The sequence below is a fragment of the Butyricimonas sp. Marseille-P2440 genome, from assembly GCF_900091675.1.
Classification (GTDB): domain Bacteria; phylum Bacteroidota; class Bacteroidia; order Bacteroidales; family Marinifilaceae; genus Butyricimonas; species Butyricimonas synergistica.
Genome location: NZ_LT594610.1, coordinates 1,920,165 through 2,035,507 on the forward strand (window position 1 = coordinate 1,920,165; position 115,343 = coordinate 2,035,507).

The following is a 115,343-nucleotide window of genomic DNA, read 5'->3' on the forward strand; positions in this document are numbered from 1 at the left end:
GCTTTTGGTCAATCTCCCAACCGCCGTGATGCTCGATCAATTCGGTCAACTCACCCTGCCGGGTCATCAACTTATCCATCTCATCGTCGCTCATCGGTTCGGCAAACCTCATATTCACCTCCTCGTATTCTTTCAACAGATCCATCACCTGCTGAACGCCCTCCTGCACGACTTCTTTAACCGTCTTCGAATCATCAAGCTGAGGCTCCTGAGGTAAATAACCGATAGAATGCTCCTTCAACCAGATCACCTTCCCCTCGTAATTCGGGTCTAACCCGGCGATAATCTTCAACAAAGTAGATTTACCCGACCCGTTCAAACCAATTACACCAATCTTCGCTCCGTAAAAAAAGGATAAATAAATATCCTTAATAATCTTTCTTTGTGGCGGTATCGTCTTACTCACGCCCATCATGGAAAAAATAATTTTTTTCTCGTCTGCCATACCAATAATTTACACTATATTATGTTTCACATCTATCACACAACTAATTATTTTTAAAATGAATACAAAGATACATTATATCTTCAAATTTAAAAATACGCTTGAATCGTTATACGAAACCAAAATAAAAATCGTTACAATATCACCCCGATTTTTTAAAATTTTCTTGCAAAACAGTAACAGCTCAAAACTCAAACGACTGTCTATTAAAAATATACAAAAAAATTCCAAATCAACCCCGAATTCAAAAACATTCCGCATCACAATTTATAATACATATAATTAACAATAATTTAGATAAAATCAACACGACATTCAAAAAATAGACTATACAGCCATATTGCAGCTAACGAAAAAGGAGGTGTGTCAGAACACACCTCCCTATCACACTTATTCACACAGATTAATCAAACAGATAATTCAATTTCAACACCAATAAACGATAATGCTCACGAATCTTATCGTTCCCGGCATTCGACCTTGCTTTGGCCATTTGGTACACCTTGCGCAAATACTTCATCACCACCGGACGCTTTGCCGTTTTATCTATTCTAGGCGACATCACGATCTCTGCTAAAATCTGTTCCCCTTCATATTCAAGACTTTGTTCACGTCCATGTTTATGGCAACTGCAAGTAGACTCGTTCGCCAACGCTTGCAACATATTTCCCTTCCCGTTGGCGAACTCCCCTTTCTCCACGAAATTTGCCAATCCCTCCACGAAAGAATTCTGGTAAGCCATATCTATCATTTTCAAGTTACCCGTCTTCTTCACGAACATCTCGTCAAAAATCATCGCCATATACTCGTCCAGCGTGAACACGTTCTTCCCTTCCACCTCGCTGATCAGCAAGCGTCCCACGGTTTCCCGCTCCAGCAAACTGGCGAACATCTGTGTCGCGGCACGGTAATGCAATGCCGTGGGACCGACTATCGCAGTCACCTTCTCGTTCACCAGCCAATCCTCCACGCCATTCAAATTGCTCAACACGAACTTCAGCGCGGCTTTCTGCTTCTCCCGCGGCACGAACTCGTACAACTTCACCGGATCGCCCAGGTATTTCGGGTTCAGATACATCCCCCCCACGCTCACCATCGCGTGACTCATGAACCGCATGAACTGCTCCACGATCTCCTTGTACATCGACTCCACCGCCGCGTACCCCTCGTCGTCCACCGCCAGCCAATCCGTGAAATTCGCCATCACGTACTTCAGATTCTCCATCCCGTACGTGTTCGCCTTCACCACGTCATCTCCCAGATCCTCCGCCTGCGAACGCGGGTCAAAACGGAAACGGAACACCTGTTTCCCGTAAAAACACATCTTATCCCCGACCTTCTCTCTCACCCATCCCCGCAAAGTTTCCTTCTCGTCATCCGGGCTCTTCACGTCCGGCAACACCTGGTACCCGTACTTGATGGCAAACATATCATACACCCCCACCAGCGGCGGCGTCAATTTCACCCCCTTTTCCACGTCGCCCGGTTGCGCCACGTAATTAAACCGGGCGTAATCCATGATCGACGGCGTAGTCCCGTACACCCGCGTAAACTCCGGATCCCGCAATTTCTCCACTGGATAAGCGGCAGACGCCCCGAAATTATGCATCAACCCCAGCGTGTGCCCGATCTCGTGAGCCGCCACGTAACGCATCGCCTCACCCATCTTCTCCTCCGTCATCACCGGGCGGCGCACCTCGGCGTCCACCGCCCCTGTCTGAATCAACATCCACTTGTTCAACAGGCTGGTCACCCCCGACCACGAAATCACATCCGCACACAAGATCTCCCCCGACCGCGGGTCTATCCACGACGGTCCCATCGAATTCTCCTTGGCCGAAGTCACGAAACGGTAACAATTGTAATGAATATCATCCGGGTCGAAATTCGGGTCATCCGTCGGGTAATCCTTCACGACAATCGCATTCTTGAACCCGATCGCCTCGAAAGCGATATTCCAGTCGGCAATCCCCAGCTTCACGTACTTCCTCCACTTCTCCGGGATTGCCGGATCCACGTACCACACGATCGGCTTCACCGGCTCCACCAATTCTCCCGCCAAATACCTCTGCATATCCTTCGGTTGCAAATTCCAGCGATGAATAATACTATAATACTGCAACTGGTCGTAACGCTCGTCAAACACCTTTCGCATTTCCCAGAAATACCCCACCCGCTCGTCAGCATAACGGGGCATCATCGGCTTCTCGGGCAAAATAATGATATTCCGCGCCTCTATCGTCGTCAACGGTCCCTCGGCATCCGTCGTGTAAGTCATCATGCTCTTCACGATAACATTATCCTCGAAAGCCTTGCACTCCTCGATTCTCGAACGGTCACTCTGGAAATTTCCACCGAACGGGACGATCATCCGTGCCTCGGCAGGCAAATTCGGAAATGGCGAAAACTCCGCTATCGACGACAAGAACAACGGAGTAGCATCAATCACGCAACTCGTGGAATCCTCCGGCTGCACCTCTATCTTGAACGCCTTCCAGATCGGCGGGTTACTATGCCGCTTGTACGCCTCGTACATCTCCGACCCCTCCTTGCACTCGTAATCCAGATGCGGAAAATGCATGTACACCTTATTCTCGTCACACGAAAACGTAATCAACACCGGGTCCCGATTTATCGTCCCTGGGTCTATCTGCCACGTCCGGCTCGTGGAGGACACTCTCGAACTGATCAAAAAATCCCGGCTCATCAACGCCTTCGGGATCTCCAGGTAAACCTTGTCCTTCTTCTTGATCACGTTAAACATCCCCCGCTTCACCTCCGCATCCTTGACAAACTTCTCGTAAGCACTCTCCGCCTTCACCCTCGTCGTGTCCGACGCCTCCACCGCCTGCTGCTTCTTTTTCTTTCTCTTCCCGAACAACTCCGTGGCAGAAACATCCGTGCACAACACGCCAGTACATAATAACAATACAATACCTAATCCTTTCATAAATACCTATCTTATATTTACTTATACCCAATATTACGATAATCTATTCCCAAATACTCCTTCAATGACTGATCCAACACATCATGAGCTTTTTTAAATTTCTCATGCTGAACTGCCCTCGCCACGGTTTCTGCATCCGTAGAAAACAAAAAATTTATAAACTGCGACAAATATGATTCTTTAGATGAAGCAAACTGGTAACCAACTTTATGCATTCCCCATTTGCCATCTACTTGAGTATACAATTCATAAATACTACCCCTCGGGTAACCTAATTCCCAAAAATTATCCTCACTCCACTCTTCATTGGTACGATAACTGAAATTTGCACGAAATTCGTCATCCGTCGAATAAAGATAAAACTCTTCAGGCACTACCCAACCCGACTTCTTCGTCAAATACTCGCTTAAAAAATTAGCATTCCAAATTGTTGACAATTCCACCTTTTTCTCTTCGGACAAACTCATTTTATTCTCGCTCACGGAAAAAGCCACATAATAATCCGATATATATATATCCCTTGGCTCTCCTTCCGGTTTCGAGGCATCCAGAGAACCAGTATACACGATAGAATCAGCCAATAATATTTCAAGAGGGAAATATTTCTTACGGAATTCATCCGTGTAACCATTCAAAAACATCTCTTCAAAAAATTGAATTCTCCTTAACAACCCCTCTTGAGTTTGAACTGGTTTCGTAATCCTCAAAGCGTATTTTGTGTCAAAATTATACAAGTAATCCGAACTATCCGGATCCGTGATCAACAACTTTCCGCAATCGAAATAATACCGTGAAACATATTTCCACACGGGATCGCTCGAGGTTGTATCATAGACGCGTTTATAATGTTGATCTCCAACATTAATATCATCCTCTTTAAAACAACCGGTCAACAATACGCCCCAAAACGCTACAAACAATAAAGCATATTTTCTTCTCATAACAAATTCCACGTTAATCATTTTACAATAGATTCCACTCGCTCATTCCGTTCTATCGTTGCGTTTTGACGCACAACATCCAACGGAAGAGGTAAAACATAATTGGGGCTCTCTGCTTCCAAAACATAAGTAACAGAACTATTCCTATCATTATAATCTTGATAAACATGTTCGATAGATAATCCCCAACGCCGGATATCAAACCAACGTATATCCTCGAAACAGAACTCCTTACGTTTTTCATTTCTAAAAATTTCCCATGCCTCATCATCATTATTTGCCGTCAACTTCGGATCTTCCTCATACATAATCCGCTCCCGGTAGACCTTGCTCAAATCTGCCATTGCCAAATCCCGTTTTCCTGTGCTCAAGTAAGCCTCTGCACGGTTAAAATAAACTTCTTCCAAACGATAATTCATCCCATAACATTTTGAATAACCGAACCCTTCGAAATCATACTTATATATTTTCTTTCCATCGTAATTCCAACAAGTATAAGATTTTCCCCTAACGTCATTCGAATTCTCTTTGACTAATGCCATCAACTCCTGGGAAACAGTATATCTGCCATACCCCCAATCCACGCTGAATGTCGGTAAAACATCGCGATTCCACCAAGTAAACAACAAACTTCCGGCATCCCGTGCCACCATCGGGTGTTCTCCCGTCCAACTATCTTGATTCATAGACATCCACGTCAGAGGTACCACTATACTTTGGGTTTCCCGCAAAAGATCGCCGCAAACCGTGATCACATCGTTATAACGTCTTTGTTCCAAATAAATTCTCGATAAAAACAAACGCACAACATCTAAATTAGGACGGAATGCCGTGTTTTTCCTCTCTCCTTTTCCCAAATTCTCCAACGCACTCTTCAAATCAATTTCCATTAACTCGTAATTCCGTGCCAATGTTTCCCGGGCATAAGTCTTATCTTTAATACCGGTTTCCATATTTACCGGCACACCCATGGCTGTTGCGGCTTGTTCCTCGCTTCTCCAAGGCTCCCCGTACATGTTCACCAGATACCAATATGACATCGCCCGTATTGCCTGCACTTCTCCAAGAATACGATATTTCACCCCTTCTCGATCATCTTCAAAAGCCATAACGTCATGTTCGATAACATTACACATCAATATTTTATGGTACAGAAATTCCCAAGCAGGGTCTATTTTTTCCGCCCCATCCGGGGTATACTGCGGTTCTTTCGCCCAAGTGAACCAATTCGAATACTCCCACCTGTAATCCCCTTTCTCTCCCTCGACCAAACTACCGATATCATCACTCATCCACAAAATATTATAACAAGACGATCCTGCGGAAGCATGTATCAACTCGCCATATATCAATTCGCTATACTCATCTAATTTAGACGGTATCACCTTATCTTTGTCCTTGTAATCCAAAAAATCATCACAAGCGACCAACAACGTTGTCAACAAGGGCAATATATACTTATTCATTTTCATACTCTACCCGTTTAAAAAGTTACATTTAACATCAAAGAATAATTCTGTTGCGGAGGCAACGCACCGGAACCTAAAGTCACCTGCTCAGGATCTCGTCCTTTCAAGGCTTTTGATTTAATCACAAAAGGATTCGTTACTCCAAGGCTAAAAGAAGCTCCTGCGATATGCAATTTTTTAGCAATCTCTCTTGATAAAGAATAATTCAAAGAGATATTCGTACACCGCACGAAATTCCCGGAAACCACCCGCAAATCACTATCATTATACATTTGCCAATAATTAGCGGCAACCTCATTATTATTTCTTATTATACTAGCAAGCTCCGGATTCATACTGGCTATAGTAACCGACTGATCCGACAACACGGGAATATTCGTATTGTCCCCGGGTGCCTGCCAACGTCCCACAAACTCGGAAGACATGTTTTGAGCGGGATAAGGTAACCTGAAAAAATCCGAATCGTACAAATCATTCAAACGAATCTTGTTTCCGAAAGACAAGGCAAACCTCGTATTCAACGACAAATTCTTGTAACTAAACGACATAGACAAACCTCCAGAAAGATCTGGCTCACGCTTGCCACTATACTTTAACACGGATCTCAACGCTTGTTCGCGAGTCGTGATCACATTCCCATCCTCATCATAATCGCTCAAACCTTTAAACCTCGGGAAACCGTTTTCATCCAAACCATCAAACTGATAAGAATAAAAAGAATTCAACGCATAACCATTCTTGACCACCGTTCCATTCAAATAATCCGAATAAGTTACAGTACGATCTGCCGCATTAGACACTTCATTATACACTTTCGAAGTGTTAAACGTCAAACGCCATTCAAAATTTTTTGTCTTAATAGGAGTTGTTACCAAAGAAAGATCCCATCCCTTATTCGTTAAATCACCACCATTTATCGTCACAATCTTCCCTCCATTCGTTGATTCCACCTCTACACTCATCAATTGATCTTTACTCTTCTTGTAATAAAAATCAAAACTTCCGGAAAGCTTACCCTTGAAAAAATCAAAATCAACACCAAGATTAAAACTATTCGTCTTCTCCCATTCCAAATCCGGATTCGGTAACTGCAACAACGAGGCAGAATACTCTTCCGAATTACTATACAACTTCCCTAAAGAAATAATCATATTGGGATTATGCGCATCCGTCACGTTAGCTTGAATCCCGTAAGAAGCCCGAATATCCATGTTCGACAACACGTTAAGCGCAGCGTCCATCCAAGGCTCTTCCGTCAAATTCCAACGTCCCGAGAATGACCATATCGGCAAGAAACGGGCACTCTCGCCCAATTTATTGGAACCATCCCCTCTAAGATTAGCCGAAATCACATATTTAGCTCTAAAACTATAAGAAACCAACCCGTAATAAGATATTGTATTCGATGTATTGTCAGAAATAACAGGTTTCATCGTTTGCATCGCCAAAGATGCTGCTGGCCAATCGGTCAAATTCTCCAAGGCTACAAAATTCTTGCCTCGTTCCGGTAAATACCCCCACTCTTCTTTATCATACCCCTTATATTTGGAACTTGACATTTCCAACCCTGCGGAAAAAGATACGCTATGCACCTCTCTAAACAATTTATTCGCATTAAACGAAAATCGCAGGGAATAAGAATCATTGGAACTCTCGCCCGACTTCAAAATCCCACCATAGGGCAATTTCGAATACTTGTGATAATTCGCATTCAATTCACTATCCCAATGATTCCTGTCATACCCGTAAGGTAACAAACGATATTGTGACACGTAATGAGTACGCTCGTCATAATAAGTTTCCGAACGATAAGCACTCGTGTTATAAGACAAAAGCGCACTGGCACGTAACCAAGGAGTAATCTTATAATTCAAATCCAAACGAGAATTTATGCTTCGCATTGTTTGGGAAACTCCCGAGTTATCCAACTCGTTAAAAACATTGTAATTCAAATTCACATTATCATTCATCAGTACTAATACATCACTAACACTGTAAAAATGATATGAACCATCTTCATTATAAGCGGGAATCGCACGTGAAGTATTATAAGCGTAATCATACAAATCCACTGTCGGGCGATCCGTCGAGTACACGCTGGAACTCAAATTAATACCGATATCCAACTTCTCGGACAATTTTAAATCAAGATTCGACATGAAACTAAAACGCTCTCCTTGCTCCTGCAACGGGGAGCCCTGTTGATTGGAATAACCGGCAGAGAAATAATACGTTGCCCTTTCCGTTCCTCCGGAAACCGATAAAGAATGAGAATGGCTAAAAGAATTACGGAACAACAAATCATACCAGTCCGTATTCATCTCTTTCATTTTTTTCACCTCTGAATAAAATTGATCCATACTAATATTGCCACTCCACAAACGACGCAAAGCACCCTCGTATCCCACATCATCCGGGGCAAAACCTGAAAATTCCAACCCTCTCGCATGAATCTCCTCCGACACTTCAATACGCTCCTTTGAATTCATTCGATCCAACCCCTTGTAGCTCGGGCGCTCCATAAAACTCATCGACGTGCTGTAACGCACGGACGGTGTTCCCACCCTTCCCCGCTTGGTGGTGATCACGATCACCCCGTTTGCCGCTTTAGAACCGTAAAGGGCAGTAGCGGAAGCATCTTTCAAAACATCAATACGGTCGATATCTTCCGGGTTCAAACCGGAAATAGCGTTACCGATCAAGTTCACCCGGTCCATACTATTCAACTCCGTCGCGTCCAATTTCACCGGATCGGTCAAAACCACACCATCCAACACCCACACCGGTTCCCGGTTGCCGATTACCGTCGAAGAACCCCGAATACGAATTTTAGGGGCAGCCCCCACCGTCGAAGTCATCTGCATCACGGACATTCCCGGCACCTTTCCTTGCAACATCTGGTCCAAAGAATTACCCACCGGCTCGATAATATCCTCTGCCTTCAACGTTGAAATAGAAGATGTCAATTCCCGCTTGTTAATAACCTGATAACCGGTAATCACCACCTCGTCCATCTCGTTCACCACCTCTTTCATCACCACCGTCACCGGTTTATCCGAATCAACCAAAACAGATTTCGTTTCCATCCCGACAAACGAGAAAAGCAACACGCTATTCTCAGGAACTTTAATTTGAAAATTACCATTTGCATCAGTAGCGGTACCTGTTGTTGTCCCCTTGATAATCACAGAAACCCCCGGTACTGGTTCTCCTTTTTCATCTTTCACCACTCCTTTCGCCACGATAGATTTATCTTTCTGCACCACCTTGATCGTGATCAAATTGTTGTCCACTTTATATACCAAATCGGTTTCCTTGAAAGCCTCATCAAGCACTTGCGCAACCGTGGCTTTTTTCAAGTTCATCGTGACTTTTTTCTTGCAAGCATCAATCACTGCCGTGGAGTATACCAAACGATAATCATGTTTCTTGATAATCTCCAGAATTTCCTTCATGGTTGCATCCTTCACGTTAATGTCGATAGCCTTACCCGCTTGTTGCGCATAAACAGAAAAGCTAAAACACAAAATCAAAAGACATAACAATCCTTGGAGGGGAATTTTTTTGACATGACTTCCCCAGGAATCAATCATTTTTTTCATACATTTGCAAATTAGAATTTAACATTAATGCCTACCTAGGCATTAGTACCGAGCGAGTGTTGGTAGCACTCGCTTTTCCTATTTATATACACTTACCGTTTTTCCGTTAATTTTAAATTTGACATTACTAACATCCGAAATAACTTCCAAAATTTTATTTACCTCGGCATATTTATCAATTCGCACGAAATACTTCTCCGCCTTGGCTTCCGGGTTCTCGTAGAACACGGAGAAACCGTACCAGTCTGCCAATTTATCAAGTATGGTTTCCAACGCTTCGTCTTTGAAAAAGAAGATATTATCTTTCCAACTCACGAACTCCTCGACATCCACGTTTTCCACGCATATCGGAGCCGTAGTTTTAGCCACGAAAGCCTGTTGATTCGGAAGAAGTATTGCTTCTGCCTTGTCCCGGCTCACACGCACTTTACCCTCGACCAAGGTAGTGATGACGGAATGATCCGGATTCGATTTCACGTTAAACTCCGTCCCCAACACATGCACATCCCCATTCACCGTGTGCACGATAAACGGATGTTCCTCATCCCGCTCCACGTCCAGGTAAATTTCCCCGCTTTCAAGATAAATATCCCTAGTCGTCCCGGCAAAAGCTACCGGAAATCTTAACCGGGTTTCCTCGTTAAACCACACCTTTGTCCCGTCGGCAAGAGAAACATGATACTCGCCACCCTTGGGAACTTCTACTGTATTGTACTTGATGACTTTCACGGTATCAGCAATTTTATTTTTCTCGTACTCCAATTCATTTCCCCGGTTCACGGCGTGAAGCGTGATCTGTTCGTCCTTAACCTCTCGTCCCAGATTCACCACTTTTCCGTCATCCAAGATCAGGCGAGGTTGCTTCCGTACCGGGGCAGACAAAATACTTTCTTGCTGGACCTGTGCAGTAACTATTGTCTTTGGTTGGGATTCTTGATTCAACCAAAAATAAACGGCTACAGCTAACGGCAATGCCAAGATGGCTGCATAACGAGCCACGATCATCACACGACGGGGATGCTTGCGTGTGTTCACAATCTGCTCGTGCAATTCCCGGCTTGTCACCCTTGCCTTCATCTCCCGGTAATCCTCGTCGCTGATATTCAATCTTGCCCGTATCTCTTCCAACTGCCGGGCATCCTCTTCCGACAGGCAATCGAAAATATCTTTTGTTATTAATTTCCTCAGTTCTTTCATCATCTATTTCGTCTTTCTAACCATGATACACGCCAGAAAGAAAAATGTATGAAAAGAAATATCACTTTTAATATTAATTAACAAAATCACCAAATACCTCTAGTAAAAACTTATTTCACCACGTGTGAGGCTTATCCAGAATATCGATGCCGGCATACCCGTATACCCCGTCCCGGGAGATCATCGGAACCACCATCAAAGACTGAACACCTTGGGGGTAAGGCGTGCCCTCTCGACGAAAGCCTCCGCCGGCAATTCGTCCAAACTTGCCAAAATAATGGGAGAAGCCTTCGTTGCCAACTGTTCCGTCCACCAGGGAATCTCCTTCATCGGGAAATTCTCCATGTAATCCTTTTTCTTGAAAGATTTATAACTCCCCGCCTCGTAGCAACAAGTTTGAGTTCCTTTCTCCCAGTCATACTCTATAATATAGGTGCACCCTTCCGGGTAATATTGCATAATATCCCCCAGTATCTTATTCACGACACCACTCATGTCGTCCGAACGCAATAAAGACAATAAAGAACGGGATATGCTATTTTGTTGAACGAATAAATTATTTACCCTTTGTATAGCGGAGGTACTGGTATCCATACTCTCCGGAATATCCAGGCACTCCATGAAACCGCACGTTCTCAAGAATCCTTCCTCGTCCACTTCCTTCGAACACAATTTCATGCGTATCCAGATAATCTCTCCATGAACCTCTACCGGATACACCTGATCGTAAACGTTCTGCGTCTTCCCGAAAACAAATTCATTCACCGTGCGCAGGCGGTAATCCTTCCGGATGAAGGAATGAAAATCCTTGAAACTGACAATACCATCCTCTCCCAGATCAAGTAAATCACGAATAAATTCGGAACACACGTAATATTGATTTTTAAAATCAGCTTCCCACCAGCCCATGCGAGCCTTTCTCATCAACTCCGGAAGACGGGCATCACTTAACCGATCCTTGCTATCCACTTTATATTTTTTTTAATTTCTAAAAACAAACACCTAACGTCACAAAAATAGAAAAATATCAAGTAGTTGCACCTTTGGAGACAAAAATAATATTAAATTTCATTTTTCAACGCTTGCCGAATCTTCGTGTAGGCTTCTTTCTTGTAATGCCGTACCGTGTTGTATTCCATTTCAATTTGCTCGGCTATTTCCTTCGTGGAATACCCTTGCAAGGCAAGTTCAAGAATCACTCGTTCCCGCCGAGGCAAACGGTCTATCAGCTCGTGCATATAATCGTGCGTATCGACAACAACGAACTCTGTCATCAACTCCGGCGGAGTTTCCGTGTACACTGGACGAGCGTTGCGAAGGAAATTAAGACATAGGTTTTTCACCGTGGAATAAAGATAAGAGCGTTGTTCCGATTCGTTCCGTTCAGCCAAAATACGCTCGTAACCGTTCACGAAAGCCTGATGAACGATATCCTCCGCCTCCTCGGGACAGAATCGTGCCGCATAAACACGTAACTCGTGTTTCAACTTGCAATACAAATGCGCTATTATTTTCTCTTTATCCTCTATCATATTCTACCGATCCCCCGTGAAACACAAGACTTCTCCCCTCCAACGCCAGGATAGAAATAAACCTTCGTTTCGTGATTTCAAAAATAACAATAATACCACACAAATACCAAAATTAGTGTTTTTTTTATTCCACGCTTAGTATCATGCACATACGAGAATGTGAGATCAATATCCACTCGTGATTTATTTTCTTTAATCCACTATTATTAAACGAACCATTAATGATATTTTTCAAATTATACCTACTTTTGTTTTTCAACGAAGTAATTACATTTAAAATGAAAATTGCCAAGCAATTCCTTCACCCGACTCTAACGATCATCCTTTCCTGTATCATGTTCTGTTCCTGCCGGAATCATGATTCGAGATTGGAATACGCCCTGCAAGCCAGTGAAAACAACCGAGATGAACTCGAAAAAGTACTGACACATTATTCCCGTGACCCGAAAGACAGTTTGAAACGGCAGGCAGCCCTATTCCTGATAAAAAATATGCCGGAACACTTCTCTTACAACGGGCAATACCTTCAAAACTTTAAGCAAGCCGTGGACACGAGCGTACAAGACTACTTGTTGAAAAAAGTAATCCTCATGCAACCCGCGCGTTACACCCGTTCCCGGCAACAATTACAAATCGAAGCGGACATCAAACACGTGAAAGCCGATTATCTCATTCATAACATCGAAAAAGCGTTTCAACAATGGACTACCCGTCCGTGGTTGGAAGGATTATCCTTCAACGATTTCCTGGAATACCTCCTGCCTTATCGCATCGGCAACGAAACGCTGGACTATTGGCGGGATTCACTCGCCCCGGAACAGGAAAAACGTATCCAAGAAGCGATACAGTATTTCGACGACCGAAAATACTCCGTTTATAACATCAGCCAGCAAATCAGCGACCATGCCCAAGCTTATCAAACAAACGTGAGTTCCGTGGTCGACATCCCGTTCAACACATCCGAATGCGTATTTATCAGTCGCTTGCAATTACTGGTATACCGCATGGCAGGAATTCCCGCCGCGACTGACCACGTCCCTTGCTGGGCGGACATGAATGGATTCCACGAGTGGACGGTCGTCATCGACCCCAAGAAACAAGACATCCTCCACGGGCAACTGGAAGCCAAAAACGCCCCGAAAGTATTCCGCCGTACTTATGCCGTGAACAAAATCCCCATCCCCCGGGACAACGAATACGTCCCGCCTTTCTTCCGGGATCCTTTTAACCGGGATGTAACGAGCAAATACCAAGCGACGTCGAACATCACCGTGAAAACAGACATTCCCCGCGGCAGTTTCCCGGTCTATCACGCGTACCTCGCCATTTTCAATGACAGCCGGCTACGCATCGTGGATTGGAGCGAAATACGACACGGGGAAGCCACATTTCGCAATCTTGGGCGGGGTATTATCTATTTCCCCGTTTATTTCGAAGAGGACAATCAAAAAAACTTCTCTTATCCCTTTATCCTCCATGCCAATGGAACGACCACGTCCCTGAGACCGGATAAAACACACCTGCAAACCGTGAAACTTACCCGAAAATACCCGTTACATAGTAATAAAGTATATCACGGGAACGCGCTTGTCGGGGCAAATTTCAGATGTACCAACGATCCCACGTTCAAGACTTCCCGACTCGTGCACCACGTAGACAAGAATCCCAATATGTACCCGGTAATCGTTCTCGTCGACACGACATTTGAATGCCGCTACTGGCTATTCGACCACACGAAAATGGCAGAACTCTCTGAATGGGTATTTAAAGACAACCGGGGAAACATCATCCGGGGAAAAGGCATCGATCCCATCGGCGAAAGCGCACGTACCGAGAATATCTTTGACGGGAACGCCCTCAGCTACGGGCGACTCTCCCGACAATTCATCGTTGATTTCGGGCACCCCGCCAGCATCTCGGAAATGCATTACCTGCCCCGCAACGATGCCAACGGCATCTACCCAGGCAACGAATACGAACTCTTCTATTTCGATCGTGACGGCTGGCAATCGCTCGGTTGCAAAATTGCCACGGGATACGAGATCCAATTTGACTCCGTTCCCGCCCATGCCGTCTATTGGCTTCAAGACCACACCACCGGAAAAGAAGAAAGAATATTTACTATACAGGACGGCAAACAACGATTCTGGTAACAGCCCCTAACAATCCGGAATCCCCCCGGGAGAAATCCAAGATTTAGCCTCTTGACCGGGTTGACTAACACTTTTGTCGGGCTATTGGCTGACTATTGGGCGACTATTAGGCGTCTTAACCTACTACTCACCTACTCTTAGCCCACACTTAGCCCACGTTTTAACGGAAAATATGCTTTTTTTATGTACACGGAAAATAAATCCCACGAGAGAACGGGACGACCGATCCTCGACAAGATTTATTCGGCGATTAAGGTCATCCCCGGCATATTCCCTAGTCAAGTCCATGGTAAGCGCAAATTCACGGAAGAAACGGGGAATCCATTAATTCCTTCTCTTTCAGAATCTATCGAACAAAAGAACGATTCCCCCGTAAATTTTATAACCATTTCTCCTTTGAATATCGGGAAAAATGGCTAATTTTAGGCTAGTCATTAAATTGAAAGGTTATGTTGGACACGATAAAAAAGTTCCTGAAGGAACATGATATTGATCAAAAGGCGGGATTTATCATCGCCGTTAGTGGCGGAGCAGACTCCATCACCCTGCTTCACGCGTTCAAGTATTTGAATTTAAACATCTTTGCCTTGCATTGCAATTTCAATCTCCGGGGCAAAGAATCCAACATGGATGAACAATTCGTGAAACGTTTCTGCGAAACTTACGGCATCCCCATGAGCGTGAAACGTTTCGACACGCAGGAGTATGCCAAGAAAAACGGCATCAGTATCGAAATGGCGGCACGAGAATTACGCTATGCGTGGTTCGAGGAAATGCGCCAAAAGAAAAAAATGGACTATATTGTCGTGGGACACCATGCCGACGACCTAGCGGAAACACTCTTTATTAATATATGCCGCGGAACCGGAATAAGAGGACTGACGGGAATCCGCCCGGTCAAAGATAAAATATTGCGCCCGCTTCTGTCCCGTTCACGGGATGAAATCATCGCGTATATCGAGCAAAACCAACTCGGTTACCGTACCGATTCGACCAACAATTCACTCGATTACGTGCGGAATAAGATCCGCCATCTCATCATACCCGTTTGTAAAGAGATTAATCCCTCTTTCCTCCACACCATGCGGGAAAACTGCGACACAATGAAGGAAGTGGAACAAATCTACCAGTACGGCATCTCCTGCTTGAAAGCAGACATCGTCAGCGAGGAAAACGGCGAGATACTCATTGACATCAAAAAAACGATGGCATCCCCCGCACCTTATACCTTCCTGTTTGAATTTTTAAAACCTTACGGGTTCAACTCCACGCAGATTGAAGACATTCTGAACAGTAACGAAGCCATACCCGGCAAACAATTCGAAGCGGGAGAATACCTGCTCACGAAAGGTCGGGTGTACTGGCGACTTTTCAATATTCTCGAGAAGGAAGAAGAACGCCAACTTCTAGCCGACAGCGGGGAATATCACTTGGACGATTTCACGTTCACCCTCGATGAACAAGAGATAGACGACTCGTTCACGGTTCCGCAGGACGCGGAACTCGGGTGCTTCGATCTGGATAAAATCACCTATCCTCTCGTCCTGCGCCACTGGTCTACGGGGGACTGGTTCTGTCCTCTCGGCATGAAACGGAGTAAAAAGAAACTGAGTGACTTTTTCACCGACTTGAAATTCAGTGCCAAACAAAAGAAAGAGTGCCTCATTCTTCAATCGGGCAAAGACATTATCTGGGTCGTGGGACATCGCATCGACGACCGCTATAAGGTTTCTCCCACGACGAAAAGGATATTAACAGTGAAAAGGAAAACAAAATAAAAAAGAGGCATAAGCCTCTTTTTAACACACTAACAATAAATTTACTACACTTATAAAAGCAAAAAACATTTCCTTTCATTACGGGGACAAAGATAATTATTTAAAACGTTTGCGCAAACTTTTTTCACAAAAAAAACGTTCGCGTATAACTAATCTAAAAGTTCTTTGTTTTTCATTTTTTTATCCATACTTTTGTGTGAGTTTACGACATTAAACGAGAGAGTTAACACCTTTATTAACCAAATAATAAAAGAAAAAATGGCAAAGATTAAAGTGGGTATCAACGGATTCGGACGTATCGGTCGTCTGGTTTTCCGCGCTGCAATGACGAGAAACGATATCGAGATCGTGGGAATTAACGACCTGATCGACGTCGATTACATGGTTTATATGTTGAAATATGACACCATGCACGGTCGTTTCAACGGAACTGTTGAAGCTAAAGATGGCAAACTCGTTGTGAACGGACACGCTATTCGTGTTACGGCAGAAAGAAACCCGGAAGATTTGAAATGGAATGAAGTAGGCGCTGAATACGTGGTTGAGTCTACCGGACTTTTCTTGACAAAAGAAAAAGCAGAAGCACACTTGAAAGCCGGCGCTAAACGTGTGGTTATGTCTGCACCGTCAAAAGACGACACCCCCATGTTCGTGATGGGTGTAAACCATAAAACTTATGCCGGACAAGCTATCGTGTCTAACGCTTCTTGCACCACGAACTGCTTGGCTCCGTTAGCTAAAGTAATGCATGACAAATTCGGTATCGTTGAAGGTTTGATGACTACCGTTCACGCTACAACCGCTACTCAAAAAACGGTTGACGGTCCTTCCATGAAAGACTGGAGAGGCGGACGTGCAGCAGCAGGAAACATCATCCCGTCTTCTACCGGAGCAGCCAAGGCTGTTGGTAAAGTTATCCCGGAATTAAACGGTAAATTAACCGGTATGTCTTTCCGCGTTCCGACGTTGGACGTATCCGTGGTTGATTTGACCTGCCGTCTGGAAAAAGCTGCTACTTACGATGAAATCAAGGCAGCTATGAAAGAAGCTTCAGAAAATGAATTGAAGGGGATTTTGGGTTACACCGAAGAAGAAGTTGTATCATCAGATTTCTTGGGAGATGCACGTACTTCTATTTTCGACGCGAAAGCAGGTATCGCTTTGAACTCTAATTTCGTGAAACTCGTATCCTGGTATGACAACGAGTGGGGATACTCGAACAAAGTTCTCGAGTTAATCGCTCACATGGCTACTGTAAAATAAAAAAAGGGGCAATCGCCCCTTTTTTAGTTCATAAAGTCTATAAAGTTCATAAGGTTTATAAAGTTTCAAACCTTGCTACTTTATGAACGTTATAAACTTCACAGACTTTATAAACTTCATAAATTATATGACAGATAATCAGCAAAAACGACCATACCGACTAGGTTTGGCATTAAGTGGAGGGGGAGCCAGAGGATTCGCTCATTTGGGAGTATACAAGGCTATGCAGGAGTTAGGAATCAAACCGGACATCATATCAGGAACCAGCGCGGGAGCGATAGCCGGGGTTATGTTTGCAGCAGGGCGCACGGCAGAAGAGAGCGTGACTTTCTTTAAAGGAAGAAAACTTCTCGACTTCGCCCGTCCCCTCGTTTCCACAACCGGAATCATGCACATGAGCGGAATGGGAAAACGATTATCCGAATTTATCCAGGTCAAAACATTTGAAGAACTACAAATACCATTGGTTGTCACAGCCACCAATATGAACTTGGGCATTCCCACGCATTTTAATAGCGGCGAGGTCATACCCCGCGTATTGGCGTCCTGTGCCATCCCTATTGTATTTACACCGGTGGTTATTGACGATCACCAGTATTCCGACGGGGGCGTATTCATGAACTTTCCTGTGCGTCCGATACGTGACCTCTGCGACGTGGTCATCGGGGTTCATATTGACCCGCTGGAACCCAGCAATCATATCAAGAGCATCGTGCATCTTGCCGAACGCTCCTTCCACATGGGCATTCTTTCCAACATGAGCATAGACACCCGGCTTTGCGATGTCGTCATCGTACCGAAACACATCAGCCGTTACAGTATGTTCGACCTCAACAATGTCGAAAAGATCATGGAAGAAGGATACAATCAAGCCAAAATAGTATTCTCCCGCCCGAGAATCATCAAGAAATTGAAAATGGAAAATTAAAAGTTGAAAATGGATATTCGGGACTCCTTGAAAAATATTGGTATCGCCTCACTGAACGAGATGCAGGAAGCTTCTCTCGAAGCCCATCGAAAAACGAATAATATTGTACTTCTATCGCCGACAGGATCGGGCAAGACGCTAGCTTTTCTCCTGCCCTTGCTGGAAACTCTGGATGCGAAGAATCCTGGCATACAGGCGTTAATCCTCACCCCGGCACGAGAGCTGGCGATGCAGATTGAAAACGTTTTTCGTTCCTTAAAAAGCGGTTTACGGGTGGTTTGTTGTTACGGAGGTCATGACATCAACGTGGAAACCAGAAGCCTTGCACACGCTCCAGCACTACTTATCGGGACACCAGGACGCATACTCGATCATATCGAACATGAAACAGTAGATATTAGCACTACGGCTACAGTTATCTTGGATGAATTCGATAAATCGTTGGAATTCGGTTTTCTAGGCGAGATGGAACGCATATTTTCCTACCTCCCGAATTTACACAAGCGGGTTCTGACCTCTGCCACGAATGTGGTTGAAATACCCGCTTTTACAGGGGTCAACTCTCCTTGTATTCTGGATTTTCAACATACAAAATCTCCTGATATCGCGATAAAATCGGTCTACACGGGAGGCGAAAACAAACTCGAAACTCTGTATAAATTACTTTGTGAACTGGACAAAGCTCCCGTGCTCATATTTTGTAACTTCCGGGAACGAGCCGAAGAAGTCAGCAATTATCTTTGGGATCGGGGTGTCGACAACGAGTTCTTTCACGGCGGCATGGAACAGAACGAACGGGAACGGGCTCTATGCAAATTCCGCAACGGAAGTACCAATATTTTTATATCCACCGACTTGGCTTCCCGTGGACTGGACATCCCGGAAATAAAATATATCATCCACTACCATCTGCCGCCAAAAGAAGATGCCTTTATCCATCGCAACGGGAGAACCGCCCGGATGAACGCTTCCGGCACCGCATTCCTTTTGTTTGACGACGAAGAAAACCTGCCGGAATACCTGACAGAAGCCCCGGAAACTTTCACGCTGACAGGCAAAAGAACCTCTCCCGCCGTTCCCCGCTGGACAACCTTGTATATCGGGAAAGGCAAAAAGGACAAAGTGAATAAAATGGACATCGTGGGTTTCCTCTGCCAAAAAGGGCAACTCAAGAAAGACGACATCGGTAAAATCGAAGTTAAAGATTACCATGCTTTTGTTGCTGTCCGACGAGGAAACATCCGTCAGTTACTCTCCCGTATTAACGGGGAGAAGATCAAAAATACGCGGGCTAAAATTGATATAGCGCGATAAAAATGCCCCGTTGACTTCATGTAACGGACAAAGCCATATCCGATTCTTGTGCCGAATCGTGATATGGCTTTGTTCGTTTTATAGTTATAACCGGAAAACTCGTTTTATTTTTGAAGTATCTGTTCAAAAATAGCCTGAATAGCCGGATCGGAAGGGCGAGGGGCGTTAGCATCGTACACTCGGCCTTCTTTGTCTAAAAGGATGAAACGAGGAATACCTTTGATGATGAAATATTCCGAAATCTCGGAACCGGTCGGGCATTTCTCGATGAGTTGCACGCCTTTCAACTGTTCTTCTTTTACGGTTTTAGCCCATTTCTTTTGATCGTTGTCGCTTGAAATGCTCACGAACTCGATTCCCTTGCCGGCGTATTTTTTTTCCAGTTCTTTCAAGTACGGGATTTGGGCACGACAGGGACCGCACCACGTTGCCCAGCAATCGATATACACGTATTTCCCTTTGAAAGAGGAGAGGGCAATTTCTTTGCTGTCGATATCCAAGAAGGTAAATTCGGGTATGGTTTTACCTTTCAGTACCCGGCTCCACTCCTCGTAGTCTTTCTTGATTTTTTCCTGAAGTTTCGTGGAGGATACGCGACGGTTAAAAATATCCATTAACGGTTCGATCTGTTCCGCTCCCCGCCATTGCATATAATTGGTCAAAACGGATTCCATCAATAAATCCGTGATTCGTGGGTTTTGGAAATGCTTGTCAATGTAGTTCATCTGGCTTTGGGCAACATGGAACAGATCATCTTTCTCGGCTTCGTGCCATGCCACGAAATAAAGGGCGTTGGTCATAAAATTCCGGTAATCCTCGGTGAGCAGGAGGGCTGTTTGTTCCAGCATCTTCTCTTTCAAGAAGGGCACCAGTTCCTTGCTCCATTGGCGGTAAGTAAAGATACGGCAAAGTCCTTGGTATTGCAACCGTTCCCGTTCGATGGTTTTAAACTCCAGCGAGAGGGTGGTTGCTTCCAGTATATCACAAGTACGGGCGATGCTGTCTTGTATGGTTTGCAACACCTCTTTTTCTCCCATGTCTTGCGAGAAAGGAATGTTAGAACGCTGGTGTGCATCGAGGAAATTATTTTCTTCGGCTCCTTTACCCGTGAATTTGTAACGGGAACTTCCCCCGGGGCGTTGGTATTGGATGGTCAGGTCATTTCCAGGTTGCAGAAAGACCACCTTATTCACGCTTCCCATGCGGAAAAACGCATAGCCGGGCGTCAACTCTTTGATGGTAAACACGGCACCTCGCACGCTATCGTAGGGAACGGTCAAGGTATGTCCGTCTATTTCCAATTGAGCCTCTTGGGAGTTATTGACATAACTCTTGAAGGTCAAGACGGTCTGTCGGGGTTGACACCCCGACAGGATTCCCGTCATCACTACAAAAAAAATAATTCGTATCGTTAAATTTCTCATGACTTATTCATTTTTGTAATCGTCTATGTCCGTGTAATAATCTGCACGGTTATCGTTTAGAAGATATTTGGCAAAATAGTACCAGATTTTGTATCGCCAGAAAAGATCTTTCTTCCCCTTGTACAAGTGTGCCTGACCGGGTAACACATACATCTCGAAGTTTTTGCCGGCATCGATGAGCGCACTGACAAGACGAAGGGATTGTCCTGGGTGCACGTTATTGTCCTCGTCCCCGGTGATGACTAAAAGATGTCCCTTGAGTCGCGGTGCCAACTCCCCGGTGGTGGGTATTTTACACGAGAAGATCGTGTCTTTACCTTTGACCGTTTGGGTCACCCCGTGATGCGTTTCTCCCCATGCCTGGTTGTAGATGTTGTTATCATGGTTTCCCGAGGAAGCCACAGCTGCCTTGTAAAAATCAGGATACGTGCAAATGGCTGCTGCCGACATGAATCCGCCTCCCGAGTGACCGAATATGCCTACACGATTGATATCGATAAACGGATATCGGTCGGCCAATTGTTCAATACCGCTCTTGTCGTCGGCTAACGGGTAATCCCTGAGATTGCCGTACCCGTACGTGCGGTAAGCCTTGCTACGCAAGGGGGTTCCCCCCCGGTGTCCGAAGTTCACAACGATAAAACCGACTTGTGCCAAGGCAGCGTTATGATTGCCGGTAGCGGTGAAGTTCAAGTCCAGCGCATCCATCTGGGGACCGGGGTAGACGTAAGAAATGATGGGGTATTGTCTGGTGGAATCGAAATCGAACGGTTTCCACATCACGCCGTACAAGTCGGTTACCCCGTCGGCGGCTTTTACCGTGAAACGTTCGGGCATTTTCCAACCCGACGCAAACAGAGCGGACAAGTCTGCTTCTGCCAACTGGCAGATTAATTTCCCATTTTTATCACGCAGCACGGAACGAGGAGCCAAATCCACCCGGGAGAAGTTGTCCGTGAAGTAATTCCCGGAAGGGCTGAACGTCACGTCGTGATTGGCATCCTCGGGCGTGAGCAGTTTTATATCGTTCTTCCCGTCGAGGTGCACTTTATACAGGCAGGCGTAATAGGGATGCATCTCTTTTTCCCGCCCGTGACCGATGACGTACGCTTCCCGCCGGTTCGTGTCTATGCGTACAATTTTTTCCGCCATCCAATCTCCCACCGTGAGGGCTCTTTTCAATTTCCCGTCAGCGGAGTAAAGATAATAATGTCCCCATCCGCTGCGTTCCGACCACCAGATAAATTCGTTGTCATCATTGATAAAGGAAATGGATAGGTTTCGGTCATTGAAATTCGGTTTGCATACCTCATTCAACACGACAGTCACTTCGCCCGTTTTCGTGTCTACCCGACAAATATCCAATTCATCCCGCGTGCGTCTCATGCGTTGCACGTAGAGGTAGGCGCCGTCTTTGGTGGCGTACAGGAAATTGAGGTACTGGTCTTGCCACTTCTCGATGGCAACCTTCGTGATTTTCCCGGATTCCGCATCAATTAAAGAGAGTTCATAGTGGGGCACTTTTTTGTCACCCGGCATGGTGTATTTTTGGTTCCCGGTCATGAACGTGACCATGCGGGGACGCCCCGCGGCAGAGGCACTTACCAATAGTAATGTTTCAAGTCCGCGGATGTCTTCCCGGATGACAAACATCCGGTGAGTGCCTTTTATCCATCTGGCTCGGGTGGTGAATATCCTTTTCCCATCCCCCGAGGCGTCATCCGAGTACGAGAACTCTTGCACCCCGTCCGTGGTGATTTGGCGGGCGAGAGAATCAGGTGCGCTCTCCTCGCGCAGCCAGAGGTTATGCTCTTTGGCGTAAGCGACATACGCCCTGTCTGAAGAATAGGAGTAGAGAATGGAAAGCGGATTATGCGGTTTCTGCTGTTGGGTTCCCGGCTTTTGGCGGGGCACCTCCGTGCATTTGCCGGTCTTCATGTCATAACTCAATTGCACCTGATTCGCCCAAAAGGTAAATACGTTTTTGTCTTTACCAAAAGACGGGGTGATACTCAAGTCCCGGGCGTTGCACGGCTTGTGGGTCAACTCGCTGATCTGTGCCGCCATCTTCTCGCGGTCGAACAAGTGCACGGGTTTTCCCTTCCGCGGATCCACGTGGTAAAATTCCCCCCCCCGGCTGGTTTTGTAGGAAAACCAAAAACAGTCGCTATCGGGTATATAGTTGGCTTTTACCGCCCGGGAGTAAAGCAGACTCCCCGCGTTCGCCACGGAATATTTATCCGCCAATTTATAGTTGGCTTTTTGTTGCCCGTCAACCGCAACAGGCAATAAAAAGAACAAACTCATCCATATACTATACCATCTCAACATATCTTTGTTATTTAATATTAAACCTTAAGAATCCACGTCCAGGAATACTTTGCCTTGCTTTTTTAGAAACTACCGGTCCTTCGGCTGTTTCCAAGTCATGCAACACATTCTCACATTCCTCTTTAATTTTATCATTATGAGGCAATTCCAATGCTCTTTTTATCCATTCTGTCATTTTTAAACGAACCTCTTTATTCCCACGTACCATACGTTCTCCCAGAGCTGCCCAATTACTTAATTCCCGGGCATCCGCTTTTTTCAAACATTGTTCTCCCCAAGCATACGCTTCTTCATATTTGCGAGCCCGAAGTAAAGTTATAAATTCGATCTCTTGCTGCATTTTCTTATAATTCGGCAATTTACGATCTTTCAACAAATCAAAATACGTTTGTTTTTTCTCTTCATTGATAACTTCCTTTTTCCCATCGGTATCGTATAACGCCAATGTTTTACTTATACTGGCATACAAATTACGCATCGTCTGGTTCACTACATATTCCCCGTGAATCTTGCATAACTTTTTATACTCTTTCCCGACAGCAATAACCAAAGGTGTATTAATATCCTGCGCGCAACCATCAAATGCCGCCCACAAATATTTATCATTCAATATACCTGTTCCTTGCTCCTCGTAAAGTTGATTCAACACGCTTTCTACAGCATCAGCTTGATAACACGAAAGTAATTCCTTTACATACTCCTTCACGAAAGTTTCATCCCGTTCCCCTTTCACAAAACGAGCCTCTTTACCATTATTTCCGATGGCAACTGCTTTTTCCGCCAAAGCAATGAAAGGCTTAGTTTCCTTATAACCAGACCCTCTTAAAGCAACGAAACCATCATTTGAAATAAACAAATAAGTAGGCAAAGCAACTACCTTAAACTTTTCTTTGAAAGCTTTCCCCTCCTCACCTTTTCTTGTATTACATTTCAAATTAATGAAATGGCGATTGAAAAAATCTCCTACCTCTTTCAACGGGAATATCTTTTTTACCATAGCAGCACATGGTCCACACCAATCCGAATAACAATCCACGAAGATCATTTTTCCCTCTTTCTTTGCCTGTTGCAAAGCCTCTTCCCAAGTACCTTCAAAAAAACGAATACCTTCATTTTCCTGAGCATACGCACCGCACGTGCAATAGGTAAATAATAACAATATATAGATGATCTTATACATATTCCTTCGATTTATATCGAGCTTGTAATTTCTATTTCAAATACCCTCTGATAGGGATCGTGACGCGAGAACCGCCTTTCTGGTACGCGGGAGTTGCAGAAGTCGTCAAATCCTTCAGCACGCTTTGGGCCTCTTCTTGCAGGCTCGCGTCCACGCCGGCCGCGATGGCACGTTTCATCCATTCCGCCATTTGGGTCCGCACGACTTGATTCTGGCGCACCATGCGCTCACCCAAAGTTGCCCAGTTACCTAACACGCGGGCATCGGCGTTTGCCAAGAACTTCTCTCCCAAGGCGTATGCCGCCTCGTACTTACCGCTCCGGAGCAGGTAGATGAACTCAATCTCCTGTTGCAGCGCCTCGCGATTCGGCACTTTCCGTTCTTCCATCACCTGGAAATACGCCTGCTTTTTCTCCTCGCTGAACACCTCCTTGCGGCCTTTCCGGTCGTACAAATCGATGACTTTGGAAATGCTCGCGTACAGGTTGCGTACTTTTTGATCCACGGCAAATGCCCCGTGTATCTTGCACAATTTCTTGTAATCTTTCAGGAAAACCAAGGAAAGCGGGGAGTCGATATTTTCCGCGCAACAGTCGAAAGCCGTCCAGTAATCCTTATCGCGCAGGATTTTGTGTCCCAGCTCCTTGTACAGTTGTCCTAACGTGGCTTCCGCCTGATCCGCCAGATGAAGGGTAAGCATCTCCTCGAAGTACTCTTTCAAGAAAGCCTCGTTTCTCTCGCCTTTGGCAAAACGTTCCTCGTGCCCGTTATGTCCTATTTTCAAGGCTTCTTTTCCCAAGGCGATGAAAGCATCCGCCTGCATCCCCCCCATACTGCGATGGGCGACGTAGCCTTCCGGTGTGACAAAAAGGAAAGTGGGATAGGCAACCACGTTATAGCGTTTTGCCAATTCTTTTCCCTCTTTTTCCATGTCTATTTTCATGCAGATGAAGTTCTTATTATAGAAATCACCTACCTCTTTTAGCGGGAACACGTTTTTCATCATGTAGGCGCAAGGACCGCACCAAACCGTGTAGCCGTCCACGAAAACCAGTTTATTCTCCTGCCTGGCTTTTTGCACCCCCTCTTCCCATGTCCCGTGGAAGAATTGGATACCCTCGTTTTCTTGAGCCACTGCGGGAAGCGACAGGCTGAAAAACAAGATGAAGTGAAGGAATAATTTGTACATGACGTTTAATTTTTAGCGTTTAATAACTCGTGAAATTTCTCAGCCGTGGCTTTGTCTGACGGACGGGACATATTGGCATCTATAATCTTCCCTTCCCGATCCAACAATACAAAACGGGGTACGGACATCGAGGCAGGCATAAAATTCTTCAACCACGCCCAATTCTCGCCCAAGTGCAACTGGATGCCGCCCAAGCCCATCTTCTCGATCGTCTGCTTCCACAACTCGATATCTTTATTCTTATCCACGGAAAGGCTCACGAACAAAATATCCTTTCCCTCGAAACGCTTTTCCAGATCCAACAGGCTGGGCATTTCTCCCTTGCAAGGACCGCACCAGGTCGCCCACATGTCTATATACACGAACTTGCCTTTCAAGTCCGCCAAGGTCACCGTTTCCCCTTTGTTGTCCTGGAAACTGAAATCCGGACAGGGCTGTCCCGGGGCGATCTTCTCCGCTTGCTTGCAAGCCTTGGCAAACAAAGCCAACCTTTCGGGATCTTGCACGTACTGGCGATACAAGTTATTATATCTTTCGATACCGTCCGCCCCGAAATGGAAAAGAGTGATATCCACCAGATAGGACAACACGGCGGGATCTTTCATGTTTTCAAAAATAGATTCCAATCTCCGGTCTGCCAGTTCCGTTCCCTCCAACAACCGCTTCGTATCATTTTTCATCCGCACCAACAACCGGATATACTGGTCCAAAAATTCGCGATAGGCAGGAATCACCATAAACGTGGAATCATCAATCACCCGTTCACGCACCGTTTGCAAATACAGTGCCGTATCCCTCGTGAACACGCGCAACAATTGCAATAATGAATTTGTCTGCAAACGTTTGTGCTCCAATTGCTTGAAATCCTTTGAAAAGGAGGTTCCCTCCAATTTTTGCCGATTAACCATCAAAATAGAATCGGATGTATTGACGTATGCCTGTATTCCTCCAGTAGCGACCTGAACCCCTCCCCGACTGTAAAAATTTATCTGGTTCAAGAACTCCGTTTCTTTCGCTAACGACCCGCTATACCTGATTTCCTTCTCCCCCGGTTTCATGCTATAAGAGAGTTTCAAATCCTTGCCGGGTTCCAAATAAACCAATTTCGACTCAAATTTCCGCGCATTCACGGTAGCGTAAACCGGAGATTGGATATCCAACTCGATACTTCCCTGACCGGTCACGGAATCTATCGCCACCGGCCGATCCGCCACACCGATTTTCACGCGAGGCGCCGTACCGTTATAATCCCGAATGTCAAAAGACAACGTGGCAGTTTGCTTTCCCTTGCACCCGTAGAGTGCAAGAGAGAAGCAAAAAATCCATAATATGTATTTCAATGGTTTCATTTTCATTATCCTATTTCTTTACCGCGTTTTTAGCAGCATTTTCAACCGTATTCCATTTCACTTTCATGATCACGCCCATCTCTTTGTAGTATTGACGGCTTCTCAAATCCGAGTGCGTGCGTCCCAACTCCTCGAACTTTTTGGTCATGAACGCCGCACGGTCCTGCAAATAGAAGCAAAGCTGGTCCACCCTTCCGGTCACGTTCAATTTCAAACAGGCCGTCAAGAACTCTTTCACGAAATTGTGTTGCAAACGGGCACGATACAAGTCTACAGGTTTTGACGCGCTGTAATTCAAGAATACCCCGTTATCAATCAACGCGAACAAGTCATCCAGCGTGTACGCCCGATCGCCCGCTTTTTCCTGAGCCTCCATCAGACGCATCAGACGGGTGTATTCCAACATATTCTTGGCTACAGGCATGATCAACAGGTTCATCCCCATGGCAACATTCGCCCCATGCACGCTCTCCACGTCCGGCGTATCCAACCAAGCCGGCATGCCCGAGAAAATATACTTGTTCACAAACTGCTCCATCTCTTTCTTTTGGCTCTTGGGCAGATAGTGCACACGCTCGTCGTTAAACCCGGCAAGCACCGGTTCGTACCAACTGTTTTCAAGATAATCCAACGCCACTTTCACGTATTCCCCGTAGCACGCTCTAAATACACCGACCAATTCCGTGTAACGCATCCAATCATCTTTCTTGTCCAATTGATCGGCAATCTCTTCAATACGGGAAGAAAGGCGTTTCAAGTTTTCAAGCCCTAACAGGGCCGTCTGCAATTTATTTTGTCCCAAGTCGTTCGGGTTCACCCGATAACCGAAACTCTTTGCCGGAGCGTAATACAATGCCGGATTATTCTTTGCCTTTGCCGCGATAGCCTTCAAAGCCGAGTGCTCGGCGGTAGCGTCCATCCCGGGAAACTGGCGGTATCCCCACTCGATAGCCCAACGGTCGTAATCCGAAGCCTTGGAGAAGAGTTCCCGCAAGGTCATCCCGTCACCGGGTTGCGCGGCGAAATTGAAAATACATCCATCCGTCACGGATGCTGAAATCCCATGCTCGCGCACCCAGGCAGCATCCCGCAACTGTTGTGTCGTGTAAGCCATGCTTCCGGCAAAATTGGGAAGCAATCCCAATACCTGTCCCAGCGTGTTGGACGTGCGATAACGGAAATATTCGGTAAACACCACGGGCAACGAATCGGTAAATACTTTCGGTTCGTATCCGCCCAATTGCATGGTGTAGTTATCCATATTGTCATTCCAATTCTGGCAAGATAAACCGACACACGCACTCAAGATCTCTCCGGTTCTCGCGTCGCTGACGATCGTCTGTTGCGGGGCACCCAATACATACGAGTAAACAATCTGGTGGTAAGCGATTCTCACCTCCGGCTCCCCGTCCTGTACCTGCAACACGTTCTTGAATCCGGCTGCCTCAAAGCAACGATTCCACTCCTCGACTCCCCGGAGCACTTGGCTACGCAAAGCCGGACTGAACGTCTTGTCGAAATAGACCCGAATCGGAAGCACCGGTTCCACCAGCTCTCCCCGTTTGTATTTCTCCATATCCTCGGGGGTCACTTGCAAATTCCAACGTTTCACGATCGTTTCTTTCTTCACGCCATTCGGATTTTTGTCGTAATCATTATAAGAGATCACGTCATACACGATCCGGGGATCCGCATGACGCTCGGCAATCGTGCGGTCCGGCAACTGCTGCAAGCTCCATTCCACCCATGCCGCATTATGCGTATCCCTTCCGGGCATCCCGAATATCCCGGGCGTAAAGGTAGACTGGGCACGCAATGACATAAACTTCACCCCGTCATTGATCACCAACACCGTATCCAGGAAAGAACGGTCCGCGGCAGGTGTATTTATGACCGACTGGTTCGGGAATGAAAACAATTTCCCGGAAGCGTTCACGTCCGACGTGATGTCGATGATATATCCTTGTTTGTCTTTCCCGTAAGCAACGATAGGGTAAGAGAACAACACCGGCTTCAACGAAGCGGCAGCCACGGCTCCCGCCATGTCCCCGCTGGCACGGTCGGAACAAATCTGCTGTTTCACTTCCAGCTGGTCCCCTTTCGGACCCACGTTGAACACCAGCACGCTGGTGATGGAAGAAACCACGCCCGCGTTCTGCCCTTTCGTCAAGGCACCACTCACCAACAAATCTTTACCGATAGAAGCCGCCGGTATTTCCACGTAACATTTTTGGGCATCCCGGTACACGGGAAAAGTTCCCTCCAGCTTCTTTATATCTTTCTTGAAAAACGCCTCGTAGCTCTTCGGGGCCTTTTTCATCGCTCCCGGCTTTTTCTCTTGTGCCACAGAGAAAAACGGCATGCAAACCGCCAGAAGTACGATTATATAACTACATCTCTTCATGATTTTCATTTCTTAACTTTCACGATATTACTTACTCACTTTAGCGTAATTCTCACCACTTAAAACCTCTTCGATTTTACGGGCCACACCCAACAAGTGAGTTTTGGTCAACGGGTCGGTCACAGCAGCTGCCTTTCTCTTGGCACGAGCGGCAATTTTCTCCAACTGAGAAGCATACATCACTCCCATTTCCGGCACCACGTCCATCGGGCCGTCCTCCACGATCACCGAAGCCACGAATAAATACGCGTTTTGCACCATCCGCTCGTGAGCCGACAATTTCGTCTTGTTGTCCATGCAACTCCAAACCCCGTCGTACAAATCATCCATGAAATTCTGGATCGTGTAAGCTTTCTTGCCGTTATACTCCTCGTCTTTCAGCATATTTGTCATCTCGGTCATCACCTTCGGCATCAACTTGCTGGTCACCCGTCCGATATAGGCATCCATATTGCTGCTTACAAGTTGGGAAGTACGACAGTTGTACAACCAAGGCAACTCCTGGAAGAAATACTTCTTCAGGAACATCATCGCCTGATGCTGTTTCTCCTTCTCCACGGGAACAAACTTGGGCATCCCCTCCGAACGCAATGCCGCGTTCGTGTAGCGTCCCCCCACGTATTTCATCGCGTGCATCACGTAACGCATATACTGGCTCAACACGGCATTGTACAAACTCTTCATCAACGTGTAGTTCTCGTCGTCCACGCCGGCAGTCCAGGCCTCCAGGTTCTCCATGATCACCTTCAGGTTTTTCATTCCCAACTCGTTGGCAGCAAGCGCATCAGCACTCAAATCCTCCGATTGGAAACGCGGATCCCATTTGTCGGTTTCCGTACCGAAGAACACTCTCGGGTTGGCTTTCCGTTGCGCGGTCACCCACTCTCTCAAATATTTCGTCTCTTCCTCGATGCTTTTCGTATCACCGAAGTAACGGTACCCCCAGTCGATAGCGAAGTTGTCGTACTCCCCGATACGCGGGATCATGTAATCCAAATCCAGGTTATCTTCCGGTTGGGCGGCATAATTGAAACGAGCGTAATCCATGATGGACGGGCAATGTCCGTGTTTCTTCACGAACTCGCGGTCGCGGATTTCAGACAACGAGCATGTCCAGCTACTGGCAAAGTTGTGGCGCAATCCCAAGGTGTGTCCCACCTCGTGGGCTACGATGTATTTAATCAACTCCCCGGTCAATTTCTGGTCATACGGGAATTTACGGGCAATCGGGTTAATCACGGCTGTCTGGGCGAAATACCAGGATTGCACCAGACTCAACACGTTGTGGAACAATCCCACGTGTGAACAAATGATCTCGCCGGAACGGGGGTCTGCCACGTGAGGCCCGTAAGCATTCGGCATCGGCGAAGCCTTATAGGAAATCACGGAATAACGGGCATCCTCGATCGAGAATTCCGGGTCTTCTTCTGGGGTAGGCACCAATTTGGCCTGAATGGCATGCTTGAATCCCACCTGCTCGAAAGAGGGTTGCCAACTCTCGACAGCGGCTATCACGTAAGGTTGCAAGTATTCCGGGGTATTCCGGTCCACGTAGAACACGATCGGTTTCGCCGGTTCCACCAACTCGCCTCTCTTGAATTTTTCCATATCTTCCGGTTTCGGCTCCAAGCGCCAACGGCTCACGACATTCACTTTCTCCGGTTGCGTGGAATTATCCTTGTACTCGGTTCTGCCATACGCGAAGTATCCCACCCGGTCATCATAATAACGGGGACGCATCGGTTTTTCCGGCAACAAGTACCAGGAAGCGGCAACCTCCCAAGTCGTGGGATTCAATTTGGCCTTGGGATTGTTCTTGGGTGCTTTCCCTTGCGCGTAACTCCGCACGGAACGGAAGATCACGTTGTTCTTGAATGAACTGATGGTCGTGGGATAAGACTTATCAGCCTGGTAAGCTCCTAAATTCAACATCTCAGTCACCCCTTTCAACGAGAAATAGGCGTGATCCGATTTATACATATCCGTGATGTCCACCAGCACGGAGTGATCCGTCTTTGCCTTCACGTCGAAACCCGCCACCAGCGGCATCATGCTGGACGCCTCCACGGCTCCCCGCATATCCGACTTTTCGTCCGGCATGCCTGTCGTGAAAATCGGCTCTTCCAAGAATAATTTATTTTTCGGCCCCTTGTCGAAACGAATAACCTTATTAAATAGGGCATCCCCCCCGAATCCGAACATATCGTTGCTTCCTCTTGCCACTTGGGCGGAACCTTTCACCAAAGAAACGAACACCAATATATCTCTTCCCAGCAGTTCATCCGGCACCTCCATGAAATAACGGTCATCTTGCTCGTAAATATTAAACATCCCCATGTGCTTCACGGCAGAAGGCTTGATAAAGCTCTCCACCGCGGGAATCCCTTTGGGAGCTATCTTCGAACTATCAACGACAACAGCAGGTTGTTGGCCTTTCTTCTTGTCATTCTTTTTCTTCCGGTCGGCAGCTTCTGCATACTGTCCCACCACAAGGAAACAAAGCAATAATGTTAAAAATTTCATGCTAAAATTAACTCTTTTCATACACTGATTTATAATAAACATCTGTAATATCTTGGCGTGAAGAGGGAATGCCCAGTGGGTATCCGCTACCCACAGGCATCGCCTGCTTCACTATAATTTACTGATTACTTGAAGATAAAACCGTATTCTTGCAATTTTGCCTTTATGGCTTTATATTTTGCGATGACCACGGGGAAATCCACGTAACGGTCTTTACTTGGATTTACTTCTTCAGGAGTATAATTCGGCCACATACCACCTCTCTCGTCATATCCCCAAATTTTTATATTCGTTGCATAACGCTCCATAAACTCCTCTTCGGTAAAGGCCAAAACCGCTTGACAATATAACTGCAAATCCTGCTCTTTGGTAGGCACATACCACATTTCCGGGTGATAAGGATCGTGTGGTAGTGAGAGTTGTGAACTGCTAACCTTAGAAGCCGGACTAAAGGGACCGATCATGCCCAAAGATCCCAAATGCCGAACTTCTACATTTGATCCGCAAGCTTGAGAAACCATATATTTGTATCTACTATCTTGCGAATAGATTCTCTCACTAGACGGATTCACAGCGTATGACAGAGCGTAAAAATTCTCATCCAACCATTCCGCCTCATCCAATGCCAACTTGCTAGTAATGGCAGAAGATAAAAATGCCCCTTTCATCAGACTTTTGGCAGCATCATCCATTTCATGGAAATGATGTACTTGTGCCAACACCGTTGTGTTCAATCCTTTGTAAACGGTAGTATCTCCGGATGGAGTAATCAATGAATCCACCAGTAAGATACTGGGCAAATAAGTGCCCTCCGGAATTTCCGGAATGATCTCATCGCGCACGAATTCCAAAACTTCTCTCACGTTCTTTCTTTCCGAGGAAACCAAAGAATAGCATGCGGTATTCCGAGCCGGGGTTTGGCTACCCGGGGAATAGAACACCTGCAACACTTCGTGGTAGGTGTACTCCCCGATTCCTGGGGAATAACGCGTTTCCGAACCTATCGTGTCGTTGTAATAAATCGGGAATCCCGTATCCTTGTATATTTTGTAACGTAAATTATCAATGGGATCTTCGGAATCTTCCAAAACGAACCAATTTTTTTCCAATCCGGAAGGAGATAAATTTCCTTCGTCATCCCCACAATTCCATAAAAGCAAAGCCAACAGGCATAAAAGAAAACTGTATTTCATTGTACCTTAGTTATTTAATGGTTGTAATGTTCTTTCCGGGCGTACTTCATTGCTTAAGTTACCCTTGTTAAAATCGATGGCATCATCCGGAATCGGCAACACGTAAGCAGCCTTGTCTTGAGAATAAGGCTTCAACACGTACTCCCCTTCCGTGGTAATGGTTTTATTCGAGTAGAGAACACTCTTGTGATAAATTTCTTTCTCGAAAGGACGAACCCCGTTCACGGCATAACGGCGGAGGTCAAACCAGCGATGCCCCTCGAAACACAATTCCAACCGACGTTCATCCCGGATAGCGTCAATCAATTCGTTACCGCTCTTATCCATGGGTTTAAAGTCGGCGGCTTCAAAACGGAAAGCTCGTAACTCGTCAATCGTCGTGCGCGCTTCCTCGTCTCGGTGCAGGCAAGCCAAAGCCTCCGCCTTGTTCAGGTACACTTCCGGCAAACGGATGGCAAATTTGTCCGATACTTCGTTTGCCCAGTCCGCTGATTTCACGCAGCGGTAAGTACCTTTTGCCTGTGTTCGCTCAGTAAAAAAGGTTTTCAAACGGATGTCGTGTTCATCGTATGAATCAAGTAAATCCACCGAACTGGTATACCCGGAACAATATACCCCATACCCCATTCCCGATACACTTCCCTTAAGAGCATCAGTATGCAAGAAGTGCATCAGATAAAGACCATGCGTGAAGAGGGTTTCCGTCGATTTCAATTCTACCACTTTATCCCCCTCTTGAAGACCTCGCATATCTTCCAATTCATAACCGAGTGCCAAAACACTATCGGCAGCCGCAACGGCAGCCTCGTAATTTTCCATATATAAATGTATCCGACTCAACAGGGTAAAGGCAGCCGCTTGGTTCGTGCGGTATTTCGTGACTTGGCTGACACCCCGCAGGCACTCGGCGGCACGGGTCAGATCCTCCACCATTTGCCCGTACACTTTCTCTGCAGTCGCCCGGGAGAAATAGATATCCTCTATATCTTCCGAAGTTTTCAAAGGAATACAAGGATCCGTGGCGGCAGTTGCTTTGCAATAGGGTTGCCCGTAAATGTTTGCCATCCAGAAATAGAACTGAGCACGCAAGAAGCGGGCTTCTCCTTCCACCCGCAAGGCAGTTGCCTCCTCGTCCTTGTCAATGTCGATTTGGGTCAACTGGTAGATGATGGAGTTCATCGCAGCTATACGCGACCACATTTTAGTCCAGTTTTTATCCACAAACTCGTTGTTTTCTACATTGCGGAAAGGATCCGGTTGCCAACGGTAAATATTATAAGCATTCAAGCGAATATAATTGGAAGTTTCTGCGGGAATCCCATTCACGAATTCCTCCACGTCATCGTCCATCAGGTGAATGTAAGGGAAGTACCAGGGATCGGTATTGCTTAGATTCGTCCAAAAACCACTTGACTGGTCATCTTTAAAATACGAACTTGTAAGACCTCCTCTAAAATATCCCTCTCCAATCAACAATTCATCCAAGTTGGTCACATTCTCCACGTAAGCCTGGTTTTGGGAGTATTCCTTCAAAAAATCCCCGCAAGCTGCCGAGGTAAACAGCAACCCGCAAAGTAGAGCTATTTGATATATATGCTTCAGTTTCATAGATTATTTTTTAGAATGTCACGTTTACAGTAAAAGAATAATTGGGACGCACGGACATATTCACCGTGGGGGTGATACCGGACTGGGTAACGTCCTGTCCTTTCAACTTTTTGCTGGCAATGGTAAAGAGATTGGTTCCCGTGATGCTCAAGTAAGCCGCTTGGATGCCGATCTGCTTGCAGAATTTGTCATGCACGTTGTAACGGAAAGAAAAGGATTGCAATTTCAAATAATCGCCTTTTACCACCCGCAAACTGGAATTGTCATACATCTGGTAGACATCAGACGGGGCAAAAGTCGGCATCAAGCCGCTGGATGTATACTCGTGCGATGCCCACCACGGGGTAACGGTCTTGGTCCTCAGGGCAGGAATATTGGTTTTCGTTTCATCCCCGGGAGTTCTCCAGCGACGAACAAATTCGCGACGCATGTTCTTTTCCCCGTACGGCGGGAAATCACTCGTGTTCCCGAACAACTTCAACAAACGGATCTTGTTCCCGAAACTATACGTGAAGTTGAAAGAAAGACCGAACTGGCGATAGCCCAAATAACTGGAGATACCACCCTGCAACGTCGGCACGCGGGTACCGGACTCTTCCATGACGATTTCAAAAACATCCTCATCCTCCATTTGAGAGTATTTAGCGTATAATTCATCCGCGAGTTCCTCCTCCAAGTTGCCATAAATGGGACTTCCGTCCTTGGAACTTAACCCCTTGAAGCGGTAAGAGAAAAAGGTATTCAACGGTCTGTCAAGCAATTGCGCCGTACCGTTCAAGTAATCGGTATATTTAATCTCGTCGCGCAAAACATTGTTGCGGTTGTCAATGGCTTTTGAAATCAGGTTGTTCACCACCTGCCCGATCTGCGGGTCGATTCTCCACACGAAACCGCGCCTGCCGCTGGCATCCACCTTCTGGTTAATCGGCACGATATTCAAGGTCACCTCTACTCCTTGGTTGGTCAACTCTCCCTGGTTCACGGTATAGGATGTACGACCGTTGATGTCGGAGATCGATTTGGTCAGGAAGGCGTCTTTCGTGCGTTTGTAATAGTAGGACACCGAACCGCCGAGTTTGTTTTTCCACAACATGAAGTTGATTTCCGCGTTGTAGGAATGGGTCGTTTCCCATTTCAAGTTGGGATTGGGATAATAGGCTATTGAAGAAGAAAATTCATTGTACCAGCTATCCAACCCGCCTTGATTAATGATCATTTTAGAAGTCTGGTTGTCCAACATGTTTCCCTGGATACCGTAGGACAATTTCAACGCCAAGTCATTCACGAAGGCAGTGTTCGCAAACAGGTCTTTCTTCACGTCCCAACGACCGGAAACCGACCAGATGGGCAACAACTTCTCGTTGGAACGACTGCCGAATTGGTTGCTGGCATCCATACGGGTGTTGAAGTTCAAGGTATAGCGGTCGTTATAGGTGTAAGTCACGGCAAAATAAGCGGATGCCAAATTGGTCTTGGTATCGCCGATAACCGGTTTATTCAAGGCAAGCCATGTTGCATAACCGGTGTACTTGTTTAATAAGTCCTTGTAGGCAATCGTTCCGAAAGATTTCCCTCGATTGGGATAATAACCGCGGGTGATGTTCCGATAGGAGTGATATTCGGAAGAGGAAACCTCACCTCCCAAGGCAACGTTCACCAAATGCAAGTCATTGAACATCTGATTGTAATTCAATTGCAAACGCAACACGTAATTGTTCCGACGCGTGTCATTCAACGTCAACTCCCCTCCCTGCGGGCATTTGTTCCCCGAGTGCTTCACATCATCTCCCTCACCGAGAACATAAAGGTCATTCTGGCGTAACGCATGGATATAATAGGAACCCTCTTCAAACACGGTTTCATCATTCGTGGAACCGATCGTGTAGGAAGCGGTACCCTCCACGTTCAACACGGGCAAAATCCGGTACTTCAAGGTTCCCGTCAACGTGGCGGAATAGGTGTTGATTTTATGGTAGGTCTTGTCCATCTCGTTTTCCACGTTAAAAGGATAGGAATATGCTTTTATAGTCCCTTGCTGGTAGAAATAACGGCTGCCGTCCTCGTTATAGGCGGGAATGGCACGGCTCATCTTGTAAGCGTAATCCGTCAATCCCATGGTTCCCCCGTTCTCGAATTTGATGTTGGGCGTGTACCGACGTTTGTTGTTATTCAATTGGATTCCGAATTGGAAATCCACTTTCGAGAAATTCCCGTTCAACTTCAAGTTGGCGGTATAGTTGCGGTTGTACTCTTTCTTGATCACCCCTTTCTCGTCGGCATAACCGATGGAAGCGTAATACTTAATGGTTTCGGATCCCCCGGAAATACTCAAACTGTGCTTGTTGGAGAGGGAGTTTTGGCAAATGATGTCGAACCAGTCCGTGTTGATCGTCTCGTAACGATTGGTCAACCGGTTAAACTCGTCAAAACTGATACGGCCGTTCTTGTAGTCCACGTAGGCAGCCTCGTAACCAAGCCAGTTGCTGGACTCCTTGAATTCCATTCCGCGGGCAAACAACTCGCGGGATACGTCCACGCGTTCCTTGGAATTCATTAAATAGATTTCACGGTCGCTATAATACGGACGACGATTGACGGTTCCGGACAACGAATAAGTCACGTGCGGCTTCCCGGTCTTTCCTTTTTTCGTGGTGATCACAATGACACCGTTGGCAGCACGGGTACCGTAGATTGCCGTGGCGGCAGCATCTTTCAACACATCGATCTGCTCGATGTCGTCGGGGTTCAAACCGGAAATGGCGTTACCTAACAGGTTCACGAAGTCCAAGCTGTTCAACTCGGATGGGTCAACATTCACGGGGTCCGTCTGCACGATACCGTCTACCACCCACAAGGGCTCCTGGTTACCCAACACGGTGGAAGTACCGCGGATACGAATCTTGGGTGCCGCTCCCGCCTGACCTGAGTTTTGCATGAAAATCATGCCCGGAATATGTCCTTCCAACATCTTGTCCACGGAGGAAAGACCTGCCACGTTTACGTCTTCCATTTTCAGTGATGTGATTGCCGAAGTATTCCGACGACGGTCGATGTCCTGGTAACCGGTTGAAATCACAGTCACCTCGTTAAGCGTTTCCACTTCGTCCTCAAGGACGATTTCATATTCTTTATTATCGGATTTTTTCACGACAACTTCCTTGGTTTTCATACCGATAAAAGAGAGCACCAACGTATCGGTGGCATGAGGCACATTCAAAGAGAAAGCTCCATTGCCATTCGAGACCGTACCGACAGTTGTACCCTTAATGCGGATGGTGACTCCCGGAAGAGGTTCTTTTTGCGAATCAATCACCTTACCGATGACCACCCATTTATTATCGGGTGCTGGTGCCGTGTAAGGCAAACGCTTGATCACCACAACGTCATTTACATACTCGTGTGTCAACTTCAAAGGTGTCAACACCTTATCCAGTACGACCTTCAGGTCTTCATTCGTCACATTCACCGTGATCAATTCTTTCATTTGTAGCAAAGAAGAATTAACCAAGAACTGGTTCCCCGTCTGCTCTTTCATCGCGGCGATAAACTCTTCTAACGTCGCATTCTTCAAATCCACAGATACTTTACTCTGTGAAAAAACCAGAGCAGAAACACTCAGATTAAATACCACAATTAAAATACAAGTCAATTTCATAATCAACCATGTCTTTTTTTTACACATAATAAAGTCCCAGAACTTTAATAGTTCACTTTTTTCCATAACTTTGTAAAGTATTTAAATGATAATACATGAAGCGCGGACTCCAGACCTAGGAAATTTGTTGTCCGTGTTTCTTTTTATTGATATAAGATCACCACATTCCCATCTATTTTATATTTTACCTCTTCCGAAGCGGCAAGAACTTCCAAGAAAGTTCGGATAGAATCATACCGTTTCAAATACCCCGTAAACTGTATTTCTTTTACTTTCGGATTCTGGTAGAAAACGGACACATCATACCATCTTGCCAAAGTATGCATCACTTCTTCAAGACGCTTTTCTTTAAATATATACCAACCGTCTTTCCATCCGACATACTCTTCCACTCTCACCTCCCGCATCGTCAATTCACCCGTCAATGATGCCACAGCCTGCTCACCCGGTGATAAAGTGACTCTCTCACCCTTCTTACCCGTGAACATCACTTTTCCGGAAACCAACGTGGTCAACACAGATTCCCTCTCGTAAGCTCTCACGCCAAACGAAGTCCCCAACACGTTTACCTTTCCCAAATCCGTTTCGACAACAAAAGGACGACCGTCTTTCGTTACGTCAAAATAAACTTCTCCTTTCACCGCAACTACCCGTTCTTTCTTCGAGAAACGTACCGGATATTTTATTCTACTCCCGGCATTTACCCACACCCGAGTACCATCGTCCAAGACCACGTAACACTCACCACCAAGAGGCACGATCAACTCATTGTACACGAGTTCGGATTCCCGGACAGAATCTTGTTTATACAAGAGTTGCCCATTCTCCATTCGAATAGTTGAACCTCCCTGTTCTTTAATTTCATTTCCTTGGAGAATATCTACTACCCGTCCGTCCGACAATTTCAACTGTACGCTTTCTTTCTTTGCCAATACTACCGGACTCTCCTGTTTCTCTTCTTGCATCATCATCCACACGCCAAGTCCCAATAATGGCAAAATGAAACAAGCCGCAACAGCCACTCGCCGTAGAACAAACCGTTTCTTATCTCTCCGCCGATTTCTCTCGAAAATCTCGTACGCTTTCTCGGGAGAATACTTCTCGTACCGGGCAAAATGCTTTTCCAGATAAGCATCATCCCCGACTTCCGAATAGACATCCCGTAAATGCTTATCCTTCAGCAATTGCTCGAACTTCTTCTGTTCCTCGCCTTGCAACACTTCAGAATACGCTTTACGCATTAATGCTACTATTTTACCTAAATCTCTCTTCATATCCATGTTCATTACATCTCTAAAATGCACGACATTTCATTTAGGGTGACAGAAAAAGAAATTATTTTTCAAAAAAACTTTTCCTTAATGGAAAAACACGGCAAACCAGAATAAATAAGCAGAATCCTTCATTTTTTCCCGCAAGTACTTGAAGCCTCTACTCTTTTGTGTTTTTACCGTATTAATGGAAATACCCAATTCCTCGGCAATCTTGTTATCCGAACATCCTTTCATTCTCAATAACAGAATTTTACGCCTTTCTTCTGGAAGATCATCTATCAGAAAATACAATTGACGCACCAATTCCTCCCTCACCGTATCGGCAAACTCTTCATCCGAATATTCATTTTCCTCTCGTAACACCTGCTGCACGTAACGTTCCTGAAACTTCTCCCGGCGCAAATGCATCATGGCTTGATTATAAGTCGACCGATATAAATAATAGGTCAGATCATCAATTGTAGGAAATTTCCGATCACTCTTCCAAATATTCATCAACACCTCCTGCACCAAATCTTCCGCCACAACCGTATTCTGAATAATCCGATCCGCATAGGAACACAATGCGGCATAATAATACGTGAAAACACTTTTCCATGCTTTCTCGTCCTTATCATTTACCCCACGTAAAATTTGTGTCACATCTATACCCATAACAAAGAATACTCCATTGTTACAAAGGTATATAATAAAAAGAATATTTTATCTCCCCGAGAGAAAATTAATAATCCATAACATCGTCCCCCTATAAAACAATAAAAGGGGCTTTCGCCCCTTTATCTGATATACTCTTTGATTCTTTGTAATAACTGCGGATTTGCCGTCATGATCGCTATCCCCCGGTCATACCGGAAATGCTCTATCGTTCCTTCGGCTTCCTGTACAATCAAAACTCCCGCACATACATCCCAAAGTTTTAACCCTAATTCCCAATAACCATCCAGGAATCCGGCAGCCACACAACAAAGGTCATAAGCCGCAGACCCCATACGTCGTATACCCCGCAAATGCGGCAATATGCGACTCAGATTATCTATATTATTAATAGGATTTATCCCTTTATCGTATGGAAATCCGGTTGCTAACACGCTTTGATCCAAATCTGTCTTAGCCGCTACACGAATCGGCTTACCATTCAGAAAAGCACCTTTCCCGCGAATAGCCGTGTACAACTCGTCCATATAGGGAGCGTACACGACACCCAACACCGTTTCGCCCCGGTATTGCAAACCGATAGAAACCGTGTACACGGGTAATCCTTGGCTATAATTATTCGTCCCATCCAAAGGATCGATCACCCAAAGGTAATCACTATGCAAATCATGCTCTCCACTCTCCTCTCCCAACACGCTATGATCGGGAAAATGTTTCCCGATACGCTCAAGCAACATGGATTCACTTAATTTATCCACCTTTGTCACCACGTCGTGCACGGTCGATTTGGTTTCAATATCCAAATGCCCGCTTCTGAAATAAGATCGTTGTACCTCTCCCACTTCTTTCGCCCAAACAATGGCTAATTCCAAGGTGCTTTCTAGACAAATATTCATAGATTACTTACTATTTGTCATTTGCTTTTTTGGACTTAATTTCTATTTCATATGCAAGTGTGGCATAAGGAGGAAAAACATATTGATAATAATAGTTCAAAATTCCTTTCCCATATCCTCGCCCGGAAGGAATAAGAATACAAGCCTTCTCCCCCACTTTCATTTTAAGCAAAGCATCTTTCATCCCTTGTATCAAACCAGACACTTTCCAAGTAGCCTCTTCATCTTCAAAAAGTTTACGATTGGTAAGATTTTCTTTATCCATTATTTCATCCAAAATATAACCACTACCATACACGGTAACACTATCCGAAACTAAAATTTCATCACCACTCGGCTTCTCTATTAATTTTACAATTTGAGTAATAGTATCATTCTCCTCTATCGCGGGAATTTGAATTAACTTCTTCTTATCAAAACCTTTTTTCTCCAAGTATTTGTCAATCAATTCGTATTCATAATCTAACAAACTCCCTTCAATAACCTTCTCCACCTTATATTCTCGATACAAATAAGTAGTACTGAAATTAAGTACACTTGGCAAAATAATTGATCCAGAGGTTCCTTCTGAAAAATATTTAAAAAAAATAGAGAATATATCCTTGTCATCTATAATTTCCTCATAAACGGGACCTCCCATAGGGTATTTAGGTAATTCTATTTTTTCTCCTCCAATAACCGACGATCTTGTATCATCTAAAATACTTCCACCTAAATTCCTATCCGTGTAATTCACCAATATAAATTGCCCGTCTTTCGGTTTTTTCTTATTAGCATCCTCACTGTAATTAAATACATAAGCTACAGGATTAATCTTAACTCCATTAATTGATGTACCAAGAATAATAGAATCTTTTGGACTTTTATCCTTCATAAAATCCTTTATAGCCGCTTGCTCTTTATCGTAAAGCTCCTTCCAAGTCGGACCGTTATCATCGTCCGAGCATCCTGCAAAACTGCCTGCTAACAGGCAAAGACACATTAATAAATAATTCTTTTTCATTTTCCGTTTTATTTAGCTGTTATAAAAATTACTCTTCTTCATTATTTGGAGCCACAATCTTCATTATTTTCACCCAATACCCAAACGTACAATAGGGAGGTTCATTATAATACGTGCCTCCTCCTTTTATACTCTGCACATTACCCTTTGCCCCATATCCCATTCCGTAAGGAATAACAATATGGGCGGAATCACCTTCCTGCAATTGTTGCAACCCCTTAACAAATCCGGCAGGAAAGTCCCGTTGCCACCGCTCGTTAAACAGTATCTTGGTTGTATCAAGGGCATTCATAAACTTCAATCGTATTCCTCCCCCCATATCATCCAATATCACCAAATGCTTACTCATAAGCACAGAATCTCCCACCTGCAATTTCCGCGTTCCTTCACCTTTCGTCATCAGAAGCGTATACGTAATGGTATCAGACTCTGCCTCACCGGGATAATCTTTAAAAGTTTCTGCCGCGGGGAACGTATTCAAATAACCTTGAATCATCTCTTTCTCGTGCTCCGCCACATCTTCAAATATCGTGCGGGAAACCAACTTGTAATGCAATGGTTTTCCATCCACAGCACCCAAAACCGATGGAATAATCACTTCACCGCCACTTTCTCCAACTCCGATATGCCGGAATGCCTCCGCCAAAAAATTATACCTCGCCGTATCCACCCGAAACAAGACAGGTCCGCCATAAGTATATCCCGGCATATACGTTGAATCCCATTTCCCCAGATCAGAAGAATCCAATATCTTACCACTCAAATCGGACATATCATAATCCATCATCACCCATCCGGAATCTTTAGCCACCTCTCCGTTAGTATTGTGATTGAAAATAAAAATGGAATCTATCAACAATCCTTTACGGCTGTAATAGGGGATAGCGACAACCTCCCCCGTCGCATATTGATTCAGGTAATCATGTATCGCCTGTTTCTCGTACGCGAGCACGTCAATTAAATCATCCTCCTTTTCCCCGGAACAACTACTCAACGCAAAGGCTAAAAAACAACCTAAAATGACCAGATATTTATTCATCTTTCAGTTTCTAACTTTAGTTTCTATTTCCCCGACAGGGGTACTTCTTCCCACACACCGCGATGCAGACGCATGGTACTCTTTATTCCGGCTTCCCGCAACCAACGGAATGCCAAATCCCGGTTATCGTTCACCAACTGGGGTAAATGAGCATCCGAATTTACCATCACTGGAATATTCAATTCTTTCAACCATTTAAAATACTTCACGTTCGGAAACATCAATCCTTTCTTCGTGTATGCTTTCGTGTTCACTTCCACCATCACGCCTTTCTCGGCAATCAGTTGGAAGTACTCCCGCAACAATCCGTTATACCACTCCTGCTCGATAAGAGAGGAATCCACCAACGAACCATTCATCGAAATCTTGTCCGGGTGAGCCACGAAATCAAAACCGCCCAACTCCACCATCCGGGCGGAAGAACGAAAATAATCCCGCACTAGATGTTTCAGATCATCCCGGTACACCTTTCGGAAGTTCTCCCGGAAATCATCAAAATTACCATCCATATCCATCATCTCACCCGTCTCTCCATTCGTCACCAGATGCACGGAACCGATACGGTAATCCAACGGCATTTGCTGGAAATAATCACTAGACGGTCCCCAATCATCATTCAGATAATCGATCTCCAACCCCACGTACAACTCGATTTGCCCGGCATACAACTTTTTCAACCGTTCGATCTCCTGCAAATATGCCTCCAGATTCGCCTTGCTCAACGACCAGCGAGTTTCAAACGGAAGCGGCGAATGCGAAGATATTCCATAACTATGGAAACCGGCACTGATAGCCGCCTTCACGAATTCCTCCGCCGGAGCTTTACCGTCACAAAAAGTGCAATGACTATGATACGTACACAAATCCATCCGTTACTTCTTCACCCAAGCATTAACAATTTCAGCCACGTACATCTTGTGGAAATCTTTCTGCCCGTATTGGGCATCCACAATCTTCGTATCCGCGAAAGCCTCTTCCTTCAAGAAATCGGCATACAACTTCCGGCATTCCAGCACGAGAGAAGCCTCCTCGAACGCGGGATTCCCCGCCTCCGTGAAATAAGGCGTCAACCCGCTCTCTTTCACCTTATCCGTATCCCTTCCGGAAACAGAACCACACACGCTCAATGCCTTGCGATAGGACTCGCCAAAGAACGATAACGTGAATGAATCCCCTTTCTCCGTGAACTCGAACGTGTACCGTTGCGGACGTACAAACACCATCACCACCGGCTTGTTCCAAAGAAAGCCCATACTTCCCCAACTTGCCGTCATCATATTGAACTTCTCCCGGTCACCCGCCGCCACCAACATCCACTCGTCACCGATCAACCGGATCACGTTCTCGTCTATCTCTCTCGGATTAATCTTCCTCATATCCATAAATCACTTAATCATAAATAACTTAATCGCAAATCACCCAATCACTTAATCGGTCTACATTCTCTCCGGCATCTCAATCCCCAACATTCCCATCGCGTTACGGATAGCCACGCTACATTGTTGAGCCAACAACAAACGCAAATTCCGTACCTGTGCGTTCTCCTCTTTCAAGATCGAATAATCATGGTAGAACTGGTTGAATTCCTTCGCCAGATCGTAAGCGTAATTCCCGATCAATGCCGGACTATAATTATCCCCGGCCTCTTTCACCACGGCAGGCAACTTGGCGATCAACTTAATCAAGTTCTGTTCCTTCTCCGTCAATCCGGTATGTATATCACCCAACACGATCTGTATTCCGGCTTCTTCCGCCTTACGCAATACCGACCGGATACGCGTGTAAGTATATTGGATAAAAGGACCCGTGTTTCCGTTAAAATCAATCGATTCCTTCGGGTTAAACATCATGGTCTTTTTCGGGTCTACCTTCAAGATAAAATACTTCAATGCCCCGAGAGCCACCTTGCGGTACACGTCTTCCGCTTCCTCGACAGAATAACCGTCCAGTTTTCCCAACTCCTCGGAAGTCGTCCGTGCCGTGTGGATCATCTCCTCGATCAAATCGTCGGCGTCCACCACCGTTCCCTCGCGGGACTTCATCTTACCTTCCGGCAACTCCACCATCCCGTAAGACAAATGCTTTATTTTATCCGCCCAATCGAATCCCAATTTTTTGCAAACCAGCGATAATACCTGGAAGTGATAGTTCTGCTCGTTCCCCACCACGTAAATCTCCTGATCCATATTAAATTCATTGAAACGATCGTACGCCGTACCGATATCCTGGGTCATGTACACGGAAGTCCCGTCATCCCGCAGCAACAACTTATGATCCAAACCGTCACCTGTCAAATCCGCCCACACGCTACCCGTGTCTTTCCGGTAAAGCACACCGTCGGCAAGTCCTTTCAACACAATATCGCGCCCTTTCTTGTAAGTTTCCGACTCGAAATATACCTTGTCGAACGCGATACCCATCATCTTATAAGTTTCATCGAACCCCTTCAACACCCAATCATTCATCTTCCGCCACAAGGCAACCGTCTTCTCGTCCCCGGCTTCCCATTGGCGCAACATCTCCTGTGCCTCCAGCAATATCGGGGCTTGCTTCTTGGCTTCCTCCTCGGCTACACCCTTATCCATCAATTCCTTGATCTGGGCTTTATACTCTTTATCAAAACGCACGTAATAATCTCCCACGAAATGGTCTCCCTTTGTCCCCGTACTCTCCGGAGTGGCACCATTAGCGAACTTCTCCCAGGCGATCATACTCTTGCAAATATGGATTCCCCGGTCATTCACCAGGTTTGCCATAATCACCTGATGACCGTTCGCCTTCTGTATTTCAGACACAGACCATCCCAAGAAATTATTACGGATATGCCCGAGATGTAACGGCTTATTCGTGTTCGGGGACGAATACTCGATCATGTACGTCTTCCCGCTCGGTTCCTTCGCGTACCCGTACTTCTCTTCCCGCGCCACCTCGTTCAACACCTCAATCCAGTAAGCGGCAGAAATCACCACGTTCAAGAATCCCTTGATCACGTTGTAAGTCTCCACTTCCTCAATATTTTGCTTCAAATACTCACCCAACTCCTTTGCCGTTTCTTCCGGTGACTTTCTGGAATATCGGGTAAACGGAAAAACAACAACGGTCAAATCCCCGGCAAACTCTTTGCGGGTTTCCTGCAATTGCACGTCTTTCTCGGTCAATTCCACTCCATAACAAGCCTTCACGGCTTCCAGCACTTGCTGGGTCAGCATTTTCTCTATCGTCATATCCTCTAATCTTTTTAAATACTAATGTCCATTAGTCTGCAAAAATACAATTTATTAGAAGAAATACCCGTAAAACGCTAAAAATTTACCTGATTATAATCTAAAATCCCTACCTTCCTCCCAATATCTTCACATACTCCGCGTAAGCCACCTTATACTGGTAATTAGCAGACACCACGCTCGTGTATGCCTGCAACCACGTGGCTTGCGATGAAAGCACATCCAGAATAGGCAATTTCCCTTCATTATAACTGAACGTGTTCAACTTCAAATTTTCCTTGGCTATATCCAACGTGGAATTGGCAATCTCCACTCTTTTCCACGTCTCGTTAAGTTTCACCCACGCGTTAGCCAATTCCTGCTTCACCTGATCTTTCATTTTACTCATCTCCAACTCCCTGCTCATCTCCATTGCCTTATTCTGGCGGACATACTGGCGTTTCTCGCCCCAATTGAAAACAGGCATGCTGAACTTGGCAAAAGCCGTCGTGGCAAATTTCTCTTTCCCATCCACGTTAATCAATGGAGTTCCCCACGATTCCTTCATTCCGACAGCGAATTGCGGCAAATATTTAGAACGGATAATCTTCGTCTGTTGCTTTGCCAGATTGAGATTTTGCGCCGCAATCTGGTAATCCGCCCTACGTTGCAAGGCTACCTCCAAAGGTTGCAAAGCAGGCACCACCACGGGTTGCTGGATAGAATCCACGAGTACCACGTTTTCATCCAACGGAGCCCCCATCATAATCTTCAGCGACTGCATAGCCATCCGGTAATTCATTGTTGCCGTGGACAATTGCAATTCCGCTTCCTTCAACCGGGTTTGCACCATCAACAAATCGGTCTTACTAATCGCCCCTTCATCAAAACGCTTCTGCACAATACTGCCCAACTCGTTCACAATCATCACGAACTCCCGGGCAATAAAAAACTGGCTCTCGTTCGCCGCCACCGTCCAATAATTCACGTCGGCAGCGTAAACAATATTATCCGTCGTCAATTCTTCACCCAAACGGGCTATTGCCTCCTGCAACACGGCTGCATCCTTTTGCTTCCGCACGACACTTCCGGCATAAACATTCTGTGACAACGTCACCTCCGCCGCGTAATTATCGTGCTTCATATCCACACCCTGCATAAACTCCACGTCCTCGATCTGGTAAGAATAATTTCCCCCGACCTGCAACTTCGGAAAGAAACCCGTCTTAATTCCCTTCAAAGCATACATGGCAGCATTCACCGCCTCTTTTGCCTGCTTTATATCCTGGTTATACTCCAACACCTTCGCCCGGTACTGCTCCACGGTCAACGTCTGTCCCATCACCGCACCCGCCAATACCAACAAAACCCCTATCGTAACAAAAACTCTCTTCATAACTTAACTAGCTTTTATCCTAAATATCAAACAATACGTCACCGGAAGAACGACAATCGTCAACAAACTCGCCACAAGCAAGCCGCCCATGATACAAGCCGCCATCCCCCCGAACATCGCATCAAACAACAAAGGCAACATACCCAGAATCGTCGTGCCCGAAGCCATCGCCACCGGAACAATTCTCGACTTCGTGGCTTGCAGCACGGCATCCAGCGGAGCCAATCCGTTTTCCTGTTCTATACCGATCTGATCGACCAGCACAATCGCGTTCTTGATATTCATCCCGACCAGTCCCAACACTCCCAACAAAGCGAAAAAGTCGAACATCTTACCCATCACCAAAAGCCCGAACACGACACCGATAAAAATCAAAGGTACCATCAGCAAAATAATCGTCGGCTTCCGGTAAGTCCTGAAAAGCAACAGCAACACGATAAACATCAGGATAAACGTCAACGGCATATTGGCAGCCAAAGCCTCGTTGGACTCCGCCTGGCTCTCGTCCTCCCCGAAAATCTTCATCGTGTACCCCTCCGGCAAATCCATCTGTTTCACCTTACTCCACACTTGCGAAAATGCCGCTTTCGTGTTAGCTCCCCGTTTGGGGTCACATTGCGCCATCATCACCCGGTCACGGTTATAGCGCTTAATCACGTTATAATTGTAATTGTAGGCAAAACTATCCACCACTTGTGCCAGCGGCACCGTGAATCCCCGTGTAGCGAACACGGGCAAAGTCTTCATATTATCCAGATTCTTGGCATCGAACCCGTCCTCTTTCAGCAGTATAGGCATAAACAAATCCTTCTCCCGGAAATCCCCGATTGCCAACCCGTTCGTGGCAATCTTCAAAGCATAAGCCACTGACTGCCGGGTAATTCCCAAACGTTGTCCCCTCTCCTGCGAATAAGCGGGTTCCCACACGGGCACCTTATTTCCCCAACTTCCCCGCACGTCGGTCACCATATCACACTCCCGCATCAACCCCATCGCCCGCTCCGTCAGTGCCGACAACGTATCTATCTCTTCACCGATAAACCCGATCTCGATAGCCGCCTCCACTGCCGGCGACATTTTAAACAAAGAAGACCGGATCAACATATCCGGGTAATTCTCCCGCACGTAAGTATTCAGGCGGTCTTCAACAACCGGCGATTGCTCTTTCTTCTGCACCTCGATCAACAAATTCCCGAAATTCGCTTTCGGACCGAAAGAAGTACTTGCCAGATAATACCGTAACGGCGAACCGCCAATCGTCACGGACACGTTCGTCACCTCCTCCTGCTTCATCAAATAGGACTCGATATCCGCCATCATCTTCTCGGACTCCCGTATACTGAAACCTTCCGGCAGAAAACAATCCGCCCGGAAATAAGGTTTATCCATACTGGGGAAAAAATTCTGCGGCATCACCCCCATGATATACATGGAAGCCAGGAACAGACACACGACCGACACGATAGTCACCACCTTGTAGCGAATCAATCCCCGCAACATACCGACGAACTTATTATAGAACTTCGTATCGTAAGGATCTTTTGCCGGATCTCCCGAACTTTCTTTCAATATAAAATTACCAAACACGGTCGTTTGCGTCAACGCCAGTATCCAACTCAAAGCCAGCGATACCGCCAACACGATAAACAAAGGCTTCACCATCTCCGCCACGGAAGAAGGCGCCAAATACAAAGGCAAAAAAGAAAATATAGCAATCAAAGTGGCTCCCAGCAATCCCCACTGCGGCTGAGTCGCCCCTTTTATCAAGGCATCCCGCCGCCGCATTCCTTTCTTGATTAATATTTGGGCATTATCCGTCACCACGATAGCATTATCCACCAACATACCCATCGCGATAATAAATGCCGCCAACGAAGTACGGTTCAACCCGACTCCCATAAACTGCATAATCAACATCGTACCCCCGATAGAGAAAATCAACGAGGAACCGATCAGCAAACCGGCACGGGAGCCCATTACCAGCAAAATAATAAAAATCACGATCAGCACCGACTCCACCAAGTTCAACAAAAAACCGTTATTCGCCTCCCGCGCAATCTCGTTCTCCGGGTAAAGCGTCACCAGCTCTATTCCCACCGGCATCAACTCCTCCAACTGGCTCAAACGCTCTTTCACCAGATCACCCGTCTTCACCACGTCACGCTCCGGGTCTGTCGAAATACCAATCCCAATCGCACGCTTGCCATTCACCCGCATCAAACTACCGGGCGGGTCGAGGTATCCTTTTTCTATCGTGGTAATATCTCCCAAACGCACCTGCTGTCCCGCTTGCGTCACGATCAACTGGTTGCGTATATCATCCAACGTCTTGTAAGTCCCGTCCGCCAATATCTTCAATTCCAGATTCCCCGCACGCTTCTCCCCGGTATTAATCAAAGAATTCTGGGATTTTATCGTCTGTATCAAAGAATTCAAGTCAACCCCGGAATTCGCCAACTTCGACATCGTGATAAACACATTCACCACCTCCGTCTGCTCGCCGTACAAAGCGACTTTCTGAACCCCGTCGACCGACACCAATTGAGTTTTCAACTTCTGTCCCCATTCCCTCAAATCGTGATACGAGAACCCTTCGGCGGCAGTCAAACCGTAATAAATACCGAACACGTCACCAAAGTCGTCCGACACGCTGATCGTCGAAGCCCCCTGCGGCAAAGCGGGTTGAATATTCAACACCTTGCGGCGCAACTCGTCCCACATCTGCGGCATCTCATCCGGCGGGGTAGCCGGGCTTAACTCGATTTGAATCTTGGACATCCCGTAATAAGAGTCCGACTTGATCTTCTTCACCCGCCGCATAGACTGTATCTCCCGCTCTATCGGTTCCGTGATTAACTGTTCCACCTCGGCAGGCGTCGCCCCCGGGTACTTCGTGATAAGAACTGCCGTTTTAATCACGAAAGGCGAATCTTCCTTTTTACCCAACAGGTCAAAGGAAAGCACTCCCCCGACCAACAAAATAGCCAAAAAGAAATAAATCACTTTCGTGTTATCCAGTGAATATCTTGCTATATTCATAACCATTCCTTATTTTAACAACTTCACTTTCTGTCCTTCCGTGATGTAATTCACCCCGGCGACAACAATAATATCATCATTCGAGAGTCCCTTCTGCACCATAATCTTATCACTCCCGAGCAATTGCCCGATCACCACGGTTTTACCGTACACCGTTTCGGTCTTCGGGTTATACACCCACACCGAAGTTTCGTTCGTCATCGGATTCTTGAATAAAGCACTCATCGGCACGATATAACTGTTCTCTTCCATTGTTTCTATCTTCAAATTCACCTTGCAGGAAAAACCGGGATAGATATTATGGATATCACGAGAGAAGCGGCTATCATCAATAACCAGTTTCACGGGGATCCCCGTCCCGTCGGGCGAAGCATCAATAAATTCTTTCACTCTCGCCTTAAACCAAATACCCTTGTACGTATCGAACTCCACCGTCACCGTCATCGGCGTGCGGGTCAGATCGACACTCGTTTCCGGCAGAGTAAAACCTACCGCCAGTTTATCGGGATTCACCAACTTGATGATCGACTCTCCCGGCATCACTTTCTGGTAATTCTCCACGAACTTCTTCTCCACGAACCCGTCAAAAGGCGCTCTCAGTTTCGTATCCTCCAACGTGTTGGCAGAAGTCTCGTAAGCCGATTTGCCTTTTATATAATTTGCCTCCGCGATCTCGTACTCCTGCTTTGAAATAGCTTGCATCGACAACAATCTTTTATTCCTCTCCAACTGGGATTTAGCCGTCAGATAAGCCGCCTTGTTCGCCTCGTACTGCAACTTGTAATCCAACGGATCGACCGCAGCGATCACCTGTCCCTTCTTCACCTTCTGCCCCTCGTCCACGTTCATCGCCACGAGCGGTCCCGACAACTTAAAGGCAAGATTACTATATTCCTCTGCCTCCACGATCCCCGTGTACACCTTATTGATCGCCCCCAACGACTCCACGTTAACCACTCTCACGGGACGAACGACATCCTGGTACGTCTCCTTTTTTCCTTTACAACCCGCCCACAAAAAAGCAGGTATCATGCAAACCATCCATGTAAATCTCATAAATCTATTTTTTTACACGTATACGGGAAAATACAAGTAAGGTTTGCCACATAAAATAAATAAGAAAAAAAACGCACGGATGGAACTCTGCCTATCTCCCGATAAAAATATTTATACCCCTCTTTCTTGGAATATTAGCCCAAAATAAACAGTATTCGAGTTAACACCGAACGCAAAACTCTTTATACCGGTAACGACAATTCTACTCGCAGGATTATATTTTAACCTTAAAACTCACATCATGTATAACTATACATTCCGATTCCTGGACAAAAAAGAGTGCTTCCGAACACCTTTTTCACCCGAAGATAACACACGATACACATATATGTTACATAACAAAACATACTTGTACCGTCTTAATGAACAATTAATTAGGAGTAACCAACCGGAACATGCCCTCACGGTAAAACGGCATTTGGCTCGTTTAGCACCGACCTCTTCCCTACTATGCGATATCGGCATATTACATCTGGAAAACGGGGAAATCCATGTAGCCGACAGCCTCTTCTCCAAGGCTCATCAAATGACACCCAATCACATCACTCCCGTGTACAACCGTTTTCTTGTTACCAAGCAAACAAACGATACTCTCCACGGGCTTCGTTTAGCTAAAAAAATCCTCCACATGCCTGTCCGTAAGATAAATAATATTGTATTAAGAGCCCGCCATGAAGCAAAGGAATATATTAAAGCACAGTCATAATCAATATACAAACATGAGAACCACTTTCATTTATATCGTTTTTACGCTAATCTCTTCTTGTTCAACAGATGAAACAAAATTAGAAAAAGCATTGCGTCTAGCTGGGAACAATCGTCACGAATTAGAAAAAGTCCTTCATCACTATTCCCAAAAACCGGCAGATTCCCTTCAACTCCATGCCGCACGATTCATTATTGAAAACATGCCCGGACACTACACTCTGGCGGGAAAAGAAATTGAACAATTTAAAGAAAAAATACACGCCGATACTTCCGTCTCCTATTTTGCTAAAAAACTTCTTGAAATATCAATAAGCAATATAGAATCAATTCAAAAAAACGCACAAAAAACTGAAGATGTAGAAAACATTAAATCTGAATTTCTTATTCGCCATATAGATCGTTCCATCGAGCGTTTCATCACTTGCCCTTGGCTACGTGATATTCCTTTTGATATATTCATGGAATATGTCCTTCCGTATCGCTTTGAGCACGAACAACCCGAACTTTGGATTGATTCTCTACGCATTACCCCGGATGCATGAAATGAGATAATTCCTCTTAAAGGAGAATACATCCCTGAATTTTTTCAAAAATCATTTTACAAAGACGTCAGCGATGAATACATGTACACCGCCGACATTTCTATTCCTACCATAACACCCATTAAAAGTAACAGCCCCAGATTCGCCTATCTTTTCGTCTTCAACTATCTAAATTGTCTACCTTCCTGGTTTCTATAACAAAAAAAGAACTGTCGCCGCCAATTATCCTTTCATCTTAAACTTAAAAGGAGAACCACAATACCTAGTTCCTGACACAACAAACCGCCAAAACATTCGATTGACCAGAAAATATCCTTCTAATAAAGTATTATATACTTACAATAAACAAATGGCAAATATTTCAGTCAAAGCATCGTCTTCATCCTCTTTCACATTTGCAAATACACTGCTCACCCAGTTGGAAGTTGAGGATATACTTGCTTCCGGTAAAATAAAACCAGACAAAGCGTACCGTTACTGGCAAGTGGTCATTCCCCAAAATATAGCATGTGCTGAAATCGTTTTTCTTGACCAGCAAAAAGAATACATTCGGGGAAAAGTAACTGACACCATTTACACCGCCGGTTTCGACAACAACCCACTAACCAACCTAAAAAACCATATGCACAAAACACCCGTCATTGATTTCGGTAAACCAGTACAACTATCGAAGATTATCGTTCTCCCACGAAGTGACGGTAATAGCATCTACCCTAAAAACGAATACGAACTATTCTACTACACCCTTAACGGTTGGACATCTTTAGGTCGACAAATTGCCGATGATTATTGCTTGAACTTTTATAATATTCCTCGGGGAGCCCTTTATTGGTTGCATAATTGGACCTCCGGCATGGAAGAACGCATATTCACAATTAATGAAAATGACGAAATCCAATTCTGGTGACGTGTATCCACCATCACAACTTCAAAATAATGTATCATGCAAACCATCCATGTAAATCTCATAAATCTATTTTATAGCCCTTGTGCAAGCCTCGCCAGCCGTTCCTTCAACAATTCGCCATACTTTTCCTTTAATTCTGCACTTAGGAAAGAGTTTTGAATGACAGTCTCAAACTTGGGCAATAGTTTGATATACTTATTTATCAGTCGTTCTACAATCACATTCTCTACCCCCAGCGTGGCTGCTGACCGGATAAAATCCTCTCTTTGAAACTTTTTCTTCCGACCATTCAAAGTTAACGCCAACTCTTCATCATCCTTGGGATTGATGATAGCCGCATTTAGCAAATCGTAAGCAGGGGTCAAACGTATCATATCCTCCACCTCATACAAAGAGAAGTTTTTCAAGTGCATATCGTTATTCCCTGTCAACCAAGAGAAAAGCACCAGCTCGAAGAAATTGGTAACATCCATTTTAGGTAAAGACGAGTATTTCAAAATAGCCTTGCCGATACGTTCATAACTACTTTTGTATTTATGCTCTGTTTGCCTTTCTGTCAATTGGCACATATCTTCCATCGCGATCTTCTCTCCGGCTGAAGTCCTGTCAATCCGGCGGGTAAGATAGCATAGCGTATCATCTGCCATCCGCATCAGCGTATGAGGAACTACCTCAATACGTGCCACCTCTGCAAGGTGCATGGTTAAATCCTCAACCTCTGGCATCATTTCATATTGCGAGGTCTGTGGTTTACAAATATAACCACCCCATAGCCCGACAATAGTCAATCGTTTGCTACCCTCATGCTCATTCAAATGCAAGGATAATTTCGGCTGGACACCGGTCAAAGAGGTTTGGTCTCGAATGATTTGCAGAGCAAGCTGGTCAAGTTGTTCTATCGTATAATCAAGAACGGGCAATGTTGCTGTTCCGAAGAACTTCTTTATGCAAGCCGTGTGCATATCCTTTTCCCCCTTTAAAAGCGGACGATAACAATATAAGCAATTACACATGGTTTCCCTCCTTTTCTTCCAAAGGAATGACGCTTACCGCTCCGATACAATCCTTGCAGCATGTCAGCAACAACGACATCCGGTCAAGAATACTGATGTCTGTATTCCGCAATGCAACATCCAACAGCCATCCTTCTGGAATCAAACCGTCGAAAAATGGAAACAGCACAGGACTTGTATATGCTTCGTCTTGTAAAGGCAATGTCATGCTAACTGCCTTCGCCTTTTCAAGAGAGAGATATTCCGGTAAATAGCAGAACTCATACCCTGCATCGTTTTCTGTCAGAATACCAGCTAATTGGTCTTTGTAAAATATATGAGCTTGTCTCATTGATTATTCTTTTTTTGAGTGGCAACCATTTCATAATTGAAAAAGTCAAGGAGCTGATTCACTTTATCGAGGCGTAGCGTTTCCTTTCCTTGTTCAAGGTCTCGCACAAAACGCAATCCTACTCCCGACTTCAACGATAGTTCTTCTTGCGTCAGATTATATTGCTTTCGCAACATTTTGACCGTAGTAGAAAGATTATTCATATCATCATACTTTATACCTTTTCGGGTACAAAGCTAACACAAATATTTGATATTATACCATAAGGGGTATAATTTATTATTTCACCACTGCAATTATATCAGACTGGGTATAATATATCCTACAAAAGTTTTCTGGTCTTATGACCAATTTTCTACCATCTAAGACCCTTCAAGAAATAAAAATGCTCAAAGTAATCCTCGTTCAGGAACGTACCATTCTCCATACGTTTCTTATCAACAATATATCCTCTAATTGCAAACTGACGTAATACACTTGTTGCCCATTGGCGAAATTGTGTTGCACGAGTAGAACTATCTTTTTGAACTACCGAGAATTCCTCGGTAGTTGCCTCTTTAGATAATTCTCCATTAGCATATATATTCTTTAAGTGCAATCCTACATTATCCGTGCTGCAATCAAAGAGCACTCCCATAGCCTTTTGAGTCATCCATAAAGTTTCATCTTTATAGTAAACTTCAATTCCTTGTTCCTTATTATCTAACTGAAATATTAGAAATTCAGCCGTACTGTTTCGTATAAACTTACGCTTATTGTTATTTTTATTCTCTTCCATAAACGAGAACTAAGCAGTGTAAATTATTAATTTTCAGTCTATCAAGTATTACTTTAAAACAATATATCTTATGATTTTACTATTTTCAAGAAGAGGGACTAAATGAATAGCCCCTCTTCTCTATAATGTTACAAAATCACTTACTTCACCAACCCCGCCGTCCGCAAACGAATCTCCGTCAATATCTTTTTCGTGTACAGCGGGAATTCCCCATTGAGCATCCAGGCAAAATAACCGGGTTGCTCTTTTAATACTTGTACCACGGGCACGCCCTTGTTCTTCCCGAAATTAAAGACTTCTACCCCGTCCTCGTTATACACGATAAACCCGGCAAAATCCGCCGTGTTATTCTGTGTCGAAAACTTACTCAAGAAAGCGATATTGTTCTCCAGCGTATCGCTATAACGATCCAATTGGGCTTTCAGCACCTCATAGGTAGCCGTCGTGTCGGCTGCGGCAGTATGGGCGTCTTCCAAATTCTTGTTGCAATAGAAACGGTACGCAGCACTCAACGTGCGTTGTTCCATCTTGTGGAAAATCGTCTGCACGTCCACGAACTTCCGTTTCCGCATATCGAAATCCACCTCCGCACGCAGGAACTCCTCCGCCAACAAAGGGATATCGAAACGATTCGAGTTATATCCGCCCAGATCGCATCCTTCGATATAGCGAGCCAGATCTTTGGCTATCTCCTTGAACGTCGGGCAATCCTTCACGTCCTCGTCATATATTCCGTGAATAGCCGACGACTGCTCGGGAATATGCATCCCCGGGTTCACACGGATCGTCTTCTGTTCCTCTTTCCCGTTCGGCATCACTTTCAGAACAGAGATTTCCACGATCTTGTCCTTCGCGATATTAATACCCGTCGTTTCCAAATCAAAGAATACAATCGGGTTACTTAACTTTAATTCCAAACTAATTAATTTTATATCTAATTTATCCGGTGATTCCAAGATTGCCGATTCAAAGATTACAAATGATTTCCATACTCGCGCACGGGTAATCACAGAATCGCTCAATCGGCAATCACAGAATTATCAAACCATCATTGGCATCAACAACATCAACAGATCCTCGTTCTCGTTGTCGCTCTCGTAAGGCAAGAACAAACCGGGACGACTCGGGTCTGACAACTCTAATACCAAGGACTCCGTGTTCATATTCGACAGAATTTCCTGCACGAAAGGAGATTTGAAGCCGATAGCCATCTCGTCGCCCTCGTACTGGCAAGTGATCGTCTCGTGTCCGGACATGGCGTAATCCACGTCTTGCGCGGAAATCACGATCGTACCGTTGCTCAAATCAAACTTCACGAGATTGCTCGCTTGATTCGCCATCACGGACACCCGTCTTAATGAATTATACAGTTCCTTTTTCTCGATAATCACTTTCTTCGGGTTACTCTGCGGGATCACGGAATTGTAGTTCGGGAAACGTCCCTCTACCAGCGTGCACACCATCTTGTAATTCCCGAACGTGAAGCAAGCCATTTTCTCGTTGAACTGCAATTGCAACTCGCTCTCGTCCTTAGGCAGAATATTCTTCAACAACAAAGACGGTTTTTTCGGTAAAATCAAAGAGAACTGGTCGCCATCAGTCTTGGCATCGAAACGTTTGTAACGCACTAATTTATGAGCATCCGATGCCACAAAGGTAAAGTTCTCCCCGTTCATCTCGATCAGAATACAATTCATCACCGGGCGCAGATCATCGTTCGCCGTGGCGAAAACCGTACGGGTAATCCCTTCCAGCAACATACCGCAGTTCGTGTTGATCGTGGTCACACTCTCGCCCATAGCCGATTGCACCGGGTAATCCTCGGCACTCTCGCCCGGAACGGAAAACTCTCCCTTGTCCGAGATGATCTTCACCTCGTTCGTTCCGGTATTAATATCGAACGTCAGAGGTTGCTCCGGGAACTCCTTCAATATATCCAACAACAACTTGGCGGGAATCGTGATGCTCCCGGGGGTTTCCAGGTTCTCCAACTCCACCTTTGCCTCCATCGTGGTTTCCTTGTCGGAAGCTGTCGCGTACAACATATCATCCTTGGCAACCAATAAAATATTATCCAGAATCGGTTGTGCCGGCTTCCCGCTAATCACCTTGCTCACGGCCTGCAACCGCATTAAAAAACTACTACTTGATACAACAAATCTCATATCTTCCTTTTATTTATCATTTACCCATTTATCGTGTTTTCCACTTCTTCTACCGTGATCGGGGCACGACGGTCGCCCATGCACTTGCACCCGTCTTTCGTGATCAATATATCATCTTCCAAGCGAATGCCGCCAAAATCCTTGTATGTCTCGATCTTGTCATACACGAGAAATTCCGTGTGCAAACCCTGTTCCTTCCATTGGTCAATCAAAGCGGGAATAAAATAACAACCCGGCTCGTCCGTTACCACGAATCCCGGCTGCAACTCCCGTCCCATGCGCAAAGAAGAAGTACCGAACTGGTTGATCGGGCGGGTCACGTCGTCATACCCGACGTAAATTTGTCCCAAATCCTCCATATCGTGCACGTCCAATCCCATCATATGTCCCAAACCGTGAGGCATAAACAAAGCGTGAGCCCCCGCGGCGACAGCCGCATTCACGTCACCCTTCATTAAGCCTAAATCCTTCAATCCCTGTGCCAACACCTTGCAAACTTCAAGATGCACGTACTGGTAGGTCACTCCCGGACGGGCGATTTCCATTGCTTTATTATTACAAGCCAATACTATATTATACACGTCTTTCTGCCGTTGGTCGAATCTTCCGCCCACGGGAACCGTACGCGTGAAATCGGAACAATAATTCATCGTGTTCTCCGCCCCGGCGTCCGTCAACATCATGCGTCCCACGGTCAGTGTCTTGCTGTGGTCGTGATTGTGCAACGTTTCGCCATTCTGGGAAAGGATCACAGGGAAAGAAACCATGCTCCCGTAAGAAGCGGCAATTCCCTCGATCAACCCGGCGATATATTGTTCTTTCTGTCCCGGTAAAGCGTGTTTCATGGCAGCCACGTGCATCTCGTAACCGATGTTACAAGCGAGGTTGATCTGCTCGATCTCGCAATCCTCCTTCACGGAACGCAAAGCCACTACCGCCTTGATTAATTCCAACGACGCGTAACTTTTCAACAGAGAATGATGAATGCCAAGCAAATCTTCGAGCAATAACATATTGCGGAAACGATAAGGCGGCAAGAAATGAATCTTGCGTCCCCGGCTGATCGCCTCCTTCAAAACGTCCGCCAACTTGGCAAAAGGAGCCGATTGGGTAACTCCTACCCCGGCAGCCATATCCTTCACGCTCGGCTGCGGTCCCATCCAAATGATGTCGTCCATGTCCACGTCATTCCCGAACAGGCAGGTTTCCCCGGAATCAACATCCATCAATCCGGCAAATCCCGGGTGATTCAGCCCGAAGAAATACAAGAAGGAACTATCCTGACGGAATTTATACGTGTTGTCCGTGTAGTTTGCCGGAGCTTCCCCGTTGCCAAGGATTAACACTAGACCACCGCCCATCTTCTCGACAAGCCTCTTTCTTCTATTGATATACACGTTCTTATCAAACATATTATATATTATTTAATGATTAATTTTATCGTGCAAAATGAGTTGACAAGGTAGAAATTTTTTTTCAATGTCACAACTTACTAATTTTAGATTTTCAAATTTAAAATTTCAGTTTCCAACGACACAGGTATTTAATATTTATCAATTTCCAATTCTCACACTTCCCCTCATCTCGTTTTATCACGAATAAACCTCTCGTATTCTCGGGGTGGACAATAAGTACTCCTATATAATATTGTTATTATACAGGAATATAATAGTAATTTTAAATGTAACAAATTATATTCAAATACTAAAATAATACTATTCTAAATCTATAAAAATAGGAGATGAATAGGAGATGAATAGGAGATGAATGGGAGATGGTAGCAATAAAATACCAATCATATAGGTTAAAAATAACTATTTAATACATTATTACACTATTATCTCGACAAAAACAGACCATGTTCAATCCTCTCCACGGGGTGCTACTTTCAAACGCTCGCGCCGATTTTCAACACGTGTCACCGGATTTTCAGCAACACGTGTTGAAAAAAACATCTAACGAGACACTTTTCTATTCCGGAACAAGAATGCCCCGAACGGCAAACAAATCCCGGCGATAAGCACCTGATACGCCCCGTAAAGCACACGGGTTTGTTGTGCCATCATATTTCCAACAACCGTCATCTGCGCTCCTTCCTTGTTCAAACCGATAGCGATTAATTGCCACATCACCGCGAAAGCGGCAAGCAAAGAAAATATAGAAGCGAGATAAAGCAAGCCCCCGGTCATATCGTTTTTCTGTTTTCCACGCAACCCAAACAAGAACGTCAAAGCGAACATAATAAACGTAAACCAACCGGATGTCCGGTATCCCATAACCATACCCAAATTTCCCATTTCATACCAAGGTAAAAAAGTAGCGACCATGCCGATAATCGCGATGATGAAAATAACTAATTTCTGCTTACTCATAACTTTAATATTTTAGATTTATCCTTTATATTCACCCAAAAACACCAAGGTTTACGTAATTCTGCCACATGAGGTTATCCCCTCTTTATTTAAAACAAATATAAACTCCTTTTTTTTGAAAATATTTACCGCTTTTACTTGAAAATCGCAAGAACAATGAGTAGTTTCGCGTTTCAAATATTTAGCGAGGATAATCCTCGTGAAAGTTGCGTCAATTATATGCTAAATGATTAAAATATAATATCTAACTTTAATGTTTTTTTGTTATGAAACCGACACATATTGAACACATCGGCATCGCAGTTGCCAGTTTGGATGAAGCAATCCCGTACTATGAAAACGTTTTAGGATTGAAATGTTACGCTATTGAAGAAGTGAAAGATCAAAAAGTAAAAACCGCTTTCTTCAAAGTAGGGCAAACCAAAATCGAATTACTTGAATCCACAGACCCGGAAGGACCTATTGGAAAATTCGTGGAAAAAAACGGCGGTGGCATGCATCATATTGCATTTGCCGTGGAAGATGTTCAAGCCGCATTAAATGACGCACAGGCTGCAGGCTGTCAATTAATCGACAAAGCCCCTCGTGGTGGTGCTGAAGGATTGAGGATCGGATTCCTTCACCCGAAATCAACGTTCAGAGTATTGACTGAACTTTGTGGAACGAAATAATTTTAATGAACAGCCTCACATAAATCATGACAATATGACAAATCAAGATAAAGTCAAAGAATTAATCGACTTACGAGTTCAGGCAAAACTTGGAGGGGGTGAAAAGCGTATTGAATCCCAACACAAAAAAGGGAAATATACCGCACGGGAAAGAATCGCCATGTTGCTGGATGAAGATAGCTTCGAGGAATTTGACATGTTCGTAACACACCGTTGTTACAATTTCGGCATGGAAAAAACCAAATTCCTGGGTGACGGAGTCGTAACGGGACAAGGTACTATCGACGGACGCCTAGTGTTCGTCTTTGCCCAAGATTTCACGGTTTTCGGTGGTGCCCTTTCCGAAATGTTAGCACAAAAAATTTGCAAGGTCATGGACAAAGCCATGACCGTCGGCGCTCCTATTATCGGTTTGAACGATTCAGGTGGCGCCCGTATTCAAGAAGGTGTTAATTCTTTGGCTGGATACGCTGAAATTTTTGAACGTAATATTTTAGCATCAGGAGTAATTCCTCAGATCTCCGCAATCTTCGGACCATGTGCCGGAGGCGCCGTATACTCACCCGCGTTGACGGACTTCATCCTGATGACCGACCAGTCATCTTACATGTTCGTAACCGGACCTAAAGTGGTAAAAACCGTAACAGGAGAAGACATCAGTACAGAAGAACTCGGGGGTGCTGAAGTTCACTCCACCAAGTCCGGTGTTTCTCACTTCTTGGCAGAAAATGAAGAAGAAGGAATCGCTACTATTCGCGATTTACTATCTTATTTGCCTTCCAACAACTTGGAAGAGGCACCCATGGTGATGTGCAATGATCCTATCGACCGTTTGGAAGACAAGTTAAACAGCTTGATTCCGGACAACCCGAATCACCCGTACAACATGATGGAAGTTATCGAGGCCATCGTGGACAATGGTAAATTCCTTGAAGTTCACAAACGCTATGCACGCAATATCATTGTCGGGTTCTGTCGCATGGGAGGACGTTCCATCGGGGTTATCGCCAACCAACCGGGTTACATTGCCGGCATCTTGGATATCGAGGCATCACGCAAGGCCGCACGTTTCGTGCGTTTCTGCGATTGTTTCAACATTCCTGTATTAACACTGGTTGACGTGCCGGGATTCTTACCGGGTCGCGTTCAAGAATATGGCGGTATTATCACTCACGGGGCAAAATTGATGTTCGCTTACGGGGAAGCTACCGTACCTAAAGTAACCGTAACATTACGTAAATCTTACGGTGGCGCTCACGACGTGATGTCATGCAAGCAATTGCGAGGTGATTTCAATTACGCTTGGCCCACGGCACAAATCGCCGTTATGGGGGCTAAAGGTGCTATCGAGGTGTTGTACGGCAAGGAGTTGGCCGCAATCACGGATGCCGAAGAAAAAGCTAAATTCATCGCTACAAAAGAAGAAGAGTACAACACGGCGTTTGCCAACCCGTACAAGGCTGCTTCTTACGGGTATATTGATGATGTTATCGAACCGCGTAACACGCGCTTCCGCGTGATTAGAGCCTTCCAGTCATTGCAGACCAAACGTGTTACCAACCCGATGAAGAAACATTCTAATATACCTTTATAATTTAAGATATGACCATGTTAGCTATCAATTGGGGCTACGCGCTCCTCGTTACCGGGATAGGGATGGGTACCGTATTTTTGCTGTTGGTTATTTTGATATGGATCATTAATCTACAGACAAAAATCACGGAGCGCTTGGAAGACCAAGTGAAAACCGAACCTAGTGTTGTAGCACCCGCGGTAACAACCGATACTCATCCGACGCCACATGAACAAGCAGCCATTGCCATGGCAATGCACTTGTACTTTGACTCGCATGATGAAGAACCCCATGTTATTACGATACAAGAAGTAGAGAGACGCTACTCCCCGTGGAGTTCAAAAATTTATAGCATGAGAAATCTTACCAAGTAACAATTAAAGATTATGAACAAATTTAAAATCACCATAGACGAGAACAATTTCGATGTCACCGTGAACGTAACGGATCACAACAAGGCTACTGTTGAGGTGAACGGAATTTCATACGATGTCGTTTACGAGAGCAAAAACGCACCGGTAACACCCGTTGTTCGTAAAGCTGCTGCAATTCCCGCCGCAACCTTGCATCACGCTCCCGCTTCTACTGGCGCATCCAACAAGAATTCTATCAAAGCCCCGCTTCCCGGTACAATATCTGCCATTAACGTGAAAGTGGGTGATCGCGTGAAACGCGGTGATACTTTACTCGTGATGGAAGCGATGAAGATGGAAAACAACATCATGGCTAACAGCGATGGACAAGTAAAGGCCATCCACGTGACTGTTGGACAATCTGTTTCCCAAGAAGAAGCGCTTGTTGATATAGCTTAATTCATCGTAAACTTGTTAACAATGAAACAATTAAAGAAATATCTTTTAAGCATAACGGCATTACTTGGGTTATTCATACTTCCATTTAACGCGAGTGCGGAAGAAGTGGACATGGGATCGAAAGTAATGAAGTTTATAAATGACACGGGATTCGCTCAGTTGTCAAATGGTAATTGGCTTTGCATCATTATGATACTGGTGTCATGTCTACTATTTTACCTGGCAATCGTGAAGAAATTCGAACCCCTGTTGTTGTTGCCTATAGCCTTTGGTATGTTGTTGACCAACCTACCCGGAGCCGGATTGTATCACCCGGAACTCTTCGAGGGCGGACACGTACATTGGGCTAATTTCGTGAATGCTAACAACGTCGGGTTATTGGACTACATCTATCTAGGTGTCAAGTTGGGTATATATCCTTGTATCATATTTATCGGCGTAGGTGCCATGACTGATTTCGGTCCGCTGTTGGCAAACCCGAAAAGTTTTCTGCTTGGGGCTGCCGCCCAGATCGGTATCTTCGCTACTTTCCTCGGCGCTCTGGCGTTAGGATTTACTTACGCAGAAGCAGGTTCCATCGGTATCATCGGTGGTGCTGACGGACCGACAGCAATTTACCTGACCTCGAAACTGGCACCGGGCTTGCTCGGTCCTATCGCGGTTGCCGCCTACTCGTATATGGCTCTAGTACCCGTGATACAACCTCCCATCATGAAAGCGTTGACCACCCAAAAGGAACGGGAAATCGTGATGCAACAATTGCGTAAAGTTTCCAAAAAAGAGAAAATCGTATTCCCTATCGTGGTGACAGTTTTCGTGTCTTTGTTATTACCATCGGCAGCCCCTTTGATCGGTTGTTTGATGTTGGGGAACTTGATGCGCGAGAGTGGTGTCGTGGATCGTTTGAGCAAAACCGTTCAAAACGAGTTAATGAATATTACTACCATTTTCCTCGGTATTTCCGTGGGTGCCACCACTACCGCAGCCGCATTCTTGAATTTCCAGACATTGGCAATTTTGCTGATCGGTATCTTGGCATTTAGCATGGGTAGTGCCGGTGGTGTATTACTGGCAAAATTCATGAACTTGTTTACCAAAAACAAGATTAACCCGTTGATCGGTTCAGCTGGAGTTTCAGCCGTTCCAATGGCAGCCCGCGTATCGCAAAACGTGGGACAAGAAGCTAATCCGGGTAACTTTCTGTTGATGCACGCCATGGGGCCGAACGTGGCGGGAGTTATCGGTTCTGCAGTGGCAGCCGGAATTCTGTTATCATTTTTAGGATAAGGCAATCAACATCCCAAAATAACACGAGGCTATCTCAAATAAAAACGAGATAGCCTCATTTTATTTCCTGGTAATATAAATAATCACTATTTTTGTACAAACATATTATAAATAAACCAAATCAATTATGGGTATAAGAGGTTTCGGCAGCGACAATTTTTCCGGCGTGCTACCGGAGGTTTTCAAAGCATTGGAAGAGTCAGCCTACGGGCACGCGCATTCCTATGGAGAAGATGCTTACACAAAGAGAGCTATCGAAGATTTCAAACAGATATTCGGGAAAGATATTGACGTGTACTTCGTGTACAATGGCACGGGTGCTAATATTTTAAGCCTATCCGCGTTCACGCATTCATACAATGCCATCATTTGTGCCGAAACGGCACATATCAACGTGGACGAATGCGGGGCTATCGAGAAACAGACGGGAAGTAAATTGCTGACCGTCCCCACGTTCGACGGGAAACTGAATGTCGGGTTAATTCAAAACCACATGCATGATTTCGGCGACCAACACCACGTGCAACCCAAAGTGATTTCGCTCACGCAATGCACTGAACTCGGGACGGTTTACACGCACGAAGAATTGAAAGAAATATGCGACTTTGCCCATGCCCACGATATGTACGTCCACATGGACGGGGCACGCATAGCAAATGCCGTGGCATACTTGGGATGTACCCCGGCAAGCATCACGAGAGAGGTCGGTATTGATGTCATGAGTTTCGGGGGAACGAAAAACGGCATGATGTTCGGAGAAGCGGTCATTTTTTTCAATACCCGGATGTCGAAGGAAGTGAAGTTTATCCGCAAGCAGTTGATGCAATTGCATTCCAAAACGAGGTTTATCGCCGCACAGTTTTCCACCGTGTTAAAAAACGATCTCTGGCTGAAAGCCGCCGCTCATGCCAACACAATGGCAAAGAACCTGGCTCATGCCGCAGAACAAATACCATCCGTCACGATCACCCAAAAGGTGGAAGCAAACGAAGTTTTCGCCATTATCCCCAGGGACAAAATTCAAAAACTGCAGGAAGAGTGCTTTTTCTACGTGTGGGATGAAGATGCCGCCGAAGTGAGATGGGTTTGCTCGTTCGACACGACGGAGAATGACGTGACCGAGTTTATCAATCTACTCCGTCAGGAGTTGTGCTGAGTATGCAACGGAAAATCATCACAACGGAAGACGGAAGCAGTACTCTATACGTGCCGGGACTGAATGAACATTACCATTCAGTCCACGGTGCGATACAAGAATCCCGACACATCTTTATCCAAGCGGGCATTCAATATTACGGGCAAAAACATATTCATATCCTTGAAGCCGGATTCGGCACGGGGTTGAACGCGTTTTTAGCCTTACTGGATGCACGGGAAAATGAACGGGAGATCGCATTCCATAGTTTCGAGAAATACCCGCTGACAGCGGAAGAAGTGACGGGACTGAATTACACGACCCTCTTCACGCCGGAAGAGGCCGACCTTTTCCAACAACTCCACTCCGCCCCCTGGGAAGAAGACGTGCCGGTAACCCCTTATTTCACAATTCACAAGCATGAAGCGGATTTCTCGGAAGTCAACTTCACGGAACAATTTGACATCGTGTTTTTCGACGCTTTCGCCCCGGATATTCAACCCCGGTTATGGGGTGCGGATATTCTGTCCGGATTTTACAACGCCCTGAAACCCGGCGGAATTCTCGTAACATACTGCGTGAAAGGCATCGTGAAACAGGCTCTCCGGGAAGTTGGATTCAGCCTGAAACGTCTTCCCGGTCCTCCCGGAAAGAGAGAAATGTTGAGAGCCACGAAATGATTTCAATTATTATGTCCCCGAAAGAACTAAAACAATTACTAGACGAAAAATACCAGGAATACTGCAAGTCGGAATTCTTTATAGAAACCGACCCGATACAGATACCCAAATGTTTTGAAGAGAAAGAAGACATTGAAATTTCGGGCTTCCTTGCCGCCTCTCTCGCCTGGGGACAACGCCCCACGATTATCAAGAAATGCAAGGAACTCATGCAACTGATGGATTACGCCCCGTATGATTTCGTGATGCACGCAGAGGAAGCCGATTATGACCGATTCTGCAATTTCAAACACCGCACGTTCAACAGTTACGATTGCATCTATTTTCTAAAATCCCTCGCCAATATCTACCGTCACCACGGGGGACTGGAAAACGTCTTCACGGAAGCCTACCGGAAACACGGGGATATGTTTAAAGCCCTGCGGGAATGGTATTTGGTTTTCACCTCCTTGCCCGCCGAACCCCGTGTGCTCCGCCACATTGCCAACGTGGAAAAAGGTTCCGCCTGTAAAAGGGTGAATATGTTTCTGCGCTGGATGGTTCGCCACGACGGGGAAGTTGATTTCGGACTCTGGAAAGGAATCCCCACCTCTGCCCTCCTTATTCCGTTGGACTTGCATACCGGTAATGTCAGCCGCCAACTCGGTCTACTCACCCGCAACCAGAATGACCGCAAAGCCGTGGAAGAACTCACCGCCCGCCTCCGGGAATTTGACCCGGTAGACCCGATCCGGTATGACTTTTCCTTGTTCGGGTTGGGGGCTTTTGAAAAACAGAATCGTACTATTCTTTAAACCTTTTCAAATCGAAAGAAGTAAATCCCCATTCCGGGGTGATGACATTCCCTTCGGATTTCAACAGATACCAGGGAGATAAGCTAGAATCCCCCGGATTTTTCAATATCTGAATATCCTGAGCCGGCATATAGCTTTGTGCCAGCAAATATAATTTTTGCCCGGTAGCGGGATTCTCCGCCATATCCACCACGATCACGGCATGACCGGGTGATCCCCCCTGAATAAAAACATCCCCGATCCGCATGGAAGCCATTGGTATGGATTTCAATTCTTTGGAAAGCGATAATGTCCCGGCGTAAGCGAACACGATATCCAGGTATGCTCGGAAAGTTTTGTAAGAGTAATCTTTCTCCTTTGCCTTGTACCATGAAACCTGATTCCCCTTCACGCTTATTCGATAGCCTTCCGCCCACTTGGTATAATCCACACGAAAACCGTTCGTGAAATTAAAATGAATTTTATCGTACGCTTTTTGCTTGTATAGATACTCCGCCCGCAGACGGATCACGGCATCCGCGCATTGTTGCAAATCCCGTTTGCCAATCTCCATATCGACCACGGCACAATATACCCTCGTGTCCCGTTTTTCCCGCCCATCGTAATAATGTACCTTGGAACCACGAGGTCGCAAAGGCAGGTTCCTCAAGTATTCCTCAAAAGAACCTTCCTTCACGTTTATTCTCGTGAACCCAGCAGGTAGGGCAATCCGGGTCTGAACCGTAGTTCCCTGTCCCACTCCCTGAAGGGCAAATAAACAGCATATCCCGAAAAGGATAAAACGCTTCATCTAGTCGAGTAACATCCCGGCAGACACATCCTCGGCAACTTTCTTGGAAGTCAACTGTTCGAGGATTGCCAAACCGAATTTAAAGGCATACGCGGGACCTCTACCCGTGATCAGGTTACCGTCCACAACCACGCCATGAGGTTGCATATCTGCCTCCGGCAAATATTCCTCAAATCCCGGGTAGCAAGTCATCTGACGTTTCCGATCCATCTTGATCTTACTCAACACTAAAGCCGGAGCGGCACAGATAGCAGCCACGTATCCCCCTTTATCAAAATGCTTCTGTATCAATCGCACCAAAGCCGGACAATCACCCAAGTTCTTTGCCCCCGGCATCCCTCCCGGACAAATCAAAAATTCAACCTCTTCCTCCTTCACCTCATCAATCAAAAGATCCGCAACTACAGGCACTCCATGCGCTCCCGTTACCTCTCTCTTCCCGGAAATCGAAACTGTCTTTACTTCTACCGTCCCCCGACGCAAAACATCTACCGTTCCCAATGCTTCAACTTCCTCAAACCCATCAGCTAAAAATAAAAATGACTTCTTCATAATTCTTGTAGTTTTTAATTGATTCTCCAAAGTTAAGAAAAAAAAATCTACTTTCCGGAGCAAACCGCCTTCATCAAAATCTCGCATAGAACAAGCAAAAAACAAAAAGAGATAAAGCCCCAAAAATGCCTCAACATTTCATCGACAATCAAACAAGAATGCACCCCACGGGTGTTACTCCGGTGTCATGTAATTGTTATAGATGATCCAATACAAATATCTAGCCCCTCCGATCACATTATTACAAGTAAATAAACTTCACGAAACCAAGAAAAACTAGTTCTCTTTCCGTTTTTCCCAATTTTCAACCTGCATTTTAAAATCTCTAGGAACTTCTGTATCTTTAATCAATTCCAAATCACATTCCAAAACAGCTCCACTTACATATTCCTCTTTCAATGGAATAAAATCACAGGATGTACAATTCTTTGTATAATAATATATTTTTGTTTGATTATCATTTCTACATGAAAATACCAACACCATAAATAATAATATCATACTATTTTTTTCCACCTTTTGCATGATTCCGTAATATTTCATCGTGTTCATTTTTTGCATTATTTATTTCTTGAGGGTTCAATGGAGATTTCTCCATAGCTTTTAATTGTTTCACAAATGCTCTGAAGGATTTATAGTTTTCATTACCATTCAAATATCTTAAATGATCATATAAACCTCCATGTTCTGTATTTTTTATTTTAACAAAAACCTTTTCTCCATGTACTAAAGTTTTATAATTCTGTATTATAAAAACATAAAAACGAGGAGCTCGTAACATATCTGAAACATCATGCACTTCAACGTCCTCATACACATATATTTTTTTGTTTAAAATATTGTACTTACCAGAATAATAAGAATAACATGTATCTAATTTTCCATCACTCAAATCATCCTTTTTTATAACAAAGATACTATCTGGTTTCAACTGAAGATACCACCCAATACTCGCATAAGTCCCCTTCTCCTCATAATAATAAAGACCGGATAATCGGGAATAGGGACTACAAGATAAAAATAACATTAATATAAATAAAAGTACTAGCTTCATTTTCTTTTATATTTTAAATTTGGAATTTGTTTCATTGACTCTGGCAAACTTTCTTTCATAAGATTAGGATAAGCTTTCAATAAATCTTCTCTTGTAGAATTTATATTTATTGGATAAGCACCCATGTTAGCATATCCTCCTGGTGCATATATTTTTCCCTTTATTGGGTCAAAAATTCCTTGAACCCAAGGTGCTGTAATATAGCCTAAACCACGAGGATTATTTGTTGGATTCAATCCATTAATTGATAGAGGATCAAAAGCATATTGAGATCTGTATGCAGCTACTTCATCATAAACATCTTGCATAAACGTCTTCCCATTTTTCTCATGAAAACCAATATCTTGCGTTTCGTATTGAGCAGCATGCGTAACTTCATGTACAAAATTTGTAATATTAAAATACTTAATCACTATCGCTCCTGTTTCTGAACTATATTCCACGTATCCCATACTAGTACCTTTAAGTTCTTCTAAACTATACTTTTGTTCACTTTCTTCCAATATATTAAAACTAGCAATAATATTGTCTAAAAACGAAACTCTAGTTTTTGCATTTTCATACATCGAAACAATTAAATCATACATAGGATTACTAGGTTTTATATTATCCAAAAGAACACGTAAATAATCTATTAACTCTTTCATATCATTTCGTTTATCATTAACTTCATTCGTCAAAGTATTCCATGCAGCTAAACTAGCTGGATCTATATATTCACCACCCATATCAATCAATACTATTGGATTATTTGCACAATAACCATACGGGGATATATTAACATATCTTTCAAGTTTAGGATCTATACTTAACCACCGAGCTAATTCACAATCATACATCCTTGCACCATAATCCAAATACTTTAGATCTCCTAATACTTGTTCTTCTTGTCCATTATACTTGTAACGATTATCGCTAGTCAAATAATCACTTCTTATATATTTCGTTCCAAAAGGATAATAATCGTTTTGTTCTACAAATTCCCCATTTCTATCAAGAATCACACGTACACTTCCCAAATGATCTGTGAAGAAGTAATTTACATCCTGAGAATTTTTTGTATTACTAGGCAAAATCACCCCATTACTAAAATTTGCCAATTCCAATTGCAAGCCGGCACTACTTTTCCTGTACGTCAAAGAACCTAGATAATCAAAACCATTTGCCTCACCGTTGTCTCGAACCCGTAATTTTGTACCATCTGCCAAATAATTATAGCTTGCTTTCAAAATGTTATTCATCTTGACTTCACTCAACAAATTTAGTACATTATACGTAAAATTCAAAGTTCGCCGACTATCGATTATCATATTACCATTCTTGTCATAGGTGTAAGTTCCCACGGCAACATCTCCCGGCAAGTATACATCTCCCTTCGGCGATGTTCGAATATTTTCGATCAGACTTGTTAGTTGATTACCAGAGTAAATATACATCAAATTATCTACAGGTACTCCGCCAGATGTTCGGTGCAATGTTTTGATATTACCGTTATAGTCATAAGTAATTCCATCTTCCAAGTAAGAATTCATTAAGGTTACCCATGACGTATCACTTTTCTGTTTCTGAGTAGTTCCTGTCAAACGATTTACACCATCGTAAGCAAAACCATACATCAGCACAGGTCCTGTCCCTTGCTGCCATTCCCACTCGCTAATATTACCATTCCAACAAGCAGCAGCACCACCTTGAGGAACCTCATAGCGCAATTTCATATTGAAAACACGACTATCCTTACTCATCAACCATCCTCTTACATTATAAGTCATTGTCTCGGTTATGCTTCCTATTGTTTTTCCTATTTGACGCCCGACAGCATCATAAGTGTATATAACGGAAACAGGATCACCTCCATTCAAATTCGTGATAACAGATAATAATCGTTTCCGAGTATCGTATATGCTCACGGTTTCCAATACGTCCGTTTGGCTATCAGATACTTGATGACTCTCCCGTAAATAAGTTACATTACCCGTGAAATCATACTTTAGGTCAACTCGGCTTTTCTGACCATAGAGATTATCACTTACGGTTTGAATTACCCGGCAACGGTCATCATAATAGGTCGTCGTGGTAAGCCATCTCTCCACACCTAATCCAAGTACCTTCGTTTTCACACTAGTCACAAGTCCCGCCACCCATTGATTATGCTCGGTAGCATAACCCGTAGTTGCCTGAAATGGTAAGACTGGGACATTTGTAGTGGCTGCATAATTATCATACAAAGTATACTGCAAAGGAAAACGATTTCCTTGCGGGATGTAATTATCACTAACAGATGCCATAGCCTGTAAAGCAGACTGTTGCGTTACTGCAGATATAATTTCCCCTGTTTCAACTACTCGATTTAAGTTATCGTACAAAGAATAACTCCACTTATTCACATCTTCCGATCTTTGCTTTCCATCTTGACTCATCACCAATCGATCTCGTTTGTCATACACCATATATACAGGATCACATCCCGGTAATCTTTTCATTATCAAACGTCCCCACGAATCGTAATCATAACGATAGGCAAATTGCAGAAGCACTGTTTCATTAAAAGAATCTTGTAATCGAATACTCGCTTCCGGCGAAAGTACATACCGAAGTAATCCTCGTTCGTCATAAACACTATAAGTTTCCATGCGATCGGAATCATCAAAGCTTACTACAAGGACAACGTTATTGTTTCTATCTGTAAAAGTTTCCGTTTTGTTACCATCTTCATCTGTCAAAGTTATTTTCCGAAGTGAACCGACAGCATAATAAGAGTTATCAAATTCTAAATTTCCCGAAGAAGCAACCCTATATAGTCGTACTTCATTCACAATATTAGTACCATAAGTAGAAACAACACCTTTACCGTTTCCTGTTATATGCCAATTTTTTCCCGGTCCAGTTTTCTTTACAATCCGATCCAAGGGACTATTATCGAAATCCACCTTCGTGAAAGCATATGGTGCATCTGTTGCTCCATATATATTCCAATTCGATGTAGCCATAACATTTTTATCGAAAGCTCCATTATTACCTTCCTTATTATAGGGAAGGTATTCTTTCTCCACTCGTCCTTGTACACCATAGACGTAAGGTCGGATAATATCAGCAGTACCACCAGGAGAGCCTCCGACTTGAATTTCCTGTAACTTTCTTCCAAAGCCATCAAGATAGACCACATTATTAATTACTCGAGGGGAAGAAGTAGTAGTTGACGGATCAAGGAACACCTTCTCCACTACATAATTTTGAGTTGTTGTATAAGATGGCAAAGTCGTTAATAACAAAATATCTCCTCGTGAAGTCGTCGTTACACTATCTCTTACTTCTCTCGCTTCAACTCTATTCAGGAAAAAAGCAATAAAAATAGCTATAAAATATATTCTATTTTTCATACCTATAGATTTAAATAATACCCTTACTTCAATAAATTATACTGACGTTCCTTTATAATATTATTATCTTTATCAATTATCTTAATCAAACGTCCTGCTGTGTCATACTCGTACAATTCAAGTTGTCCATTTCCATCAAATTTACTCACCAATCTATTCATTCGATCATATGATTGCATCTCATATGCCAAATCACAAGGGACGAATACACTTGAAAGAATTTCTAAAGTAGAAGGTATATCCACCTCTACACCTGTGACTCCCACCAAATCACCTAGATCAACATCAAATGAAACCAATTGCCATCTACCCGGCGACAAATTCATGGATGACGTATTTAAAGTTGTGGTTGAATTATCTTTTCTCACACGGTAAACTAAACTTAAAGTTGCCACTGTTGGTTTCACCAGTAATGTTACTCGGTAAAACCTCTCCAATGGAATAACTGATAATGTTGTAGAAATATCGTTTTGATAATTCACTGCTTTTATAAAATTTTCATAATCAAAATTCCGTATCTCTATGAAATTCCGCATGGAACGACAAAAATTATAGCAATCATTATAATATGGAAAAATATTTTGATAGTTTTGTTCTAAACTATCAACAGTAACATACTTTATCTTATCTCTTGCTATATTCAAACCTCTAAAACTATACAATTTCTTTATACAATAAGCGAAATCCATAAGGTTATTTAAAGAAGAACTAGAGAAATACGGATTGATTTGTCCCAAATAGTCTTTTATTACACTAAATTCATCATAAAACTTAACTATATTATTATAATCTTCTCTATTTCGTTTCGCCAAACCATTTTTTTCACCAAAATCGTATCCCAAAGCATCGCTTACACCCACATTCTCTGGAGATATTCCAATAGCCTTAAAAACAGGCAAGAAATTAATATTGTTATATTTTACTACCGTATTTTGAACAGGAGTGTTTATTTGCTCTGGTAATAAAATGTCATTTTTCAATTTATACTCATATACTTCTTCTTCACGATAATCATTAAGAAGGAAGGAATATATTTTAGTTTCTAACGTAACACTATTTGTATCTCTTGTCTTATCCTGAAATGTTCGTGATAGCAAACGCTTTGTCAATAAAATACAAGTCTTATTATTGGCTGCCACAACTAAAGAATATTTATTAATCTTCTCATTTAAAATACTATACACATCACTATTCGGCTTTAAAATCGCTGTTTGAATCTTTATTATTGGAGATACCATGTTTTGAGCTTTCATACTATCAATAACAGGATCAACTCCAGATTGGAAATCTAAAGGAGTTCTAATAATCTCTATTCGTTTGTCTCCATTGGACAATAATCTTTCCACTCGTGAAGGTATTTCATTAAAATAAGAATTATTATATACATATTTGATTTCTTGTTCTAACCTATTTCCTTCGGGAACATTTCCTATTAAATGCATCATAGAAGGAGAAGAAGACACCAATGTATTGAAAGAATACTCTCTTTGAGAAGATAAAATAGTCTTTCCTCCATAATATAACGAATAACCACTACATTTTTTTATATCTCCCTGCAACATATAATTATATCGAAAAAACTCTCTTGCATAATATAACGTTTCCCCGCCTTCTCTATCCCAAAAAATTCTAACTGTTGGGTGTTGATTATAGTAATTATTCATCGCTTCATAATTAAACCAATAATTATGGCGTTTATATTGAATTAACCGTTTTGAATAAGCAAACAAAGAATTATTATCCAACCAATCGACAGCGGCAACATTCAATGAATATCCTGAAACATCTGTCATATATCTATTTTTTTGCATATACACAAGATTACCTGTTTCATCATAAGTTGCTTTACCCAGTAATAAACCACCAAACCAAAAGGGATAAGTTTCATCACACTTTCCTGAAGAAATTGGAACCAAATATAAATATGTATTCCACCCTTTACCAATAAAATGCTCTTCCACATAAGGATAGTACAACCCGTTATTTCCTGTATTCAAAAAAGCTCCTCCTTTATAATCCACCAAAGATTTTACTAATGTATCGCGGAAACAAGAAGAATTTGTTTTATTATATTCCACGATCTCAATATTTGTCACCTCAGGGTATATCAGTAATCCTCCTTCAGGATATTCATACGCAACACTATCTTTAACTCCATCTATATTTTGGGAAACAAGAGACTTCAATCTAATCCCCCCATAATCTTCCATTATCCCATTTTTATTCCTTTTATTTGACTCGTACTCTATCGCAATAGTTCCACCCGTGGAAGAAGTAATAGTTTGCAAAGAACCTCTTTTGGAATAAACATGGTCTACATCTCCAATGCGACCTCTATGATTCAATACGTGAGAGTTAGGAGTTATATTACTACTATATCCCCACTTATCATACAAATTTTTAAAATTCTCATAATAATAAGAAAACTTCTGCCAATCTATTATTTGTTCCTCATTATCCATATGATTTATTTGATATAAATTATTTTTAGCGGTATATTCCAACTTAAACATCTCTATATCCCGGTATGCGTTATCCCTCAAACGAACACTCTTCAAAAGATGGAAATAATTATAAGAATAATTAGGATCAACTCCCCGTGTATAAGAAAATTGTATCAACTTATCTTTACAAGTGATAAACTCCAAGACTGGTGATTGAACAATTATTCGCTTAACTAAAGGTATTGATCTTGATCGAAAATTACGAGTTCCAGTACATGTTAATCGTATTAATTCTTTAGCTTTCCTTATAGCTTCTTTTACCCTATAATTATCTTCAAATTCCACAAGGTAAACATTCAATGCGTCTATCAATCCTTGAGATACTTGTGATACCTCATAAAAATCTTGAATAGCTCCCTGTAAACTTTTATGCAATCTAATCTTCTCCTCATTGTAAGAATACAACGGATTCTGATAAAACCTCGTTAAAGTTCTATTATAAAAACCATAAACATTATCATTTAGCTCCGCCAATACTTGTTCATGAATCGCATCTTCAACCTCTTTCAAATAATTCTCAAAATCTTTACGATATATCTCAAAATCCCACAAGGGTTCCTTATGAGAATACTGGAAATAAAACACACTACGATTATTATTCCATACATACTCTCCCTTGTATTCTGCATCTGGATTATAATGAGGACATCTATCTAGATTTTCATACCAAAAATAAATATTATCCGAATTAGGTATATCTATTTCAGTCAAATACCACGAGGATATGAATTTTTCATTTTCAATATTTCGGTCAGCAACATCTTCAGCTACGGCATTAAATACCCATTCCTTTTGTTTATAAATATACCGAACTCCATCCACATCTGTCACAGTCCAATCATGTATTAGAAAACCGAAAGAATCTTGTTCCACATAACCGTGCTCGATCCGCACGTTCGTTTTTTCAAGAGGTTCTATGATAAAATCCCATTCTTTTAGGGGATTATTTTTCCGAATAATAAAACTTACAGATTTCCCGTTAAATATAGCTGTGAAAATATCATGTTCTTCATCTTGCACATCCTCTACATAACACATAGGTTCGGGAAGAGGGCGTGTCGGAGGAATAATTTTACTTGGTCCCTCCATTCCTTTATTTTGTTCATCCGCAATTCCTCCTCTTACTGTTCGAGTTATTACCCCTCCTGTATTCAGGCTCCAATTATACCCACATATCCCCGCCGATGCATCCATTTTCACTCCTCGACTAGAATATTGAAGGGATATTGGAAGTGCATACACTCCCGATGTAATACTAAAAAGTGGAACACTATAATGTAACATTCCCGTAGAATAATCAATAGAAACATTCTTATTATTCAAATAACCTTTTGCTTGTTCACATGGTTCAAAATTCTGTCCTCGAGAGACTCCCCATACACCTAAGGACAAAACGGAAATAAATAAAATTTTCTTTTTCATAACTTCAAGTTTTTCTTTCCTACATTAGTTGTTATAAAACAAATTTACTACCATTCAATTTGTTATTGATTATTTTGGAATCCTTCCCCATAGGCACACAATTTTAAAGTTTGACATTATTAATTACCCGATAATCCCCCCGAGTTTAAACATCGGCAGATACATAGATATAAGCACTATAGCGACAAGCCCTCCCACCCCCAATATGAGAACAGGCTCCATCAAGTTTCCCAATTGTTTTAATTTGTGTTCCAACTCCTGGGTTAAATCCTCCCCTTGTTTCAACAGCATATCTTCCAGGCGGTTCGTTTCCTCTCCCACCCGTACCAGCGTGTACAATTTGCGATCGTATATCTCCGGGAATTCGCCTAACTTATCGGCAAAGAACTCGCCTTTCTTCAAACCTTCACCAATCGTGTCGAATGAACGCTGGTAAGGGTAGAACGTGATAATATCCCGCAACATCCCGATGCCCCTCAACAAAGGGACCTCCGAACTGCAAAGCAAATAAAGCAATTTACAAAAACGAGCCTGATAATTCTTCCGGATCAATTCACCGGCGATCGGGATCTTCAACACGACTTTTGCCATAAACGCACGGGTTCCCTCCGTCTTCCCGTACAGGAGAAAATACACGGCTATCACCGCCACGATAACCAACAAGGCAAGCAGATAGGTTGGAAAACTCTTCGACACCCCGATAATCCAGCGGGTGATACCTGGCAATTCTCCACCCATACGGGCATATACCTGCTCGAACATGGGAACGATCACCGTGATCATAAACACGAGTACCACCATCGCTGTCACGAGAATAATCAACGGGTAACTGATCGCACCTGTCACCATCCGCCGTTGTTCTATTCGTTTGTGGTAATAATCCGCCAGGAAGTGCAACGATTCATCGATACGTCCCGTTTCCTCCCCGATTCGCAATACACCACAATCCAACGCCGAGAAACGTTTGCTGGCTGAAAAACTCTCCCAAAGTGTTTTTCCCTTCACCACTGAGGCGTAAAGAGATTCCAGCAAACGCTTCAAATGTTTGTCCCCCTCGCCATCGATCAACAAGCGGAAAGAACGCCCGAAATCCAATCCCGACGAGAGCAGTGAATGAAGTTCCGAGAAAAGCATCTCCTTTTTCCCGTCCTTGATCTCTTGTACATGATTATTCCACGTTATCATCGTATTCTTTTTTAAATTGATTTTCCAAATCCGTTGCCCACCTTTCCCAATCCTCTTCCGCCTTGTATTCCCCGGCAAACAAGAAATACAGCTCCTTCCCCCGGTAACGAAAACGTATACCCAAGCTATCCACCCGGGCAAGACTGCCTGTCACGGGTATTACCCGACATTCTTCCACACCTCGGAACAAAGTATCCTGCCCATTCTCCCGGCTGCAAAGCCACAAGGAATCCCGAACCATCCCGAGTGCAAACCTTTCCCCGTCCCGGTAAAAATGAAAGGCGCCCTCCACGGACAACACGCTATCGCTCGTCCGGAACAGGTGATCCATCTGTTGAAAATTATCCAGCAAAACATTTCCCGCCGATAGCCCCCGGTTCAAGCGGTTCGTGTATCGCCGTACCAGATCCACCCCGTCAAACAACACGAGAAACAATACCCCCGACACGACAATCACCACCAGCATTTCGACCAGCGTGGAAGCCCGGAATTCATGTATCTTTTTCGTTTTCATAATTCTTCTTTTACCAGATAATCATACCTCATGGCTTTCATCCCGCGGGCTGGTAAAGCCTTAATACTTATATGCTGTATTCCCTTCCCGTAATCCTGTATCGTAATTTCCACCGTTCCCCAATCGTATTCCCGGGAGTAATTACCCGGCAAATGGCGTCCGTCCCCGTATTCCCGGCGACACTGCCGCAATGCCAATTCCATAGCCACGCTTTCCGACGGATCGCTCTCTCTCAGCGTTACCCGGGTCAGCATCTCCATGGTAATCGCGAAACACACCAACAGAATGATAGACGCCACCACACACTCGATCAACGAAGACGCCTTGAATGCTTTATTCATTCCAGCCATTTCACCGTCCTCCTTTCGTAAGGTCCCTCCATCAACAAGGGATAAGCCAACCCCGGATTCCCCGGTAAAACGGCATTATACAATATCCCGGCATAATATCCCTCCGGGGCAAAATAATAACATCCCCGGGCGTATAAACTCCCCGTCACCATCCCGTGCACTTCTGCAATACCGCCCACGAATACCAATCCCCGTACCCGTGAAGATTCCGGCTGCACGTACACCGCTCGTTTCCGCTCCCCGTCATCCGCATCGGCTTTCACGATTACATAACCATTCACCTCACAATGTTCCCCCAAGCGGACAAAACCTCCCTTTTCGCCTTCCCGCCACACGTGCAATCCAGACCCCGCCTTCAGGCAAACCCCGTCACCCAGCAATATCGAATCCCGGGCAAACACTTGAACACACCCCGAGAAACCGTCAGCGAACTCCACCCGTTGCCCCACGAGGATCACGCCATCCAAACGAGCATCCTGCTCCACGAATAGCATCTCGGGAGCGTAAAGCACAACATGCCCCTTCACGCGCACGCCGGAAAGATATTCTCCCACCTCCGCCCGTGTAACCGGAGCATCAAAAGCACATTCCAACACGCCGCCATTGTCCAGCCATTCCCTTTCCCCTGTTCCGGCAAACAAGAACTCCACGACCTCCCGGCTCTCCGCATCCAACGTCGGGAAATCAGAACCACTCTCCTTGATTTGCTCTTTTTCCAACGGTTTACCCTGAAAAAATTCCGACCTTACCTGCGTGTAGGAAACCCCGTTACGAGGCAGATAAACATCTCCCTCCGCGAATGTTTTACCCGTTAACGAAAACGCCTGCCCATTCTCCGGTATATAAAGTGTCGCACCCCGACCACTTTCTATACTTTTACCCATCAGGCGAATAGATTTCCGCTTGTTGTTCTTCACGCTTACCACCTCGTACATTCCCCACCGCATTCGCTCGCAATACACCCTCGAACTCTCGTCTCCCTCGAACAGCAACACCGAACCATCCTCCGCCCGGCGGGCATACAGCGTGCTGTCCTTCGCGTAAAGCAGGAATCCCGACTCCACGTTCGCCCGAACCTGTTCCTCCCGGTGATAAAGATAATAACGGGTAAGATCGAAATTCCACAACTCGATCACCAGCAACACGCCGAGCAACATGAGGGTACTCACCACCAAAACCGATGCTAACACCGAAGCGCCGAAACCACTCTTCCCGGTTTTCATAAGCCTATCTTAAGCGTGTATATTCTCTTGCCTTTTCGCAACCGGACGGAATCCGCATACACCTTTTCCACCCGATAATCGTCAATATGCTTTACACTTGCCGCGATCAAACGGGTTTCCCCTCCCGATTCGACCAACCAATAATCCTGTTTTCTTTTCCGTATCTTCCCGGCAAACCGGAAGGCGGGAGGATTGTCCGGTTCTTCCGCAACAACCACCTGATTATTTTTCGCGACAACTTTTTTCTCCTGGACACGGCACACCGTCCCCAAAAAGGGATCCCGGTAATCCAACCGTAACGTGTCCGGCAATTTATCTGCCACCACCCGCTTTTTACTGACAACCGCCGTTTGCACCGCCCCCTCCCCGCTAAAAACCACCACCCGGTAAATAATAACACCCCATATGACCACCACCGCGACAAGCAATATCACGACGGTTCTCTTGTCCTTCAACGCTTTCATGGCTCTTCAGTTAGTTCTTCTTCCGTGTCATCCAGCACGGTAAACACCCGCCGGGAATACTCTCCCTCGTAAGCGGAATTCTCCGGTCGTACAGCCCAGGCATATTCGCCCGGTTCCAAAGTACACGTGTAACGATAGTCCGCTACCAAAGTATCCAACACGTACAACTCCGTGCGCTCGAAAGAAGGCGACACGATCACCAAACGGTATCCCGTGGCTCCATCCCGTTCTTCCCACACGAAAGTCAACGTCCGATGTATCGTCTCCACGCTATCCGCCGGAGCCAGAAGTCCTACCTCCTTTTCCGAAATATCTTTCTCAAACACATCCCGGCACCCCAACACGATAAACACAATAAATAATATAATCCAAAACTGTTTCATATCTCCACTTTTTATCATTTTCAATTCTCCATTTTCAATTTTCAATTGTGAGTTGTTGTATCACCAACGTCATCCGCAACTGGCGCTCTTTTTTCGCCCGGTCATGAAACAACCGGAATCCGGTAGAAACAACTCGTCCCAACCCCTCCGCCGATTCCACGTGATGCATCACCCGAAGCAGGGAAACAAAACTACCGGACAACACAAGTTCCCCCGTGTGCACCCGCAACCGCCCTTCTTCCCGTGTCAAATAAGGAGTATACTTCACGATCTTCACCCCGTTATTCTCCACGCTTTCCTCTATGCGTTGCAAAATAACCCCGTTGTTCAATACCTGTTTGCCAGTCACCTCGCTTTCCGGCAAACGGGTCGTACTCCCGGACTCGCTTGCAGACAAACGGTCGATCGTCGCTTGCCGGGCTTTACACTCCCGCCAAATCCCCACGGTTTGGCGAAAACCGAAAAACCAAGCTACCAAGGGAACCATTACAATCATTCCGACCAATTTCAACAAACCTCGATGTTCATTCCACGCTCTCATAGGTCTATCAATATTTTAAAATGAAACAATCCCGTTTCCCGGTCTTTATCCAACGAAAGTAACTTCACCTCCCGGGAAAAATCCAATTCTGACAAAGCCCCCGTGAACACGGTCACCTCCCCGGAGTCGGCAGTCTCTCCCGACAACTCGATATACCCCTCCCGCAACACGAGCGGTTTTCCCTCCTCTATCGTCTTCAACAAAGGATTCACGTTCAAAGTTTCCAAATTCACTTTCGGGGGAACAACCGCGGCAATCCTATCAAGTACGGCACAATAATGTTCCGTGCCATTACCCTTGAATTCCCGAACCACACGCTCCATTTCACGGGACAATTTTTCCCGATCTGACACATCCCGTTCCAAAGCGAACATCTCCGTCTGCTGGCCGGCATATCTCTCACGGACAGAAGAATTCCACAAATAATTCACTAACAATAACCCCAGCAAGCAACACAACATCATGAATTTAATCTTACCGGCAACCAACCCCGCCAACAAGTCCCCACGTGTACCCCCGTGCAGCAAATCCCGCCAACCGGCTTTTGTCCCGTAGAAACGTTCCGCTAAAAACAAGGCAACTTCTTCCGGTTTATCCGAACTCTCGCTTTCCACTTGCATTTCCAACACGGGCACCCGGTCACGGCGTAATACTTCCTCCAACGCCTCAATCCGATCCCGCCGGGTAAAATTCAACACGACTTCTCCCCCTTCACCCGACGAGGACGAATGTATCAAATCCCCGTTTCCCGTCACCCGCTCCATTCCCTCCGTATCATCCGCCAGAAAAACTTTCCGGATCACCCCGTGTCCCGAGATTTCCAACAATGTCGGCTCTTTCAGTTTCATATTCCCCAACTCCTCTATTTCCACATCCGGCACGACTCGTTCCACTTGAATTTTACCCTTCTCCCGGACAATATGCACGATATCAGCCCGTGCCGTCCCATCCTGCTGCAACCGGGCAAGAACCACGACAACTCGCTTAAAAACAAACTCTAGCCACCCCATATTACAATCTTTTTTAATCACAGAATCAATAAATGACTTGCGGTTTTATAAACACGTTCAACTTCTGGTCTACCTTGTTATTTTTGGTTTTCCCAAACAACCATTTCAACACGGGAACCCGGGCTATAAAAGGCAAACCACTGGAAGACTTCTCCCTCGTGTTATTATCAATTCCCCCGAGCAACACCATTTCCCCGTCACGCACCTGTATCTGCGACTCGAAACTACGGGTCACCGATCCGGGAGGAGCCTCTTCATCCACTTTCCCTTCCCGTTCAGTAAACTGGCTCTGCTCGATCTTCACGTTCAACGTGATCTTCCCGTCCTTGCTCACGAAAGGAACAATCTCCAGACTCAAATTAGCCTCCACCTCTTTCCACGTGTAAGACTCCGAGGGAACGGGTGTCTGCGAACCGTAATAATTCGTCTGCACCTCCTTGTAATATTTCTTCTCCCCGCTTTTCAACTTTGCCTCGTGACCGTTCAAGGTGGACAACTTCGGGGTAGACCGCAACTCTATATTCCCGGCAGCCTCCAAAGCTTGCAAATTCATATAGAAATTGGGCGTTACTTTCCCCAGGTTGATCGAACCGAACCCGTTGAAACTATTAATCAACCGATTAATCGAAGTTGCAGACAAAGACATCTCCATCCCCGGGCTGAACGTTCCCGAGGTCTTTGCCGGGCCATCCTTCCCGATTCCCGCTTCAATCCCGACCTCGTGCAACACGCTCTTTTTGCTATCCACGATCAGTACTTCTATCGTCACGAGCGGAATACTTTGGTCTATCGACTCCAAAAAGGATTCCACCTGTTCCACCTGCCGACTGCTTCCACTCGCTATAATGCTGTTCTGTTCCGCGAAAACCTGCACTTGTGTCCCGGTCTTCAATGCCGCGGGAATCAAATCGACCACCTTATCCACCGTACGATAGCGCAACGGGATAACCCGTATTGTAAGCAGCGATTTATCTTTCGCCGTGGAACCGAACACGTATATTCCCCCTTCTACCTGATAAGTAAACGGAGTTCCCGCGAACAACACGTTCAGCAACGTACGTGCATCCACATCTTTCACGAATATGGAAGTCTGTTGATCGAGCGACGTCAGGAACAATCGGCTCATTTTCAAAAGCTCACAAACCTCCAGCACGATATCATGAATATTTCCGCTGTTCACCGCCACGGTAATCCTTCCCGTGCTATCCACCCGAATCTGGTCGGGAGCAAAACTCCTTCTCCGAGCGTAAGAAGGAAACGCCGCCGGGGTATTCCCCGCCTGTGGTGGAGGAGCTAACAATGCCCATCCTCCCGATTTCGTTTGCTCGCTTTCCAGCCCGTTCACCGACGCCAAAGTGCGTATCGCCTCGTCAACAGGCAATCCGGCTGCAAACCCGGAAACCCGAGTCGTGTACAACGCACGGGGTACGGTTACATTTATCCCTGTCAATGCGGTAATTCGTTTCACCACCTTCACCAAGTCGTCATCCAGCAAATCATAACACAACTTCGTTCCCGTGCTGTCTATTTCCACTTGCACCTCCCGGGGAGGCGCTACAACCGGGATCGGTTCACTCAACACGAGAATATTTCCCACCACGTCCAATTCCAGATTATACTCTTTACACAAAAACTCCAACAAATCGACCAACCTTGAACGGTTAAAATTACAGGTTACCATACGTCCCTCGTCCACCTTCACGCACAGGTTCACCTCGTGTACCCGAGCAATATTACGCAGCAATTCCCCTAGCGACAACCGTCCTACCGACAAATCGATCTCCGTGAAATAAGCACTGTCCAACGCCGCCGCCCGTTCCAACCTATTCCGTATCGAATCCATACTCACTCCCGGTACACCCGTCTGTCCCCGCACGTTTCCCCATCCCAAGAATAACAGTCCTAACATCAAAATCACATTCCATTTCATAATAGACATCATATTTCGTGATAAATTCTCCATTTTCAATTATATAAACGGCAGTACCTCCTCCAACGACGTTTTCCCCTCCTCCAACAACTCCATCGCCGAATCGCCCAACGTGCGGATATGCCTTTCCTCGAGCAAATGCCCCACGTCACTCCGGGCTTCCCGAATAGCTTTCGCCAACTCCTCATCCACGGGTATCACCTCGTAAATTGCCTTCCGCCCGCTATACCCCGTGTAGTAGCAACTCTCGCAACCTACCGCTTTATGTAAATTCGCACCCTTGAAATTCTTTCCCAATTGTCTCCTCGTCTGCTCGTCCGCCTCCACCTTCTGTTTACACTCGGGACAAAGCAAACGCACCAGGCGTTGCGCCATACACAAAACCAACGTGTCGGAGATCAAGTAAGGATGTACCCCCATATCGATCAACCGGGAAACACTTCCCCAGGCACTATTCGTGTGTATCGTGGATAGAATCAGATGTCCCGTCAACGAACTGCGGATAGCCATCTGAGCCGTATCCGCATCCCGGATCTCTCCCAGCATAATCACGTCCGGATCCTGCCGTAAAAACGTACGCAAGGCACTCGTGAACGTCAACCCGATTTCCTCTTTCAGTTGCACCTGATTGATTCCCTCCAAAGTATACTCCACGGGATCCTCTATCGTGAGAATATTGCTCGTGATACTATTCAACAGGCGAAGCGTGGCATACAACGTAGTACTTTTCCCCGAACCCGTGGGACCACTGATCAACACCAACCCGTGCGGGTGGCGGATAGCCTCCAGGTATGCCTCCAACTGTTCCCGGCTAAACCCCAAGTTTTCCAGTTCAAGCAGTTCCACCTGCCGGGTCAACAGACGCATCACCACCTTCTCCCCGTGTATCGTCGGCAATGAAGAAACCCGCACGTCAAAACGAGCTCCTCCCGAATCATGCAAAATACGCCCGTCCTGCGGCAAGCGCTTCTCCGAAATATCCAAGTTCGCCAAAATCTTCACCTGATTCACCAGCGCGGCATAATTTCCCTTCTCCACCACGTGCCGCTCCAACAACTTCCCGTCAATACGAAAACGCACCCGGCACCTTCCCTCGTATGATTCCAAATGAATATCACTCGCGTGCTCCCGGTGTGCCTCCTCGATCAACCCGTGCAAAAAACCTTTTCCCCCGGCAAATGTCGTGTTCATTTCCTTGCTCCCGTGTTGCACTTGACGGTAACAACGCCCGAGCAAACGGGCAAATTCCTCCCCGGGCAAAAGGACGACTTTCAAACGCCTCCCCGTCAACACCTCCACCTCCGTAATCGTATGCTCGTAATCCGCTTCCTTCTCTCCATAGACATAGAGTTCATCTCCCTTCACCTCGAAAGGAATCAGGCGATACTCCCGGGCCTCCCTGGAGGTGAACACCTCCAAAGCCTCCGTGGCAACAACAATTTCTTTCATAACTCCATCAATCGATAAATTAAACGATATACCACATAACACGCGTAACACACTCCTACCGTAGACACTAAAGGAATCCCCCGAACAACCTCTTTCCCACACGAACGGATCGCCCACCACAGCAACGTCAACGTGAAAGCAGCTACCAAAAACGACGTGTATTCCCTCCACCCGAAAGAGGGCGTCAGGCAAAGCAAAAACAACACGTCACCCATCCCCAGATACTCCCGGAACAGATTAGCCTTCCTACCATACCTCACGACAAGATACAAACCCACCCCGCACATCAAGAAAAGCAGAACACCCACGCCGCCCATCACCCGTGATAGACATACCTTTCCCCCGTGCATCCAACAACTGCCTGCCACGGTCAATGCCCCGAAAAACAGTAGAGGATACAAGCGAATCACCCGTTCCCTGAAATCCGAACGGATCATCCAGGCTAACGGAATAAATGCCAACAACTCCATCGGGGAATCTAATCTTTGGTCACTTCTTTCAGCTCCTTGTCTTGATTGATCTCCCACACGTTATACTCCCCGTCACCGTCAAAATCGACCACAGCCGTCGCTCTCGCCCGAAATCCCTTCTCGTTCGCTTCAATAATCTCGATCTTGTAATTGGCATTTCCCCCGTCCGTGGACAACTTGGCTTGCTCGAAGCCCAATTCCTCCAACGAAGTAGAATAACGGGAATGCGTGTAAAAATTGCTTTTTTGCAACGTGTGTAGAAACACCAGTTGCTGCTGTGCCTCCGTACTTTTCGCCTTCGAGATCAAAGGCATCAGGTTAGGCAACGCTATTAACACTAGGATACCGATAATAACCAGTACCACCAATAATTCCGGCAAAGAAAAAGCCGCAAAAGACTTGTTTCCCAGATCACGCCGTTTTCGTCCCAGTAATTTTTGAATCGTTCTCATATTTGCAATCAGATATTTAATAAAAATACAATTCACAAAAAATACCACACTCTTGGCTGATCTTTATAAAACACCCACCACTTTATCTTTTTCTCGATATAAAGACAGTGGATAAATATATATAATAATTATTCCCCAAATTGTATCACATTTGTACCGATTTGTCTTAATATTTTCTTAAAATTTTAACCCATTTTCCTACAATAGGCTCTCAATTTTAACATTTACATCTAGCAAATTTTATCAATCATCTAGCAATCATTGATTTAATTTGCAAATTTTACATATTAATCAATTTCCGCCACTAGAGACTTTTGACAACTATCGCAACATCACAAATCGGAATATTTCAAGGGATAAACCATCCCACATATTTGATAAATTCAGAAAAATCATTTTCTTTATACCTGGGAGTCAAAACTAAAATATAACCAGCTATTGCCGCAAATTTCAAATAATGATCACATTTAAACACAATACAACGATCACTTTTCATACTGATTATATGACCTCTAATAATATTTTCTCCATATTGACTTTCAAAATCCCAAGGTTCGATTACCTTTTTAAATATCAATCTTCAATCTCTTTATTCTCTATTAGACACTTTAGCATATACTGACATGCCTGATCTTCATTTGCAAATTTTCTAATAGAATGTTTTTCTCCTCTCTCTTTATAATAAACCTCATAGCTCATTGTATTCTTTTCTTTTTTCACAATTAAAGCAAGTTTATCATCATCATTTACTGATCCATATATACCATGCAAGTAATAATTATCTTCTGGTATATCCAACTCCTTAAGCTTAACATATAATTCTTTTAATGTCATATAATCTATTTCAAAGTGATGCAATGATATTTCTCTTAATTAAAACATTAACACTTACGGGTGATTAAAATTGAAATGATTCTCTAACTTCAAAAGGCTTTAATACCGTCAACCACTCCCAGCTTCGTGCCATCGGCAAGATAGCTGTACGTGACTGTCGGCGTCGTCCCTGTTTTTACCACTGACAACAAATTTAAAACATTATACGTCAAGTTCAAATTTTTACGGATGTCATTTACTAGATTCCCGTTTTTATCATACAGGTAAAAAACCGGTCACGTTACCCCTCGATAAACTTGTCAAACGGTTACCCGTGTAAGTATACGTTTGCGTTACCGCCGCCGAACCGGTACGGGTAAGGGTCAAAATATTGCCGTTCTTGTCATAGGTCAAGCCACTCTCGTCAAAAGCGTTACTACCGGAAAGGGCACTCCAGGGACTCCCGTTACGCTGGTAATGAACGCACTTCTTTTTATATGCAAAAAGAGGCAAAATATAACTCTATATTAATTTTGAGGAGAAGAATAAATCCTCCCCTCAAATTTCCCGAAAATAACTCTATTCTAGTAGACTTTTAAAGAATAATACATTCTCAAATTGAATTCTCCATTTTTTTTATACTACCAATAATCGCAAACTTTATATTTCTTTCTAACTCTTTCTCGTTAAGCTTTTCATCATATTCGCCAATAAATATACCCCCATTCACCACAACGAAGCCTTGTGTTAAGTCTGAAAAATCATTTTCTTTATACCTGGGAGTCAAAATTAAAATATAACCAGCTGCTACTGCAAATTTCAAATAATGATTACTCTTAAACACTATACAACGATCACTTTTCATACAGAGTATATGACCTCTAATAATATTTTGTCCATCTTGACTTTCAAAATCCCAAGGTTCACCAACTGAAATACAATATTCTTCCTGTTCCATATAATTTCACTTTAGATGTTGCCAATTTATTAATCTCACTTTAACAATATCCAATGTCATAAACTCAGATCCCTTACCCATCATTCCATTTGCTGGTAAAACTTTAGTACCATTTCGCAGTAAAGTAGGGTTATTTAAAATTTGGAATTCAACACGAAGACTAGGAGAAGTCGGTAATGCTAAACGATTTTGTGCTTTAACTGCTGTTTTATAAAGATCTTTTGTAAAAAAAGTCTCTCCACTCCTTCCTCCTCGAAGTAAACCGGTTTCTTGAATTGCTTTAAGTTCGCCTTCTGTCATATATCTAAAAGCATTTCCTCCTTTTTTAGCAACAGAACTCACTTTTTTCAAAGTACTTATTTTCCCTATCGGCAATTTCCTACTAGCAGCAAATTCACCCAAAAACAAAACAGAACTCGCGGTAAAACTTCCCAACTCCTCACTCGACATGGAAGGTATTCTTGCCACAGAATGGATAACATTCCCCAATGCATCTGCCGTTTTATTTTGTCCATTAACAAGAGTACTGATAAACGTGACATCTGCCAAAAAATTTATTATCCCCCCGGCAATATTGTCTAGATCCTTTAAAAGTAAACCTGGTTTAGATGATCTAGTATCAAGCCATCCCCAAAAATTATTATTATTTTCTTCTATTCTCTGATTCCAGCCTTTAAGAAACCCGGGAGGATCTCCTACCCACATCCCGTTAGGATCTATAAAACGAATCGGGGCATTTAAAGCATAATTATAAGGAGACCATGAATTGTACTTTTCTGCCATCAAGTCCATACCGAACCACCTTCCCAACTCCCAATCGTACATCCTCGCACCGTAATCCAACCAACCCAAACCTCCCGTCACCTGATCTTCCTTGCCGTTGTACTTCCAGCGGCTACCCGCGTCAACGTTACCTCCCGAAACCGCGTACCTGCCTCCAAACGGGTAATAATCATTCCGCTCTTTCACCGCTCCAAACTGATCCACGATTACCCTCACGCTACCCAGGTGATCCGTCAAAAAATAACGGACTTCATTCCCAACTCGGGTAGAAGCGTTCGCCACGATTCGTCCNTCCTGCAAACAAACCGCTTTCAAGTTGAACGTTACTGCCATTTCTCACGTATGTCAAAGAACCCAAGTAGCAAAAACCGTGGTCACTACCGTCAACCACTCCCAGCTTCGCACCATCGGCAAGATAGCTGTACGTGGCAGTCGGTGTATCCCCTGTTTTTACCACAGACAACAAATTTAAAACATTATACGTCAAGTTCAAATTTTTACAGCTGTCATTTACTAGATTCCCGTTTTTATCATACCGGTAAGAACCCGTCACGTTCCCTCTCGATAAACCGGTTAACTGGTTACCCGTGTAAGTGTACGTTTGCGTTACCGCCGCCGAACCGGTACGGGTAAGGGTCAAAATATTGCCGTTCTTGTCATAACTCAACCCGCTCTCGTCAAAAGCGTTATTACCGGAAAGGGCACTCCAGGCATTCCCGTTACGCTGGTAATGAACGCTTCCCTTCAAACGATTCAAATCATCGTAAGAAAAGCGATACATCATCGCGGCATTCGTCCCCTGCTGCCACTCCCACTCGCTAATATTACCGCTATATAGTCTTGTGGTGCCGACCTGGGGCGATTCATAACGAAGTTTCATCTTGAACGGGGTACTTTCTTTACCCGTCAGCCATCCTCGCGTGTTATAAGATAGTATTTCCTCCACGCTGCCATGCTTCTGCTTGACTAAACGCCCCACCCCGTCGCGCGTGAAAAACTTTCTTACATTTGAGGAAAACTTTTATTGTTCCCCTCAAATATCTATACTCTATTCTGTAAACTTTTTCTAGGGCAATACACCGTAATCCAGGTAACCCAAATCTCCCGTCACCAGCTCCTCCTTCCCGTTGTACTTGAAACGGTTCGCAGCTTGTTGCGGGTAATCCATTCTCGCATGCCTTGCCCCGAAAGGATAGTAATCGTTCCGCTCCTTCACCACCCCGCTACCATCCACGATTACACAAACACTACCCAAGTGATCAGTCAGGAAGTAATTCACCTCCTGACCGCCCGTCCCCGTCAGGATCACGCCATCCCCAAAACTCGCCAACTCCAACTGCAATCCAGAACTGCCACTCTTGTATGTCAAAGAACCCACGTAGTCAAAACCGTTGCTCCCCGCGTCACGTACCCGCAACTTCATCCCGTCAGCTAGGTAACTGTAACTTGCCTTCAACGTGCTACCGGTCTTGACTTCTCTCAACAAATTTAAAACACTATACGATAAATTCAAAGCACGACGGCTATCATTTAACATGTTACCCACCCAATAGACAACACCTTCCCCGTGTTATCCGTGTACGTTTCCACGCTTTTACCATCCTCTTCCAAGACGTTAAGCCTATAAGTTATCTTGCCACCTTTGCCAGAATAATTCCAAACCTAACAAAATAAATATCGAGGAGATTCTATTTTTCCTCCTCGATATTTCAAACTTTCGATATGTAACCCAAAGTTACCGGTACAAATAAACTTTTTCTAGGATAATACAATATCAAGCTAGCCAATAAAAATCAACAGAATAACTTAACAGCAAGCCCACCTCTATTTAAATTTTGATAATCTATTAAAATTACGAATTTTAGTATTTTCAGATTTCAAATAAGTAGAATAGATCATTACAGGTATAGCCACTATTATTGGTAACACTATGTATGTATAAAATGTTTTTCCTAAATAACAATGACACCAAAAATATCCCATCGTCCCTATTGCAGCCAAAACAATTAAAAAAATCAATAAATTTAACAAACCATTTTGGACAGCATAAACATCCCGGTCATCATATTTGCAAACTTTTCCACATTTCTTACAAGTTATTTTTAAAGTTTTTCTCGCACTAACAGAAAAATCATCACAACTATTAGAACAAGTTCGGATTGTGATCTCTTTCCTACAATTTTTGCACATAACTTTCTTTTTCATTTTTTTTATTTATTAGCGTTTTGTTTGGAAATAAGCTTGTCGTGCTTCATTCAACCAATTAGATCCTTTAAATTTCCCTTTGTTCATTTGTAAAAAGCGTATCCAAGGATTATTCGATAAAATAGGTTGAGTTGAATAAACAGCAATATTTTTAAAATACTGACTTCCTTTAAAAGTTGACGTATTACTGAAATAAACTGATTGTCTTGCAGATAAAGATCCCTGTACATAACTAATAACATCAGTATTTCCTACTGGCAATGGCAGCATTCCATATTCTAAAGCCATCACAAAACTAGCATCTGTATTATATTTATTTACAATCCTTTTATATTCATCAGAAGTATTCCATATCATTTCCAGTCTCTCTAGTCCCATCGCTTCTTGTAAACGAATCGAATTGATTTTATCTTGATTTTTCATATTCGCATAACAAAAACGAAGCTTTAGATCCCACGCCAAATAGTGTCCTTGATAAACATCTGGAACATCAGACCATAAATCTTTATTAGAAACACCATAAGAAAAATCTCCATTATAATTTTCCGCTATTGGGCCAGAGTAAATACTTGCACCTTCTATATATGAAGATCCTAACCATTTCAATCCTCCATTTGCATGAGGAAAAACAAAGTTAACATATTGAACATCAATCCCTCCTAAGTCACTAAACCATGTTAATTCCCCTGTTTTTATATTCAGATTCCATTCATCCACCCACATTCCATTCGGATCAATATAACGAGTTGGTTGATTCAAACAATAATTATAAACACTACATGAATAATAATTCTCAGATAATGGATCCATACCGAACCACCTTCCCAACTCCCAATCGTACATCCTCGCACCGTAATCCAACCAATCCAAACCTCCCGTCACTTGATCCTCCTTGCCGTTGTACTTCCAGCGGCTACCAGCGTCAACGTTGCCTCCCGAAACCCCGTACCTGCCTCCAAACGGGTAATAATCATTCCGCTCTTTCACCGCTCCAGACTGATCCACGATTACCCTCACGCTACCCAGGTGATCCGTCAAAAAATAACGGATTTCATTCCCTACCCGGCTAGAAGCGTTCGCCACGATTCGCCCGCCTGCAAACAAGCCGCTTTCAAGTTGAACGTTACTGCCATTTCTCACGTATGTCAAAGAACCCAAGTAGCAAAAACCGTGGTCACTACCGTCAACCACTTCCAGTTTCGTGCCGTCGGCAAGATAGCTGTACGTGGCGGTCGGCGTCGTCCCCGTTTTTACCACAGACAACAAATTTAAAACATTATACGTCAAGTTCAAATTTTTACAGCTGTCATTTACTAGATTCCCGTTTTTATCATACCGGTAAGAACCCGTCACGTTCCCTCTCGATAAACCGGTTAACTGGTTACCCGTGTAAGTGTACGTTTGCGTTACCGCCGCCGAACCGGTACGGGTAAGGGTCAAAATATTGCCGTTCTTGTCATAACTCAACCCGCTCTCGTCAAAAGCGTTATTACCGGAAAGGGCACTCCAGGCATTCCCGTTACGCTGGTAATGAACGCTTCCCTTCAAACGATTCAAATCATCGTAAGAAAAGCGATACATCATCGCGGCATTCGTCCCCTGCTGCCACTCCCACTCGCTAATATTACCGCTATATAGTATTGTGGTGCCGACCTGGGGCGATTCATAACGAAGTTTCATCTTGAACGGGGTACTTTCTTTACCCGTCAGCCATCCTCGCGTATTATAAGATAGTATTTCCTCCACGCTGCCATGCTTCTGCTTGACCAAACGTCCCACCCCGTCGTACGTGAAAGTGTTCGTTGCTGCCGTGCCATTATTTAATTTTACCGAGGTAGACAGCAAACGTCCCCGGTGATCATACACGTTCCCGGTTTCAAGCACGTCAAAGCTCGTGGCGCTATACCCGTGTGCCTCCCGGCCCTTGACCAGGTTACCCCTGAAATCATACGCCATATCTGCCCGGCTCTTGTAACCCAGATAATTATCGCCGATCGTCTGTACTACTTGCCCCCGGTCGTCATAATAAGTCGTGGAGGTCAACCACTTTGCCGTCCCCACTACCCGTGTTGAAACGCTAGTCACGTGTCCTGTTACCTGTACGCAACTAGAAGACGAGTACCCCGCCGTCGCCTCGAAAGCGTGAAAAGCACGCCCGCCAACCGGGACGTAATCATCGTACGTCGTGTACTGCAAAGCCTCCCGGGAACCGATTGGAACGTAATTATCACTCACGGAAGCTGCCGCCTGCAAACCGGAATGAGAGGCTGAAGCCAACACGACCTCCCCCGTTTCAATCACTCGATTCTGATTGTCATACAAGGAATAACTCCATTTCCCGGCATTTGCCGCCCGTTGGTTTCCATCCTGTCTTAACACTAGCCGATCCCGGTTGTCATAAACCATGTACACGGGATCACAACCCGGCAAACGCTTCACCACCTGCCGACCGAAACCGTCATACCCGTAATAATAAGCGTACTGTTCAAGAACTCCCGACGTCAACGCCCCCCGGGCATTTGCCTCGGGTGGCAACACGTACCGCAACCGACCTAAATCATCATACACGTTTGACGTTCGTAACGCCTCTCCCTCCAGGTAAGCTACCCGTTCTATCAATCGGCCTTGTGCATCCGTGAAACTCTCGGTTATATGCCCGTCTTCATCCGTTATCCGTTCCCGGTATAATGAATTTGCAAGGTAATAACCGCATTTCGCTAATGCCTCGGTACCATTTATTTTCCAACGGCGTACCTCGTTAGCGGCATTCGTGCCATACTCGTGAAGCACCTTCTTGTTCCCCTCATGCCATGCCTTGCCGGGTCCTTGCTCTGTCACGACACGTCCCGTGGGACTTTGCTCAAAACTCGAGGAACTATACGCGCTATTGCCCTCGCCCGAACCATAAATCGCACTCCAGCGAGACACGAAACCACTTTCTTCATGGAAAGTTCCATCACCCGACGCACCTTCGAAAGGAAGGTATCTCTTCTCCTCCCGTCCCCACTTCCCGTAACTAAACGGTTGAACGATATCTTTACCAGAGGGAGAAGCTCCTTTCTCCACCACTTGCAAAGTTCGGTCACCCGCCCCCGAATACGTGATATCATCCACTCGTTTAGACGGATCGGGAATTTGGCTTTCGAGAACGTAAACACCATGTACCGTGTAATTCTTATCCTTAGCGTACTCGCCCCCGTTCCACACTCGCACGTTAGCGTGTCCCGACATCATAACATTTTCTCGCTCTTTACGTGCCCGAATCTGGTAATAGCCAGGTTCCCTAACCTTAAATTCAATCGGGTGTTCCCGGTATAAAAGCTGTTTCTCCGCCTCAAGTTCTTCTTCAAGCCAAGGACGCTCCGATATGTAAGGCAAATCATCCAACCTGGGATTATCCTCGCCATAGACATATTTTACTTCTTGTCCATCCCGCAATAAAGAGTATCTCACACCCGGTTCGGAACCGGACAGACGGATAACGACAGAATTCGTGTCGACAACCGTACCACCCCCGGAAACCTCAAAACGGTTTACGTTCCCGTATCTCCCGAGTTGACGCACGAGAAAAAAACGTTCTTCCGGTAAATCCAATTTCCATTCGCGGTAATACTCACTCCTTGATTCCGGAATCGTTATGGTTAACTGAAAATAACATGAGTTGGTTCCTCCCAAGTTAGAAACCTCTACCTTGAAAGAAGAACACGCCGAACCTCGCAAACTTTCTCGAAATGCACTTTCCAAATTACTCTCGTAAGTCGGGCGGTACGTGTAGAAAGTCGCCGTGTAAGTTCCTCCTGACACGGGAACAATTATTTGCCCGGGATCAAATAATTGAATATTATCCAGGATACTTTGTCCCGCGACAAAGTGGCTGCATAAAAATATGTGCAATAAAATATATATCGTTCTCATAACATATCAAAATTAAATATCCGAATTCACGTGATAATTATACTCTTCCAATATATTGCCATTTTTGTCAAACACTCGTGACAAACGCCCGTTATTATCGTATTCCCGCGAATCGATAATTCCATTAGAACCGACTCGACACACGACTTGTCCCTTGCTGTCATAACAATAAAGCATACATGTAATATTCCCGGGGAAAAGACACCCTCCCAAAAAACTTTTACCAGTATACACCTCCAAACTCGCGGAATGTTCACTCCCCGCAACCGGAATATCTCCCTCTAAACAATAGAAACCATTCCCGACAGGGATATCGAACTGTTGCTGACCAGAGCTGACACTCGTTTCTCCCCGTGAAAATTTCCAAGAAACCGTGACAGGTTGCACCCGCGTACTTTTCTGTACCAGCAATTTATACCGGTATTTATCCCCCGTCGCTTTTCGCACGATAAGCTTGGAAGTCACATTTTCATCCCTATACCAGGCATATGACATAATCCCGGGCTCACGACCATCCAAGCGAATGATCTGAAGGGCATCCTCTACCATCGAAAGATAATCATCACAATTCACGCCCCAATAATCCTTGTTCCGGTACCATGCCATCTCGTATTCATACAACACTTTATCCAATTTACCTATCTCTTCCAAACAATTCTGCCTGTGCACCTTATCCTCTAGTATAGCTTTTGCCACGGCCAATATCTCTTGGTGCGACTTTGAACGTAAAAAAGAATCTCTCGACACACCCGCGGAAGAGGTTCCCGTGTGAAACTTATAGAAATCTTTAAATGCATTTATCTCATCCGCGTTCGGTAGATTAGAAAAATTCTCATACCTTAATTCATGAGGTATACAATTATTAAAGGCAGCAATTCCTGCCGGATCAACAGCGTTCGCCGTAAACAGAGGAAGTCCGCTTCTATCATCGTACAAAGTAATCTCATTTTTTTCCCTAGATCGACATTCTTGGACAAGAATCCTATTTCCGAATTTAGCATACCGCAATTGCTGTATTTTAGAGTAACGGGATTGATCCAACGTGAAATACTGGTTATTCGCGTTCACGCTTTCCGGTTGGGTCAAAAGCATCTTCCACGAGGCAAACGGGAAATAGTAACGAGAATTATCTATTAAAGTATCCATGTAAGTAACAACATTCTCTCCCGCCAATAAAAAGGTTGAAGATCCCGTCGGTTTCACGAAATTCGTCGTTCGAACCGGCAGATAACACATGTGAGCTCCCCGCATGCTATCCAGTAAATAACCGTTATTCCCGGGAAAAACATCCATCACGACTTTATTATCTTCCCTGTATTCCGTTCCATCCGGGCAACGGGTCAACACGCTGGTAGGTGTCACTCTGTCTAAATTCCCGTAAGTATACCCTCGTGTTGTCATATTATATTTTAACGGGAAAGAAGTTCGCGTGAAATCGGCAATAGACGGAGTTCCGTTAGCTTGTTCTTGTTGGTCAAAAAATTCATATTCGACCTCTTCCACCGGGACAACACATCCTCCATAATATATCATATAATACTGGTTCGGTATAATCATGTTCTCGCGAGGTTTCACGTTAGGCACGTAATAATCATTATACGGGTTATAATTCACGACCCCGGCTCCATTCCAGTAAAGAGGCTTTTCTTCGTCAGGAAAATGACCCCGCACTTCTTCCACGTTCATGGCGTAAGCGTAAGGTTTTATTTGGTCGACCCTCGAGGAAAACGGGAACACGGATTCTCCTGTAAAAAATTCATTATTAACAGCCGTAGAAATGCCATACGCGGAACTAAAACCTTGGGTTAAATCCCGCGAGTAACGGGTTTTCTGTAATCGCACCAACCGCCCTCGACTATCATAAACCGCAGTCCCGAGAGGAAGACCGTGTAACCAGTAAGGAAAAAATGTACGTTGAATCATGTTCTTTCTAAAAGACGCCGGAACAAGATTATAATGGGCAACATACCCGTTCCCGACCTGTTCTTCCAGCACGTACTGGTAAAGAATGCCGTTATTTCCTCTTTTCACTATAGCCATTTCATCATCCTGCACGCGGGAAAAATATACCCTATCTTTAAAACTCCCGTAATCCAAGTCCCTTGTCAATGTTTGGTATCCACAAATTAACACGCCGGATCCCCTCTCTCCTGTGGCAGACAGATCCCGGTAATGATAGCGAACCGTGTCCACGTTTCCACACCCGTCATTCAGCGTGATCTCCTTCACCCGGATACCCCCGAATTTTTCCCCGCCATACTCGTTTAGCTCGTAATCAACATCCAAGCTCCATTTTCCCGTACCTGAAATCCGTTTCAATGAAAAAGCCTTGGCATATTCTTCATTTGCACTCCCGTCATAAAAAGTTTCTATATCAGAAGGCAAACGAACATCACCAACTTGAACGAAAGAATGCTTTTGAAGCACCATTTGATCCAACGGGATAAAATGCCTCACCTTCCCCTCACCATTACAATAGCCCCAAATATCCCGACTTTGTGATCTCAAGGTATCCAAATAATAACTAAAATTATAATATCCAGATAATTCCGAATTATCATACCCGATTGTCAAACGCTTCAAACACCCCCTACTATACGATAAATCAATCTTGCGAATCACGTCTTTCTTGAAATTTTGCCACTGAACACTCGTTACCAATCGTCCTTCCCGTTCAATCACGATACGATCCTTTCCCCAAGAAACTTGCTTTAACCCGATTTCTTTTATCGATTGTTGCGAGAAATCTTGTATATGATGAATGTTTTTCTGGGTAACTCTCTCGATAGACAATCTCAAATACCGTAACACTTCCCTTAAACAACCTTTTAACGCTACAGCTTGTGGTGCACAAGATGCAGGAAAGTTCGTGTTTTCTAAGGTCACCACGAGTCGGTCGATTTGAGTCATCGTGTTGGACAACGAATTTGTAACGAAACTGACATCCGACAAATACCCGACAACCCTGTCTAATAAAACGGATCTTGCTATCGTCTCGTAATCAATCGTCATTCCTATATCAGGTATTCGAATTTGTCCACCGGACTCCAAAACTGTAACAGGGAAGCCATAACTTGACATATAACTCGTTTGTTTCATAACCTCCACGTACTGGGGCACCCGATTAACATCTGTTGCCAAAGATGCGAATTGTTGTTGAATAGCTAAACTCTTGGCAAAATACAAGGCATCACTAAGATTCTTGTCTATTTCCCTCTTGTAATAATCGAGATCAAATTCTCTAACCCTGAGTGCTTTCCCGTAATTGTAAACCGTTTCATTGAGATAAGTATAATTCACGATCGTTTCTTCCGTGTATTCAAAATGCACGGGTTCATCTCCCGGGATAAAAATATCCGTCAAGTACCAAGACGAGCAAAAACTCGAATTCCAGATATTATTGGCAGAACTATTACTATTTGGGAAACACACGCCAACAGACATTTCTCCACTCGTGAACACATATTTAACCCCGCTCTCGTCTGTTATCATGAACCCTCCCGCGATATTTTCTATCAATAAATTCGTCTTCTCGAGAGGCTTTATCACGATTTTCCCCTCCTCACGCACTCTTATAAATGAAATGTTACGCCCGTTAAAAACTGCCGTGTAAATATCCGACTCTCCATCTTGTTCACGATTGTTCACCTTTTCTTTTACGTCTACAGCTTGGCTTAACGTGTTATTTAGAAAACCCTCGCTATCATCATCCGCTATACCACCCCGGACAACACGAGAGATCACCCCTCCACACGCTAAAGTCCACCCGAAACCCAATTGCCCCATTTTATCCTCAACTTTAACCCCGTTCGCGGAATACACGAGCGAAACAGGCAAACGATAACGTGCAGACGATAACTCGAATAAAGGCACCGTATAACTGAAAATCCCGGTAGAATAATCAACAGACATATTTTTCATATTTGACATCCCCTTCGCTTGCTCTCCCGGTTCAAAACTTTGTCCCAAGGATATACTTGACAATCCAAGAAACAATCCCAAAACAAATAGAATTTTCTTCTTCATAATTTCTTCGATTTTAATTCAATAATTAGATTCGTCGGTTTTTTCCGACCTTGAGATTCTTCTTGCTTTTTTTTATTCATCCTTCCCCATAGGCATAAACTTTAAAATTTTAACTATACGAAACCATATCCTCTATCGTATAATAGAGAATATACACCAGAATATCTAATCCCGGTTACGCTAAAAGAAAAGCCAATTGATGACGTGCCTCCATACTTTTTCCCCGCAAGATCATGGGAACAAAATCAGGCAACTTGATAAACCTCAGGACAAAAGTAATTCCCATTACTACCATCCTCCATGAATAAAACGCCGTGAAAAAACTGTCTTTCAGATCACGCCGTCCTCGTTCCAGTAATTTTTGAATTGTTTTCATGTTTGCAACTAAAACGTAAATAATAAAAAATACAATTCTTCAAAAAATACCAACTTCTCGGCTGACCATTATAAATCTACCACATCACCCCTTTCAAGTTATAAAGTCAGGGTATAAATATATACTAAAAATATCAGACAAATTGTACCACATTTGTACCGATTTGTCTTAATATTTTCTTAAAATTTAAGCTCATTCTTCCCTAACAGACTCTCGGTTTTAACATTTACATCTAACAAACTTTATCAATTATCTAACAACCAATAATTTAATTACATAATTTTACATACTAATCAATTTACGCCACTAGAGACTTTTGGCAACTATCGCAACACCACAAATCGGAATATTTCAAGGGATATCAGTAATATAACAAGAAAATGACCTACCTATGGTTGCTCCCAAAAAGCTAGTAATTTCATAACATAGACGTTGCATGAACGCTCGTTCACGTTTATGTTACGTTTATGATTGGTCCATGGTTGGTTCATGGGGTAGCGTAACGGTGGACTTGGGGTGGTGAACCCGGATAAAAACACAGGCAGGAAATCCCTTTTTCCCGGAAAAGAGAAGAGCCACCCGAATTTTACTTCCCGGATGGCTCTTTCGTATTTTATAGACTTGCCCTAACAGGACAATCCTTTCATTTATCCCAAATAAGTCTTCAGCAATTTACTTCTTGACGAATGCCGCAGGCGGCGGATAGCCTTTTCCTTGATCTGGCGAACACGTTCGCGGGTTAACCCGAACTTCTCGCCGATCTCTTCCAACGTCATTTCCTGGCAATTGATACCGAAGAAAAGGCGGATGATATCGCGTTCCCGTTCTGTCAGCGTCGCCAATGCACGTTCTACCTCGGTTGACAAGGATTCATTGATCAAAGTCTTGTCGGCTACTGGCGAATCGTCGTTTACCAACACGTCGAGCAAACTGTTGTCCTCACCTTCCACGAAAGGAGCGTCCACTGAAATGTGGCGTCCAGACACACGCAAGGTGTCTGCCACTTTCTCTGCCGGCAAATCCAATGTTTCAGCCAACTCTTCCGGTGACGGACGACGTTCGTGTTCCTGCTCGAAGCGGGAAAATGCTTTATTAATCTTGTTCAAAGAACCTACTTGGTTCAACGGCAGGCGTACAATACGCGATTGTTCTGCCAATGCTTGCAAAATAGACTGACGAATCCACCATACGGCATAGGATATAAACTTAAATCCCCTCGTTTCATCAAATTTCTCAGCTGCTTTAATTAAACCTAAGTTCCCCTCGTTGATAAGGTCAGGCAGGCTCAATCCTTGATTCTGGTATTGTTTTGCAACAGAAACCACGAACCTCAAGTTCGCCCTCGTTAACTTTTCCAACGCTCTCTGATCGCCTTTTCGGATACGTTGAGCTAACTCAACTTCTTCCTCCACGGTAATCAAATCCTCCTTACCAATCTCCTGCAAATACTTGTCGAGAGAAGCACTCTCTCTGTTCGTTATAGATTTCGTTATCTTTAGCTGTCTCATAGTCGTTCTTATATTCTCCCCCAAATATGTGGCAAAGGTAGAACATTTTATCCATATACCAATATGTTAAAATCGACACCTTTTGATTATTAACTTTTTTTAATCTTGTGGCGGTAAAGCGTAGTACTCGATGCGTCCTCTCGGCGAGATAGTTGTTACAAGAACCCCTTCGTTCTCTGCCGTTTTTAGTGCACGTACCAAGTCGTCTTTATCATAAATAACCGTGTTATTAATTTTCAGAATAATATATCCTTTATCCAATCCGATCGCTTTAAACGGACCATTCTTAATATCAGTGATTTTCACACCTCCATTCAAACGATAACGGTAACGATCGTCACGACTCAACGGTTCAACAGTAGCACCCAGGATACCCGTGTAGTTTTTATCCACGAGGGATACGTCGCCATACGTATTCTGCAATACCACTTCAAGTTCTTTCAGCTTACCTCCCCGGCTGACGGTTACTTTCACCGTTGCCCCCGGGTGATATTTCGCCAGTTGTCCCTGGAATTCCGGTCTGTTCTTCACCTCGATGCCGTTGATAGCCTTAATCACGTCACCTTTCTTCATTCCGGCTTTATCGGCGGCTCCGTTAGGGATAGTTTCGAAAACATAGATACCGCTGGTTTCCTCGATACCCAATTTCTTCGCCACGGCAGGAGATAACTCCTCATTCGGCATAGAAATCCCAAGCATGGCTCTTTGTACCGTACCGAAATCTTTCAAGTCTCCGATTACTTTTCTCGCTATATTTGAAGGTACGGCAAAGGCATACCCCGAATAAGAACCGGTAGGCGATTCGATAGCGGTATTGATACCGATCAATTCTCCTTTGGCGTTCACCAACGCACCCCCGCTATTGCCAGGGTTCACTGCTGCATCCGTCTGCAAGAAAGATTCAAGGCTCATCTGGTTGCGGCTAAGCCCCAGTTCCCTCGCCTTGGCACTGATGATACCGGCAGTAACAGTCGAAGTCAAATTATACGGGTTACCCACTGCCAGCACCCATTCGCCCAACTCCACGTCGTCCGAATTAGCGTATTCCAGGTAAGGCAACCCGGTAGCTTCCACTTTCAACAGGGCTATATCCGTGTTCGGGTCAGTCCCGATCACTTTCGCCTCGTACTCTTTCTTATCATTCAAGGTAATTAAAATCTTGTCACTATTGTCTATCACGTGATTGTTCGTGATAATATACCCGTCTTCAGAAACGATAACCCCCGAGCCGATACCCATTCTCTGGGGAGCCTCACGGGTACGGGGCGTGTTGCCGTACATGAAATCCCAAAATGGATTCCCGATGTATTCCCGTCCCATTTGTACCGTTTTGACATGAACTACAGCCGGAACTGTCTTTTTGGCAGCTTCTCTCAAATCAACACTACCTGCACCTCCCACGGGAAGCGCAGAACCGGAGGTCAATGCCACGGGACGTACTGCAGCCGGGGAAGCTATCTCCATTTGCGGAAGTACGTTCTCTTTATCTCCCCGGATGGCGTCGATCGCCGCGAAAGCGAGACAACCGCCAATGACTCCTAAGCCTAAATTCGCTAATGATTTCTTCATAGTCATATCTTTATCTCCTTTATTCATTAAACGTAAACTCAATACAATTTGTTTGGATACTACAATGATAGCAATATCCTTGCCAACACTATATTAAGAAATTCTTAATTAAGATACCTTAACCCGAGTAATAGAAATTTCAATCTAAAATCTAAAATCTAAAATCTAAAATAGATATATTTGTAGCTGCGATTTTCGATTAATTTCTATTCAAATGATAACACGTATAAACAGTAAAAAGAAAGAAAGAACACGTGCACCGCTTTCCATGGACTTTTTCAAGGATCCCCGGACTCGTGTCGTTGTAGGGTTGATATTTATGCTATTCTCTATCTATCTTTTCGTGTCCCTCGCGGGCTTTTTCTTCACGGGCGGCATGGATCAAAGCCTGATAGACAAGGAAACACGGGAACTCGTCACAAATCCCGATATTGTCGTGGGGAATCCCGGCAGGAAGCTGGGGGCTTATCTCTCCGACCTGCTCGTGAACCGCTGGTTTGGCGTGGCTTCATTTATCTTCTGCTATATCCTGTTTATCATAGGTCTGGGCACGATGGGGCGTCCGGTAAAAAACACCGGGAAGAAGATCATCCTCAGCTTTGTACTCGTGATCTGGATTTCCCTCCTGTTGGGATACATTTTCAATTTCGTCCCCTCGGGTTACGTTTTCCCCGGCGGCGCACATGGTTATTTCGTGTGTTTCTGGCTGAACTCCTTTATCGGGGAAATCGGTACATTCTTCCTTTTACTGGTGTCATTTGCTATCATTCTGTTCTTTGGGTTCGAGAATGCCTTTAACAAATGCGTGGGAATGGTGAAAGCCTATTTTGCCCGCCGGGCACAGCGCAAGGAAGAACGCAGGGCTGCACGGGAAGCCTTAGCCCAACGGGAAACCGAACAAACAGAAGACGAAGAGAAAGAAACAATCCCTTCACTTGCAAACGATATTGCAGCTGAAGCCCCCACTGAATATGAATTTTATTCAGACAAAACGGAAACAGAACAACCAGAAGAGGAAGAAATCGAGGATATCACCACGTTGTTCCCTCCTATAACCACGCTGTATCCTACTGAAAATGAAAAGATATTATCCCTCGACACAAATGGACCCGAGGACGAAAAACAAGATTCGGAGAACACCTCTCCATCCTCTAGTGACGATATAGAACTGACCGTCATGGCAGACAAGCTGGAAGAACAATTGACCAAGAATCTGATGCCGGACACAGAGTACGACCCGACGTTGGATTTATCCAATTATCAATATCCTCCGCTGGATTTACTGGAAGAATATTCATCCAGTGCTTCCAAAGTTACCGCCGAGGAACTGGAAGAAAACAAGAACACGATCGTCGAAACTTTACGGCAATATAAAATAGAGATTACCAAGATTAAAGCCACCATCGGTCCCACGGTAACTCTCTACGAGATCGTGCCTGCCCCCGGTATCAAGATTTCCAAGATCAAGAATTTAGAAGACGACATCGCGCTTAGTTTATCCGCGTTAGGAATTCGTATTATCGCCCCGATTCCCGGCGCGGGCACCATTGGTATCGAGGTGCCCAACCAAAAGCCGGAAGTCGTTTCCATGAGAGGAGTTATCGCTTCCAAGAAATTCCAGGAATCCAAATACGCGTTGCCCGTGGCATTGGGACGTACGATTTCGAATGAACCGTACACGTTCGACTTGGCAAAAATGCCGCACCTTCTGGTTGCGGGAGCCACGGGACAAGGTAAATCCGTCGGTTTGAATGCGATTATCACCTCGCTCCTGTATAAAAAGCACCCGTCACAACTGAAGTTTGTCATGGTTGACCCCAAGAAAGTAGAATTAAGCATCTACTCGGTCATCGAGAAACACTTCCTTGCCAAACTTCCCGACGCGGAAGAAGCGATCATCACGGACAACGACAAGGTGGTAGCCACCCTCAACTCCCTGTGTATCGAGATGGATAGTCGCTACGACCTGCTGAAACAGGCACACGTGAGAAATATCAAGGAATACAACGAGAAGTTCGTGAAACGCCAACTGAACCCGAACAACGGGCACCGTTATTTGCCATATATCGTGGTCGTGGTCGACGAGTTCGCCGACTTGATTATGACCGCCGGCAAAGAGGTTGAACAGCCGATTGCCCGTATCGCCCAGTTAGCGCGAGCCGTGGGTATCCACATGATCATCGCCACGCAACGTCCTTCCACGAACATCATCACGGGTATCATCAAGGCAAACTTCCCGGCGCGTATCGCCTTCAAGGTTGCCTCCATGATCGACTCCCGCACCATCCTCGACTCCCCGGGAGCGAACCAACTGATCGGACGGGGGGATATGTTGATCTCCAAGGACAGCGAGATGGTTCGCGTGCAATGTGCTTTCGTGGATACACCGGAAGTTGATGCCGTCACCAAGTTTATCGCCGACCAACAAGGATACCCGGAAGCGTATATGCTTCCCGAATACGTGTCCGACACGGAAAACGGAGTCAGCGGGGATATGGATCTCGGGGTAAAAGACCCCTTGTTCGAGGAAGCCGCCCGCCTGGTAGTGAACACCCAGCAGGGTTCTACCTCATCCATCCAACGGCGCTTCTCCATCGGCTATAACCGTGCGGGACGAATCATCGACCAACTGGAAGCCGCCGGCATCGTGGGTCCCTTCGAGGGCAGTAAAGCCCGCCAAGTGCTCATTGCCGACGAATACAGCCTGGAACACGTACTCAAAACTGTTCAGGAACAATTTTAAAAGTTTAGAGTTCAGAGTAAAAAAGAAGTGCAAGATTGTGCAGTTGAAATCTGAAATCTAAAATCACAAAATCTAAAATGAATAAGGTAATGTTTTTAGAAAAAGCGTACAGAGGAAACAACAAATGGTATTTTTACCTGCTCACGTTAATCATCGTTTTTGCGGCAGTACAAGTGGCGTCATTACCGCTCGCCTTGTATTACTTTATCCGGGATCCGCAGGCAGCCTTGTCGGGAAACACCAACAACCTGCTATCCATCACGAGCACCAATCTCGGGTTAGCCCTCATGCTGTTTACATTCACTGCCGGGGTTATCGCATTACTGATTTGCGTGAAATGGCTTCACCACAAACAACCACTCGACATTCTCACAGGGCGCAGCCGTTTTGACATAAAACGTACCCTTTTCGGGGCTCTCATCTGGGGAGTTTTGTCATTCGTGCTATTGGGGGCGCAATACGGATTCGGGGATACCTCCAATCTCGTGTTCCAATTCAAACCTTTCGATTTCTTCATGATGTGTATCGTGATCGTGATTTTTATTCCCTTCCAAGTAGCTTTTGAAGAATTTATCTTCCGGGGATACCTCATGCAAGGCAGTATCCTGTTATTCAAATACAGGTGGGTTGCCCTCGTGCTCACGGGATGCACGTTCGGGTTGCTCCATGCCAGCAATCCCGAGGTGGAACGCTTCGGTTTCTGGGTAGCCATGCCGCAATACATCCTCATGGGACTGATATTGGGTTTCGTGGCAATCATGGACGACGGGCTGGAACTCGCTTTAGGACTCCATTTATCCAACAACGTCATTTCCTCCATTATCGTTACCCATGATTCTTCCGCCCTGCAAACCCATGCCTTATTTCTGGATACCAACCCACAAGCATCGCACGTGGATACGCTCGTGATGCTCGTGTGCGGGATCATCTTCATCTGGGTGTGCAACCGGAAATACAATTTCCTGTCAAAGATCAATTTATGGGGTAAAGTCCTCCCCCGGAGTTCTTAAAATTTTCTTAATACTCGGAAGAGACTGACTATATTGACAATAAAATCGTATCTTTGGCAGCGTTCAAAACATGGTAACAATTTAATTAATCAAATAAATCGAAGTTTCAACAAAATGAGAAAAATTACATCATTCATGTTTATTTTCGTTTTTGCTCTGTCCTTCTTGGCTAACGCGCAAAACACGAATCAAAACCAACCACAAGGATATCAATTCACGGATATCAAGAGATTACCGGCAACTTCAGTAAAAGACCAAGCCCGTGCAGGTACCTGCTGGTCATGGTCGGGAATTTCTTTCTTCGAGTCAGAAATGATCCGCATGGGTAAAGAACCTATCGATCTTTCTGCCATGTATATTGTAAGACACGCTTACGGTGACAAAGCCGAGAAATTCGTTCGCCTACACGGGAACATGAACTTCGCCGTGGGAGGAGCTTTCTGCGACGTGATGCACGTGATTAAAAATTACGGTATCGTCCCGATGGAAGTTTACATGGGGCTGAACTACGGCGAGCCGAACCATGCTTTCGGTGAAATCGACGACGTTCTTGCCGGATACATCAATGCAGTAATCAAAAACTCGAACAAGAAATTGAGTACCGCTTGGAAAGCCGGATTCAACGGGATTTTGGACGCATATCTTGGAGCTGAACCGGAGAAATTCGAGTACAAAGGAAAAGAATACACCCCGAGAACCTTCGCTGACGAGGTAGTAGGCTTGAACATGGACGACTACGTGAGCTTGACTTCATTCACGCACCACCCATTCTACACTCAATTCGCTATCGAGGTACCCGACAACTGGTTGTGGGGATTATCATACAACTTGCCGTTGGACGAATTGATGAAAGTAATGGACTACTCTATTGACAACGGTTACACCTTCGCTTGGGCTTCAGACGTGAGCGAAAGAGGTTTCCAGACTTCTAACCCGGGAATTGCCGTGGTTCCGACCAGCGACCCGAAAGAAATGAGCGGTGCGGAAATCGCTAAATGGGAAGCAATGCCCAAAGGCAAACAGACTCCGGACGCTTTCAAACAAGGACCTGCTCCCGAGAAAGAAATCACCCAAGAATTAAGACAACAAGAATTCGACAATTATCTGACGACTGACGACCACGGAATGCACGTGATCGGTAAAGCAAAAGACCAAAACGGTACAGTTTACTTTATCGTGAAGAACTCTTGGAACAAATACAACAAGTTCGACGGATACTTCTACGCTTCTCATCCTTTCATGGCATACAAGACGATGAACATCATCGTGCACAAAAACGCTATCCCGAAGGATATTAGAAAGAAACTTGGAATCAAATAAATCTTCTCTATCACAAAGTAGAGAAAACCTATAAAAAAAAGGCTGTCATCGTTCACGATTGACAGCCTTTTTTCATATTTTTGCGGGAAATCAAAGTAAATCACATAAAATTAAATATACTATGAATTTAGCAAGAGAGATTAAGAAAGACATTTATTGGATTGGTGTCAATGATCGCAGAACTCATATCTTCGAGAATTATTGGCCTCTTCCCAAGGGTGTTGCTTACAACTCCTATATCATCGTGGACGAAAAAGTAGTCGTTATAGACACGATCGAAAGAAGCAAAATGGATGATTACGTCGAGAATATCGAGAAACTTCTCAACGGACGCAAGGTAGATTACTTGGTTGTCAACCACATGGAACCCGATCACACGGGGGCAATCAAAGCTTTATTATGTTGCTACCCGGACGTGAAAATCATTGGTAACGCCAAGACATTTCCCATGCTAAAAAACTTCTACGGCGTACACGAGAACCTCATCGAGGTGAAAGAAGGAGATTCTCTCGACCTGGGAAGACACAAGCTGAATTTCTATATGGCTCCTATGCTCCACTGGCCGGAAACGATGGTTACTTTCGAGTCCACCGAGGGCATTCTGTTCAGCGGTGACGTGTTCGGGGCATTCGGGACTCTCGACGGGGGGATCTTCGACGATGAAGTAGACCTCGATTACCTGGAAGAAGAAATCAGCCGCTATTATTCCAACATCGTTGGCAAATACGGTCAACCCGCACAGACAGCTTTGAAGAAACTAGGAGGACTTCCCATTCAGATGATTTGTGCCACGCACGGACCAATCCGCCGTTCACACATTGCCGAAATCGTGGCAAAATACGACAAATGGAGTAAATACGAAACCGACAAAGGAGTGGTTATCGTTTTCAGTTCCATGTACGGGAACACCGAGAAAATGGCGGATGTCATCGCACGCTTCCTTGCCGAGAGAGGGATCAAGAAAATCCGTATCCATGATGCCTCCAAGACTCACCCGTCTTACATTATCAACGACATATTCCGCTACCGGGGCGTGATCTTCGGGAGTTGCGCATATAACGGCAACGCCTTCCCTACCATGGAAACCTTGCTCACGGAATTGGAACACATGGGCGTGAAAAACCACGTGACGGCTTTCTTCGCCGGCAAAGCATGGGCAGGCGGCGCAATGCCACGTTTCAACCAATTTGCAGAGAAAATCAAATGGGAAGTAGTCGCTCCTTCCTGTGAAGCATGCGGTTGCCCAAAAGACGATGACTTCGAAACTTGCCGCAATATCGCTTACGCAATGGCAGATAAATTGGATGAGCTTTATTAAAAGGCTTTTCATATAAATAAAATAGAGGCGATCTTGGGTCGCCTCTATTTATTTCCGTACATTACCTCCAACATCTTTCTTCCCAGCAAAGGACGATAATGCCCTTTCTCGTAGTAATTATGAATATCGGACGTGTATTCGTTTATTCCCGAAAAATCGAACACGTTTCCTTCCCCGAAAATCTCTTGAAGCTGTTTCACATCTTCCGGGTTCAAACGTTCCTGATTATACCTCGGGTTAATCAATATCTTGCAATTCGTACCGTGCTTCACGAAAACATCCCTCATTTCTGCGAGCATATCCAACTGCTTTTTCATGATGATCGGGGGAGCGATCTTTTCCACCGTATCTCGCACGGGAAACTCTTTCTTGTGCTTTTCCCAATAGGCTTCCCCACAATCAGCTATTTCTTTCTCTCTCGGGTTGAACACGTCGTTCGTGATACAGTTCCGTTCAACAACCCCGCTATTGATGACGCCCTTCATGTAACGCCTGTACTGCCCGAAAATTCGGTAATCCACATAAGCCACACAAAAATCGGGATTAAAGAACGTCTGCAAGAAACACATCTGGAACTCCCAATTGCTTTGCCCCGTAACCTCCGGGTGCAGTACCTGTGTGGACATATTCGTTATCTGGGTCTGTTTCAGAGTCGCATAATCCACGAGTATCAACACGTTAGCAATCGAATCCTGAATGGCATCCAACGCTTTCACTTTCCGGTATATATTCCCCAACCGTTCGGCACTACCATAAAGACGGATAGCACGTCCTCCCGGTATATACCTCTCCCAATCCTTAATCTGAAAAGCCATCGTGCAGGAATTTCCCAGCAAGAAGGAATTATATTTCAACGAATCCCTTTGCATCCGGTAATGCTGCCACCCCACGTATCCTTCGTTCACAGCCACCGGAGATTTATAATAAGTCTTATATTCGTTCAACACCTCGAACGGGTCGTCATAGAAATACAATCCCAGCAAAGCAAGGAAAGGCAATATCAGCAATACACATTTCAACAAAAATAAGGCAAACGTCTTTTTCATAGCTAAAATTGCAAATAGATAAAATCTTTACTTCCGAACTCGCCGAACACCAAAAAAAGGAATATAAACAAATAATAAATTCCCCAACGAACCACGGCTTTTTGTTGCCCCACGGCTTTCAATAAATCTCGTTTCGACATAAAATACTCGTACACGAACAAAAGAATGACAGCACCTATCAACACAATTATATCGTGATCCGGCATTCCCATACGAAGTTCTTTTACCCCATGCGGCAGGCTCAACGACAAGTGGCTAAACATATACCACACATCCGACAGGGTGTCCAACCGGAAAAACACGAGCGAGAAGGCAAACAGAAGATAAGTCCTCACGATAGAATATATCCCGAACACCCGTTTGCCCGCAAATCCTTCCAGCCTACCCCGGAATCCCGCAGCAAGCATCTCGTAGCTGATAATCAAACCTTGTATCAAACCGTAAATCACGAAATTCCATCCACCGCCATGCCACAATCCCAACAACACGAACGTGACAATCAAGGCGTAAATAATACCCCATTGCCCCCAGTAGCGCTTGCTGGCAGCTATGGGCTGATACAGGTAATCCCTCACCCAAAAGGACAAGGTCATGTGCCATCTCCGCCAGAAATCGGTAATACTCTTTGCCGTGAACGGGCGATTGAAGTTCGGCGACAGTTTATACCCGAACACCATCGCCCCCCCGATAGCAATATCCGTGTAACCGGAAAAATCGGCATACAACTCAATCGGGTAAAGCAATCCCGCCAAAAGCAATTGCACCCCGCTAGTACTCTGCACCGAACCCAAAATATCGTTCAAGTAAGGGGCTAACCGGTCGGCAATAATCATTTTTTTCATCAAACCTATACACATCAGCTTCATCCCGTAGGTCACGCTCTCGTAATCAAAAGCTTTCCCCGCCTTCGCCTGCGGCAGAAAATCACCCGCCCGTTCAATCGGACCGGACAGGAATTTCATGAAAAGCAACATATACAGGGTGAAATCCGGCAAACTTCTCTCCGGTTCCTCCTCTCCCCAATACACGTCAATCAGGTAGGACAAAGCTTGAAAAGTATAGAACGAAATCCCTAACGGGAACAATATACTTTTCACAGAGAAATCGACCTGGATTCCCACCAATCCCAGCAACCACTGCACGTTACTCTCTATAAATCCCAAGTACTTGAATACCGCCAGAAAAAGGATCAGGAATACCATACCCGCACAGAACAGGCGTTTCCGGGACACGTCGTTTTCCTGCCTGCCAATAAATTTTCCCAGATAGAAAGTAATCCCGGTGATCCCCAAAGCGACCACAAGGAACAATATATTAAAGTATCCAGCAAAACAACAACTTGCCAGCAATAACACGCTCTTCTGAAACTTCCGGGGCAACACGTAATAAAGCACGACGCTACACGAGAACAGAAGAACGAACTCCCATGAAGTGAACATCATACGCTATGCAACCTTATTTTGAATCACCCGGCATAAGTCCCCTACATTCTTAAATTTCAATACTTCCCGCAATGAAAATCTTAATCCGTAGTGTTTCTCGACTGCCGTGATTAACCGCATATTCGTCAATGAGTCCCAACCCTGCACGTCCGATGCTACCGTTTCCTCTTTCAACACGATGTCATTATTTTTCAATACATCCCGAAAAATAACACTGATCTCGTCCAAAATCTCTTGAATTTCCATAGCTTCATATTTTATACAAGTGACAACAATTTTTTCCTATCTATTTTATTACTCGTCCCCAGGGGAAACGCTTCCAAGCAACGTACGCTGGAAGGCAGCATATACACGGGTAAATGCATTTTCATGAATTCCAGCAACGCTCTCGTGTCACATTCCGCCGCCTCGACAAACAAGTGTAACTGGCATCCCCCGTCATATTCTTTTTTCGCCACGACGACAACGTTCTTTTCCTCGTTATAGAACTTCCTCGCCGTGTACTCAATCTCGTTCAACTCTACCCGGAACCCCTGCACCTTCACTTGGTAATCCTTCCTTCCGCAATAAATCACGTCCCCGTCCGGGTCTACATAGCACAAATCACCCGTCTTGTAGAACACTCGCCCGTCATGCCGCACGAGCACCTGGTCGGATTTCTCCCGGTCTTTCCAGTAGCCATCCATAACCTGCGCACCACATACCCACAATTCGCCCTTCTCTCCCATTTCCAGCGCATTCCCATCCTCGTCAGCGATAAGGACATCCATATCCTCGAAAGGCTTTCCTATCGCAATCATTCCATGATAATGCTTACACTCCTCCCGGGGAATACGATAAGCCGTACAATAAATCGTGGCTTCCGTGGGACCGTACAGGTTCACGAACTCCGCATTCGGGGCACACGCCCGGAAACGAGCCAGTACGTCCGTTTGAGCTGCTTCCGCCGTCACGATCAAGTATTTTAAATCCGGCAAACGAATCTCGTCAAAATAAGGGGACAAAAACTGAAGTAGCGAGGGAGCTATCGCAGCAAACGTCAAACGCTCGTCTTCCAGCAACTCGTACACCTTCGTGTACTTCATTTCACCCGCCCCCACCGTGTAAACACTCGCTCCCACGGTAAGCGGGTACAACGTTGAAACAACCGACACGTCAAACGTCAACTCGAACATCTGCAACATCCTATCGTCCTCCTCCAGCTTCCACCCCAAGGCAGAATAAGCCGAGTAGAAAGCATTCAGATTCCGCCGGGTAATCGGAACCCCTTTCGGCTCCCCGGTACTCCCGGAGGTAAAAATAATATAGGCTTTCGAATCCTCCGTCCCGTAATTATATTCCGCATTCCGTTCGTTCCGAAGCTCACGGGTACAAATAAAATTCACGTCTTCCGGCATCGCCTCCGCCATACGGCATTCATCGGCATACAAGACCACACGGATATCGCCCGCCTCCCGAATCTTGTTATTCCTGTTATCCGGGTAATGCGGATGCAATATGACATACGTTTTTCCCGACAGCAACACGGCAAGAATAGAAGCATACGTTTCTACCCGGTTCTCAGCGACGACACCGATAATATCCTCTTCCCGTTCGACAAGAAACGAGTGGATGCCATTGACAAAAGCAAACAATTCCCCGTAGGAATATGCTATGCCTTCAATAACGAAAGCATTTCTATTAGGATAACTCCCGGCACTCCGGACAATATCCTTTAATATATTCATCCCAACCATAAAAAAATCGTTATACAACTAACGCGGTTCAAATTTATACAAAACCTTTCTCAATACTCCATAAAATAGGAATTATTTTCGCCACTATATCCCCGATCATAAACCGTTAAGCGGATTTCACCCTTAACATCACCGCGTTAATTGCCACGATCACCGTACTCAACGACATCAGCACCGCACCCACTGCCAGGCAGTAATTCAGCTATTTTCTGCAAAGCGTTTTGTTCGCTTTCTATAAACGATTCCCCCGCAGAAGCATATCCGGGCTGGAAACAAGTATGCCTTTTTTTGAAAAAACGCTTCTATTTCTTTTTGCAGATTCAAAATTTCCCCTATCTTTGCATCCGCATTTGGAGAGGTGGCAGAGTGGTCGATTGCGGCGGTCTTGAAAACCGTTGAACCGCGAGGTTCCGGGGGTTCGAATCCCTCCCTCTCCGCCCAAAGCTACTAAGAATTTGAGAGTTAGCACACGAAAGCTGACTCTCTTTCTGTTTTTAAAGGGATTCGAACGAAGCGCCGGCAGGGTTCGTAACGTGTTCTAGAGAGGTTAAGCCCCAAGTCATCCCTCCCGTGCGAGGCTATCCTCCCTTACTACCCACTAAGCTCCACTGGATCAAACACAGACAAGGGTAGCATCTCCTTTAAAAACACCTATTATTAAAAAAAGCTGACGGAGGCGTTCACTTTCAATTTTCAATTATTTCGTCAGAATCTCCCCATTCGTCGATAAAATCCGCCTGTTTGTTGAATTTATTTTGCAATTCGCTAATTCTGATATATTTTTATATCGCAACTAAAAATAAGAACGAGAAGAATGTTTATCATCAAACAAGAACAACAGTAAAGTTTGCAACCAGCCAGAGGCGGATTCGGCACACAACCCCTCCAATTGACATTCATCCCAACACAAATTGGTACTTGTGCCTCCGCCTCCTTTCTTTTTAAACGCTTGCTTTCTGCTGTCCGGCGTAAACGACGAACCATGAAGAACAAGATACACCGTCAACATATCCTCGAAAACTTGATCTACGCGCTCATCTGGATTATCGTGTTCACCGCACCGGTATTTCGGATTAGCGAGGAAACAGGATTCTCGTGGAAGGACGTGACAAAGCAATGGATGGCATTCTTACCCTTCTTCGCCGTGTT

Annotated in this window: 91 protein-coding genes, 1 tRNA gene and 1 pseudogene (2 of these 93 cut by a window edge); 23 read left to right on the forward strand and 70 right to left on the reverse strand. The window is 44.7% G+C overall.

From position 1 onward, the window contains the following. The 8 genes from ettA to BN8899_RS19185 all read right to left on the reverse strand — a co-directional run. Positions 1–445, reverse strand: the 5' portion of a protein-coding gene (gene ettA / locus BN8899_RS19145; RefSeq protein WP_065220554.1) for an energy-dependent translational throttle protein EttA. Its footprint begins 1,232 nt before the window's first position; only the first 445 of its 1,677 coding nucleotides appear in the window; the start codon lies at positions 443–445; its stop codon lies off the left edge, out of view. 403 nt (positions 446–848) lie between these two features. Continuing rightward, positions 849–3,395: a zinc-dependent metalloprotease gene (locus tag BN8899_RS19155; protein WP_065220556.1), complete on the reverse strand. Its 2,547-nt coding sequence runs from the start codon at positions 3,393–3,395 to the stop codon at positions 849–851. Positions 3,396–3,412: 17 nt separating this feature from the next. After that, a complete protein-coding gene (locus tag BN8899_RS19160; protein WP_148375540.1) occupies positions 3,413–4,336 on the reverse strand; it encodes a hypothetical protein in 924 nt (307 codons plus the stop codon). A gap of 17 nt (positions 4,337–4,353) precedes the next feature. Next, positions 4,354–5,808, reverse strand: coding sequence for a RagB/SusD family nutrient uptake outer membrane protein (locus BN8899_RS19165; protein WP_026207134.1), 1,455 nt, complete (start codon positions 5,806–5,808; stop codon positions 4,354–4,356). Positions 5,809–5,819: 11 nt separating this feature from the next. Beyond that, complete coding sequence (locus BN8899_RS19170) at positions 5,820–9,407, reverse strand: SusC/RagA family TonB-linked outer membrane protein (protein ID WP_065220558.1); 3,588 nt, start codon at positions 9,405–9,407, stop codon at positions 5,820–5,822. Positions 9,408–9,485: 78 nt separating this feature from the next. After that, positions 9,486–10,607: a FecR family protein gene (locus BN8899_RS19175; protein WP_018335831.1), complete on the reverse strand. Its 1,122-nt coding sequence runs from the start codon at positions 10,605–10,607 to the stop codon at positions 9,486–9,488. A gap of 192 nt (positions 10,608–10,799) precedes the next feature. After that, a complete protein-coding gene (locus BN8899_RS19180; RefSeq protein ID WP_065220559.1) occupies positions 10,800–11,573 on the reverse strand; it encodes a hypothetical protein in 774 nt (257 codons plus the stop codon). A 92-nt stretch (positions 11,574–11,665) separates the two neighbouring features. Then, complete coding sequence (locus BN8899_RS19185) at positions 11,666–12,136, reverse strand: RNA polymerase sigma factor (protein WP_018335833.1); 471 nt, start codon at positions 12,134–12,136, stop codon at positions 11,666–11,668. Between the two features lie 278 nt (positions 12,137–12,414). Here BN8899_RS19185 and BN8899_RS19190 point away from each other — a divergent pair, with 278 nt between their 5' ends. The 6 genes from BN8899_RS19190 (at position 12,415) to BN8899_RS19215 (ending at position 19,572) form a co-directional block, all read left to right on the forward strand. Further along, on the forward strand, positions 12,415–14,289 hold the full coding sequence (locus tag BN8899_RS19190; protein WP_148375541.1) for a hypothetical protein: 1,875 nt from the start codon (positions 12,415–12,417) through the stop codon (positions 14,287–14,289). A 183-nt stretch (positions 14,290–14,472) separates the two neighbouring features. Continuing rightward, on the forward strand, positions 14,473–14,709 hold the full coding sequence (locus BN8899_RS19195) for a hypothetical protein (protein WP_065220561.1): 237 nt from the start codon (positions 14,473–14,475) through the stop codon (positions 14,707–14,709). Positions 14,710–14,738: 29 nt separating this feature from the next. Beyond that, positions 14,739–16,067, forward strand: coding sequence for a tRNA lysidine(34) synthetase TilS (tilS, locus tag BN8899_RS19200; RefSeq protein ID WP_065220562.1), 1,329 nt, complete (start codon positions 14,739–14,741; stop codon positions 16,065–16,067). A 258-nt stretch (positions 16,068–16,325) separates the two neighbouring features. Further along, positions 16,326–17,330, forward strand: coding sequence for a type I glyceraldehyde-3-phosphate dehydrogenase (gap, locus tag BN8899_RS19205; protein ID WP_018335837.1), 1,005 nt, complete (start codon positions 16,326–16,328; stop codon positions 17,328–17,330). A gap of 127 nt (positions 17,331–17,457) precedes the next feature. Beyond that, positions 17,458–18,258: a patatin-like phospholipase family protein gene (locus BN8899_RS19210; protein WP_065220822.1), complete on the forward strand. Its 801-nt coding sequence runs from the start codon at positions 17,458–17,460 to the stop codon at positions 18,256–18,258. Between the two features lie 9 nt (positions 18,259–18,267). Further along, positions 18,268–19,572, forward strand: coding sequence for a DEAD/DEAH box helicase (locus tag BN8899_RS19215; protein ID WP_065220563.1), 1,305 nt, complete (start codon positions 18,268–18,270; stop codon positions 19,570–19,572). Between the two features lie 104 nt (positions 19,573–19,676). Here BN8899_RS19215 and BN8899_RS19220 read toward each other — a convergent pair whose 3' ends face one another. The 21 genes from BN8899_RS19220 to BN8899_RS19320 form a co-directional block, all read right to left on the reverse strand. Continuing rightward, positions 19,677–20,996, reverse strand: a complete 1,320-nt coding sequence (locus BN8899_RS19220; protein ID WP_065220564.1) for a TlpA family protein disulfide reductase — start codon at positions 20,994–20,996, stop codon at positions 19,677–19,679. Between the two features lie 3 nt (positions 20,997–20,999). Further along, positions 21,000–23,327, reverse strand: coding sequence for a S9 family peptidase (locus BN8899_RS19225; RefSeq protein ID WP_065220565.1), 2,328 nt, complete (start codon positions 23,325–23,327; stop codon positions 21,000–21,002). Positions 23,328–23,334: 7 nt separating this feature from the next. Continuing rightward, the gene (locus BN8899_RS19230; protein ID WP_018335842.1) at positions 23,335–24,507 is read right to left on the reverse strand and encodes a thioredoxin family protein; all 1,173 of its coding nucleotides are present in this window, start codon (positions 24,505–24,507) and stop codon (positions 23,335–23,337) included. A gap of 31 nt (positions 24,508–24,538) precedes the next feature. Next, a complete protein-coding gene (locus tag BN8899_RS19235) occupies positions 24,539–25,696 on the reverse strand; it encodes a thioredoxin family protein (protein WP_018335843.1) in 1,158 nt (385 codons plus the stop codon). 5 nt (positions 25,697–25,701) lie between these two features. After that, positions 25,702–27,051: a TlpA family protein disulfide reductase gene (locus tag BN8899_RS19240; RefSeq protein ID WP_018335844.1), complete on the reverse strand. Its 1,350-nt coding sequence runs from the start codon at positions 27,049–27,051 to the stop codon at positions 25,702–25,704. A 4-nt stretch (positions 27,052–27,055) separates the two neighbouring features. After that, positions 27,056–29,449: a DUF5117 and DUF5118 domain-containing protein gene (locus BN8899_RS19245; RefSeq protein ID WP_065220566.1), complete on the reverse strand. Its 2,394-nt coding sequence runs from the start codon at positions 29,447–29,449 to the stop codon at positions 27,056–27,058. Positions 29,450–29,476: 27 nt separating this feature from the next. Beyond that, positions 29,477–31,993 carry a zinc-dependent metalloprotease gene (locus BN8899_RS19250; protein WP_169503540.1) on the reverse strand — a complete coding sequence of 839 codons (2,517 nt, stop codon included), beginning with the start codon at positions 31,991–31,993 and terminating at the stop codon, positions 29,477–29,479. A gap of 104 nt (positions 31,994–32,097) precedes the next feature. Continuing rightward, positions 32,098–33,165, reverse strand: a complete 1,068-nt coding sequence (locus BN8899_RS19255; RefSeq protein WP_026207136.1) for a hypothetical protein — start codon at positions 33,163–33,165, stop codon at positions 32,098–32,100. A gap of 6 nt (positions 33,166–33,171) precedes the next feature. Continuing rightward, on the reverse strand, positions 33,172–34,773 hold the full coding sequence (locus BN8899_RS19260) for a RagB/SusD family nutrient uptake outer membrane protein (protein WP_018335848.1): 1,602 nt from the start codon (positions 34,771–34,773) through the stop codon (positions 33,172–33,174). A gap of 10 nt (positions 34,774–34,783) precedes the next feature. Continuing rightward, the gene (locus BN8899_RS19265; RefSeq protein WP_231932432.1) at positions 34,784–38,494 is read right to left on the reverse strand and encodes a SusC/RagA family TonB-linked outer membrane protein; all 3,711 of its coding nucleotides are present in this window, start codon (positions 38,492–38,494) and stop codon (positions 34,784–34,786) included. 77 nt (positions 38,495–38,571) lie between these two features. Continuing rightward, on the reverse strand, positions 38,572–39,702 hold the full coding sequence (locus BN8899_RS19270; RefSeq protein WP_169503542.1) for a FecR family protein: 1,131 nt from the start codon (positions 39,700–39,702) through the stop codon (positions 38,572–38,574). An 84-nt stretch (positions 39,703–39,786) separates the two neighbouring features. Then, positions 39,787–40,344, reverse strand: a complete 558-nt coding sequence (locus tag BN8899_RS19275; RefSeq protein WP_231932434.1) for an RNA polymerase sigma factor — start codon at positions 40,342–40,344, stop codon at positions 39,787–39,789. 134 nt (positions 40,345–40,478) lie between these two features. Continuing rightward, the gene (locus BN8899_RS19280; RefSeq protein WP_065220567.1) at positions 40,479–41,252 is read right to left on the reverse strand and encodes an inositol monophosphatase family protein; all 774 of its coding nucleotides are present in this window, start codon (positions 41,250–41,252) and stop codon (positions 40,479–40,481) included. A gap of 10 nt (positions 41,253–41,262) precedes the next feature. Continuing rightward, entirely contained in the window at positions 41,263–42,255 is a 993-nt protein-coding gene (locus BN8899_RS19285) for an FKBP-type peptidyl-prolyl cis-trans isomerase (protein WP_018335853.1), read from the reverse strand. A gap of 28 nt (positions 42,256–42,283) precedes the next feature. After that, complete coding sequence (locus BN8899_RS19290; protein WP_065220568.1) at positions 42,284–43,294, reverse strand: FKBP-type peptidyl-prolyl cis-trans isomerase; 1,011 nt, start codon at positions 43,292–43,294, stop codon at positions 42,284–42,286. Between the two features lie 23 nt (positions 43,295–43,317). Then, positions 43,318–44,163 (reverse strand): histidinol-phosphatase, encoded by an 846-nt coding sequence (locus BN8899_RS19295; protein ID WP_065220569.1) that lies wholly within the window; start codon positions 44,161–44,163, stop codon positions 43,318–43,320. A 3-nt stretch (positions 44,164–44,166) separates the two neighbouring features. Further along, the gene (locus BN8899_RS19300) at positions 44,167–44,670 is read right to left on the reverse strand and encodes a flavin reductase family protein (protein ID WP_065220824.1); all 504 of its coding nucleotides are present in this window, start codon (positions 44,668–44,670) and stop codon (positions 44,167–44,169) included. Positions 44,671–44,730: 60 nt separating this feature from the next. Beyond that, positions 44,731–46,518 (reverse strand): arginine--tRNA ligase, encoded by a 1,788-nt coding sequence (gene argS, locus BN8899_RS19305; RefSeq protein WP_018335857.1) that lies wholly within the window; start codon positions 46,516–46,518, stop codon positions 44,731–44,733. 109 nt (positions 46,519–46,627) lie between these two features. Further along, positions 46,628–47,893 carry a TolC family protein gene (locus BN8899_RS19310; protein WP_065220570.1) on the reverse strand — a complete coding sequence of 422 codons (1,266 nt, stop codon included), beginning with the start codon at positions 47,891–47,893 and terminating at the stop codon, positions 46,628–46,630. Positions 47,894–47,896: 3 nt separating this feature from the next. Continuing rightward, a complete protein-coding gene (locus BN8899_RS19315) occupies positions 47,897–50,932 on the reverse strand; it encodes an efflux RND transporter permease subunit (protein ID WP_065220571.1) in 3,036 nt (1,011 codons plus the stop codon). Between the two features lie 9 nt (positions 50,933–50,941). Beyond that, a complete protein-coding gene (locus BN8899_RS19320; RefSeq protein WP_065220572.1) occupies positions 50,942–51,988 on the reverse strand; it encodes an efflux RND transporter periplasmic adaptor subunit in 1,047 nt (348 codons plus the stop codon). A 328-nt stretch (positions 51,989–52,316) separates the two neighbouring features. On the opposite strand from BN8899_RS19320, the gene BN8899_RS19325 reads away from it, so the two are divergent. From BN8899_RS19325 to BN8899_RS19335, 3 genes are all read left to right on the forward strand, one after another. After that, entirely contained in the window at positions 52,317–52,694 is a 378-nt protein-coding gene (locus BN8899_RS19325) for a hypothetical protein (protein WP_148375545.1), read from the forward strand. Next, the gene (locus BN8899_RS19330) at positions 52,660–53,238 is read left to right on the forward strand and encodes a hypothetical protein (RefSeq protein WP_148375546.1); all 579 of its coding nucleotides are present in this window, start codon (positions 52,660–52,662) and stop codon (positions 53,236–53,238) included. Before BN8899_RS19325 ends, BN8899_RS19330 begins: the two co-directional genes overlap by 35 nt. Positions 53,239–53,587: 349 nt before the next feature. Further along, positions 53,588–54,145 (forward strand): discoidin domain-containing protein, encoded by a 558-nt coding sequence (locus tag BN8899_RS19335; protein ID WP_148375548.1) that lies wholly within the window; start codon positions 53,588–53,590, stop codon positions 54,143–54,145. Between the two features lie 71 nt (positions 54,146–54,216). Here BN8899_RS19335 and BN8899_RS19340 read toward each other — a convergent pair whose 3' ends face one another. The 8 genes and pseudogenes from BN8899_RS19340 to BN8899_RS19375 form a co-directional block, all read right to left on the reverse strand. Then, on the reverse strand, positions 54,217–55,158 hold the full coding sequence (locus BN8899_RS19340; protein ID WP_187376960.1) for a HipA domain-containing protein: 942 nt from the start codon (positions 55,156–55,158) through the stop codon (positions 54,217–54,219). Beyond that, positions 55,151–55,489 (reverse strand): HipA N-terminal domain-containing protein, encoded by a 339-nt coding sequence (locus BN8899_RS19345; RefSeq protein WP_065220576.1) that lies wholly within the window; start codon positions 55,487–55,489, stop codon positions 55,151–55,153. Before BN8899_RS19345 ends, BN8899_RS19340 begins: the two co-directional genes overlap by 8 nt. Beyond that, positions 55,486–55,692: a helix-turn-helix transcriptional regulator gene (locus BN8899_RS19350; RefSeq protein WP_026207141.1), complete on the reverse strand. Its 207-nt coding sequence runs from the start codon at positions 55,690–55,692 to the stop codon at positions 55,486–55,488. Before BN8899_RS19350 ends, BN8899_RS19345 begins: the two co-directional genes overlap by 4 nt. Positions 55,693–55,874: 182 nt before the next feature. Then, a pseudogene (gene rhuM / locus BN8899_RS19355) lies at positions 55,875–56,267 on the reverse strand (RhuM family protein); the annotation flags it as partial. Between the two features lie 140 nt (positions 56,268–56,407). Next, entirely contained in the window at positions 56,408–57,184 is a 777-nt protein-coding gene (locus BN8899_RS19360; RefSeq protein ID WP_018335867.1) for a 3'-5' exonuclease, read from the reverse strand. Positions 57,185–57,307: 123 nt separating this feature from the next. After that, positions 57,308–58,432 carry a DNA polymerase III subunit beta gene (dnaN, locus tag BN8899_RS19365; protein ID WP_065220578.1) on the reverse strand — a complete coding sequence of 375 codons (1,125 nt, stop codon included), beginning with the start codon at positions 58,430–58,432 and terminating at the stop codon, positions 57,308–57,310. A 20-nt stretch (positions 58,433–58,452) separates the two neighbouring features. Then, complete coding sequence (locus tag BN8899_RS19370; RefSeq protein WP_018335869.1) at positions 58,453–59,844, reverse strand: aminopeptidase P family protein; 1,392 nt, start codon at positions 59,842–59,844, stop codon at positions 58,453–58,455. Positions 59,845–60,387: 543 nt separating this feature from the next. Next, positions 60,388–60,804 carry a hypothetical protein gene (locus BN8899_RS19375; protein WP_018335870.1) on the reverse strand — a complete coding sequence of 139 codons (417 nt, stop codon included), beginning with the start codon at positions 60,802–60,804 and terminating at the stop codon, positions 60,388–60,390. A 266-nt stretch (positions 60,805–61,070) separates the two neighbouring features. Between BN8899_RS19375 and mce the strand changes: the two genes are divergently transcribed. The 8 genes from mce to BN8899_RS19415 all read left to right on the forward strand — a co-directional run bounded on the left by mce (position 61,071) and on the right by BN8899_RS19415 (position 67,756). Further along, positions 61,071–61,475 carry a methylmalonyl-CoA epimerase gene (gene mce / locus BN8899_RS19380; RefSeq protein ID WP_018335871.1) on the forward strand — a complete coding sequence of 135 codons (405 nt, stop codon included), beginning with the start codon at positions 61,071–61,073 and terminating at the stop codon, positions 61,473–61,475. Positions 61,476–61,509: 34 nt separating this feature from the next. Further along, positions 61,510–63,069: an acyl-CoA carboxylase subunit beta gene (locus BN8899_RS19385; protein WP_018335872.1), complete on the forward strand. Its 1,560-nt coding sequence runs from the start codon at positions 61,510–61,512 to the stop codon at positions 63,067–63,069. 8 nt (positions 63,070–63,077) lie between these two features. Then, positions 63,078–63,422: an OadG family transporter subunit gene (locus BN8899_RS19390; RefSeq protein ID WP_018335873.1), complete on the forward strand. Its 345-nt coding sequence runs from the start codon at positions 63,078–63,080 to the stop codon at positions 63,420–63,422. 12 nt (positions 63,423–63,434) lie between these two features. Next, complete coding sequence (locus tag BN8899_RS19395; RefSeq protein ID WP_018335874.1) at positions 63,435–63,860, forward strand: biotin/lipoyl-containing protein; 426 nt, start codon at positions 63,435–63,437, stop codon at positions 63,858–63,860. Positions 63,861–63,971: 111 nt separating this feature from the next. After that, positions 63,972–65,147, forward strand: coding sequence for a sodium ion-translocating decarboxylase subunit beta (locus BN8899_RS19400; protein ID WP_369800430.1), 1,176 nt, complete (start codon positions 63,972–63,974; stop codon positions 65,145–65,147). Between the two features lie 133 nt (positions 65,148–65,280). Further along, complete coding sequence (locus tag BN8899_RS19405; protein WP_197496250.1) at positions 65,281–66,303, forward strand: threonine aldolase family protein; 1,023 nt, start codon at positions 65,281–65,283, stop codon at positions 66,301–66,303. 2 nt (positions 66,304–66,305) lie between these two features. After that, the gene (gene mnmD, locus BN8899_RS19410; RefSeq protein WP_065220581.1) at positions 66,306–66,962 is read left to right on the forward strand and encodes a tRNA (5-methylaminomethyl-2-thiouridine)(34)-methyltransferase MnmC2; all 657 of its coding nucleotides are present in this window, start codon (positions 66,306–66,308) and stop codon (positions 66,960–66,962) included. After that, positions 66,959–67,756 carry a TIGR02757 family protein gene (locus BN8899_RS19415; protein WP_082987138.1) on the forward strand — a complete coding sequence of 266 codons (798 nt, stop codon included), beginning with the start codon at positions 66,959–66,961 and terminating at the stop codon, positions 67,754–67,756. Before mnmD ends, BN8899_RS19415 begins: the two co-directional genes overlap by 4 nt. Here the strand turns inward: BN8899_RS19415 and BN8899_RS19420 are convergent. The 29 genes from BN8899_RS19420 to BN8899_RS19565 form a co-directional block, all read right to left on the reverse strand. Next, on the reverse strand, positions 67,746–68,546 hold the full coding sequence (locus BN8899_RS19420; RefSeq protein WP_065220582.1) for a DUF4846 domain-containing protein: 801 nt from the start codon (positions 68,544–68,546) through the stop codon (positions 67,746–67,748). The genes BN8899_RS19415 and BN8899_RS19420 overlap by 11 nt on opposite strands. Next, positions 68,547–69,098: a DJ-1 family glyoxalase III gene (locus BN8899_RS19425; RefSeq protein ID WP_018335880.1), complete on the reverse strand. Its 552-nt coding sequence runs from the start codon at positions 69,096–69,098 to the stop codon at positions 68,547–68,549. A gap of 276 nt (positions 69,099–69,374) precedes the next feature. Beyond that, a complete protein-coding gene (locus tag BN8899_RS19430) occupies positions 69,375–69,623 on the reverse strand; it encodes a hypothetical protein (RefSeq protein WP_187376962.1) in 249 nt (82 codons plus the stop codon). Beyond that, positions 69,601–70,152, reverse strand: a complete 552-nt coding sequence (locus tag BN8899_RS19435; protein ID WP_065220584.1) for a hypothetical protein — start codon at positions 70,150–70,152, stop codon at positions 69,601–69,603. Before BN8899_RS19435 ends, BN8899_RS19430 begins: the two co-directional genes overlap by 23 nt. Continuing rightward, on the reverse strand, positions 70,149–73,529 hold the full coding sequence (locus BN8899_RS19440; RefSeq protein ID WP_065220585.1) for an RHS repeat domain-containing protein: 3,381 nt from the start codon (positions 73,527–73,529) through the stop codon (positions 70,149–70,151). Before BN8899_RS19440 ends, BN8899_RS19435 begins: the two co-directional genes overlap by 4 nt. A 23-nt stretch (positions 73,530–73,552) precedes the next feature. After that, on the reverse strand, positions 73,553–77,455 hold the full coding sequence (locus BN8899_RS19445; protein ID WP_065220586.1) for an RHS repeat domain-containing protein: 3,903 nt from the start codon (positions 77,453–77,455) through the stop codon (positions 73,553–73,555). A gap of 123 nt (positions 77,456–77,578) precedes the next feature. Further along, positions 77,579–78,640: a type II secretion system F family protein gene (locus tag BN8899_RS19450; RefSeq protein ID WP_065220587.1), complete on the reverse strand. Its 1,062-nt coding sequence runs from the start codon at positions 78,638–78,640 to the stop codon at positions 77,579–77,581. Next, positions 78,624–79,154, reverse strand: coding sequence for a PulJ/GspJ family protein (locus tag BN8899_RS19455; RefSeq protein WP_065220588.1), 531 nt, complete (start codon positions 79,152–79,154; stop codon positions 78,624–78,626). Before BN8899_RS19455 ends, BN8899_RS19450 begins: the two co-directional genes overlap by 17 nt. After that, positions 79,151–79,495 carry a hypothetical protein gene (locus tag BN8899_RS19460; RefSeq protein WP_065220589.1) on the reverse strand — a complete coding sequence of 115 codons (345 nt, stop codon included), beginning with the start codon at positions 79,493–79,495 and terminating at the stop codon, positions 79,151–79,153. The genes BN8899_RS19455 and BN8899_RS19460 overlap by 4 nt, the downstream gene beginning before the upstream one ends. After that, positions 79,492–80,727 carry a hypothetical protein gene (locus BN8899_RS19465; RefSeq protein WP_065220590.1) on the reverse strand — a complete coding sequence of 412 codons (1,236 nt, stop codon included), beginning with the start codon at positions 80,725–80,727 and terminating at the stop codon, positions 79,492–79,494. Before BN8899_RS19465 ends, BN8899_RS19460 begins: the two co-directional genes overlap by 4 nt. Further along, positions 80,724–81,191, reverse strand: coding sequence for a hypothetical protein (locus BN8899_RS19470; RefSeq protein ID WP_065220591.1), 468 nt, complete (start codon positions 81,189–81,191; stop codon positions 80,724–80,726). The genes BN8899_RS19465 and BN8899_RS19470 overlap by 4 nt, the downstream gene beginning before the upstream one ends. After that, entirely contained in the window at positions 81,188–81,574 is a 387-nt protein-coding gene (locus BN8899_RS19475) for a hypothetical protein (protein WP_148375550.1), read from the reverse strand. The genes BN8899_RS19470 and BN8899_RS19475 overlap by 4 nt, the downstream gene beginning before the upstream one ends. A gap of 34 nt (positions 81,575–81,608) precedes the next feature. Continuing rightward, positions 81,609–82,115, reverse strand: a complete 507-nt coding sequence (locus tag BN8899_RS19480; protein WP_065220593.1) for a hypothetical protein — start codon at positions 82,113–82,115, stop codon at positions 81,609–81,611. Next, complete coding sequence (locus BN8899_RS19485; RefSeq protein WP_065220594.1) at positions 82,112–83,125, reverse strand: hypothetical protein; 1,014 nt, start codon at positions 83,123–83,125, stop codon at positions 82,112–82,114. Before BN8899_RS19485 ends, BN8899_RS19480 begins: the two co-directional genes overlap by 4 nt. 25 nt (positions 83,126–83,150) lie before the next feature. Further along, the gene (locus BN8899_RS19490) at positions 83,151–85,055 is read right to left on the reverse strand and encodes a type II secretion system protein GspD (protein WP_065220595.1); all 1,905 of its coding nucleotides are present in this window, start codon (positions 85,053–85,055) and stop codon (positions 83,151–83,153) included. 39 nt (positions 85,056–85,094) lie between these two features. Then, positions 85,095–86,504, reverse strand: coding sequence for a GspE/PulE family protein (locus BN8899_RS19495; RefSeq protein WP_065220596.1), 1,410 nt, complete (start codon positions 86,502–86,504; stop codon positions 85,095–85,097). Then, complete coding sequence (locus BN8899_RS19500) at positions 86,501–86,974, reverse strand: hypothetical protein (RefSeq protein ID WP_065220597.1); 474 nt, start codon at positions 86,972–86,974, stop codon at positions 86,501–86,503. Before BN8899_RS19500 ends, BN8899_RS19495 begins: the two co-directional genes overlap by 4 nt. An 8-nt stretch (positions 86,975–86,982) precedes the next feature. Continuing rightward, positions 86,983–87,426 carry a type IV pilin protein gene (locus tag BN8899_RS19505; protein ID WP_231932437.1) on the reverse strand — a complete coding sequence of 148 codons (444 nt, stop codon included), beginning with the start codon at positions 87,424–87,426 and terminating at the stop codon, positions 86,983–86,985. A gap of 573 nt (positions 87,427–87,999) precedes the next feature. Next, complete coding sequence (locus BN8899_RS19515; RefSeq protein WP_065220599.1) at positions 88,000–88,260, reverse strand: hypothetical protein; 261 nt, start codon at positions 88,258–88,260, stop codon at positions 88,000–88,002. 255 nt (positions 88,261–88,515) lie between these two features. Then, a complete protein-coding gene (locus BN8899_RS19520; RefSeq protein WP_065220600.1) occupies positions 88,516–88,752 on the reverse strand; it encodes a hypothetical protein in 237 nt (78 codons plus the stop codon). A gap of 100 nt (positions 88,753–88,852) precedes the next feature. Then, positions 88,853–89,197 carry a hypothetical protein gene (locus tag BN8899_RS19525; protein ID WP_018339025.1) on the reverse strand — a complete coding sequence of 115 codons (345 nt, stop codon included), beginning with the start codon at positions 89,195–89,197 and terminating at the stop codon, positions 88,853–88,855. A gap of 6 nt (positions 89,198–89,203) precedes the next feature. Continuing rightward, a complete protein-coding gene (locus BN8899_RS19530) occupies positions 89,204–90,313 on the reverse strand; it encodes an RHS repeat domain-containing protein (protein ID WP_082987139.1) in 1,110 nt (369 codons plus the stop codon). 733 nt (positions 90,314–91,046) lie between these two features. After that, on the reverse strand, positions 91,047–91,517 hold the full coding sequence (locus BN8899_RS19540; protein ID WP_065220603.1) for a hypothetical protein: 471 nt from the start codon (positions 91,515–91,517) through the stop codon (positions 91,047–91,049). A gap of 287 nt (positions 91,518–91,804) precedes the next feature. Next, entirely contained in the window at positions 91,805–92,185 is a 381-nt protein-coding gene (locus tag BN8899_RS20875; RefSeq protein WP_018339023.1) for a hypothetical protein, read from the reverse strand. A 12-nt stretch (positions 92,186–92,197) separates the two neighbouring features. Beyond that, positions 92,198–96,100 (reverse strand): RHS repeat domain-containing protein, encoded by a 3,903-nt coding sequence (locus BN8899_RS19545; protein WP_065220604.1) that lies wholly within the window; start codon positions 96,098–96,100, stop codon positions 92,198–92,200. Positions 96,101–96,112: 12 nt separating this feature from the next. Then, positions 96,113–100,126, reverse strand: coding sequence for a hypothetical protein (locus BN8899_RS19550; RefSeq protein WP_065220605.1), 4,014 nt, complete (start codon positions 100,124–100,126; stop codon positions 96,113–96,115). A gap of 175 nt (positions 100,127–100,301) precedes the next feature. Beyond that, positions 100,302–100,502, reverse strand: coding sequence for a hypothetical protein (locus BN8899_RS19555; protein ID WP_018339029.1), 201 nt, complete (start codon positions 100,500–100,502; stop codon positions 100,302–100,304). Positions 100,503–101,149: 647 nt separating this feature from the next. After that, positions 101,150–102,010, reverse strand: a complete 861-nt coding sequence (locus BN8899_RS19560) for a sigma-70 family RNA polymerase sigma factor (protein ID WP_026207779.1) — start codon at positions 102,008–102,010, stop codon at positions 101,150–101,152. Between the two features lie 99 nt (positions 102,011–102,109). Beyond that, entirely contained in the window at positions 102,110–103,579 is a 1,470-nt protein-coding gene (locus BN8899_RS19565; RefSeq protein WP_231932439.1) for a Do family serine endopeptidase, read from the reverse strand. Positions 103,580–103,793: 214 nt separating this feature from the next. Here BN8899_RS19565 and BN8899_RS19570 point away from each other — a divergent pair, with 214 nt between their 5' ends. The 4 genes from BN8899_RS19570 to BN8899_RS19585 all read left to right on the forward strand — a co-directional run bounded on the left by BN8899_RS19570 (position 103,794) and on the right by BN8899_RS19585 (position 109,970). Then, a complete protein-coding gene (locus BN8899_RS19570) occupies positions 103,794–106,322 on the forward strand; it encodes an FtsK/SpoIIIE family DNA translocase (RefSeq protein WP_065220606.1) in 2,529 nt (842 codons plus the stop codon). A 77-nt stretch (positions 106,323–106,399) separates the two neighbouring features. Further along, entirely contained in the window at positions 106,400–107,332 is a 933-nt protein-coding gene (locus BN8899_RS19575; protein WP_082987140.1) for a CPBP family intramembrane glutamic endopeptidase, read from the forward strand. A 114-nt stretch (positions 107,333–107,446) separates the two neighbouring features. Continuing rightward, positions 107,447–108,652, forward strand: coding sequence for a C1 family peptidase (locus tag BN8899_RS19580; protein ID WP_026207781.1), 1,206 nt, complete (start codon positions 107,447–107,449; stop codon positions 108,650–108,652). A 121-nt stretch (positions 108,653–108,773) separates the two neighbouring features. After that, a complete protein-coding gene (locus tag BN8899_RS19585; RefSeq protein ID WP_018339035.1) occupies positions 108,774–109,970 on the forward strand; it encodes an FprA family A-type flavoprotein in 1,197 nt (398 codons plus the stop codon). Positions 109,971–110,014: 44 nt separating this feature from the next. On the opposite strand, the gene BN8899_RS19590 is transcribed toward BN8899_RS19585, so the two are convergent. The 4 genes from BN8899_RS19590 to BN8899_RS19605 are packed head-to-tail and all read right to left on the reverse strand — an operon-like array spanning position 110,015 to position 114,194. Beyond that, positions 110,015–111,016, reverse strand: a complete 1,002-nt coding sequence (locus tag BN8899_RS19590) for a histidine kinase (protein WP_065220607.1) — start codon at positions 111,014–111,016, stop codon at positions 110,015–110,017. Positions 111,017–111,018: 2 nt separating this feature from the next. Next, positions 111,019–112,458 carry an MBOAT family O-acyltransferase gene (locus tag BN8899_RS19595; RefSeq protein WP_065220608.1) on the reverse strand — a complete coding sequence of 480 codons (1,440 nt, stop codon included), beginning with the start codon at positions 112,456–112,458 and terminating at the stop codon, positions 111,019–111,021. 3 nt (positions 112,459–112,461) lie between these two features. Then, on the reverse strand, positions 112,462–112,704 hold the full coding sequence (locus BN8899_RS19600; RefSeq protein ID WP_065220609.1) for an acyl carrier protein: 243 nt from the start codon (positions 112,702–112,704) through the stop codon (positions 112,462–112,464). Positions 112,705–112,715: 11 nt separating this feature from the next. Next, positions 112,716–114,194 carry an amino acid adenylation domain-containing protein gene (locus tag BN8899_RS19605; protein ID WP_065220610.1) on the reverse strand — a complete coding sequence of 493 codons (1,479 nt, stop codon included), beginning with the start codon at positions 114,192–114,194 and terminating at the stop codon, positions 112,716–112,718. Positions 114,195–114,546: 352 nt separating this feature from the next. On the opposite strand from BN8899_RS19605, the gene BN8899_RS19610 reads away from it, so the two are divergent. Together BN8899_RS19610 and BN8899_RS19615 are read left to right on the forward strand one after the other, a co-directional pair. Next, positions 114,547–114,631: transfer RNA gene (locus tag BN8899_RS19610), tRNA-Ser, on the forward strand. Between the two features lie 545 nt (positions 114,632–115,176). Continuing rightward, positions 115,177–115,343, forward strand: partial view of a sensor histidine kinase gene (locus BN8899_RS19615; RefSeq protein ID WP_018339041.1) — the 5' portion only. 940 nt of this gene lie beyond the right edge of the window; the window shows 167 of its 1,107 coding nt (coding positions 1–167); it begins with the start codon at positions 115,177–115,179; the stop codon falls past the right edge of the window.

What these genes read in the sequence shown, in the direction of transcription:
- BN8899_RS19155 (WP_065220556.1), bottom strand. Translation starts at nt 3,395, where the DNA reads ATGAAAGGATTAGGTATTGTATTGTTATTATGTACTGGCGTGTTGTGC.
- BN8899_RS19160 (WP_148375540.1), bottom strand. Translation starts at nt 4,336, where the DNA reads ATGAGAAGAAAATATGCTTTATTGTTTGTAGCGTTTTGGGGCGTATTG.
- BN8899_RS19165 (WP_026207134.1), bottom strand. Translation starts at nt 5,808, where the DNA reads ATGAAAATGAATAAGTATATATTGCCCTTGTTGACAACGTTGTTGGTC.
- BN8899_RS19170 (WP_065220558.1), bottom strand. Translation starts at nt 9,407, where the DNA reads ATGAAAAAAATGATTGATTCCTGGGGAAGTCATGTCAAAAAAATTCCC.
- BN8899_RS19175 (WP_018335831.1), bottom strand. Translation starts at nt 10,607, where the DNA reads ATGATGAAAGAACTGAGGAAATTAATAACAAAAGATATTTTCGATTGC.
- BN8899_RS19185 (WP_018335833.1), bottom strand. Translation starts at nt 12,136, where the DNA reads ATGATAGAGGATAAAGAGAAAATAATAGCGCATTTGTATTGCAAGTTG.
- BN8899_RS19190 (WP_148375541.1), top strand. Translation starts at nt 12,415, where the DNA reads ATGAAAATTGCCAAGCAATTCCTTCACCCGACTCTAACGATCATCCTT.
- BN8899_RS19195 (WP_065220561.1), top strand. Translation starts at nt 14,473, where the DNA reads ATGTACACGGAAAATAAATCCCACGAGAGAACGGGACGACCGATCCTC.
- tilS (WP_065220562.1), top strand. Translation starts at nt 14,739, where the DNA reads ATGTTGGACACGATAAAAAAGTTCCTGAAGGAACATGATATTGATCAA.
- gap (WP_018335837.1), top strand. Translation starts at nt 16,326, where the DNA reads ATGGCAAAGATTAAAGTGGGTATCAACGGATTCGGACGTATCGGTCGT.
- BN8899_RS19210 (WP_065220822.1), top strand. Translation starts at nt 17,458, where the DNA reads ATGACAGATAATCAGCAAAAACGACCATACCGACTAGGTTTGGCATTA.
- BN8899_RS19215 (WP_065220563.1), top strand. Translation starts at nt 18,268, where the DNA reads ATGGATATTCGGGACTCCTTGAAAAATATTGGTATCGCCTCACTGAAC.
- BN8899_RS19220 (WP_065220564.1), bottom strand. Translation starts at nt 20,996, where the DNA reads ATGAGAAATTTAACGATACGAATTATTTTTTTTGTAGTGATGACGGGA.
- BN8899_RS19225 (WP_065220565.1), bottom strand. Translation starts at nt 23,327, where the DNA reads ATGTTGAGATGGTATAGTATATGGATGAGTTTGTTCTTTTTATTGCCT.
- BN8899_RS19230 (WP_018335842.1), bottom strand. Translation starts at nt 24,507, where the DNA reads ATGTATAAGATCATCTATATATTGTTATTATTTACCTATTGCACGTGC.
- BN8899_RS19235 (WP_018335843.1), bottom strand. Translation starts at nt 25,696, where the DNA reads ATGTACAAATTATTCCTTCACTTCATCTTGTTTTTCAGCCTGTCGCTT.
- BN8899_RS19240 (WP_018335844.1), bottom strand. Translation starts at nt 27,051, where the DNA reads ATGAAAATGAAACCATTGAAATACATATTATGGATTTTTTGCTTCTCT.
- BN8899_RS19245 (WP_065220566.1), bottom strand. Translation starts at nt 29,449, where the DNA reads ATGAAGAGATGTAGTTATATAATCGTACTTCTGGCGGTTTGCATGCCG.
- BN8899_RS19250 (WP_169503540.1), bottom strand. Translation starts at nt 31,993, where the DNA reads ATGAAAAGAGTTAATTTTAGCATGAAATTTTTAACATTATTGCTTTGT.
- BN8899_RS19255 (WP_026207136.1), bottom strand. Translation starts at nt 33,165, where the DNA reads ATGAAATACAGTTTTCTTTTATGCCTGTTGGCTTTGCTTTTATGGAAT.
- BN8899_RS19260 (WP_018335848.1), bottom strand. Translation starts at nt 34,773, where the DNA reads ATGAAACTGAAGCATATATATCAAATAGCTCTACTTTGCGGGTTGCTG.
- BN8899_RS19265 (WP_231932432.1), bottom strand. Translation starts at nt 38,494, where the DNA reads ATGGAAAAAAGTGAACTATTAAAGTTCTGGGACTTTATTATGTGTAAA.
- BN8899_RS19270 (WP_169503542.1), bottom strand. Translation starts at nt 39,702, where the DNA reads ATGAAGAGAGATTTAGGTAAAATAGTAGCATTAATGCGTAAAGCGTAT.
- BN8899_RS19280 (WP_065220567.1), bottom strand. Translation starts at nt 41,252, where the DNA reads ATGAATATTTGTCTAGAAAGCACCTTGGAATTAGCCATTGTTTGGGCG.
- BN8899_RS19285 (WP_018335853.1), bottom strand. Translation starts at nt 42,255, where the DNA reads ATGAAAAAGAATTATTTATTAATGTGTCTTTGCCTGTTAGCAGGCAGT.
- BN8899_RS19290 (WP_065220568.1), bottom strand. Translation starts at nt 43,294, where the DNA reads ATGAATAAATATCTGGTCATTTTAGGTTGTTTTTTAGCCTTTGCGTTG.
- BN8899_RS19295 (WP_065220569.1), bottom strand. Translation starts at nt 44,163, where the DNA reads ATGGATTTGTGTACGTATCATAGTCATTGCACTTTTTGTGACGGTAAA.
- BN8899_RS19300 (WP_065220824.1), bottom strand. Translation starts at nt 44,670, where the DNA reads ATGAGGAAGATTAATCCGAGAGAGATAGACGAGAACGTGATCCGGTTG.
- argS (WP_018335857.1), bottom strand. Translation starts at nt 46,518, where the DNA reads ATGACGATAGAGAAAATGCTGACCCAGCAAGTGCTGGAAGCCGTGAAG.
- BN8899_RS19310 (WP_065220570.1), bottom strand. Translation starts at nt 47,893, where the DNA reads ATGAAGAGAGTTTTTGTTACGATAGGGGTTTTGTTGGTATTGGCGGGT.
- BN8899_RS19315 (WP_065220571.1), bottom strand. Translation starts at nt 50,932, where the DNA reads ATGAATATAGCAAGATATTCACTGGATAACACGAAAGTGATTTATTTC.
- BN8899_RS19320 (WP_065220572.1), bottom strand. Translation starts at nt 51,988, where the DNA reads ATGAGATTTACATGGATGGTTTGCATGATACCTGCTTTTTTGTGGGCG.
- BN8899_RS19325 (WP_148375545.1), top strand. Translation starts at nt 52,317, where the DNA reads ATGTTACATAACAAAACATACTTGTACCGTCTTAATGAACAATTAATT.
- BN8899_RS19330 (WP_148375546.1), top strand. Translation starts at nt 52,660, where the DNA reads ATGAAGCAAAGGAATATATTAAAGCACAGTCATAATCAATATACAAAC.
- BN8899_RS19335 (WP_148375548.1), top strand. Translation starts at nt 53,588, where the DNA reads ATGGCAAATATTTCAGTCAAAGCATCGTCTTCATCCTCTTTCACATTT.
- BN8899_RS19340 (WP_187376960.1), bottom strand. Translation starts at nt 55,158, where the DNA reads ATGTGTAATTGCTTATATTGTTATCGTCCGCTTTTAAAGGGGGAAAAG.
- BN8899_RS19345 (WP_065220576.1), bottom strand. Translation starts at nt 55,489, where the DNA reads ATGAGACAAGCTCATATATTTTACAAAGACCAATTAGCTGGTATTCTG.
- BN8899_RS19350 (WP_026207141.1), bottom strand. Translation starts at nt 55,692, where the DNA reads ATGAATAATCTTTCTACTACGGTCAAAATGTTGCGAAAGCAATATAAT.
- dnaN (WP_065220578.1), bottom strand. Translation starts at nt 58,432, where the DNA reads ATGAGATTTGTTGTATCAAGTAGTAGTTTTTTAATGCGGTTGCAGGCC.
- BN8899_RS19370 (WP_018335869.1), bottom strand. Translation starts at nt 59,844, where the DNA reads ATGTTTGATAAGAACGTGTATATCAATAGAAGAAAGAGGCTTGTCGAG.
- BN8899_RS19375 (WP_018335870.1), bottom strand. Translation starts at nt 60,804, where the DNA reads ATGAGTAAGCAGAAATTAGTTATTTTCATCATCGCGATTATCGGCATG.
- mce (WP_018335871.1), top strand. Translation starts at nt 61,071, where the DNA reads ATGAAACCGACACATATTGAACACATCGGCATCGCAGTTGCCAGTTTG.
- BN8899_RS19385 (WP_018335872.1), top strand. Translation starts at nt 61,510, where the DNA reads ATGACAAATCAAGATAAAGTCAAAGAATTAATCGACTTACGAGTTCAG.
- BN8899_RS19390 (WP_018335873.1), top strand. Translation starts at nt 63,078, where the DNA reads ATGACCATGTTAGCTATCAATTGGGGCTACGCGCTCCTCGTTACCGGG.
- BN8899_RS19395 (WP_018335874.1), top strand. Translation starts at nt 63,435, where the DNA reads ATGAACAAATTTAAAATCACCATAGACGAGAACAATTTCGATGTCACC.
- BN8899_RS19400 (WP_369800430.1), top strand. Translation starts at nt 63,972, where the DNA reads ATGGGATCGAAAGTAATGAAGTTTATAAATGACACGGGATTCGCTCAG.
- mnmD (WP_065220581.1), top strand. Translation starts at nt 66,306, where the DNA reads ATGCAACGGAAAATCATCACAACGGAAGACGGAAGCAGTACTCTATAC.
- BN8899_RS19415 (WP_082987138.1), top strand. Translation starts at nt 66,959, where the DNA reads ATGATTTCAATTATTATGTCCCCGAAAGAACTAAAACAATTACTAGAC.
- BN8899_RS19420 (WP_065220582.1), bottom strand. Translation starts at nt 68,546, where the DNA reads ATGAAGCGTTTTATCCTTTTCGGGATATGCTGTTTATTTGCCCTTCAG.
- BN8899_RS19425 (WP_018335880.1), bottom strand. Translation starts at nt 69,098, where the DNA reads ATGAAGAAGTCATTTTTATTTTTAGCTGATGGGTTTGAGGAAGTTGAA.
- BN8899_RS19430 (WP_187376962.1), bottom strand. Translation starts at nt 69,623, where the DNA reads ATGCAAAAGGTGGAAAAAAATAGTATGATATTATTATTTATGGTGTTG.
- BN8899_RS19435 (WP_065220584.1), bottom strand. Translation starts at nt 70,152, where the DNA reads ATGAAGCTAGTACTTTTATTTATATTAATGTTATTTTTATCTTGTAGT.
- BN8899_RS19440 (WP_065220585.1), bottom strand. Translation starts at nt 73,529, where the DNA reads ATGAAAAATAGAATATATTTTATAGCTATTTTTATTGCTTTTTTCCTG.
- BN8899_RS19445 (WP_065220586.1), bottom strand. Translation starts at nt 77,455, where the DNA reads ATGAAAAAGAAAATTTTATTTATTTCCGTTTTGTCCTTAGGTGTATGG.
- BN8899_RS19450 (WP_065220587.1), bottom strand. Translation starts at nt 78,640, where the DNA reads ATGATAACGTGGAATAATCATGTACAAGAGATCAAGGACGGGAAAAAG.
- BN8899_RS19455 (WP_065220588.1), bottom strand. Translation starts at nt 79,154, where the DNA reads ATGAAAACGAAAAAGATACATGAATTCCGGGCTTCCACGCTGGTCGAA.
- BN8899_RS19460 (WP_065220589.1), bottom strand. Translation starts at nt 79,495, where the DNA reads ATGAATAAAGCATTCAAGGCGTCTTCGTTGATCGAGTGTGTGGTGGCG.
- BN8899_RS19465 (WP_065220590.1), bottom strand. Translation starts at nt 80,727, where the DNA reads ATGAAAACCGGGAAGAGTGGTTTCGGCGCTTCGGTGTTAGCATCGGTT.
- BN8899_RS19470 (WP_065220591.1), bottom strand. Translation starts at nt 81,191, where the DNA reads ATGAAAGCGTTGAAGGACAAGAGAACCGTCGTGATATTGCTTGTCGCG.
- BN8899_RS19475 (WP_148375550.1), bottom strand. Translation starts at nt 81,574, where the DNA reads ATGAAACAGTTTTGGATTATATTATTTATTGTGTTTATCGTGTTGGGG.
- BN8899_RS19480 (WP_065220593.1), bottom strand. Translation starts at nt 82,115, where the DNA reads ATGAGAGCGTGGAATGAACATCGAGGTTTGTTGAAATTGGTCGGAATG.
- BN8899_RS19485 (WP_065220594.1), bottom strand. Translation starts at nt 83,125, where the DNA reads ATGGGGTGGCTAGAGTTTGTTTTTAAGCGAGTTGTCGTGGTTCTTGCC.
- BN8899_RS19490 (WP_065220595.1), bottom strand. Translation starts at nt 85,055, where the DNA reads ATGAAATGGAATGTGATTTTGATGTTAGGACTGTTATTCTTGGGATGG.
- BN8899_RS19495 (WP_065220596.1), bottom strand. Translation starts at nt 86,504, where the DNA reads ATGAAAGAAATTGTTGTTGCCACGGAGGCTTTGGAGGTGTTCACCTCC.
- BN8899_RS19500 (WP_065220597.1), bottom strand. Translation starts at nt 86,974, where the DNA reads ATGGAGTTGTTGGCATTTATTCCGTTAGCCTGGATGATCCGTTCGGAT.
- BN8899_RS19505 (WP_231932437.1), bottom strand. Translation starts at nt 87,426, where the DNA reads ATGAGAACGATTCAAAAATTACTGGGACGAAAACGGCGTGATCTGGGA.
- BN8899_RS19515 (WP_065220599.1), bottom strand. Translation starts at nt 88,260, where the DNA reads ATGACATTAAAAGAATTATATGTTAAGCTTAAGGAGTTGGATATACCA.
- BN8899_RS19525 (WP_018339025.1), bottom strand. Translation starts at nt 89,197, where the DNA reads ATGGAACAGGAAGAATATTGTATTTCAGTTGGTGAACCTTGGGATTTT.
- BN8899_RS19540 (WP_065220603.1), bottom strand. Translation starts at nt 91,517, where the DNA reads ATGTTAAATGATAGCCGTCGTGCTTTGAATTTATCGTATAGTGTTTTA.
- BN8899_RS20875 (WP_018339023.1), bottom strand. Translation starts at nt 92,185, where the DNA reads ATGAAAAAGAAAGTTATGTGCAAAAATTGTAGGAAAGAGATCACAATC.
- BN8899_RS19545 (WP_065220604.1), bottom strand. Translation starts at nt 96,100, where the DNA reads ATGAGAACGATATATATTTTATTGCACATATTTTTATGCAGCCACTTT.
- BN8899_RS19550 (WP_065220605.1), bottom strand. Translation starts at nt 100,126, where the DNA reads ATGAAGAAGAAAATTCTATTTGTTTTGGGATTGTTTCTTGGATTGTCA.
- BN8899_RS19555 (WP_018339029.1), bottom strand. Translation starts at nt 100,502, where the DNA reads ATGAAAACAATTCAAAAATTACTGGAACGAGGACGGCGTGATCTGAAA.
- BN8899_RS19560 (WP_026207779.1), bottom strand. Translation starts at nt 102,010, where the DNA reads ATGAGACAGCTAAAGATAACGAAATCTATAACGAACAGAGAGAGTGCT.
- BN8899_RS19565 (WP_231932439.1), bottom strand. Translation starts at nt 103,579, where the DNA reads ATGAAGAAATCATTAGCGAATTTAGGCTTAGGAGTCATTGGCGGTTGT.
- BN8899_RS19570 (WP_065220606.1), top strand. Translation starts at nt 103,794, where the DNA reads ATGATAACACGTATAAACAGTAAAAAGAAAGAAAGAACACGTGCACCG.
- BN8899_RS19575 (WP_082987140.1), top strand. Translation starts at nt 106,400, where the DNA reads ATGAATAAGGTAATGTTTTTAGAAAAAGCGTACAGAGGAAACAACAAA.
- BN8899_RS19580 (WP_026207781.1), top strand. Translation starts at nt 107,447, where the DNA reads ATGAGAAAAATTACATCATTCATGTTTATTTTCGTTTTTGCTCTGTCC.
- BN8899_RS19585 (WP_018339035.1), top strand. Translation starts at nt 108,774, where the DNA reads ATGAATTTAGCAAGAGAGATTAAGAAAGACATTTATTGGATTGGTGTC.
- BN8899_RS19590 (WP_065220607.1), bottom strand. Translation starts at nt 111,016, where the DNA reads ATGAAAAAGACGTTTGCCTTATTTTTGTTGAAATGTGTATTGCTGATA.
- BN8899_RS19595 (WP_065220608.1), bottom strand. Translation starts at nt 112,458, where the DNA reads ATGATGTTCACTTCATGGGAGTTCGTTCTTCTGTTCTCGTGTAGCGTC.
- BN8899_RS19600 (WP_065220609.1), bottom strand. Translation starts at nt 112,704, where the DNA reads ATGGAAATTCAAGAGATTTTGGACGAGATCAGTGTTATTTTTCGGGAT.
- BN8899_RS19605 (WP_065220610.1), bottom strand. Translation starts at nt 114,194, where the DNA reads ATGGTTGGGATGAATATATTAAAGGATATTGTCCGGAGTGCCGGGAGT.